Annotated in this window: 96 protein-coding genes and 1 pseudogene (1 of these 97 running past the window's edge); 42 read left to right on the top strand and 55 right to left on the bottom strand. The window is 63.8% G+C overall.

The features are described 5' to 3' along the window. Positions 1–3,096, bottom strand: the 5' portion of a protein-coding gene (locus CR492_RS10015) for a GH36-type glycosyl hydrolase domain-containing protein (RefSeq protein WP_102843602.1). It extends 135 nt beyond the left edge of the window; only the first 3,096 of its 3,231 coding nucleotides appear in the window; the start codon lies at positions 3,094–3,096; its stop codon lies off the left edge, out of view. A gap of 175 nt (positions 3,097–3,271) precedes the next feature. Here CR492_RS10015 and CR492_RS10010 point away from each other — a divergent pair, with 175 nt between their 5' ends. Continuing rightward, positions 3,272–5,056: a patatin-like phospholipase family protein gene (locus CR492_RS10010; protein WP_180982500.1), complete on the top strand. Its 1,785-nt coding sequence runs from the start codon at positions 3,272–3,274 to the stop codon at positions 5,054–5,056. Between the two features lie 114 nt (positions 5,057–5,170). Continuing rightward, on the top strand, positions 5,171–5,377 hold the full coding sequence (locus CR492_RS10005; RefSeq protein ID WP_102843600.1) for a dodecin: 207 nt from the start codon (positions 5,171–5,173) through the stop codon (positions 5,375–5,377). A gap of 9 nt (positions 5,378–5,386) precedes the next feature. Here the strand turns inward: CR492_RS10005 and CR492_RS10000 are convergent, their stop codons facing one another. Next, complete coding sequence (locus CR492_RS10000; protein ID WP_102843637.1) at positions 5,387–5,863, bottom strand: glutathione peroxidase; 477 nt, start codon at positions 5,861–5,863, stop codon at positions 5,387–5,389. A gap of 193 nt (positions 5,864–6,056) precedes the next feature. Here CR492_RS10000 and CR492_RS09995 point away from each other — a divergent pair, with 193 nt between their 5' ends. Then, entirely contained in the window at positions 6,057–6,968 is a 912-nt protein-coding gene (locus CR492_RS09995; protein WP_102843599.1) for a LysR family transcriptional regulator, read from the top strand. 251 nt (positions 6,969–7,219) lie between these two features. After that, positions 7,220–8,425: an NAD-dependent formate dehydrogenase gene (locus CR492_RS09990; protein WP_102843598.1), complete on the top strand. Its 1,206-nt coding sequence runs from the start codon at positions 7,220–7,222 to the stop codon at positions 8,423–8,425. Positions 8,426–8,488: 63 nt separating this feature from the next. Here the strand turns inward: CR492_RS09990 and CR492_RS09985 are convergent, their stop codons facing one another. The 7 genes from CR492_RS09985 to CR492_RS09955 all read right to left on the bottom strand — a co-directional run bounded on the left by CR492_RS09985 (position 8,489) and on the right by CR492_RS09955 (position 19,250). After that, complete coding sequence (locus CR492_RS09985) at positions 8,489–10,864, bottom strand: hypothetical protein (protein ID WP_102843597.1); 2,376 nt, start codon at positions 10,862–10,864, stop codon at positions 8,489–8,491. Further along, on the bottom strand, positions 10,861–11,628 hold the full coding sequence (locus tag CR492_RS09980; protein ID WP_102843596.1) for an ABC transporter ATP-binding protein: 768 nt from the start codon (positions 11,626–11,628) through the stop codon (positions 10,861–10,863). Before CR492_RS09980 ends, CR492_RS09985 begins: the two co-directional genes overlap by 4 nt. Continuing rightward, complete coding sequence (locus CR492_RS09975; RefSeq protein ID WP_245412038.1) at positions 11,616–12,428, bottom strand: ABC transporter permease; 813 nt, start codon at positions 12,426–12,428, stop codon at positions 11,616–11,618. The genes CR492_RS09980 and CR492_RS09975 overlap by 13 nt, the downstream gene beginning before the upstream one ends. Further along, the gene (locus CR492_RS09970; protein ID WP_102843635.1) at positions 12,425–13,453 is read right to left on the bottom strand and encodes an ABC transporter substrate-binding protein; all 1,029 of its coding nucleotides are present in this window, start codon (positions 13,451–13,453) and stop codon (positions 12,425–12,427) included. Before CR492_RS09970 ends, CR492_RS09975 begins: the two co-directional genes overlap by 4 nt. Before the next feature lie 232 nt (positions 13,454–13,685). Continuing rightward, positions 13,686–14,714: an aldo/keto reductase gene (locus CR492_RS09965; protein ID WP_280951536.1), complete on the bottom strand. Its 1,029-nt coding sequence runs from the start codon at positions 14,712–14,714 to the stop codon at positions 13,686–13,688. 40 nt (positions 14,715–14,754) lie between these two features. Further along, the gene (locus tag CR492_RS09960) at positions 14,755–16,032 is read right to left on the bottom strand and encodes an efflux RND transporter periplasmic adaptor subunit (RefSeq protein WP_102843595.1); all 1,278 of its coding nucleotides are present in this window, start codon (positions 16,030–16,032) and stop codon (positions 14,755–14,757) included. Next, positions 16,029–19,250, bottom strand: a complete 3,222-nt coding sequence (locus tag CR492_RS09955; RefSeq protein ID WP_102843594.1) for an efflux RND transporter permease subunit — start codon at positions 19,248–19,250, stop codon at positions 16,029–16,031. Before CR492_RS09955 ends, CR492_RS09960 begins: the two co-directional genes overlap by 4 nt. Positions 19,251–19,336: 86 nt before the next feature. Between CR492_RS09955 and CR492_RS09950 the strand changes: the two genes are divergently transcribed. The 5 genes from CR492_RS09950 to CR492_RS09930 all read left to right on the top strand — a co-directional run bounded on the left by CR492_RS09950 (position 19,337) and on the right by CR492_RS09930 (position 23,692). Next, positions 19,337–20,050: a TetR/AcrR family transcriptional regulator gene (locus CR492_RS09950; protein WP_102843593.1), complete on the top strand. Its 714-nt coding sequence runs from the start codon at positions 19,337–19,339 to the stop codon at positions 20,048–20,050. A 146-nt stretch (positions 20,051–20,196) separates the two neighbouring features. Then, complete coding sequence (locus CR492_RS09945; protein WP_102843592.1) at positions 20,197–20,604, top strand: GlcG/HbpS family heme-binding protein; 408 nt, start codon at positions 20,197–20,199, stop codon at positions 20,602–20,604. 117 nt (positions 20,605–20,721) lie between these two features. Continuing rightward, positions 20,722–21,042, top strand: a complete 321-nt coding sequence (locus CR492_RS09940) for a hypothetical protein (protein WP_245412037.1) — start codon at positions 20,722–20,724, stop codon at positions 21,040–21,042. Positions 21,043–21,140: 98 nt separating this feature from the next. After that, positions 21,141–22,670: a mechanosensitive ion channel family protein gene (locus CR492_RS09935; RefSeq protein ID WP_102843591.1), complete on the top strand. Its 1,530-nt coding sequence runs from the start codon at positions 21,141–21,143 to the stop codon at positions 22,668–22,670. 23 nt (positions 22,671–22,693) lie between these two features. Continuing rightward, a complete protein-coding gene (locus CR492_RS09930; RefSeq protein ID WP_102843590.1) occupies positions 22,694–23,692 on the top strand; it encodes a zinc-dependent alcohol dehydrogenase family protein in 999 nt (332 codons plus the stop codon). Between the two features lie 55 nt (positions 23,693–23,747). On the opposite strand, the gene CR492_RS09925 is transcribed toward CR492_RS09930, so the two are convergent. Then, the gene (locus CR492_RS09925) at positions 23,748–24,404 is read right to left on the bottom strand and encodes a histidine phosphatase family protein (RefSeq protein ID WP_102843589.1); all 657 of its coding nucleotides are present in this window, start codon (positions 24,402–24,404) and stop codon (positions 23,748–23,750) included. 92 nt (positions 24,405–24,496) lie between these two features. Between CR492_RS09925 and CR492_RS09920 the strand changes: the two genes are divergently transcribed. After that, on the top strand, positions 24,497–25,006 hold the full coding sequence (locus tag CR492_RS09920; RefSeq protein WP_102843588.1) for a hypothetical protein: 510 nt from the start codon (positions 24,497–24,499) through the stop codon (positions 25,004–25,006). A 118-nt stretch (positions 25,007–25,124) separates the two neighbouring features. Here CR492_RS09920 and CR492_RS09915 read toward each other — a convergent pair whose 3' ends face one another. The 3 genes from CR492_RS09915 to CR492_RS09905 form a co-directional block, all read right to left on the bottom strand. Then, entirely contained in the window at positions 25,125–26,627 is a 1,503-nt protein-coding gene (locus CR492_RS09915; protein WP_102843632.1) for an efflux transporter outer membrane subunit, read from the bottom strand. 106 nt (positions 26,628–26,733) lie between these two features. Further along, positions 26,734–28,311: a DHA2 family efflux MFS transporter permease subunit gene (locus CR492_RS09910; protein ID WP_102843587.1), complete on the bottom strand. Its 1,578-nt coding sequence runs from the start codon at positions 28,309–28,311 to the stop codon at positions 26,734–26,736. Continuing rightward, on the bottom strand, positions 28,308–29,495 hold the full coding sequence (locus CR492_RS09905; protein ID WP_102843631.1) for an HlyD family secretion protein: 1,188 nt from the start codon (positions 29,493–29,495) through the stop codon (positions 28,308–28,310). Before CR492_RS09905 ends, CR492_RS09910 begins: the two co-directional genes overlap by 4 nt. 132 nt (positions 29,496–29,627) lie before the next feature. On the opposite strand from CR492_RS09905, the gene CR492_RS09900 reads away from it, so the two are divergent. Next, entirely contained in the window at positions 29,628–30,287 is a 660-nt protein-coding gene (locus CR492_RS09900; protein WP_102843586.1) for a TetR/AcrR family transcriptional regulator, read from the top strand. Here the strand turns inward: CR492_RS09900 and CR492_RS09895 are convergent. Genes CR492_RS09895 through CR492_RS09880 form a run of 4 tightly spaced genes read right to left on the bottom strand, consistent with a single transcriptional unit; the run spans position 30,282 to position 34,884 of the window. After that, complete coding sequence (locus CR492_RS09895; protein WP_102843585.1) at positions 30,282–30,956, bottom strand: LutC/YkgG family protein; 675 nt, start codon at positions 30,954–30,956, stop codon at positions 30,282–30,284. The genes CR492_RS09900 and CR492_RS09895 overlap by 6 nt on opposite strands. Beyond that, positions 30,953–32,383 carry a lactate utilization protein B gene (locus CR492_RS09890; protein ID WP_102843584.1) on the bottom strand — a complete coding sequence of 477 codons (1,431 nt, stop codon included), beginning with the start codon at positions 32,381–32,383 and terminating at the stop codon, positions 30,953–30,955. Before CR492_RS09890 ends, CR492_RS09895 begins: the two co-directional genes overlap by 4 nt. After that, positions 32,383–33,129, bottom strand: a complete 747-nt coding sequence (locus CR492_RS09885) for a (Fe-S)-binding protein (protein WP_102843583.1) — start codon at positions 33,127–33,129, stop codon at positions 32,383–32,385. The genes CR492_RS09890 and CR492_RS09885 overlap by 1 nt, the downstream gene beginning before the upstream one ends. A 3-nt stretch (positions 33,130–33,132) precedes the next feature. Beyond that, a complete protein-coding gene (locus tag CR492_RS09880; protein WP_102843582.1) occupies positions 33,133–34,884 on the bottom strand; it encodes an L-lactate permease in 1,752 nt (583 codons plus the stop codon). A 448-nt stretch (positions 34,885–35,332) separates the two neighbouring features. Between CR492_RS09880 and CR492_RS09875 the strand changes: the two genes are divergently transcribed. The 3 genes from CR492_RS09875 to CR492_RS21495 all read left to right on the top strand — a co-directional run bounded on the left by CR492_RS09875 (position 35,333) and on the right by CR492_RS21495 (position 39,500). Continuing rightward, positions 35,333–37,156 (top strand): assimilatory sulfite reductase (NADPH) flavoprotein subunit, encoded by a 1,824-nt coding sequence (locus CR492_RS09875; RefSeq protein WP_102843581.1) that lies wholly within the window; start codon positions 35,333–35,335, stop codon positions 37,154–37,156. A 10-nt stretch (positions 37,157–37,166) separates the two neighbouring features. Beyond that, the gene (gene cysI, locus CR492_RS09870; protein WP_102843630.1) at positions 37,167–38,939 is read left to right on the top strand and encodes an assimilatory sulfite reductase (NADPH) hemoprotein subunit; all 1,773 of its coding nucleotides are present in this window, start codon (positions 37,167–37,169) and stop codon (positions 38,937–38,939) included. A 351-nt stretch (positions 38,940–39,290) separates the two neighbouring features. Then, complete coding sequence (locus tag CR492_RS21495) at positions 39,291–39,500, top strand: GCG_CRPN prefix-to-repeats domain-containing protein (RefSeq protein ID WP_102843580.1); 210 nt, start codon at positions 39,291–39,293, stop codon at positions 39,498–39,500. Between the two features lie 124 nt (positions 39,501–39,624). On the opposite strand, the gene CR492_RS09855 is transcribed toward CR492_RS21495, so the two are convergent. The 6 genes from CR492_RS09855 to CR492_RS09825 form a co-directional block, all read right to left on the bottom strand. Next, positions 39,625–40,593 (bottom strand): magnesium and cobalt transport protein CorA, encoded by a 969-nt coding sequence (locus CR492_RS09855; RefSeq protein WP_102843579.1) that lies wholly within the window; start codon positions 40,591–40,593, stop codon positions 39,625–39,627. A 49-nt stretch (positions 40,594–40,642) separates the two neighbouring features. After that, positions 40,643–41,596, bottom strand: coding sequence for an AEC family transporter (locus tag CR492_RS09850; RefSeq protein WP_102843578.1), 954 nt, complete (start codon positions 41,594–41,596; stop codon positions 40,643–40,645). 37 nt (positions 41,597–41,633) lie between these two features. Continuing rightward, a complete protein-coding gene (epsC, locus tag CR492_RS09845) occupies positions 41,634–42,578 on the bottom strand; it encodes a serine O-acetyltransferase EpsC (protein ID WP_102843577.1) in 945 nt (314 codons plus the stop codon). Positions 42,579–42,675: 97 nt separating this feature from the next. Continuing rightward, a complete protein-coding gene (locus CR492_RS09840; protein ID WP_102843629.1) occupies positions 42,676–43,914 on the bottom strand; it encodes an MFS transporter in 1,239 nt (412 codons plus the stop codon). Positions 43,915–43,996: 82 nt separating this feature from the next. Continuing rightward, entirely contained in the window at positions 43,997–46,291 is a 2,295-nt protein-coding gene (locus CR492_RS09835; protein WP_102843576.1) for an FdhF/YdeP family oxidoreductase, read from the bottom strand. A 241-nt stretch (positions 46,292–46,532) separates the two neighbouring features. After that, complete coding sequence (locus CR492_RS09825) at positions 46,533–47,996, bottom strand: hypothetical protein (protein ID WP_102843574.1); 1,464 nt, start codon at positions 47,994–47,996, stop codon at positions 46,533–46,535. Positions 47,997–48,301: 305 nt separating this feature from the next. Between CR492_RS09825 and CR492_RS09820 the strand changes: the two genes are divergently transcribed. The 4 genes from CR492_RS09820 to eutC all read left to right on the top strand — a co-directional run bounded on the left by CR492_RS09820 (position 48,302) and on the right by eutC (position 52,576). Next, entirely contained in the window at positions 48,302–48,769 is a 468-nt protein-coding gene (locus CR492_RS09820) for a host attachment protein (RefSeq protein WP_180982499.1), read from the top strand. 99 nt (positions 48,770–48,868) lie between these two features. Beyond that, the gene (eat, locus tag CR492_RS09815; RefSeq protein WP_102843572.1) at positions 48,869–50,302 is read left to right on the top strand and encodes an ethanolamine permease; all 1,434 of its coding nucleotides are present in this window, start codon (positions 48,869–48,871) and stop codon (positions 50,300–50,302) included. Between the two features lie 35 nt (positions 50,303–50,337). Then, positions 50,338–51,726, top strand: coding sequence for an ethanolamine ammonia-lyase subunit EutB (locus CR492_RS09810; RefSeq protein ID WP_102843571.1), 1,389 nt, complete (start codon positions 50,338–50,340; stop codon positions 51,724–51,726). A 25-nt stretch (positions 51,727–51,751) separates the two neighbouring features. Next, on the top strand, positions 51,752–52,576 hold the full coding sequence (gene eutC, locus CR492_RS09805) for an ethanolamine ammonia-lyase subunit EutC (protein ID WP_102843570.1): 825 nt from the start codon (positions 51,752–51,754) through the stop codon (positions 52,574–52,576). Between the two features lie 7 nt (positions 52,577–52,583). Here the strand turns inward: eutC and CR492_RS09800 are convergent, their stop codons facing one another. Beyond that, positions 52,584–53,897: a hypothetical protein gene (locus tag CR492_RS09800; RefSeq protein ID WP_146030229.1), complete on the bottom strand. Its 1,314-nt coding sequence runs from the start codon at positions 53,895–53,897 to the stop codon at positions 52,584–52,586. A 155-nt stretch (positions 53,898–54,052) separates the two neighbouring features. Between CR492_RS09800 and CR492_RS09795 the strand changes: the two genes are divergently transcribed. Beyond that, on the top strand, positions 54,053–55,354 hold the full coding sequence (locus tag CR492_RS09795; RefSeq protein WP_102843568.1) for an NRAMP family divalent metal transporter: 1,302 nt from the start codon (positions 54,053–54,055) through the stop codon (positions 55,352–55,354). Positions 55,355–55,372: 18 nt separating this feature from the next. Here CR492_RS09795 and clcA read toward each other — a convergent pair whose 3' ends face one another. Then, on the bottom strand, positions 55,373–56,680 hold the full coding sequence (gene clcA, locus CR492_RS09790) for a H(+)/Cl(-) exchange transporter ClcA (RefSeq protein WP_102843567.1): 1,308 nt from the start codon (positions 56,678–56,680) through the stop codon (positions 55,373–55,375). A gap of 168 nt (positions 56,681–56,848) precedes the next feature. Here clcA and CR492_RS09785 point away from each other — a divergent pair, with 168 nt between their 5' ends. Both CR492_RS09785 and CR492_RS09780 read left to right on the top strand, forming a co-directional pair. Further along, the gene (locus tag CR492_RS09785; RefSeq protein WP_102843566.1) at positions 56,849–57,295 is read left to right on the top strand and encodes an Rrf2 family transcriptional regulator; all 447 of its coding nucleotides are present in this window, start codon (positions 56,849–56,851) and stop codon (positions 57,293–57,295) included. Between the two features lie 113 nt (positions 57,296–57,408). Next, a pseudogene (locus CR492_RS09780) lies at positions 57,409–57,858 on the top strand (globin domain-containing protein); the annotation flags it as partial. Positions 57,859–57,915: 57 nt separating this feature from the next. On the opposite strand, the gene CR492_RS09775 reads toward CR492_RS09780, so the two are convergent. Continuing rightward, positions 57,916–58,677 (bottom strand): ABC transporter permease, encoded by a 762-nt coding sequence (locus tag CR492_RS09775; RefSeq protein ID WP_102843564.1) that lies wholly within the window; start codon positions 58,675–58,677, stop codon positions 57,916–57,918. After that, complete coding sequence (locus CR492_RS09770) at positions 58,674–59,609, bottom strand: ABC transporter ATP-binding protein (protein ID WP_102843563.1); 936 nt, start codon at positions 59,607–59,609, stop codon at positions 58,674–58,676. Before CR492_RS09770 ends, CR492_RS09775 begins: the two co-directional genes overlap by 4 nt. A 209-nt stretch (positions 59,610–59,818) precedes the next feature. Here CR492_RS09770 and CR492_RS09765 point away from each other — a divergent pair, with 209 nt between their 5' ends. From CR492_RS09765 to CR492_RS09755, 3 genes are all read left to right on the top strand, one after another. Continuing rightward, positions 59,819–60,202 (top strand): 4a-hydroxytetrahydrobiopterin dehydratase, encoded by a 384-nt coding sequence (locus CR492_RS09765; protein ID WP_102843628.1) that lies wholly within the window; start codon positions 59,819–59,821, stop codon positions 60,200–60,202. A gap of 482 nt (positions 60,203–60,684) precedes the next feature. Further along, on the top strand, positions 60,685–62,076 hold the full coding sequence (locus tag CR492_RS09760) for a hypothetical protein (protein WP_102843562.1): 1,392 nt from the start codon (positions 60,685–60,687) through the stop codon (positions 62,074–62,076). 215 nt (positions 62,077–62,291) lie between these two features. Further along, positions 62,292–63,116 (top strand): hypothetical protein, encoded by an 825-nt coding sequence (locus tag CR492_RS09755; RefSeq protein ID WP_102843561.1) that lies wholly within the window; start codon positions 62,292–62,294, stop codon positions 63,114–63,116. A gap of 10 nt (positions 63,117–63,126) precedes the next feature. Here CR492_RS09755 and CR492_RS09750 read toward each other — a convergent pair whose 3' ends face one another. From CR492_RS09750 to CR492_RS09735, 4 genes are read right to left on the bottom strand one after another with little or no spacing between them, the layout of a single operon-like run. Next, the gene (locus tag CR492_RS09750; RefSeq protein ID WP_102843560.1) at positions 63,127–63,933 is read right to left on the bottom strand and encodes a formylmethanofuran dehydrogenase subunit C; all 807 of its coding nucleotides are present in this window, start codon (positions 63,931–63,933) and stop codon (positions 63,127–63,129) included. Then, entirely contained in the window at positions 63,930–64,838 is a 909-nt protein-coding gene (gene fhcD, locus CR492_RS09745) for a formylmethanofuran--tetrahydromethanopterin N-formyltransferase (RefSeq protein ID WP_102843559.1), read from the bottom strand. The genes CR492_RS09750 and fhcD overlap by 4 nt, the downstream gene beginning before the upstream one ends. Continuing rightward, on the bottom strand, positions 64,826–66,454 hold the full coding sequence (locus CR492_RS09740) for a formylmethanofuran dehydrogenase subunit A (RefSeq protein ID WP_102843558.1): 1,629 nt from the start codon (positions 66,452–66,454) through the stop codon (positions 64,826–64,828). Before CR492_RS09740 ends, fhcD begins: the two co-directional genes overlap by 13 nt. After that, positions 66,454–67,563: a tungsten formylmethanofuran dehydrogenase gene (locus tag CR492_RS09735; RefSeq protein WP_102843557.1), complete on the bottom strand. Its 1,110-nt coding sequence runs from the start codon at positions 67,561–67,563 to the stop codon at positions 66,454–66,456. Before CR492_RS09735 ends, CR492_RS09740 begins: the two co-directional genes overlap by 1 nt. A 567-nt stretch (positions 67,564–68,130) precedes the next feature. Here CR492_RS09735 and CR492_RS09725 point away from each other — a divergent pair. The 7 genes from CR492_RS09725 to CR492_RS09695 all read left to right on the top strand — a co-directional run bounded on the left by CR492_RS09725 (position 68,131) and on the right by CR492_RS09695 (position 74,511). Next, positions 68,131–68,325, top strand: coding sequence for a hypothetical protein (locus CR492_RS09725; protein WP_102843555.1), 195 nt, complete (start codon positions 68,131–68,133; stop codon positions 68,323–68,325). 175 nt (positions 68,326–68,500) lie between these two features. Continuing rightward, a complete protein-coding gene (pabB, locus tag CR492_RS09720; protein WP_102843627.1) occupies positions 68,501–69,862 on the top strand; it encodes an aminodeoxychorismate synthase component I in 1,362 nt (453 codons plus the stop codon). After that, positions 69,859–70,443: an anthranilate synthase component II gene (locus CR492_RS09715; RefSeq protein WP_102843554.1), complete on the top strand. Its 585-nt coding sequence runs from the start codon at positions 69,859–69,861 to the stop codon at positions 70,441–70,443. Before pabB ends, CR492_RS09715 begins: the two co-directional genes overlap by 4 nt. Positions 70,444–70,652: 209 nt before the next feature. Further along, positions 70,653–71,846: a (5-formylfuran-3-yl)methyl phosphate synthase gene (locus CR492_RS09710; protein WP_102843626.1), complete on the top strand. Its 1,194-nt coding sequence runs from the start codon at positions 70,653–70,655 to the stop codon at positions 71,844–71,846. Further along, positions 71,843–72,484 carry a uridylate kinase gene (locus tag CR492_RS09705; RefSeq protein ID WP_102843553.1) on the top strand — a complete coding sequence of 214 codons (642 nt, stop codon included), beginning with the start codon at positions 71,843–71,845 and terminating at the stop codon, positions 72,482–72,484. Before CR492_RS09710 ends, CR492_RS09705 begins: the two co-directional genes overlap by 4 nt. A 43-nt stretch (positions 72,485–72,527) precedes the next feature. After that, a complete protein-coding gene (locus CR492_RS09700; RefSeq protein ID WP_102843552.1) occupies positions 72,528–73,922 on the top strand; it encodes a DUF6513 domain-containing protein in 1,395 nt (464 codons plus the stop codon). Between the two features lie 31 nt (positions 73,923–73,953). Beyond that, the gene (locus CR492_RS09695; RefSeq protein WP_102843551.1) at positions 73,954–74,511 is read left to right on the top strand and encodes a DUF447 domain-containing protein; all 558 of its coding nucleotides are present in this window, start codon (positions 73,954–73,956) and stop codon (positions 74,509–74,511) included. Here CR492_RS09695 and CR492_RS09690 read toward each other — a convergent pair. Beyond that, positions 74,496–75,533: a hydantoinase/oxoprolinase family protein gene (locus tag CR492_RS09690; RefSeq protein WP_102843550.1), complete on the bottom strand. Its 1,038-nt coding sequence runs from the start codon at positions 75,531–75,533 to the stop codon at positions 74,496–74,498. The two genes, CR492_RS09695 and CR492_RS09690, sit on opposite strands and share 16 nt — an antisense overlap. A gap of 99 nt (positions 75,534–75,632) precedes the next feature. On the opposite strand from CR492_RS09690, the gene CR492_RS09685 reads away from it, so the two are divergent. Next, complete coding sequence (locus CR492_RS09685) at positions 75,633–76,346, top strand: HisA/HisF-related TIM barrel protein (RefSeq protein ID WP_102843549.1); 714 nt, start codon at positions 75,633–75,635, stop codon at positions 76,344–76,346. Between the two features lie 269 nt (positions 76,347–76,615). On the opposite strand, the gene fae is transcribed toward CR492_RS09685, so the two are convergent. The 9 genes from fae to CR492_RS09640 form a co-directional block, all read right to left on the bottom strand. Next, a complete protein-coding gene (gene fae, locus CR492_RS09680; protein WP_085985899.1) occupies positions 76,616–77,125 on the bottom strand; it encodes a formaldehyde-activating enzyme in 510 nt (169 codons plus the stop codon). A gap of 151 nt (positions 77,126–77,276) precedes the next feature. Further along, entirely contained in the window at positions 77,277–78,212 is a 936-nt protein-coding gene (locus CR492_RS09675) for a triphosphoribosyl-dephospho-CoA synthase (RefSeq protein ID WP_102843548.1), read from the bottom strand. After that, positions 78,209–79,174, bottom strand: a complete 966-nt coding sequence (locus CR492_RS09670) for a RimK family alpha-L-glutamate ligase (RefSeq protein WP_102843547.1) — start codon at positions 79,172–79,174, stop codon at positions 78,209–78,211. The genes CR492_RS09675 and CR492_RS09670 overlap by 4 nt, the downstream gene beginning before the upstream one ends. Next, positions 79,158–80,072 (bottom strand): methenyltetrahydromethanopterin cyclohydrolase, encoded by a 915-nt coding sequence (gene mch, locus CR492_RS09665; protein WP_245412040.1) that lies wholly within the window; start codon positions 80,070–80,072, stop codon positions 79,158–79,160. Before mch ends, CR492_RS09670 begins: the two co-directional genes overlap by 17 nt. 50 nt (positions 80,073–80,122) lie before the next feature. Then, complete coding sequence (locus tag CR492_RS09660; RefSeq protein WP_102843545.1) at positions 80,123–81,268, bottom strand: ATP-grasp domain-containing protein; 1,146 nt, start codon at positions 81,266–81,268, stop codon at positions 80,123–80,125. A 13-nt stretch (positions 81,269–81,281) separates the two neighbouring features. Continuing rightward, positions 81,282–82,169 carry an NAD(P)-dependent methylenetetrahydromethanopterin dehydrogenase gene (locus CR492_RS09655; RefSeq protein ID WP_180982498.1) on the bottom strand — a complete coding sequence of 296 codons (888 nt, stop codon included), beginning with the start codon at positions 82,167–82,169 and terminating at the stop codon, positions 81,282–81,284. A gap of 192 nt (positions 82,170–82,361) precedes the next feature. Next, a complete protein-coding gene (locus CR492_RS09650) occupies positions 82,362–83,378 on the bottom strand; it encodes a beta-ribofuranosylaminobenzene 5'-phosphate synthase family protein (RefSeq protein ID WP_102843543.1) in 1,017 nt (338 codons plus the stop codon). 179 nt (positions 83,379–83,557) lie between these two features. Beyond that, positions 83,558–84,262 carry a glutathione S-transferase gene (locus CR492_RS09645; RefSeq protein WP_102843542.1) on the bottom strand — a complete coding sequence of 235 codons (705 nt, stop codon included), beginning with the start codon at positions 84,260–84,262 and terminating at the stop codon, positions 83,558–83,560. 172 nt (positions 84,263–84,434) lie between these two features. Further along, on the bottom strand, positions 84,435–86,771 hold the full coding sequence (locus tag CR492_RS09640) for a tetratricopeptide repeat protein (RefSeq protein WP_180982497.1): 2,337 nt from the start codon (positions 86,769–86,771) through the stop codon (positions 84,435–84,437). Positions 86,772–87,010: 239 nt separating this feature from the next. Between CR492_RS09640 and CR492_RS09635 the strand changes: the two genes are divergently transcribed. Together CR492_RS09635 and CR492_RS09630 are read left to right on the top strand one after the other, a co-directional pair. Continuing rightward, positions 87,011–88,609, top strand: coding sequence for an autotransporter outer membrane beta-barrel domain-containing protein (locus tag CR492_RS09635; RefSeq protein ID WP_102843541.1), 1,599 nt, complete (start codon positions 87,011–87,013; stop codon positions 88,607–88,609). Between the two features lie 7 nt (positions 88,610–88,616). Next, positions 88,617–89,639, top strand: coding sequence for a TraB/GumN family protein (locus tag CR492_RS09630; protein WP_245412036.1), 1,023 nt, complete (start codon positions 88,617–88,619; stop codon positions 89,637–89,639). 15 nt (positions 89,640–89,654) lie between these two features. On the opposite strand, the gene CR492_RS09625 is transcribed toward CR492_RS09630, so the two are convergent. The 6 genes from CR492_RS09625 to CR492_RS09600 form a co-directional block, all read right to left on the bottom strand. Beyond that, positions 89,655–91,307 (bottom strand): hypothetical protein, encoded by a 1,653-nt coding sequence (locus tag CR492_RS09625; protein WP_245412035.1) that lies wholly within the window; start codon positions 91,305–91,307, stop codon positions 89,655–89,657. Between the two features lie 138 nt (positions 91,308–91,445). Next, a complete protein-coding gene (locus tag CR492_RS09620) occupies positions 91,446–91,961 on the bottom strand; it encodes a hypothetical protein (RefSeq protein WP_102843538.1) in 516 nt (171 codons plus the stop codon). Between the two features lie 191 nt (positions 91,962–92,152). Further along, a complete protein-coding gene (locus tag CR492_RS09615; protein ID WP_245412034.1) occupies positions 92,153–92,812 on the bottom strand; it encodes a hypothetical protein in 660 nt (219 codons plus the stop codon). Next, positions 92,809–93,351, bottom strand: a complete 543-nt coding sequence (locus tag CR492_RS09610; RefSeq protein WP_102843624.1) for a hypothetical protein — start codon at positions 93,349–93,351, stop codon at positions 92,809–92,811. The genes CR492_RS09615 and CR492_RS09610 overlap by 4 nt, the downstream gene beginning before the upstream one ends. A 138-nt stretch (positions 93,352–93,489) precedes the next feature. Further along, positions 93,490–94,527, bottom strand: coding sequence for a DUF4424 domain-containing protein (locus CR492_RS09605; RefSeq protein ID WP_102843536.1), 1,038 nt, complete (start codon positions 94,525–94,527; stop codon positions 93,490–93,492). 44 nt (positions 94,528–94,571) lie between these two features. Continuing rightward, entirely contained in the window at positions 94,572–94,862 is a 291-nt protein-coding gene (locus CR492_RS09600; RefSeq protein WP_102843535.1) for a PAAR domain-containing protein, read from the bottom strand. A gap of 203 nt (positions 94,863–95,065) precedes the next feature. Here CR492_RS09600 and CR492_RS09595 point away from each other — a divergent pair, with 203 nt between their 5' ends. From CR492_RS09595 to CR492_RS09580, 4 genes are all read left to right on the top strand, one after another. Further along, on the top strand, positions 95,066–96,052 hold the full coding sequence (locus tag CR492_RS09595) for an OmpA family protein (RefSeq protein WP_102843534.1): 987 nt from the start codon (positions 95,066–95,068) through the stop codon (positions 96,050–96,052). Further along, the gene (locus tag CR492_RS09590; RefSeq protein ID WP_245412033.1) at positions 96,009–97,739 is read left to right on the top strand and encodes a caspase family protein; all 1,731 of its coding nucleotides are present in this window, start codon (positions 96,009–96,011) and stop codon (positions 97,737–97,739) included. The genes CR492_RS09595 and CR492_RS09590 overlap by 44 nt, the downstream gene beginning before the upstream one ends. A gap of 34 nt (positions 97,740–97,773) precedes the next feature. After that, positions 97,774–98,397: a DUF4384 domain-containing protein gene (locus tag CR492_RS09585; RefSeq protein WP_102843532.1), complete on the top strand. Its 624-nt coding sequence runs from the start codon at positions 97,774–97,776 to the stop codon at positions 98,395–98,397. A 122-nt stretch (positions 98,398–98,519) separates the two neighbouring features. Beyond that, positions 98,520–99,965, top strand: a complete 1,446-nt coding sequence (locus CR492_RS09580; protein ID WP_102843531.1) for a class I SAM-dependent methyltransferase — start codon at positions 98,520–98,522, stop codon at positions 99,963–99,965. A 95-nt stretch (positions 99,966–100,060) separates the two neighbouring features. On the opposite strand, the gene tssH is transcribed toward CR492_RS09580, so the two are convergent. The 7 genes from tssH to tssB all read right to left on the bottom strand — a co-directional run bounded on the left by tssH (position 100,061) and on the right by tssB (position 109,139). Beyond that, a complete protein-coding gene (gene tssH, locus CR492_RS09575) occupies positions 100,061–102,772 on the bottom strand; it encodes a type VI secretion system ATPase TssH (RefSeq protein ID WP_102843530.1) in 2,712 nt (903 codons plus the stop codon). After that, positions 102,765–103,814, bottom strand: coding sequence for a type VI secretion system baseplate subunit TssG (tssG, locus tag CR492_RS09570; protein ID WP_102843529.1), 1,050 nt, complete (start codon positions 103,812–103,814; stop codon positions 102,765–102,767). The genes tssH and tssG overlap by 8 nt, the downstream gene beginning before the upstream one ends. Next, entirely contained in the window at positions 103,811–105,769 is a 1,959-nt protein-coding gene (gene tssF / locus CR492_RS09565) for a type VI secretion system baseplate subunit TssF (protein ID WP_102843528.1), read from the bottom strand. The genes tssG and tssF overlap by 4 nt, the downstream gene beginning before the upstream one ends. A gap of 6 nt (positions 105,770–105,775) precedes the next feature. Beyond that, positions 105,776–106,324, bottom strand: a complete 549-nt coding sequence (gene tssE / locus CR492_RS09560; RefSeq protein WP_102843527.1) for a type VI secretion system baseplate subunit TssE — start codon at positions 106,322–106,324, stop codon at positions 105,776–105,778. 128 nt (positions 106,325–106,452) lie between these two features. Continuing rightward, entirely contained in the window at positions 106,453–106,938 is a 486-nt protein-coding gene (locus tag CR492_RS09555; protein ID WP_102843526.1) for an Hcp family type VI secretion system effector, read from the bottom strand. 117 nt (positions 106,939–107,055) lie between these two features. Beyond that, complete coding sequence (tssC, locus tag CR492_RS09550) at positions 107,056–108,570, bottom strand: type VI secretion system contractile sheath large subunit (protein WP_102843525.1); 1,515 nt, start codon at positions 108,568–108,570, stop codon at positions 107,056–107,058. A 17-nt stretch (positions 108,571–108,587) separates the two neighbouring features. Beyond that, entirely contained in the window at positions 108,588–109,139 is a 552-nt protein-coding gene (tssB, locus tag CR492_RS09545; protein WP_102843623.1) for a type VI secretion system contractile sheath small subunit, read from the bottom strand. A gap of 561 nt (positions 109,140–109,700) precedes the next feature. On the opposite strand from tssB, the gene CR492_RS09540 reads away from it, so the two are divergent. Further along, the gene (locus CR492_RS09540; protein ID WP_102843524.1) at positions 109,701–110,636 is read left to right on the top strand and encodes a hypothetical protein; all 936 of its coding nucleotides are present in this window, start codon (positions 109,701–109,703) and stop codon (positions 110,634–110,636) included. A gap of 11 nt (positions 110,637–110,647) precedes the next feature. On the opposite strand, the gene CR492_RS09535 is transcribed toward CR492_RS09540, so the two are convergent. Beyond that, positions 110,648–111,973 (bottom strand): ImpA family type VI secretion system protein, encoded by a 1,326-nt coding sequence (locus CR492_RS09535; protein WP_180982496.1) that lies wholly within the window; start codon positions 111,971–111,973, stop codon positions 110,648–110,650. Between the two features lie 221 nt (positions 111,974–112,194). On the opposite strand from CR492_RS09535, the gene CR492_RS09530 reads away from it, so the two are divergent. The 3 genes from CR492_RS09530 to CR492_RS09520 all read left to right on the top strand — a co-directional run. Then, positions 112,195–114,054, top strand: a complete 1,860-nt coding sequence (locus tag CR492_RS09530) for a type VI secretion system Vgr family protein (protein WP_102843522.1) — start codon at positions 112,195–112,197, stop codon at positions 114,052–114,054. Between the two features lie 26 nt (positions 114,055–114,080). Then, positions 114,081–114,623, top strand: coding sequence for a DUF6931 family protein (locus CR492_RS09525; RefSeq protein WP_102843521.1), 543 nt, complete (start codon positions 114,081–114,083; stop codon positions 114,621–114,623). Between the two features lie 36 nt (positions 114,624–114,659). Next, positions 114,660–115,343, top strand: a 684-nt coding sequence (locus CR492_RS09520) for a type VI secretion system-associated FHA domain protein (RefSeq protein ID WP_146030228.1), incomplete at its 3' end; no start/stop codon positions are given.

Raw genomic sequence — 115,343 nt, 5'->3', positions numbered from 1 at the left:
ATAGATCCGCCAGCCGCCTTCGAGCCCGATCTCGCCGCGCCTGAGGCGGTCCCACTCCGCGCTGGCCGAGGCGCGGTCGCCAAAGGCCGCATCGCTGCTGGAGAAGAAGGCGTTGCGCTGGCGCGGCAGGGCGTTTTCAAGCCTGTCGCAGATCGAGACGGGATTTACCGCGCCAAGCGCGTCGGAAAGCCCGTCAAGATCGCCGCGGCAGGCCAGCGCCTCGCCGAAGCGCAGATGGGAATGCACATACATGAGCCCGATTTCGCGGCCAAAAAAACTCGCCGATTCGGCGCGGCGGAAAATACTCTGCGGACCGCCGTGATAGGGAACGGGGCGGTCCATCAGCCGCGCGCCGTCGGCAAAAAGAAGGTGGTCGTTGATAAGGCGCAGATGATGTTCCGCCTGAGCTGGCGTAAACAGATCGCCGATCATCGAGCGCGTCATCGGCAGCAACGAATAATGCAGGCCGGTGCGGGCGTCGCTCGGATGCAACAGTAATTCCGGGGCGGCCTCGCCCGGCTCGAACACGCCATAGCCGGCGACAATTCCATCGCGGATCAGCAACGCGTTGAAGTCGGCCCTGATGGCGTCGGCAAGCTCTTCGAGCGCGGCGGCCTCTCCCGCGCGCGCGGATTTTTGAAGGATGACGGCGTAGCGGCGCAGCTGTTGATAGAGCAGGCTGACCGTCCAGCTTGACGCCATGATGTCGCGCATTTTCGGATCGACGGGCTGTAGCGAATCGTTCCAGTCGCCGTGGCCGTAGGAGATGAGATCCGTTCCCGGCACGAAGCGCGTGCGAATAGTTTCGATCAGTTTCTCGATATGGCGGAGGACGCTGTCCTTGTGTGGGGTGCGCTCGAGATCCTCCCTGCCGCGCCACACGATATGCTCGTCAAGGAAGGCGAAATCGCCGGTCGCCTCGATGTAGTCGTTGACGGCTTTCAGCGGCCATATGATCACATCGCCATGGCTGACGCGATCCTGAATGATCGCATAAGGGTCGAGCATGAACCATTGCGGCCAGTCGCCGGTTTCCTGATATTGCTGGGCGAAGACAAGCCGCAAAATCTCCTTGACCGGTTCGTCATGACGCAGCGCCAGCAACAGCTCGACGGGACCCTGGCAGACGTCGCGCACGCCCCACGCCGCGCCGGTATATTGTTCGAGCCCGTGCGGAACGGTGAGGTGGATCATCGCGTCATGCGCAAGCCACGGGATCAGCGTATCCAGTGCGCGATCGCCCCGGACGCGCGCGCCGCGAGTAACATGGCGCCAAAACTTTTGCGCGGGCTCGAGAAGCTCCTCGCGCGAAACCTGGCGCGCGTATTTTTCGGCAAGAACTTCGGCCTCGGCGGCGCTCGTCATCGAGCCGACGACAGCGAAGGAGAAGGTATTCACCGCTCTGGTGCGGAGCGCGACGCAGGAGCCGTCGCGTTGATCGGAATCCTCATATAATAATTCGTCGCCGCCGATCGCCTCGATATCGGCAGGCTCGGGGCTGACGATATGATAGGCGGCTTCAGGATAGCGCTGGCCCCACAGCCAGTCGGGATCCGGGCGCAGCGTCACGCGCATCGACGCGGGGGCGACTTGGACCGGGCTGTGATGGTCATATTCACGTTCGCCGAGCGCGAGATGGCCGAAAACCAGAAAGCGGCAGGGCTCGCCTTCGTTATCGAGCGCAAAAACCATCGCCGGATCTTCGCCCGAAACCGTCGCGGACACAGTGATTGTTCGCGCGCCGATTTTGTAGACCCAGCGGCAGTCGTTGAGACCGATCTCGAACGCGGACGGCGTTGTCAGCAGGCGCCAGCATCCGTCAATCTCGGCGAGCATGCGCAAGCCGCTGCCCCGCGTGACATTATAGGGATCGCGCGAGACCGAAAACAGCTTGTGGAAGGAGGTGTTGCCGATCGTCAGCTGCGCCGCGAAAACGCCATGCATCCAGGCCGTCGCGCAAAGCGTCGAATCATCCGGCAGCATGGCGGCGCCGGAGCGCATCAGCGCGCCATGGCGGCGCGTAACGAGCCGTTCCTTGTCACGCAACACAACATGCCGGTTATGCGGTCCGTCCGGCATGAAGAAAGACATCAGCCGGCCGTCGATCCACTCCTCCTCGAAGCGGTCCGGGTAAAGTGCGTCGATCGCGGCGTCGTCGAGAGCGCCGGCGATCGCGACAGGCGCGGCCTCTACCATACTCCGCGCCGGGCGCGCCATCGGCGGCGCCACGGAGAAATCACCGTCACGCCAGTCGATCACGTCAATGCGCGCGAGGTCTGCCTCGCTCGAGGACTGCGGCTGATCGGCAGCGAACAGCCCGAAAAATGTTTGCGAACCATGCGCGCCGGGACCAAGCCGCAGCTGCGGCGACTGGATCGCGACGCAGGCCATCTCATGTTGCAGCCGCCGGTTCGGCAGGTCGGCCCCGTAGGGAAAGCAGAAGACGTCGGAGTCGCGGAACGCGGGGCCGAACAGCTGCTTGCCGTCTGTTGTAAAGCCGGCGGCGCCGTCAAAACATCCATGCATGGCGAAGGGACACAATCCGTCCTGCGCAAGATTCTGACGGCTCATCACAACAGGGCCGAAGCGCTCGTGAAAGCTTATGAAATGATCGACATATTGCGAGACATAGGCCTCATTGTTCATGAGGAATCCGCGCGGCCCAAGGCCGATGTCCTGGATCAGGACCGCATCCATCGCGCGCGGCGCGCCGCCGCGATTTTCGACATCGAGGCGCCAGATCCAGGCGCTGGCGTCCGGCTGCAAAAACAGCGTGACGCGGCAAAGAATCCCATGCGATTGACTGCTCCAGACGAACCGGTCAGCGCCTTGCCCGAACATCGCCGCGCCCGGCCCGGTCATCTCGATCGGCTTTTCAGCCTCTATCCGCAGATAGATCCGGGCGATCGCGCCGGCGATCGGCGAGCCAAGCGTCTGATTGACGAGGATCGGCGCGCCGGCGCCTTGGTGCTCGATCGCGAACAATGAACCATTGGGCAGCGCCGCGACGGACAGGCCGCAAGCGTTGGAAATTCGCCGAAGGCCAAGGTTCTCATCGCGCGGCGTCGTCCAGTTGCGCGCTTCAAAGCCGGTCATTCACATCTCAGTCTTGGCTGTTTTTTAGGAGGGAATCAAAGAGCGGAGGCCCAGAATGGCGGCGTATCGCAGCGGCCCGCAACCGAAAAAATGGAACCTTCATCGCAAATCGACGTATGCTGCTTCAAGGCGCAAAGATCCCGCGAAGGGACCGGCGCTCCACAAGGAGGCGGCGATGCCGGACCAGGCAACCGTGGCGTCGGAACAGATCGCGGCTTTGCGCGGTCTCGAGCTGTTCCGTGATCTGTCCGACAAAAGCCTGGCCCTGATCGCCGGCCGGCTGCGCGCGCGCGAGCTTGCGCGCGGCGAGCTTCTTTTGAAGGAAGGCGACGACGCCTTCGCTTTCTATCTCGTCCTTTCGGGCCGGTTCGAGGCGCGCGTCGCCGAGCGCGATCAGATCGTCGCCGAGATCGGGCCCGGCCAGCCGATCGGCGAGATCGCCTTTTTCGCGGGCGGGCGCCGCCGCGCGAGCGTTCTAGCGCTCCGCCCTTCGACCGTGATCGAGATCGACTATGTCGCCTTCGAGCGCATCAAGGCGCTGGCGCCCGGGGTTGAGCGCACGCTGATCGAATGGCTGGCGAAACGGCTCGACGCCACGACGCGCAACATGCTGCATCTGCCCAAGCTCGCCCCGGCGAGCGAAATCGCCATCGTGAGGGGCGGGAGCGGCGCGATCCCGCCGCTGTTTTTTGAGCGACTCGCCGCCGCGCTCGGAGGTTCAGCGCGGGCGCGTCTTGTCACCAGCGTCACGGACGTGGGTTTCGAGCCGCCGTCGCCGATCGCCGTCTATCTCGCCGACGAGACGCTGACCGAATGGACCCGCGCCCGCCTGCGGCTTGCCGACGAACTCGTGGTCGTCGTCGACGGCGACGAGCCGCAGCCGCGAAACGAGATCGAGGCCTTCGCCTTTGAGCTGATTCCGCCTGCGCGGCGCCGGCTCGTGCGCCTGCATCTGCGCCGGCGCGGCGCCGTGACCGGAACGCGGCGATGGCTGGAGGATCGCGACATCGGCATGGTCCATCATGTTTCGCTGGAGGACGGCCAGGATTTCGCCAGCCTCGCGCGCTTTCTCACCGGCCGCGCGATCGGCTTCGTTGCGGGCGGGGGCGGCGCATTCGGCGTCGCGCATATCGGCGTCTACAAGGCGCTTTGCGAGCGCGGGCTGTCATTCGACATGTTCGGCGGCTCGAGCGTCGGCTCCGGCATGGCGGCGGCCTTTGCGCTGCTGCGCGGCCCGCAGGAGGTGCTGAGCGGGGTTCGCCATATTTTCATCGAAAGCCGCGCGCTGCGGAAAATGACCATTCCGCGCTATTCGCTGCTCGATCATCGCCCCTTCGATGAGGCGCTGAAACGCCGCTATGGCGAAACCGAGATCGAAGACGTCTGGAAGCCGTTTTTCGCCATCGCCACCGATCTGTCGATGAACAGGATGCAGCTTTTGCGCACGGGTCCCGTCTGGCGGGCGGTGCGGGCGTCGAGTTCGATTCCGGGCGTGCTGCCGCCTGTCATCACCAGGGAGGGCGCCATGCTGGTCGATGGAGCGATCGCCGATAATGTGCCGCTCGAGCCCATGGCCTCGCTGAAATCCGGCCCCAATGTCGTCGTTTCGCTCGGCCTGCCCCCATCGCTTCCCCTCGATGTCGATTATGACCGCCTTCCTGGCCGGCTGGAGCTGGCGCTTGCCTATCTCACCCCGTTGCGGCGCAATCTGCCGCCCTGTCCTGGCCCAATCAGCGTCATCCAGAAATCGGTGTTCAGCAATGCGCGTCAGGATTGTTTTGCGCGCGGGCGCGAGGATCTCATTCTGTCGCCGCCTCCTTCCGCGGGATCGAGTTTTCTCGACTGGTCGCGCTTCGATGAAGTGTTTGAAACCTCTTATGAGTGGGCGCGGCGCGAGTTGCAGCGGCTGGAGGCGGAGGGCGATCCAGCGCTGGCGGCGCTCGACGGGAGCCGAGCATGACGCCGAAACGTTGCAGACTTGCAGACCGACTTCATGCTCCGTAATCATGGGTCGAGAGCTTGAGCGCGGCCGGTTTGCCCGCGCGGTCTAATCAAAAAGGAAAAGGGACTAAATATGTCAGATCATGTCTATAAGGTGGTTGAACTTGTTGGCTCCTCGCCCCTCTCGACGGACGAGGCGATCAGGAACGCGATCGCCCGCGCCAGCGGCACCCTGCGGAACCTGCGCTGGTTCGAGGTGGTGGAGACGCGGGGTCATATCGAAGACGGCAAGGTGCATCATTTTCAGGTGACGCTGAAGGTCGGCTTCACGCTCGACTGACGCCGCCGCTCAGGCCAGCGCCGCTTCGATGGCGGCGACGATCTCCGGCGCGTCGGGAACCGTTCGCGATCCGAACGAGGCCTTGAGCGCGCCGTCGCGCCCGATCAGATATTTGTGGAAGTTCCATTTCGGCGCAGCGGCGTCCCCGAGCTCGCCGGCGATTGCGCGGTAGAGCGGATGCGCCGCGGCGCCCGCCACCTTTTCCTTGGCGGCGAGCGGGAATTCGATGTTGAATTTCAGCGCGCAGAATTGCTTGATCTCAGCTTCCGTACCCGGCTCCTGGCCGCCGAAATCATTCGACGGCACGCCGAGCACCACAAGCCCGCGGCCCTGATATTTGCGGTAAAGTTCTTCCAGCGCTTCATATTGCGGCGTCAGTCCGCAAGCCGAGGCTGTATTGACCAGAAGCACGGCCTTGCCCCTGAAGGTTTCGAGCGGCAAGGCGTCGCCGTCGATCGTCCGAAGCGAATAATCATAGGCGTTCATCAATTCGTCCTTCCCGATTGCCGCTGCGGCTGCGGCGATCCTAAAGACATCTGCGGCGCGGCCGAGGCAAGGGCTTCCTGACCGATGGAAGCGACGCGGCGCAAATGCGCTCTCGCGGCGGATCGACGCGCAGGCGCTCAAGCTATATCCTATGGGGAATAGATGAAATGCTTGACCGCCCCGGACGCCGAAAATGCTGGTTCGCCATTTGTCCTATTTCGTCACGCTCGCGCGGGAGCGACATTTCGCGCGCGCCGCGCAGCTCTGCAACATTGCGCAGCCCACTTTGTCGGCGGCCATTCGCAAGCTCGAGCAGGCGCTCGGCGTTCAGCTCGTCATAAGAAGCCCGCGCTTCATCGGCCTCACGGCCGAAGGCGAAAAAGTCCTGATGTGGGGACGCCAGATCGTCACCGACTACAACAGTCTGCGCGACGATATCAGCGGCGCGGGGCGGGCGCTCACGGGAACCCTGCGCCTCGGCGTCATTCCGGCGGCGATGCCGGCGATCTCCTTCGTGACGTCGCGTTTCGCGCGGACCCATCCGGCGGCGACGGTTGAAGTCCGTTCGATGACTTCGCGCGAAATCGAGCGCATGCTGCACGCCTTCGAGATCGACGGCGGCGCGACCTATCTCGAAAACGAGCCGCTGGAAAATCTTCGCCAGATCCCGCTCTACCGCGAGCGCTACGTCTTCGTCGCCAGGCGCACGCCTGCGCTCGCCGCGCGTGCAGCAATCGCCTGGAAGGAGGCCGCCAGCAAGCCCTTGTGCCTGCTCAGCGACGACATGCAAAACCGGCGCATCATCGACAAGCTCGCCAAATCGATCGGCGTCACGGTCAGTCCGAAAATCGTGACCAACTCGTTCCTTGGCGTCTGCTCGCATCTGCGCCACGGCGAATGGGCGAGCATCGTGCCGCATAGTTTCTTTTATGTGTTTGGCGCGGCGCCGGACCTCATCGCGCTCGATCTCGTCGAGCCAGTCCATAGCCAGATGATCGGCCTCGTCCTTCTCGATCGGCAGCCGCCGTCGCCCATGGCCGGCGGGCTGTTGCGATCCGTGCTGAACCTTGACGTCGAGGCCGGGCTGAAAGAGGCGAGGCCGTGATTTGATCGACGATGTCTATCAATTGTTCCATGTATTTCATTGGATTTTAGCTTACAATAGCGTGAGGGTTCGTCCGTTCGATGCAGCAGATGAAGAAATATCTGCAGCAACTCGAATGAGGAAACGTTCAAGAAATACGTCAAGACTAAGCTTTCTGGCATAGTCGCGCGATAGACTGGCGTAACGCTGGATCAAGCTTTAGCTGATGCGCGAGCGTTTCCTCTTTTTATTTAGAAAAAGGAGGGCTTGAGATGGCGAAGGTGCTTTGCGTTCTCTACGACGATCCGATCACGGGCTACCCGAAAACCTATGCGCGCGATGATCTGCCGACGATCACCCACTACCCTGGCGGCCAGAGCATGCCGACCCCGAAAGCGATCGACTTTGTTCCGGGCGTGCTGCTCGGCTCGGTATCCGGCGAGCTGGGCCTGCGCAAATATCTCGAAGCGAACGGCCATACGCTGGTCGTCACCTCCGACAAGGACGGACCGGATTCGGTCTTCGAGCGCGAACTTGTCGACGCCGACGTCGTCATCTCGCAGCCGTTCTGGCCGGCCTATCTGACGCCGGAGCGCTTCGCCAAGGCGAAGAACCTCAAAATGGCGCTTACCGCCGGCATCGGCTCCGACCATGTCGACCTTCAGTCGGCGATCGACCGCAAGATCACGGTCGCGGAAGTCACCTACTGCAATTCAATCAGCGTCGCCGAACATGTGGTGATGATGATCCTGTCGCTGGTGCGCAATTATCTGCCTTCGCATGAATGGGCGAAGAAGGGCGGCTGGAACATCGCTGATTGCGTCGAGCACGCCTATGACCTCGAGGCGATGCAGGTCGGCACCGTCGCCGCCGGGCGCATCGGTCTCGCGGTGCTGCGCCGCCTCGCGCCCTTCGATGTGAAGCTGCACTATACCGACCGCCACCGCCTGCCGGAATCGGTCGAGAAGGAGTTGAATCTTACCTGGCACGCCAACCGTGAGGAGATGTATCCCCATTGTGACGTGGTGACGCTCAACTGCCCGCTTCACCCCGAAACCGAGCACATGATCAATGAGGAAACGCTGAAACTGTTCAAGCGAGGCGCCTATATTGTCAACACCGCGCGCGGCAAGCTATGCGACCGCGACGCGATCGCGCGGGCGCTCGAAAGCGGACAACTTGCGGGCTATGCCGGCGACGTGTGGTTCCCGCAGCCGGCGCCGAAGGATCATCCATGGCGCAGCATGCCCTATAATGGCATGACGCCGCATATCTCGGGCACGACGCTAACCGCGCAGGCGCGCTATGCGGCGGGAACGCGCGAGATCCTCGAATGCTTCTTCGAGGGACGTCCGATCCGCGACGAATATCTCATCGTCGAAGGCGGCCACCTCGCCGGAACGGGCGCGCATTCCTACAGCGCCGGCAACGCCACCGGCGGCTCCGCCGAGGCTGAGAAATTCAAGAAAGCGAGCTGATCTGCGGTGATGATCGGAGCATCAGATCTTCACGCTTGAGCGTCTGATGCTCCAACAATCGCCCTACTCGAAAGTTATGCGCATCGGCGAAGTGTAGACTTTCGCGCCATCCGCTTGCTTGCCTGCAAAATAGACTTGCCGGAACCCATGCGGACCATTCTCCGCCTCGATCTCGACAACGCCGCAGATGTCGCGCGCAAGCGGCGCGTCGGGGATGCGTTCGAGCGAAATGAAGAGATCGGCGCCGCCGAGCGCCTGATCGATGCGCCGCCACGCGAAAAGTTCGGCGCCCGTTGTCTTGCACGCAAAGGATGGGCAATGGACGAAGGGATTTGGCTTCGACGGGTCGCCGACCTTCACATAGCCGCCGATCGTCCCCTCGACGGATATTTCGCAACGCTCGAGCCCGGTCAGATCGATCTCGATTGAATCGGCGTCGCCAAAAGTGTCCGAGCGAAAGCCGATTTCACTTGGCCCAAGGCTCCAGACCGCCTCTTCCTGATGCTCAAATCCTGTTGCGCGGAAGCTGCGGATGATTCCATTGCGAATGGAGATGCGGCCTTGCCATTGCGCCGCCCGATAGCGGTCCTTGATCCGGGCGCCGCCCCAGCGGAGGCGGATGCGATGGTCGGAGAGGCCGGCTTCGACCTCAAGGTCGCGACGCCAGAAGCAGCCGTTATGATCGTAGGCGGCGATCTCCTCAAAACCGGCCTGGCCGAGAAAACGGTAATTCGCACGCAAAGGGCCGTTATGCGCAAACGCCTCGCCCTGCCAATAATCGCCGGCCGAGGCGAGCGCAACGCTGCGCTCTCCGGTCGTCGCAAAAGTCTTGCGCGCGCGTAACGCCTTGCCGATTGTTGCGCGGTCGAGTTGATCGGCGATAACGCCGGTGAGGCCGCCGCGCACGCCGAACACCGCCGTGCCGGGCACGCCGCCGCCGCAGCGTCCGCGATGCTCGTCGCTCGCGGCTGAAGCGCCAAGATGATAGCCGCGCGCCACGGCGTCCTGCAGCATCCAGGGAAACTGCCCCCAGGTCGAGCCGATCTCGATCAGCCGTTCAAGCTCGGGATGATGCCAGGCGAGATTGGCCCGGCGCCCGCCGACATGCGGGATCAGAAGATGGCCCTCGGGATCATGCGCATAAGCGGCGTAAAGCTCGTCGAGCGGCCAGGCTCCCGGCGTGATCTCATTGCTCGCCATGTCCTCGCTCCATTCGAAGGAGCGGACGCTCTCGCCTTCGCGGCCGCGCGGAAACAGCGGCTCGCCGTCACTGAGGAAGACGACATTATGGTCGCCGCCAGCGCAGGAATTGCCGCACCATTCCGTGCCGGGATAGCACACGAAGGAGCCGTCGACGCTGATCTCGCGGATGCGCTCGACAGAGGCGCGCCACCGCGCTTCGGTGATCTGAAAATCATTGGCGGTATAGCCGAGCACGTCGAGCCCGGCGACGTCGCGGCCGTAGGAGAGGTTATAGGCGGTGTCGTTGGTGCCGATCGTGTCGTCGGAATGCACATGCAGATCGGCGTAAAAGATGCGCGGGACCGGACTTTGCGGGTCGATTGTAACAAAGGCCTGATCCGCGTCGGCATGGGGGCCGTCCGCGATCCGCGCGGCGATGACGAGCTCGCCCGCGGCGTCCGTCGGGATATCGTCGAGGCGCAGGATCGCCCAGCCGTCGGAGGCGAGTTGCGCCTGCCGGCGATAGATCTCGACGCCGCCCTGCGTGGCGCGGACGTCGACCGCGACGGAAAGGTCGCGGCACGCATTGCCCCAGGAATCCTCGAGGCGGATATGACAGGGAAGATCCGCGCCCGGCTGGATCAGGCGCGGCGCGGTGACGACAAGGCGGCGCGGCGCGTCCGGCTCGATCTGCAGCACGATATCGCCCGGAACCGGAGCGAAGCGCGAGGTGCCGACCGGGTCGATATAGAAACGGAAGCGGAAATCCTTCTCGACGAAGGTCTGCGCGCGCGTGCCCGGCCCGCCGTGGCGACGGTCGCCAAGTCGGATCAGGATATGGTCGCCGGGATTGAGATAGCCGTCGACGATATCGACGATGATCGCCTTCTGGAACGGCCGTTCATGGCCCTTCTGGTCGAACCGGCAGGCAAGGCTCTGCACGCTCGCCGGCTCCTGTCCCGGCAGCAGCGGGCCGGCCTGATATTCGGCGGAGACATAATTCGCCGCGCGCGGATCGGAGGTCTGGAACAGCGCCCAGTCGGAATAGAATTTGAAGGTCGCCTTGATCCATGCGCCGTCGGCGAGACCCGAGGCGCCGACCTCATAGTCGAGCAGAAGTTCGGTCCACTCGCCGGCCTTTATGACGCTGGCGCTGCATTTGACGCGGCCGAGAAAGGGCATCGCCTGCGTCTTTTCGTAGTAGCCTTGCGGGGCGATATAATCGCCGGCGGGCGGGCGGCTCGGGGTCTCGCTCATATTTCGAAATCGACGAGTTCGCCGTCCTCTTGCAGTTTGGCGCGGATTTCGGACACGAGCCGCCATGTGCGCGGGTCCGACCGCAGATGCGGCCGCGGCGGCGTCGCAAAGCACCCCTGCACCCGCGCGGGCGACCCGGCGAGCACCACGACGCGGTCGGCAAGATAGATCGCTTCGTCAATGTCGTGGGTAACGAAGAGGATGGTTTTTTGCGTGCGGCTCCAGAGCGTCAGAAGCTCGTCCTGGAGATCGGCCCGCGTGATGGCGTCAAGCGCGCCGAAAGGCTCGTCCATCAGCAAAAGCTCGGGCTCGACCGCGAGCGCGCGCGCGAGGCCGACACGCTGGCGCTGGCCGCCGGACAGCTGATGCGGCCAGCGGTCGATCTGCGCGCTCAATCCCACAAGGTCGAGCGCCGCCTCGACGCGGGTGGAAATCTCGCGCCTTGACAGACCGAGCCCTTCAAGCCCAAAGGCGGCATTGGCGCTGACTTTGCGCCAGGGCAGCAGCTTGGCGTCCTGAAAGACCAGCGCCATGCGGCGGCGGCCGCGATGTTCGGGGATCTCGACCCGGACGTCGCCGGCGCTCGGCTTCACGAGATCCATCAGCACGCGCAGGAGCGTCGATTTGCCAGCGCCGGAGGGGCCAAGGATCGCGACGAATTCGCCGCGCTCGAGATGCAGATCGCAGTTCTCGAGAATGCGGACGCGATCCGCCCCCGATCCGTAAGACAGGCCGACGCCGAGCAGCTCGGCTATGATTGCCATGCGGTCAGCCTCCGCCGGACGGCGACGAACAGAATGTCGGTGATGGCGTAAAGCAGCGCCATGGTCAGCATATAGACGACGACGAGATCGGTGGCGAGAAGGCTTGCCGCCTGCATCATCCGCGCGCCAATGCCCGGCACCCCGAACAATTCGGCGGCGACGACCGACATCCAGGCCTGGCCGAGGCCGGTGCGAACGCCGGCGAGAATGCCAGGCGTCGCGGCGGGCAGCGCGATCTTGAACAGGCGCCCGAAAAAGCCGCCATGGCCGAAAGCCCGCGCAACCTCCATCAGATCGCGATCGATCGCCTGCACGGCGCCGAAGGCGGCGTAGAAATTGATCCAGAACACGGCGATGGCGATGACGAAGGCCGCGGCGGTCGACGACAGGCCGAACCATAGAATCGCGAAGGGCACCCAGGCGAGGCCCGGAATCGGCCGCAGCAGGCGCACGAGCCCGGCGAGCAGCGATTCGAACCAGGGCAGCACGCCACAGACGAGACCGAAAGCGACGCCGAGAATGGAGCCTATGGCGACGCCGATGAGATAGTGCGACAGGCTGTTTCGGACCGCTGCGAGCCAGTAGCCGCCGGAGATTTCGTCGAGCCAGGCGCGCGGGATCTGGCTCGGCATGGGGATCAGCGCGGACAAGGACGGATTGAGCCGCGCCGCGATCTCCCACCCGGTGAAAAACAGAATGAGCCCAAGCGCAGCGAGCAGATGCGGCGTGGCGGCGCCGCCAAAGCTGCTTATCCCGCGCCAAACCCGCGAGGCCGAACGCGTCGGCGCGGCGAGGGTCATTTCGCGGCGGCGACGCGTTTGTAGAAGGCGAGGTCGAACAGGTCGGCGACCGGCGTCGCGGTCTTGACGGTTCCGAGCTTGATCTCGAACGCCTGCAGCTTTTCCACCGCATCGACGATGCGCGCTGGATCGGTGACGAAGGAGGACAAGGAGCCGGAGAGCGCGCGGTCGATCTGCGCCGGCGTCAAAATGCCGGAGCCAAGCGCCTTGAGGATGAAGGGCGCGGCCTGATCGGGATGCGCCCGGATCAGTTCGGTGGCGCGCAGATGCAGGCGCAGCAGCTTTTCGCCGGTCGCGGCGTTTTGCGGCTCGCCGGGCTTATAGAGCGCAAGCACCGAGCCCGGCTGATCCGGCATGAATTGATGGCCCGTGACGAGGACCTTCGAATCTTTCACCCGATCACGCACGACGGTCAGGGCAGGCTCGCGCAGAACGGCGGCGTCGACCGACCCGGCGAGAAAGGCCTGCTGCGCTGCGTCGATGTCGAGGCCAGTGATGTCGACGCTCGCCGGATCGATCCCGTTTTCGACCTGCAGCCAGTAGCGCAGCAGCGTGTCGGGAACCGAGCCCTGCGGCTGCGCCGCGATCTTTGGCTTGCGGCCCTGCGCCGCGGTGAAATTGGCGATCGCGGTCTTGAAGTCGGCGCCTTCCGCCGCGGCGAGCAGGGGTCCGCGTCCGACGAGCTGCAGTTCCTCGATGGCGGCGGCGGCGACGACCTTGACGTCGACGCCCTTGGATCTTGCGACGAGAAGCGGCAGCACGCCGGCGAGATAGGCGTCGAGCTGGCCTGCGGCGAGCGCCTGGATCGCTTGCGTGCCGGCCTGAAACCGGATCAGCTCGAGGTCTAGCCCTTCGTCCTTCGCCCAGCCTTGCCCGTCGATGACAAAGAGCTGCGCCGAGCCGAGGACGGGAATGTAGCCGATCCGGACCTTGGTCTGCGCCGAGGCCGCAGGAACGGCGAGGAGGGCGCCGGCGGCAAGGGCAAGACCGAGCCCCAAACCACGAGCCAGTTTCATGAAATTCATTGCCCCTCGCAGTTGAACGACCACGAAGACATCGCGCTGGCCGGCTAATTTGGCGCGCAAAGCTTCGTTATTATCAAGGACAGGCTCTTATTTTACTCCATAATTTTAGTCAACTTGTCGGATAGCGGCTTTGACGCGGGCGGAGGTCAAGGCTTGAAGCCAAGGAGACGGATTTTTCCGTAGCCGGCTTTACGAGCGTATCGGCGAGCTTAGACGAAGTTGAGTCTCGCGATCAGGCGCGGGCCGGCGGCGCCATGAATTCCGGCCCGACGGGATCGGGGATTTCTTCGCGAAGGATCGTCTCGATCTCGGCCTTGGCGGCGGCGTCGAGCGTCCAGCCGGAGATCTCATCGACCGGCTTCAATTGGCCGGGATGGCGCGCGCCCCACAGCGCCGAGGAGACCCCCTGGTCGAGCGCAAAGCGGACGGCGAGATCGATGACTGTCTTGCCGAAGCGCTCGCGGGCCAGCCGGTCGAGCCGCGCTGCCGCGGCAAGATAATGGGCAAAGCGCGGCGGCTGAAATTTTGGATCGACGCGGCGCAGATCGTCGCCCTCAAAAACCGTGTCGAGCTTCATGCGGCCGGAGAGCAGGCCGCGGCAGAGCGAGCCATAGCCAAGAACCGCGATCCCATGCTCGATGCAGTAGGGCAGAATGTCTTTTTCGACCCCGCGCTCGAACAGATTATAGGGTGGCTGCGCCACATGCAGCGGCGCAACCTTTTGGAACAGCTCCATCTGATCGACGGAAAAATTGCTGACGCCGATCGCGCCGATGACGCCCTGATCGAACAGCGCCTTCATCGCCCCTGCGGTTTCCTCGATCGGAGTTTTCGGATCGGGCCAATGCACTTGATAAATGTCGATATGATCGGTCTTCAGCCGCCGCAAAGATTGTTCGATCTCCGCGTTGATCCGGTCCCGGCTGGCGTTGCGGAAGACTTTTCCGTCCTTCCACTCGAGCCCGACCTTTGTCGCGATGAGCGCGCGGCCGCGCAGGCCGCCGTCGAAAAGCGTCTGGCCGACAATTTCCTCGGAATGGCCGAAGCCGTAGACGGGCGCCGTATCGATCAAGTTGATTCCGTGATCGAGCGCGGCGCGAAGCGTCTCCATCGATTGCGCGTCATCCGCGCCGCCCCACATCCAGCCGCCGATCGCCCATGTGCCGATCGCGATCCGCGAAATTTCGAGCGACGTCCCGATGATCGGAACGTAATCCATTTTGGGCGCGGCGTTGGCTGTGGCGGCGGGCGGATTCGACATGGAAAACTCCGTTATTCAACAGCCGAACCCGGCCGGCGCCTTAGGCCGTCTTGACGCTCATCCCGTCGGACACATTGGCGGGCGGGCTGAGGATGATCTTATCGCCGCTCTTGAGGCCGGACCGCACTTCGACATTGGCGCCATTATCCTGTTCGATCTCGATCTTGCGCAGCTCGATCTTTCCGCCGTCGGAGACGACCGCGACGCGCAATCCGTCCTTGTTGAAGATCACCGCCTGCGAGGGAATGATGATGACGGGATTGGGCCGGCGCACCGCGAGATGGACGATGCTGTAGAGGCCGGCGCTGAGGACGCCGTCCTTGTTGTCGACGTCGACCTCCATGAGCAGCGTCCGCGTGCCGGCCGAGAGCGCCTCGGCGTTGCGCGCGACATGGCCCGTGAAGGTCTTGCCCGGCAGTTCGGAGACGGTGATCGTCGCGGCGTCGCCATCCTTGATGCCGAAGGTGGCCGATTGCGGGACAAACGCCTGCACGCGCAGGACATCGGTGCGGGCCATCGAGAACAGCGGCGTTCCGCTCGCCGCATCCGCGGTCACGAGACTGCCGACGTCGACGAGGCGGCTGGTGACGACGCCGTCGAAGGGCGCCGTGATCCGCTCGAATTCCGTCAGTTGCTGCAGCCGGCTCACGGCCGCTTCCTGCGCGGTGACATTGGCCTTGGCGACGGCGACCGCCGCGGTGCGCGCCGCGAGCGTCAGCCGGTCGGTGTCGCCCTGTTGCGCGCTCGACCAGCCCTGTGCGACGAGGCGCGACGTGCGCTGGTCGGTGACGCGGCCGAGATCGGCGTTGGCCTCGGCCTGTTGCACGGCGGCCTGAAACTGCACGAGCTGGGCCTTCGCCTGCACGAGCTGCTGATCGAGGTCGGGCGCGGCGATGATCGCGAGAACGTCGCCCTTTTTCAGCTTGGTCCCGATGTCGGCGTGGCGGACGCTGATATAGCCGGTCGCGCGCGCGAAAAGCGTCGCGCTGTCGAACGCTGTCATATTGCCGGTGAGCTCGATGGTGCGCGGCGTCGTATCTTCCTTGACGATGGCGATTCGCACGGTCGGCGTCGCATTCACCCGCGCCTGCATCGCAGCGTCGGCCTCCGCATTGCGGCTCGACTTGGTCCAGAGGCCAAAGCTGACCAGCCCGGCGACGATCGCAACCGCCAGAAAGCCAACGAGACGCGCGATCGACCGGCGGCCGCGCTCGCGCCGTTCGGTCTCGCGCGGGGGCTCGATGCGCCCGTCTTCTTTCCCGTCGTCGGCGCGAAGACTGGTCTGATGCAAAGCGGGATCCGGAGGCATGCTGTTCATGACGGCGATCCTTGGGGCGTTCTTTCGGGCGATCCGTGCGCTGACCCCTGCGGGGTCGGATCCTTGTGGACGTGCGGTTCCGTGCGCTCAAAGCGGCCGACGATGGAATAGAGGAAGGGCACGAACAGCAGCGTGGTCAATGTGCCGACCGCGACGCCGCCGATCACCGAGCGCGCCAGCACGGCGTTCTGCTCTTCGCCCGGGCCGCCGATCGCCATCGGAATCATGCCGACGATCATGGCGGCGGCGGTCATCAGCACGGGCCGAAGCCGGGTGACTCCGGCCGACAGGGCCGCCTCGAACGGCGTATGGCCGGCCTCGCGTTGCTCGCGCGCGAAGGTCACGAGCAGGATCGAATTGGCCGAGGCGACGCCGATCGCCATGATCGCGCCCATCAGCGAAGGCACGCTCAAGGTCGTGCCCGTAACGAACAGCAGGAGGATGATGCCGGCGCCGGCGCCGGGCAAAGCGAGGATCACCGCCAGCGGATCGACGAAGCTCTGATAATTGACCACCATCAGCATGTAGACGAAAACGGCGGCGAAGATCAGTCCCAGCGCCAGATTGCCGAAGGCCGATTCCATGCTCTCGATCTGGCCGCGAATGACGATCTTGTTGCCCGGCTTCAGCTCGGGCGAGACCTCATCGACGATGCGGCGGACTTCCTTCGCGACGGAGCCAAGATCGCGATCCTGAACGCTGCCATAGACGTCATAGACGGCCTGGATGTTCGAGTGATTGTAGACCGATTGCACGCCGATCCGCTGGGCCGTCGCGATGTTGCCGAGCAGGGTCGGTATCGGCGTGCCTTCCGCGTCGGAACTGGTGGACAGCGGCGTGTTGTCGAGCTGATTCTTGCTCGCCAGGCGATATTCCGGCGTTTGCGCCGGCATAAAATAGGGAATTCCGTTCTTGGGATCGGTCCAGAAATTCGGCGACACCTGTTCCGACGAGCTGAGGCTGATGTTGAGGTTGTTGGCGACCTGCTGCATATTCAGCCCAAGCTGCTGCGCTCTGGTGCGGTCGACCGTGTAATAGAGCATCGGTGCGTTCAGCTCCTGCTGAATGTGGGCGTCGACGAGGCCGGGAACGCGGCTCATTTTCTCCTGCAGCAGCGCCGCGACCCGTTTGTTGTTCTCGCGGTCGCGCCCCTGAATCTGGACGTCGATCTGCGTCGGCACGCCGAAATTCAACACCTGCGTGACGAGATCGGCCGGCTGAAAATAAAACATGACGTCGGGGAAAGCGACGCTCAGCTCCCGCCGCAGGGTGCTGATGATTTTGGCTGTCCCCTGATGCCCCTCGGCGAGTTCGATCTGGATCACGCCGTCATTGACGCCGATGGCGCTGCCGTCGGTGAAGGCGAGATTATAGAGCCGCTGCGGCAGGCCGATATTGTCGAGAACGAGTTTCAGGTCGTTTGCTGGAACGAGCTCGCGAATCTTATCCTCGACATCCTGGAAAATCTGCTCCGTGCGCTCGATGCGGGTGCGGGCCGGAACGCGAACATGCAGCTGGATGAGGCCGGCGTCGACCGTCGGAAAGAAATCGGACCCAACGTTCAGTGAAAGGGCGCCCGCGCCGGCGACGACGAGGAGCGCAATCGCCGGCGTCAGGATCCTGCGCCGCAAAATGCCGGTGAGCAGCCACGCGTAGAAATCGCGGAAGCGGTCAAAGCCGGCATTAAAACGTGCGTGAAATCTTGCGAGCCAGTCCGTCGCCTCGCCATGCCGCTCATGCTCCTTGCGGATCAAAAGACCGATCATGATCGGCGTCAGCGTCCGCGAAATGCAATAGGAGGCGAGCATGGCGAACACGACGGCCATGGCCAGCGGCGCGAACAGATAGCGCGCGGCGCCCTGCAAAAAGAACACCGATATGAAAACGCAGCAGATCGCCAGCGTCGAAATAAGCGTCGGCACGGCGATGCCGGCGGCGCCCTCGAGCACAGCCTTGTCGAAATCCATGCCTTCCTCAAGGAGGCGATGCGTATTCTCGATGGTCACCGTCGAATCGTCGACGAGAATGCCGACAGCGAGAGCGAGGCCGCCGAGGGTCATGGTGTTGATCGTCTGGCCGAGGACAGACAGGATCGCGACGGACGTCAGGATCGAGAGCGGGATCGACACCATGACGACCAGCGTCGAGCGCCACGAGCCGAGGAAGATCAGGATCATCAAGGCGGTGAGTGCGGCGGCGATCGCGCCTTCATGCAGCACGCTGTCGATGGCGTTCTGCACGAACACCGACTGATCGAACAGGAGCTTGATGTCCATGCCGGGCGGGGCCGCCTTCTGAATGTCCGGAAGCGCCGCCTTGACCCGATTGACGACGTCAAGCGTCGAGGCGTTGCCGTTCTTGATGATGGTCAGGAGAACGGAGCGCTTGCCCTCGGCGCGCACGATATTTTGCTGCACCGCCCAGCCGTCGCGCACATGAGCGACGTCGGACAGAAAGACGGTGGCGCCGCCGACCTTCTTGATCGGAATCTGGTTCAGCGCGTCGATCGAGGGCGCCGCATTATTGACTTTGACGATGAATTGCTGGTCGCCAAGCTTCACGTCGCCTGACGGCAGCGTCAGGCTCTGCGCATTGACGGCGTTGACGATGTCGTTCGGCGTGATGCCCCGCGCGCGCAGCGCGTCGGGATCGAGGTCGACCATGATCTGGCGGTATTTGCCGCCATAGGGCGTCGGCAGCGTTATGCCCGGGATCGGCGCCAGCGCCTGGCGCATCTGATAGAGGCCATAATCGAAGAGCTGTTGCTCGTTCAGCGAATCTGAACTCAAGCTCAGCTGCAGCACTGGCACCGACGATGCGTTGTATTGGATGACGATCGGCGCCTGAATGCCGGTCGGCATCAGCGCGCGGATCGAATTGGAGCCGGAGACGACCTGCGCGATCGCCAGATCGATATTTACATTGGGCTGGAAGTAGATCTTCTCGACAGCGATGCCAGACAATGTCTGGCTCTCGATATTCTTGACGTCGCTGACGCTGGAGCTGATCGAATATTCGCTATAGGTGGTGACCCGCTGCTCCATCTCCTCGGGCGTCAGGCCCGTATACTGCCAGATGACGGTGACGACCGGAATATTGATGTTCGGAAAAATGTCCTTGGGCGTGGTGAAAATCGCCGCGCCGCCCAAAAAAAGCATCATCAGCGCCAGCACATAGAATGTGTGGCGGAATCGCAGCGCGAAACCGACAATGCCCATGTCTAATCTCCGAAACTTCGGGTCTTGACGTATTGTATTGTACAGTACATATCAAGTGGCCAGCGCTTTTTGTCACATGCTTGTGAATGACAGACGAGATAAATAACTTCGAGCCTTCCGAGCCCGCGCCAAGCAAGCGCCTTGCCGCGCGCCGGCGGGCCTTCCTTGAGGCGGCGCGCGTCGTGTTCGAGGATAAGGGCTTCGCCGCCGCGACGATCGACGAGGTGATCGCCCTGTCGGGCGGGTCGCGTCAGACTCTTTATACGCTTTTCGGCGACAAGCAGGGCCTGTTCGAGGCGCTCGTCACGGGAACCTGCCAATCGATTTTTCTTGGCATGACTCCGGAGAAACTGGCGCCGCAGGAGCCGGAGGCGGCTTTGACCGAAATTGGCGCCCGCTATCTTGGCATTATTACCTCTCCCGCGGCGTTGAGCCTCAATCGTCTCATGGTCGCCGAGGCGCCCCGCATTCCTGACATCGCCGAGCGCTACTGGACGCTCGGCCCCGGACGCAGCCGCGCCTTCCTCGCCGAATTTTTCAGGCGCCAGGCAAGCGCCGGCAAGCTTACGATCGACGATGCTGAAACGGCAGCCGACCATTTCCTCGAGATGCTGTCCGGCACGATCCGATTCAAATGCCTGATCGGCGTGCGCAAACCGCCGGACGCCGCCGAAATCGAGGCGATTGTCGCCAGGGCGGTCCGCCAATTTCTTGAAGGCGCCGAGCCGCGCCGCCCATTCGCCGCGCCAGCGGTACGCCAGCCTTGCGCCGCGCCGGGCGACCGGACCGGGAACGACTGAGGCAGAATCGTCCCGCGGCGAGAAACCCGCGCCCGGCTTGAGTTCTTTTCGCTGGCGGCCTTGTGGAGGCGTTGCGGCCCGCGTTAGAACGGTCGCGCCTACGCAAAACGTCGGATGGCGCCGCGATGCTTCGGAGACGACCCTGAATGTTCGTAAAAAAATCTCTCTCTCTTGCCGACGCCAAGGCGATCGCGGCGGCCGCCGAAGCCGAAGCGGTCAAGAACGCCTGGAACGTCACCATCTCCGTGGTCGATGACGGCGGTCATCTTCTGGTCCTGCAGCGCCTTGACGACGCGCCGACGGGCTCCGTCACGGTGTCGCAGGAGAAGGCGCGGACGGCGTTCCTCTTCAAGCGCACCACCAAAAGCCTTGAGGAGGCGGTCGTCGGCGGCCGCGCCGTGATGCTGACGCTGCCCGGCGCGACGCCGATCGAAGGCGGCCTGCCGCTGATCCATGACGGACGCGTCGTCGGCGCCATTGGCGTTTCCGGCGTTCAATCCTCGCAAGACGCGATCATCGCTCAGGCCGGCGTCGACGTCGCCGCCAGATTGTAGGACGGCGGCCGGCGAAACACGCGGCCTCCAGTTTGACAAGGCTGCTGCGATCATTCACCAAAATTTGCGCCCGCCGGTCCGGCGGAGCGTCAATCCCATGCAGCGATCGGAGATACCATGGTTAAGGCGCAAAGCAGGTCTGTCGAACTGGGCAGGGCGCCGCGGGCGGTCGGGACTTCGGGGTCCGCGTCGGCGCGGGCATTTTTCGCCGTCGCGCTGCTCTCTCTGTGGGCAGGCGCGGCGCTTGCGCAAGGGTTCGAGGGAACGGCCGAAGAGCGGGAGGCCTGCACGCCCGACGCGTTGTCCATTTGTTCTTCGGCAATCCCCGATCCGACGCGGGTCAAGGAATGCCTGATCCAGCACGTCAGCGAGCTTAGCCCCGGCTGCAAGGATGTGTTCGAGCAAAGAGGCAAGGCGGAGAGCGAGCGGGCGCGTTAGGCCGCTCGCAAGCGGACCCGGCAGGGTTCGCCAGGAGAAATTACGATTTAACACGGGGCCAGCGATATTTTCGAGTTGTGGCGCGGGAGCCGCCTGCAATGAACATGGCGCAGATGCAGCCGGCGCAGCTCTTCTCTCTCGCCGCCGAGCATTCCGATATCGCTGTCATGGCGGGCGCCCTTAGTCTTGGCTGCGTTTCTCTCGCGATCCTCGCCCTCCGACGGGACGCCATGTGGCGGCTCACTGGCCGGCTCGGCTCCTTTGTCGCCTTGACGGCTGCGCTCGCCAGTCAAGGCATTCAGCCCTATCAGCCGCGCCATGACGCCGGGCAAAGCTCCGCGCATCAGATCGGGCTCTATTTCATCGAAGTTTTGTGGTGGATCGCGCTCGCGCGCAGCCTTGTCGGCATCGTCGACGCCTTTGTCATTTTCGAACGCAAGCCGCAGGAAAGCCGGCTGTTTCAGCAGCTGATCGCCGGGCTGATCTATCTCGGCGTCGCCTTCGCCATTGTCGGCCAGGTCTTCGAGGTTCCGGTCGGGGCGCTGTTTGCGACCTCCGGCGCCGTCGCCATCATCGCCGGCCTCGCGCTCCAAAGCACGCTTGCCGATGTTTTCTCAGGGGTCGCGATCAGCCTCGGCCGGTCTTACCGCATCGGCGACTGGATCGTCGTCGATAGCGCCGTCGAGGGACGCATCGTCGAGACCAATTGGCAGAACGTGCATCTTTTGACGTCGACTCATGATCTGGCGATCATCCCGAACAGCGTCATCGCCAAGGCGAGGCTGCTCAACCAGAGCTGGCCCGATTCGGCGCGCGACGCGCGGGTGCTGGTGCGGCTGAGGCCGGCCCACTCCCCCGCTGCCATAGTCGAACTGGGGCTTGAGGCGATGGCCAGTTGCAATCTGATCCTCCATGATCCGCCGCCGACCGCCACCGTCAAATCGCTCAACGGATCGGCGATCGAGGTTGAGCTGAAATGCAGGGTGCATGACCGCACCCTCATCGACAGCGCCACAAATGAGGTTTTCGACCGTTTCTATCGCCACGCCGTCGCAGCCGGCCTCAGCTTTGCGCCCGACGCCGGCGATTCCTACGCGCCGGACATCGAATTTGAGACGCCTGCGGCCGCTGCCGGCAGGATCACGATGCGCCTGCCCTTGTTCGGCTCCCTCGCGAAAGAGGACAGGGCTGCGCTGGCGGAGAAAATGAAGCGCAAGGAATATGAGGCGAATGAGGTCGTCATCGGGCCGGGCGAGCTGGCGCAATCCCTCGGCATCGTGCAGGCTGGCGCGCTTGCGCTCTATCACGCGCGCGACGATCGCGAGCTGACGCGGCTGGCGCCCGGCGATTATTTCGGCGAGGGCGGCCTGCTGCTCGGCGAGCCGCAGCAGAATGCGTTGCGCGCCGTCACCCGCGCCGTCGTCTATGAGATTGGCGCTGCAGACCTTGCCCCTATGCTGCGTTCGCGGCCCGGACTGTCGCATCAGCTCGGCGAGGCGTTGGCGCAGCGGCGGGCGATGGAGCAGAAAAACGACGCGGACGTCAAACACCACACCGGTCACACGGCAAAGCGTTTCGCCGATCGGATCATGGAGCTGTTCCAGCTCGATCTGACCTCTGCGCGCTGACGGCTGATGGGAGACAGGCGACGATGCTAGCCATGATCTTTGAAGGCAGCGGCAGGCCGCTCGTCCTGCGCGAGGTGGCGACCCCTGCGCCGGGCGCGGGGGAAGTGCTGATCAAGGTGCAAGCCTGCGCGGTCTGCCGCACCGACCTCCATGTCATCGACGGCGAGCTGCCGCGCCCAAAGTTGCCGCTGATTATCGGGCATGAGATCGCGGGCGTGGTGACGCAGCTCGGCGCAGGGGTCAGCCGCTTCAAACCCGGCGACAGGGTCGGCGTTCCCTGGCTCGGATGGACTTGCGGAACGTGCAAATTCTGCCGTTCCGGGCGCGAAAATCTCTGCGATCAGGCGCGCTTCACCGGATACGACATCGACGGCGGCTATGCGCAATTTACGTGCGCCGATGAGCGTTTCGCCTTCCGCCTGCCGGATGACTATACGGACGTTGACGCGGCGCCGCTGCTCTGCGCCGGGCTGATCGGCTACCGGACGCTGCGCCTCGCCGGCGAAGGTCGCCGGCTCGGACTCTATGGCTTTGGCGCCGCTGCTCATATCGTCGCGCAGGTGGCGCGGCATTCGGGCTGGGCGATTTACGCTTTCACCCGGTCGGGCGACGCGGCGGCGCAGGAATTTGCAAAAAAATGCGGCGCGGTCTGGGCGGGCGGCTCAGACGAGTTGCCGCCGCACAAGCTCGACGCCGCGCTGATATTTGCGCCCGTCGGCGCGCTGGTTCCAGCCGCCCTCAAAGCGGTGGACAAGGGCGGAACGGTGGTCTGCGGCGGCATCCATATGAGCGATATCCCGAGCTTTCCCTATGCCGATCTGTGGGAGGAGCGGATAATACGCTCGGTCGCCAATCTCACCCGGCGCGACGCCGAGGAGTTTCTGGCGCTCGCCCCCAAAATACCGGTGCGGACGGTGACGACGATCTATCCGCTGGAGCGGGCCAATGAGGCGCTCGACGATTTGCGCAAGGGACGCCTATCGGGCGCCGCCGTGCTGACGCCGCCGGAGAGCGAGGTTTGAGAGTGAGCGTCATCGCGCTTCTTCTGTCGCGGCGGGCGCGCAAATAAGTCCGTGGCTAGGCGCCGGCTCCCCCCGCTGCATCCAGAATTTCGTCGAGCGACCCGTCGAGATGGGCTACGTCGCCCCAACTCTGCACGGCCCACTGACCGTCGCGCCGTTCGATCCAGTTGAGGGCGGCGTTGAGCAACGTAAAATCGCGTTTTTGCCGCAAATCCTGACCGGACGCCAGCCGGCGCGCCATATCAAGCACGCCGCCATGGGCGACGATCAGGATCGTGTTGCCGCCAAGCTCATCGGCGAGATGATTGAGCGCGCCGCCGACGCGCCGCGAAAAGGCGCAGAGGCTCTCTCCGTCGCCGGGCAGCGGCGCCTCGGGATCGCGGGCGGCAAAACGCGCATAATCGGCCGGAAAAAGCGCTTGCGCCTCTGCATGCGTCAGGCCCTGAAACGCGCCGAAAAACCGCTCGCGCAGCGCGGGAGTGGTCTCGACCGGCAGGCCGAGGGCCTTCCCCATCGGGACCGCCGTGTCATAGGCGCGTTCGAGATCGCTGCTGAAGATCGCGTCAAAACGGCAGGCGGCGAGCCGCGTGGCCGCGGCCTTAGCCTGCGCGCGGCCGCTGGCGTTGAGCCCGATATCGAGTTGCCCCTGGAGACGCCCCTCGGCATTCCAGTCGGTCTCGCCATGGCGCACGAGGCAAAATCGGGTCGTCATAAGCCTCATCTGGCAAGCATTGCGCCAATGGACGATTTGATCTGAACCGGGTTCAGCCTCGGCCGTTCATGATAGAGTAACGCTTGTTAGTCATGCCGCCAACGCTCAAGCCAGCGGGGTTGTTCATGTTCGATTTTCTGTTGAGAGGCGCCGAATTACGCTTCGACCTGTCCGAACCCTTGCCATTGCGCGATCTGGTCACAGGGCTGCGATCCGGCGGCATTGAAGCCAGCGCAATCCTTGACCGGCTCGATCCTGACCTTGCCGATGAAATTCACGCCGTCGCCGTGCATCGCGGCGTCACGACCGAAAGCTACCTTGCCAGTGCGCTGGTCAATTTTGCGCTCGAAGCCGCTGACGAAGCCTGGCGGCGGCTGGGCGAGCGCGCCGCCTCGGCGGGCGCCGATCAGGAGGCGGCGGCCTTCGGCGCGCTGTTGTCCGAAGCGCTTCGCCGCACGCTGACGCGCGACGCGCGCATTTGTTCCGGCGCCGGCGCCGGGCAGGGCGGCGAAAAAAGGCCGGCGCGTCGCGACGCTGCTTTCGTAAGGCTTCTCATGGTGATCTGGCGCGAGGCGCCGGGGGTTTTGGCGCAGCCGGCTTGACGTTGCGAGAGCGCTTTCCGATTACATGAAAACATGTGATCTATAGGAAACCGCTTTACATGAACAAGTTGGAGATTTTCCCTCTCGTCCAGATGATTCCATCTGAACGGGACGTACTCTACAGCGGCGCGAACGCGGCCTCGATGGGCGGCGGCGGCTCGGTCGGGAAGGTCGTCTGCCAGCCGCCGCCGAGCGCCTTGTAGAGCTGGATCAGGCTGATCGACACATTCGTCGTGCTCTGCGCCTGCTGTTGCATTGCCTGCAGCACCGTGCGCTGCGCGTCGAGCACGGTGAGAAAATCGGCGACGCCATTGTTGTAGCGCGTGCGTGAGATCGCGAGCGCCTGACTGGCGTGATCCACCTGCGCCTTGAGGCTGTCGCGGCGGCGCTGCTCGGCGCTGTAGGCGTTCAGCGCATTGACGATCTCGTGCCAGGCGGAAAGCACCGTCTTGTGGTAGGCGATCGCCGCTTCCTGCTGCTGTTGCGATCTGAGGTCGAGGGTCGATTTCAGCCGGCCGGCTTCAAAAATCGGCAGCGAGACGCTCGGCCCGAACTGATATTGCAGCGAGCTTCCTTTCCACAGATTTTTGGCGTCGAGCGCGTTCAGCACGAGATTGCCGTTCAGCTTCACGCTCGGATAGAAATCGGCGACGGCGACGCCGATATCGGCGGTCGTCGCATGCAGCTGCGCCTCCGCGGCGCGGATGTCCGGCCGGCGGCGCGCGAGTTCGGAGGGAACGCCGAGGGGCGGGCGCGGCGGGGCCGGAATGCGGCTTTTCGCCTGCATCAACTCGCCCTTGAGCGAGCCCGGCTGCTCGTCGAGGATCAGGCTGATCGCATTGGCGTTGACGTCGACGTCGTTTTGCAGCGCCGGCAGCTGAGCCTTGATGCTGTCGACCAGAGCCGCCGCATTCTGCACATCGAGGTCGCTGGTCAATCCTTTGGCGGCTCTGGTGCGCGTCAGCTCCAGAATATCGCTCGCGCTTTTCAGATTCTCGTTCAAAATCGCGATCTGCGCCTGCGCGCCCCGCAGCGTTACATAATCACGCGCGAGTTCAGCCAGCGTCGAGACGAGAATATCGCGGCGTTGATATTCCGAGGCCTCCAGCGAAGCGTCTGCGGATTCGACCTGCCGTCTGACGCGGCCCCAGATGTCGAGCTCCCACGACGCGTCGAAGCCGGTTTGCCAGACGCTGATCGGCGGCGCGTTGATGTTGGGACCGGCGAGACTCAATATGCCGTTCTTGCTATAGAGCTCGCGCTGGTAGGACGCCTGGCCGTTGATCGAGGGGAAGGCGGCCGACGCGACGACGCCGCGCTGCGCCCGGCTTTCGCCGAGCCGGACGGTCGCGGAGGCGATATCGAGATTGGCGCCGGCGACCCGCTCGGCAAGGGACGTCAGCGTTTTGTCGTGAAAGGTCCGCCACCAGTCGGCGCCGGAACCCTGCTCGCTCAAACGGGGCGGCTCCGGCTCCGCGCGCGGCTCCGGTTTGCCAAGGAAAGACGTGCGCGGCAGCAACGGATCGGGCGCCGTGAAATCCGGTCCGACCGAATAACAGCCGCCTATCGTGAGGCACGCCAGCATAGCCGCAGCAAGGCCTGTGGCTTTTCTCGTCGTCATGAACATTCCGGCGCGTTGCAAAGGCAGGAGGAATTGCGCCAGTCTAGGGCGTAAAGATGGCGCAAATTATTGTCGCTGTGATGAGGCGGTATAACGGAAGTCATCGTCAATGCGCCGCGCCGGCGGCGCTGCCCGCAGCCTTCTTGCCGGTGAGGAAGAAGCAGAACGGCACGATGCAGAAGGCGACGATTCCGGTATAAAGAAACACATCGGAGTAGGCGAGGATCTGCGCCTGTGTGCGGAACGACTGATAGACCATCCCGACTGCGATATCGTGCGCGGCGTCCTTTGCGTGGCCCATCGCGATCAGGGATTGCTGATAGGTCGCGATCAGCGCGTTGAAGGGTTCGTGAAAGGGGTTCGCCCATTTCGACAGCTGCGCCTGGTGAACCTGCCCGCGCTCGGTGATCATCGCGGTTGCGAGCGCGATGCCGATCGAGCCGAAAACGTTGCGGAACATCGAGAACAGGGCGGTTGCGTCGCCGTTGAGGCGGCGCGGCAGCGTGATATAGGCGATGGTCGAGATCGGCACGAACAGAAAGGCGAGGCCCATCGTCTGTGTGGCGCGCATGATGACGAGCGTTTCGAAATCGATCGTCGGCGTCAGCCGCGACGAATAGAAGAACGCCGAACCCATGATGAAGAATCCGGCCGCGATGATGAAGCGCGTTTGCACGAAACGCATCAGCAGGCCAATGATCGGAATGAGCACGATGATCGCCAGGCCGCCGGGGGACAGGATATATCCCGCCCAGGTCGCCGTGTAATGAATCACCGACTGCGCAAATTGCGGAATCACGACCGCCCCGGCGTAAAGCACGCCGCCGACGGCGGAGATGCAGACGCAGCCCATCGCGAAATTCCGGTCCTTGAAGACGTCGAGATTGACGATGGGGTTCTTGGCGGTCTTCAGCCAGATGATTCCGCCAACAATGCCGATGAAGGCGAGGACGGCCATGAACTGGATGAAGCCTGATCCGAACCAGTCGTCATCCTCGCCGCGATCCAGCATGACCTGAAGCGCGCCAAGGCCGAGAATGATGAAGCCGAGGCCGACAAAATCGATGCGCTTGCTTTTCAGCTTTTGCAGCCAGGGTGGATCCTCGACCAAAATCGACACAAAGAAAATGGCGATGATTCCAACCGGAATATTCGCGAAGAAGATCCAGCGCCAGTTGTAGGTGTCCGTGATGACGCCGCCGAGCGTTGGCCCCAGCACCGGAGCGACGATGGTCGCGACCGCCGTGACGCCGAAGGCCGCGCCGCGCTTTTCCGGCGGGAAGGTGTCGAGGATGATCGCCTGTTGGCTCGGCTGCAGGCCGCCGCCGAAAAACCCCTGCAGCAGGCGGAAGAACACAAGCTGCGGCAGGCTGTCGGCGATGCCGCACAGGAAGGAGCACACCGTGAACATGCCGATGCAGATCAGAAAATAGCGTTTGCGGCCGATCACCGACGAGAGCCAGCCGGAGATCGTCAGTACGATGGCGTTGGCGACGAGATAGGAGGTCAGCGCCCAGGTCGCCTCGTCATTGCTCGACGAGAGGCTGCCGGCGATGTGCGGCAGCGCGACATTGACGATTGTCGTGTCGAGAATTTCCATGAAGGCCGCGAGCGTGACCACGACGGCGATCGCCCAGGGATTGCCCGAAGGCCGCCACCCGGCATGCGCGTCCGCCGCTGTCATTTCAGCCGCACCGTTGGCACGGCGGAGATGCCGAGGGGCAGCGGCAGGGCCGGATCGAGCCCGCTGTCGATGACGATCTTGACCGGCACGCGCTGCACGATCTTGACGAAATTGCCGGTCGCGTTCTCGGGCGGAAAAGCGGTGAACTTCGATCCCGTTCCAAGCTGGATGCTGTCGACGTGGCCTTTCAGCTTCAGCTGCGGATAGGCGTCGACCTCGATATCGACCTCCTGCCCGGGGCGGATGCGCTCGAGCTGGGTCTCTTTGAAGTTCGCGGTCACCCAGACGTCCGGCGAGACGATCGAGAAGATCGACTGGCCCGGCGTGACATAGCTGCCAACTTCGACGTTTCGCTTGGTGATCCAGCCGTCCTGCGGCGCCCGCACGACCGTCCATTCGAGATTGAGATTGGCTTGATCCAGCTGCGCCTGCGCCTGCTCGACCTGGCCAGTCAGCCGGCCGACGTCGGCGTTGGCCTGGCCGATGCGTTGGGGAACGGGCGTCGCCGCATCGAGCTGCGCCTGCGACAGCAACACTTGCGCCTGGGCCTGCCGCAGCGCCGCCGTCGCCGCATCGACCTCTTGCTGCGTGGTCGCCTGTTTCGGCAAGCTTTTCTGACGCTGATAGTCGGCATCGGCCTTCGCCGCCGCCGCCTGCGCCGAGGCGAGCTGCGCCTGCGCCTGTTCAAGTTGCGCCGGGAAGTTTTTCCGCGCGATTTCGACGCCGAGCTTTAAACCCTCGAGCTGGGCGCGCGCGACATCAAGCGCTCCCTTCGCGGAATCGCGGTCCTGCAGATAGCGGCGCGGATCGATATGGACCAGCGCATCACCCTTGCGCACGAATTGATTGTCGGTGATGTCGAGCGAGACGACGAGGCCGGAGACCTGCGGCGCGATCGTCACCGCGCGACCATCGGTGAAGGCGTCGTCGGTCGACTGAATGTCGCGCGTCGTGAAGTAAAGATAGCCGCCGCCGGCTCCGAGCGCGGCAAGGATCAGAAGGCCGATGCGCAGCAGGGAGCGTTTTTTCTTCGGCGGCGCGGGGGGCTCTTGCGAAGTTTCCTCGGCTTCAACGCCGGGCTCCGGCGCCTCCTGCGGTCTGGCCTCGTCCTCGCGCGGCCCCGCGGGCTCCTGCGGCTTTTCCGCCGTTTCGCCGAGGTCGTCGTGGTCAGCGCGTTGATCCATGGTCATAGCCGCCGTGGTAATGCGGGAGTTGGAGCGGCGGCTTGCGCAAAGTCTGCGAAAAGCGCATAAGGAAGCCGAACCGATTGGTACGGTTACTGCCAAACAAACCTTGAGTCAATTCGCACCGGCTCCATGCAGCAAAAGCCCGTCAGGCCCCGCCCCACCGACGCCCAATGCGCGCGCGCCCAGGTCAAAATTGTGCCGCGCGGGGAGAAAAGGCGCGACGAAATCGCGGCCGTCGCAGAGGCGGTTTTCCTTGACGCCGGCTATGCCGACACGACGATGCAGATCATTGCGGCGCGGGCGGGGGCCTCAAAGGAGACGCTTTACCGCCATTTTGGCTGCAAGGCGGATCTGTTCGCCGAAGTGGTGCGGCGGCGCTCGGCGCTGGTCGCCGGCGCGGAGGATAATTTGCGCGGAGCCCCTCAGCAGGCGCTTTTGCGTTTTTCGCTCAATTTCCTTGAGTTCCTGACACGCCCCGATTCCGTGTGTCTTTATCGCGTCGTCGTCGCCGAGGCGCCGCGCGAGCCAGAACTCGGCCGCATCTTTTTCGATCAGGGTCCGGGCCGGCTGTTGCTGCGGCTCGCCGCCTATATGAAAAGCGCGGCGGAAGCGGGCGAACTCAGCTGCGCTGATCCGACTCTGGCGGCCCGCCTGTTTCTTGGCTCCGTCATTTCCTACTATCAGCTCTCGGTGCTGACGGGCGGCCGCGCGTTCGGCAAGGATGACATTCTGGCTCACGCCCAAGGCGCGGTGAGCCTTTTCATGGCGCGCTATGGATCTAAATCATGATGATTTCGGTTCGGACAGCCCCGGATCGACGATGATTCCATGCAGGAAAGCCGGGCCATGGGCACCGCGAACGAGCCGTCCCTCGATGTCGGAGGTACCGCTGGCGCCCGTGATGAAATTGACGTTGCGCGGCGGCGCCGCGCCGGCCTCGGCGATCGCGTAGTCCTCAAGATGGCCGAGGATGCGGTCGGCTTCGATGATGCACAGATGATGCATCGGTAGGTAAGACAGCAGCACGGGGGAGGCTGGCCCCGAATGAAATACGAAGGTCCCGGTCTCTGCGATCGCCCAGCGCGCTTTGGCGACGGCGATCGCTTCGTCGCCGCTGATCGCAGCATGAAGCTCAAAGCCGTTCCAATCAAGCGCGGCGAGGGCGGGGTCTGGCTGCAGCGCGAGGGCGAGGCCCAGCCCATGCGTTTTGCAATAGCGGGCGACGGCGGCGGGCGCGTCTTCAATCCGGGCGATCCGGTCGACGCTTGCCCCGACGACCTTGACCGAGGTCAGGCGGGCGGCGAAAGCCTCGACGAGATCGGCGTGCGGCAACTCCGGCCGGCTCTGCGCCGATTCCGCGGCGAGCGCCGTCGACTCCGCTGAAATTGCGCCGGGCGGCTTTGCCGGCGCGCCGAGGCTCTGCCGGATCGCCGTCAAAATATCGTCGCGGACGCTCACTGCTCCCGCTTTCGATCTTGCGCGTCGAACTCTTGCCAGAAGGTGCGGGCCGCGGGTTTCGGGAAGTCGCGGTAGCGCGTCCAGCCCGAGGCCAGCGGCAGATTGGAAATCCAGCCGCCGCGTCCGAGCAGACGCAGCGCCTTGACGGCGAGGCCGGTTCCGAAGCGGTAAAGGGAGGGACGGCTGGCGGCGAACGCCCAGAGGCCGAGGAAACGGCGCTGGACCTGTGGCTCCAGCCCCTGCGCCCAGCTTTTCTCGCGCCAGCCGCGCAGCATGGTCGGCAGCGGAATGTCAACCGGGCAGACCTCCTGGCAGCGGCCGTTCAGCGTGCAGGCGCTGGGCAGATCGCGCGAGGCCTTGAGCCCATCGAAGACCGGCGTCATCGCCGCGCCCATCGGCCCCGGATAGACGCCGCCATAGGCGTGGCCGCCGATCTCGTTGAAGACCACGCAATGATTCATGCAGGCGCCGCAGCGCAGGCAGCGCAGCATCTCCTTGATGCCCTCGCGGATCATCCGCGTGCGGCCGTTGTCGACGAGCACGATATGGAATTCGTCCGGACCGTCGCGGTCGCCTTGCTGCTTCGGACCGCAGTGAAAAGTCGTGTATTGCGTGATGTCGGAGCCGGTCGCCGACCGCACCAGCAGCCGCAGCAGCACGAAGGCGTGCGAGAGGCCAGGCACGAGCTTCTCAATCCCTGCGGTGACGATATGGACGCGCGGGATCGTCGTCGTCAGCTCGGCGTTGCCTTCATTGGTGACGGTGCAGACGGCGCCAGAGTCGGCGATCAGGAAATTCGCGCCGCTGATGCCGATATCGGCGCCAAGGAAGCTCGGCCGCAGTTCGCGCCGCGCGCTGGCGACCATCGCGCCGACGTCGTCGCTGTTCGGCGGCGTATGGTGATGTTCGCGGAAAAGCGCTGCAATATCCTCGCGCTTGTGATGCAGCGCCGGCCAGATGATGTGCGAGGGCCGGTCATGCGCCAGTTGCACGATATGTTCGGCAAGATCCGTCTCGACGCGGTTCAGCCCCGCGTCGTCGAGAGCGTGCGGCAGGCCAATTTCCTCGCCCAGCATGGATTTGGAGCGGGTGACGGTGTGGCCCTTGGTCTTGCGGCAGATGTCGATGACGATGTCGCAGGCCTCGCTCGCGGTGGCGGCATAGTGGACCTTCGCTCCGGAGGCGGCAGCGTTGCGTTCGAATTCGACGAGATAGTGATCGAGGTTTTCGATCACATGATCCTTGATCCGCCGGCCGAGATCGCGCGCCGGCGCAAAGCCTGGCCAGTCGGCGACGGCGGCCTCGCGTTTCTGCCGCGCGGTCCGCGTCGTGCGGTCGATGGCGATCTTGAGGTCGGGGTTGGCGAGAGCCGCGGCGACGCGCTGCTTGAACGAGGCGGCCGGGGCATCGTCGAGAGCGGCCGGCATCAGGGCTCCTCGCCGATCGCCGGCCCATCGCCCATTCCGGCGATGATTTCGGCGAGATGGAAGGCGCGGACGCGCGAGCCGCGGCGATGCAGCTTCCCGGCCATGTTCATGAGGCAGCCGAGATCGCCGCCGAGCAGCAGATCGGCGTTGGTCGATTCGATGTTGCGCGCCTTTTCGTCGACGATGGCGTTCGAGATCGCCGGATATTTGACGCAGAAGGTGCCGCCGAAACCGCAGCAGGATTGCACGTCGGGGAGCGGGACGACGCTCAATCCCTTGATATTGGCCATCAGCGCGCGCGGCTGCGGTTCGACCTTCAGTTCGCGCAGGCCAGAGCAGCTGTCGTGATAGGTGGCGACGGCGGCGAGTGTGACGCCTTGCGGACGGTAATGAACGACGTCGACGAGGAAGCTGAGCAGTTCATAAGCGCGCCCTGCGAAATTTTCGGCGCGCTCGCGCCACGTAGGATCATCGGCAAATAATTCGGGGTAGTGTTTCAGCATCCCGACGCAGGAGCCGGATGGCGCGACGACATAGTCGAAGCCTTCAAAGGACTCGATCACGCTCCTCGCAAGCTTGCGCGCGTCGGCGCTGTCGCCGGAGTTGAAGGCGGGCTGCCCGCAGCAGGTCTGCGCGCGCGGCGTCTCGACCTCGCAGCCGGCCTGCCGCAGCAGGGTCAGCGCGGCGAAGGCGGTGCGCGGTCGAAACAGATCGGCGAGACAGGTGACGAACAGCCCGACCTTCATGGCTTAGTGAATCACCATCTGGGTGAATGGATAGACATAGGCCTGCAGCATCACGAGGAGGCCGATCAGACAGGCGAGCACGATCGAATGCGGAAACACGAAGCGCAGGATCGAGCCCTCGTGACCGAACCAGTTGGTCGCCGTCGAGGCGACCACGATCGATTGCGCGTCGATCATCTTGCCCATCACGCCGCCTGAGGAGTTGGTCGCCGCCATCAGGATCGGCGAGAGGCCGAGCTGTTGCGCGCTGACTTTCTGCAAGCCGCCGAACAACACGTTCGAGGCCGTATCGGATCCGGTCAGCGCGACGCCGAGCCAGCCGAGGAGCGCGCCGAAGAACGGATAGAGAAAGCCGGTATTGGCGAACATCAGGCCAAGCGTGGCGTCGACCCCTGAAAACTTGGTCAGCGTGCCGAGCGCCAGCATGGCCGCGATGGTGATGAGGGAATTGCGCACGACGACCAGCGTGCGCGCATAGGATTTAATCAGCTGCCACGGGGAGTAGCCCATCACGAAGCCGCTGACGATCGCCGCAAGGAAGATCGCGGTGCCGGTCATGGTCAGAATATTGAAGCCGTAAACCGCATGTTCGATCGTCTCCTTCGGCACGACGGGCGGCACCTTGGCGATGAGATCGTGCAGTCCGGTAATTTCGAATTTCGGCAGGAACAGCGCATTGACCGGAGCCTTGAAGGATTCCGTGCCCCAGACGAAGACGAACAGGCAAAGGATGATCCAGGGCGTCCAGGCCTTGATGACGACGCTGCGGTCGTCAACCGGCGCCTTGGACAGGTCGCCTGGCGCGAATTTCGATCCGCTCGCGAGCGCGAGGTCGCTTTCGCCGCCATGAGCGAGAATCGTCGGCGGGGCTTCGGGCGCCGATAGGACGGACTGCGCCGCGCTGTGATCGACCCGCCCGACCAGCGATGGATTGGTCCAGATCTCGGCCGGGCGCCAGAATTTCAGAAACAACGCGAGGCTACCCATGGAGACCAGCGCCGCGATGATGTCGACGAGCCAGGGGCCGTGGAAATTGGACACGAGGAACTGCGGCACGGCGAAGGTGACGCCAGCGATCAGCACCGCCGGCCAGATCTGCAAGGCTCCCTTCCACCCGGCGAATACGACAATCAGCCAGAAGGGGACGATCACCGAAAAGAACGGTAATTGACGGCCGACCATGGCGCCGAGCGCGACAGGATCGAGCCCCGTCACCTGACCCAGCACCACGATCGGCGTGCCGAGCGCGCCATAGGCCACCGGGGCGGTATTGGCGATCAGCGACAGGCCCGAGGCGGCGAGCGGCGAGAATCCAAGTCCGATCAGGATCGCGCCAGTGACGGCGACCGGGGTGCCAAAGCCCGCCGCGCCCTCGAAGAAAGCGCCGAAGCAGAAGGCGACCAGCAGCAGCTGCAGCCGGCGGTCGGCGGTGATGCCGGCAATTGATCTCTGCAAAACCGCGAAAGAGCCGTTCTCGACTGTCAGCCGATGCAGGAAAATGACGTTGAGAACGATCCAGCCGATCGGGAAAAGACCGGTCAGAGCCCCGAGGAAGGTCGCCCGCGCGGCCATTCCCGCCGGCATGGTGAAGGCGAACACTGCGACGCAGAAGGCGACCGCCAAGGCGATTATGGCCGCGATATGGGCCTTGGTCTTGGTGAAGGCGATGAGGCCGAGCAATGTGACGATCGGCAGACAGGCGACAAGGGTCGAAATAACGCTATTGCCGAACGGATCGTAAACTTGGCGCCACATTGAGCATCTCCCCCCGAAAACAGTCAGCGCACGGGCGCCGGATTTTTCTTGACGCAGTCCGATTTCCGTCCTGCCGCGGTCCTGGCGACGCGCGCTCCACCGCGGTGCCGGCAAAGGCGCGCGCAAAGGGCTTTAGCTGCTGCGTTTCAATGCAATGCTTTGAAGCTGCTCGGGTTTCCGCTGAACGCGCGCGATGAATTAGGCAGAAGGTTATAGAACGCCAACCGGCTTGACAAGCGCTCTGGCGGCGCCTCCAAAGCCGAATTGCGCGTCTCCGGCCACGCCGGCGAGGCGGCGCTTTTGCCGCCGATTGGAAAGCGCGCCGCATTGGGCCATTGTGGGCAGGACGAGCCGCTTGCAGCGAACGGCCTCCTTCGGTAGAACTGCAGAATAAATCCGCAAATTACGAGCTATAACAGAATGATAATGTTAAATTGGAGCGCGTCCGTTGCAGCGCGTTGACCCCTCGCAGCTGCCCGGCCCCGCGCTCAGCGCCGAGCAATGGCGGCAGGTCAATGAGCTGTCGGCGACGCTGAACGCGCGTCAGGCCTTATGGCTCAGCGGCTATTTCGCGGGACTTGAGGCGGCTTTGGCGCAAGCCGGCCCTGCCCTGGCCGCGCCGCCGCTCGCTGTCGCTCCTGCCGCCGCGACGGCGCGCACACTCACCATTCTCTATGGCTCGGAGACCGGCAACAGCGCCGCGCTGGCAAAAGTCGCCGCCGCCGAGGCCAAGGCGCTGGGGCTCGAGGCAAGCGTTGTCGATATGGGCGATTATAAGCCGCGGCGCCTCAAGGAGGAGCAGGATGTGCTCCTGATCGCCAGCACCTATGGCGAGGGCGATCCGCCGCAGCCGGCGGTCGGCTTCTTCGAATTTGTCGAAGGGCGCAAGGCGCCTTCGCTGGCGGGCCTTCGCTTCGGCGTGCTGGCGCTCGGTGATTCTACCTATGAAAAATACTGCGAGGCGGGCAAGCGGCTTGACCGGCGCTTCGAGGAGCTCGGCGCGACGCGACTTCTGCCGCGCGCCGATTGCGACGTCGATTATGACGAGGCCGCCAGCGCCTGGACCAAAGAGGCCCTGGCGCTGCTTGCCGCGGACATAGGCGGTCCGTTCGCCCCCGGCGCCGCGCCGCTCGCCGCCTCGCCGCAGCAAGCCATCCATGACAAGCGCAATCCCTTCCTCGCGCGCATTCTCGACAATCTCGTGCTGACCGGCCGCGGCTCCAGCAAGGAGACGCGCCACATTGAAATCTCGCTCGAAGGCTCCGGCGTCACCTTCGAGCCGGGCGACGCGCTCGGCGTCATGGCGCGCAACAACCCTTCCGTCGTCGACCGCGTGCTGGAGGCGCTCGGCCTCGACGGCGCGGCGGCCGTGAAGGTCAAGGATCGCGAGGCGCGGCTCGCGCTGGCGCTCGAGGAGCATTTCGAGATCACGACGGCGACGCCTCGTTTCCTCGAACATTGGGCGGGGCTTTCCGGCGCTGATGATCTCGAGCGGCTGCTCGGGCCCGAGCGCGCAGAAGAGCGCGCCGCCTTTCTGCGCGATCATCATGTCATCGACCTGATCCGGGCATTTCCGGCGTCCGAGGTCACGCCTCAATCCTTCGTCGCGGGGCTGCGTCCGCTGCAGCCGCGGCTCTATTCGATCGCATCGAGCCTTGCCGCCAATCCGGACGAGGCGCATCTGACCGTCTCCACCGTGCGCTATATGCTTCACGGCGAGGAGCGCTGCGGCGTGGCCTCGGGCTTTTTCGCAAAGCTTGCTGCCCCCGACACGCGCGCGCCGGTCTATGTACAGTCCAATCCGCATTTCCGCCTGCCGGCCGATGACGTTCCGATCATCATGGTAGGCGCCGGCACGGGCGTTGCACCCTATCGCGCCTTCATGCAGGAGCGCGAGGCGCGCGGCGCGTCGGGGCGGTCCTGGCTGTTCTTCGGCGAGCGCAATTTTGTTTCGGACTTCCTTTATCAGGCCGAATGGCAGGCTTATCTCAAGGCCAAGGCGCTCACGCGGATGGAGGTCGCCTTCTCGCGCGATCGCTGGGGCAAGGCCTATGTGCAGCACAGGATGCTGGAGCAGGGACGGGACATCTTCGGCTGGCTCGAAGAGGGCGCCCATTTCTATGTGTGCGGCGATGCGGCGCGGCTTGCGCCCGATGTTCATGAAGCGCTGATCGCGATCATCGAGACCCATGGGTCGCGCTCCCGCGAAGCCGCCGAGGACTATGTGCGCGTCCTCCAGGATGGGCGCCGCTATCAGCGCGACGTGTATTGAGGATTTTGAGATGACCAACACTCTCGCCGGCCCAGACCGCAGCCGCGACCTCTCGCAGCCGCTCGAAAATCTCGGTCCCGATGAGGCGATGAAGGTCCGCAGCGACCAGCTGCGCGGCACGATCAATGAGGGGCTGCTCGACGCCATCACCGGCGCCGTGTCCGGCGAGGACAACGCCAAGCTGATGAAGTTCCACGGCGTCTATGTGCAGGACGACCGGGACCTGCGCGATGAGCGCCGCCGCCAGAAGCTGGAGCCGGCCTATTCCTTCCTGATCCGCCTGCGCCTGCCGGGCGGGGTCGCCACTGCCGCGCAATGGCTGAAGCTCGACGAATTGGCGCGCGCTTATGGCAATTCCTCGCTGCGCGTGACGACGCGGCAGACGTTCCAGTTTCATTGGGTTTTGAAGAACGATCTGAAGGCGACCATTCAGGGGCTGCACGAGGTGTTGATCGACACTATCGCCGCCTGCGGAGACGTCGTGCGCGGCGTCATGGCTTCGGTCAATCCGAACCTCTCCAGCCTTCACGCCGAGGTTTTCGACGATGCGCGGCGCGTCAGCGACCATGCGATGCCGAATATGCGCGCCTATCATGAGATCTGGTATGGCGAGGAGCGCGTTGCGAGTTCCGAGCCCGAGGAGCCGTTTCTCGGCAAGCAATATCTGCCGCGCAAATTCAAGATCGGCCTTGTCATCCCCCCCTATAATGACATTGACGTCTACACGCAGGATCTCGGCTTCATCGCGATCACCGAGGATGGCCGCCTGACGGGCTACAACATTACAATTGGCGGCGGCATGGGCCGCACCGATCAGGCGCCGGAAACCTATCCGCGCCTTGGCGATGTGATCGGCTTCATCCCCAAGGAGCAGATTCTGGCCGCGACCGACGCTGTTGTGGGAACGCAGCGCGATTTCGGCGACCGCAAGACCCGCGCGCATGCCCGCTTCAAATATACCATCGACACGCATGGGCTCGACTTCATCAAGGGCGAGATCGAGCGCCGCCTCGGTTTTGCGCTGGAGCCGGCAAAACCGTTCGAATTCGTCTCAAACGGCGATTCCTATGGCTGGGCCAAAGGCGAGGACGGCCGCTATCATTACACGCTGTTTGTCGAGAACGGCCGCATCGTCAATCGGGAGGGGCTGGCTCTGCTCGACGGGCTGCGGGCGATCGCCGCCGTGCATCAGGGTTCGTTCCGGATGACGGCGAACCAGAATGTCGTCATCGCGGATATTCCGGCCAAGCAAAAGCCGAAGATCGCCGCGCTGCTGAAGCAGTTCGGCCTCGATCAGCGCAACGACCAGAGCCTGCTCCGGCTCAACTCGATGGCCTGCGTCGCGCTGCCGACCTGCGGCCTCGCCATGGCCGAAAGCGAACGCTACCTGCCGACGCTGGTCACAAAGATTGAGACCATCTTGGCGGAGAAGGGTCTCGAGAAAGAGCCGATCACGATCCGCATGACCGGCTGCCCGAATGGCTGCGCGAGGCCCTATGTGGCGGAGATCGCGCTGACGGGCCGCGCGCCGGGCAAATACAATCTCTATTTCGGCGGCGGCTTTCATGGCCAGCGTCTCAACAAGATGTATCTCGAAAATGTAGGCGAGGACGCGATTTTGGGCGCCGTCGACGAGATCGCCGGAAACTACGCGCGCGATCGCGCGCCCGGCGAGCATTTCGGCGACTACACCATCCGCGCCGGCTATGTGAAGGAAGTCCGCGCGGGCCGGGAATTCAATGATGTTGAGCTGCCGTTGCGCTTTTCGGCGACGGATATTTAGAGGTGGTTTTTGTGGTGTAGAGGCTGACGCAAGCCTGCTACCGAGACTGCCTCCGCATGAGCAGTGGTCCCCTATCATAACGTGCGCAGGCTTGAGACAATTTTGGCTCAGATCCGCCCCGCCTTGCGGCATCGATAACAAAGATAAAAACAGGTCGAGAAAACGCCGAGCGCGGCGAAATAGCCGTACTGCCATTCGAGCTCCGGCATATGCGTTGTCGCTGACATGCACGCGCGATCGTTGAATCGATCATCTACGGCACGCTTTCGTCAGCCTAGGCACAAAGCGCGCACTCAACTATCATCTCAGAAGCGCGGCTCGCCAATTGTCGCGTATTTTAAGGGGGTATTTATGAAAGCGCTCAAGACTGCGATGCTCGGCGTTATCATCCTTTCCACTAATTTGTCGCCGGCGTTTGCTTTAGGCGGCTGTGGTCCAAACGGCCATCGCAATGGGTGGGGCCAGTGCGTCTGGGGCGGTCAAAATCAGGATTGGTGCCTGAGACGAACGGGCCATACCGCCGTTCGCATGCCTAATGGAAACTTGCGCTGCTTCAGGTGATCGCATCTGACGTCTGCGACAGCCGGCTAACTGGCTGCCGGAGCAAGCCGGCAGGCATGGCGCAAGCCCTGTCTGAGGTCGCGGCCCTATATTGCTACTCTCGCATCAAAATTTCCACCTGCCGTCAAATCCACCCCGCCTTGCGGAATCGATAGAACAGATAAAAACAGGTCGAGAAAATCACGCCGAGCGCGGCGAAATAGCCGTACTGCCATTCGAGCTCCGGCATGTTCTTGAAATTCATGCCGTAGATGCCGGCGATCGCGGTGGGCACGGCGAGTATCGCCGCCCAGCCGGTGAGGCGGCGGCCGATCGCGCCCTGGCGCGAGGATTCCAGCAGAAGCCCTGCTTCGAAGGCGAAGCCCAGCATCTCGCGCAGGGAATTGATCTGCTCGAGCGCCCTGTTCACATGGTCGCCGATGTCGCGGAAATAGGGCCGGAAATCGCTGTCGATGCCGGGTATATCGGCGTGCTCCAGCCGTCGGCACACCTCGACCGCGGGCGCGGCGACGAGATGCAGCTTTTGGAGTTCGCGCCGCAGCTCATAGATCCGCGCCACCCGCGTCTCGTCCAGCGGCTCCAGCACATGATCCTCGAGCGCCGCGACCTCGGCGGCGAGCTTTTCGACGACGATCAGATAATTGTCGACGATGAAATCGACGATGGCGTAGACGACATAATCCTCGCCATGGCTTAGCTGCTTCGGCGTCGCCTCGGCGCATTGACGCACGCGCGTATAGGACGCCGAGGCGCCGTGCCGCACCGAGATGACATAGCCCTTGCCGACGAAAATCTCGGTCTCGCCCAGCGCAATATGGCCGTCGATCAGAAAGGCGGTGCGCAGCACCAGAAAGCTGGTGTCGCCATAGACCTCGACCTTCGGTCTTTGATGCGCGTTCAAGGCGTCTTCCAGCGCCAGTTCATGCAGGCCGAACTGTTTTTGCAGCGCGCGCAGCTCATGCTCGCTCGGGGCTTCAATGCCGATCCAGACGAAATGGCCGGGCCGGTTCGCCCATTCGCCGCTTTCCGCGATGGAAATATCGGCCACCTTGCGGCCGGCGCTATAGGCCGTCGCCGCGATCACCTTGCCCATTGGCGCTGCTCCTGGAGGCGGTTCGGCAGGCGCTAACGCTACTCGCGATCTAGCGTCCCGCAAAGCCGAGATAGAGGGAAATGGTGACAGCCGAGAGCGCCGTCGAGATCAAGATGACCTTCGAGGTCAGGCTCGCCTCGCGCCTGTAATATTCTGCAAGCATGAACGAGCCGGTGCCGGTTGGCAGCGCGGCCATGACCACCGCCGTTTTCGCCGCGACCGGCTCCAGCGCGAAAACCTTTTCCACGAGAAGGAAGGCAATCAAAGGCTGGACGAAAAGTTTGAGGCCGATCAGAAACGCGGCCGCGCCGGCCTCCCGCCATGGCCGCGCCTCCTCGGCGCGGTCGCGGCCGCTGGCGAAGAACAGCCCGAGCGCGACCAGAGCGCAGGGAGAAGCGGCGGAGCCGAGCAGTTTGAAAAAGACTTCGGCCTGATCGGGGATCTTGAACCCCAGCGCATTGATGAGCGCGCCAGCGGCGGGCGCCGCCACCAGCGGATTGCGCAGCAGCGACTTCGCCACCTTGAAAATCAGCGGGGCGATGCGCTTTTCCGCCTGCAGCCCAATCTCGATCAGCACGATCGCGCCGCCGAACAGAACGCAGGCGGTGAAGATCGTCGCGATCACGGCCCCCGTCTGGCTCGCCGGGCCGAGGGCAATGAGGCACAGCGGAATGCCGATATAGCCGGTGTTGCCATAGGCGGCGTTGAGCCCGTCGACGCCGGCGTCGGCGAGCGGGCGTCCAGCTTTGAGGCGGGCGGCGACGGCAAGCGCGAAAACGAAGCCAGAACTCAGGCCAAACGCGGCGATAAAGCCCGGCTGCCAGATCGACGTAAAGCTCGCATGCGCCATGATGTCGAACAACAGCGCCGGCAGCGCGAGAAAGACGACGAAGCGGTTCAGCTCGCGCGAAGCGCCGGGGCCAAGGATGTCCCAGCGCCGGACGGCGACGCCGGCAAGGATCAGGGCGAAGATCGGAATGACGGCTCCGAAAGCGCTCAGCATCAAAGCGCCTCAGCGGTGATGGACGCCGTCGGGACGCTCAGATCCCGCCGCCGTCGTGAAAATCCTCGCTGCGAACCTGCGCCTGCGAGATCGTGCTGCCCGGCGGCACGCTGCGGGTCAGCCAGACATTGCCGCCGATCGAGGAGCCGGCGCCGATGGTGACGCGGCCGAGAATGGTCGCCCCCGCATAGACGACGACGTCGTCCTCGACGATCGGATGGCGCGCGCCGCCCTTCAGCAGCGCGCCATGCTCGTCGGTCGCGAAGCGCTTCGCCCCGAGCGTGACAGCCTGATAGAGTCGCACGCGCTTGCCGATGATCGTCGTCTCGCCGATGACGACGCCGGTGCCATGATCGATGAAGAAGCTTTCGCCGATCTCAGCGCCAGGATGAATGTCGATGCCGGTCGTCGAATGGGCGATCTCGGCGATCATGCGGGCGAGCAGCGGCGCGCCGAGCTTGTAGAGAACATGGGCGATGCGGTGATGGATGATCGCGGTGACGCCCGGATAGCAGATCAGAACCTCGTCGATGCTGCGCGCCGCCGGATCGCCGTCGAAGGCCGCGCGGATGTCGGAGTCAAGCAGCGCGCGGATCCTGGGCAATTCCTTGGCGAGCGCGCCGACGACGGGCGCCGAGAGGTCATTTTCCGGGGCGATAATGACGCCGCGGGCGCAGGTGAACTCGAACTCGAGCCGGACCTGCTGCAACAGCTCGTTGAGGGTCAGGTCGAGCGTATGTCCGACGAAAAAGTCGACGCCTTCATCGCTGATTTCACAAAGGCCGAGGCGGTTCGGAAACAAAGCCGCGCTGAAACCGTCCATGATCTTGACCAGCGCCTTGCGCGCGGGAAGCTTCACCGGCCCCTCGCGCAGCTCGTGGTCCTTGACGCGCAGCTCGCGCAATTCGGCGGTTATGGCCTTGATATTCCAATGCGGGCTGGCGCTACGCAAAGCGCTCGCCTTTCTCGATACGGGACTCATGCTGCGACCTTTCCGATCCGCGGCGGGATTTGAGGGCTATCTACCCAAACAAGCTCGCGGTCGTCGATAGAATTAAAATCTTCGCTGGGCCGGCGCTTCATTCAAGCCGGTCGGCCCGGCGCAGTTCAGGGAATCGCCAGGCCCACAGCGCGACGACAAGAAGCGTCCCGACGCCGCCGATGAGGGCCGCGCCCTTCGCCCCCGCGAAAGAGGCGACGAGGCTCGATTCGAAATCGCCGAGCTGCTTCGAGGCGCCGATGAACACATAGTTGATGGCGCTGACGCGTCCGCGCATCGCGTCCGGCGTGCCGAGCTGGACCATGGTGAAGCGGATCACCATGCTGACCATGTCGAAGCCGCCGAGCGCCATCATCGCGGTCATCGACAGCGGCATTTGGGTCGAAAGCGCAAAAAGGATCGTCGCCGCGCCAAAGGCGGCGACCGATGCGAGCATGATCGCGCCGACGTTCCGGCGCAGCGGGAGGCGGGCGAGGATGAGGCCGACGACAATCGCCCCCATCGCCGGGCCGCTGCGCAGCAATCCGAGCCCGACCGGACCGGCGTCGAGAATGTCGCGGGCGTAAATCGGCAAGAGGGCGGTGACGCCGCCAAACAGCACGGCGAACAGATCGAGCGAGATGACGCCGAGCAGGAGACGATTGGCCCGAACATAGGAAAAGCCGGCGAGCAGGCTTTTGAAGCCGGTTTCCTTCTTGGCCTCGCCGAGGCTCTGCCGCGCCCTGATGAAGGCGATCATGAGCGCCGCCGCGGCGTTGAGCGCCGCCGCCAGGGCAAACAGCGCCGGGCCGCTCCATGCCATCAGGAGGCCGCCCGCCGCGGGGCCGGCGATCATCGCGACCTGCAGGGAGGAGGTGGTCATGGCGACGGCGCGGGGGAAATCTGCAACTTCGACGATGTCAGGCAGCAGCGCCGCCAGGGCCGGCTGGGCGAAGGAACGCGCCGTCCCGAGGAAAAAGACGATGGCGTAGATGAGCGCAAGATTCGGCGCGGCGCTGGCGACCGCATAAAGGAGAAAAACCGAGGCGAGCGACTGCGCGATCGCGCTGGCGACGCCGACCTTGCGGCGATCGAACCGGTCGGCGACGCCGCCGGTGATGAGAATGAACAACACGGCCGGCATAAATTCGACGAGGCCGATCAGGCCGAGGCTCAACGGATCGCCGGTCAGCGCATAGACCGACCAGGCGATGGCGACATGCTGCATCTGCATGGAGAAGGCCATCGCCATGCGCGCGCCGACAAACAGCTGCATGCTGCGCTGGCGCAGCAGGGGAACCGTCGCGGCTGCGCTTGTGTCAGGCGTCCTGTCGTCCATGGATGCGGCTTTATCAAAATTGAAACGGAGAAGCAGGGGGCTTCTCCGTTTCACACGCGATTGTGGCTGGCGCCCGGATCGATCAGGCCTCTGCCGCCCGCAGGCGTATCGGAACTGATTTATAGGCCGGCGTGCCGCTGCGATGATCGTAAGAATCGAGCGCGATCAGACCATTGGCTTCCGGGTAGTAGGCGGCGACGGAGCCTTCCGCGATCGGAAAGGCGACGGCGGTGAGGCCCCGCATCACGCGGCGCGGACCGTCTGCGCCGTCGGCCGGCGCCGCCTCAAGGTCAACGACGTCGCCGTGTTTCAGTCCCCGCGCGGAAAGATCCCTGGCGTTGATAAAGACGACGTCGCGCCGGCCGGTTACGCCGCGATAGCGGTCGTTGAGGCTGTAGATCGTCGTATTGTACTGGTCATGGCTTCTTATTGTCGTCAGAACCAGCGCATCGGCGCCGGCGGCAGGATCTTCAGCCAGCCCGTCGGCGGGGATGAAATTGGCCTTGCCGGATGGCGTGCGCCACTCCCGCTCCGAGGATGCGACCTTCAGCCGAAATCCGCCCGGCTTCATGATGCGTTCGTTGAAGCTGAAGAAATCGGGAAACACCTCCTCGATCTTGTCGCGGATGCGGGCGTAGTCGGCGACAAGACTGTCCCAGTTCGTCTTGCTCGCCGGCAAGGCGGCCTTGGCGATGCCGGCGATGATCGCCGGCTCAGAGCGGAGTTCGTTCGAGGCTGGCTTCAGACCGCCGCGCGAGGCGTGCACCATCGACATCGAATCCTCGACGGTGACCGATTGCGGCCCGGTCTCCTGCACGTCGATCTCGGTGCGGCCGAGGCACGGCAGGATGATCGACTCCTTGGCGAGGATCAGATGGCTGCGGTTGGGCTTGGTCGCGATATGGACGGCAAGATCCAGCTTGCGCATCGCCGCGAAAGTCGCTTCGGGGTCTGACATCGCTACGGCGAGATTGCCGCCAAGGCAGATGATCGCTTTCGAGTTTCCGTCGCGGATCGCCTCAACTGTCTCGACCGCATTATGGCCCTTCTGCCGTGGCGAGACGATGCCGAAAGCGGCGTCGAGACGAGTGAGAAACGCTTCGTCCGGAATTTCGGTGACGCCTACGGTGCGGTCGCCCTGGACGTTGGAATGGCCGCGCAGCGGGCAGATCCCCGCGCCCTTGCGGCCGATATTGCCCCGGAGCAGCAGAAGATTGGCGAGCTGATGCACGTTTGACGTGCCATGCCGGTGCTGCGTGACGCCCATGCCGTAGCAGAGGATGACGCGGCTCGCCTTCGCGTAGACCGCCCCCGCCGCTTCGAGGTCGGCGCGCGAGAGGCCGGACTGGCGCTCGATCGCCGCCCATTCGGTCCCTTCGAGATCGGCGGCGAGCGCCTCAAAGCCCGACGTGTGCTCGGCGATGAAGGCGCGGTCGAGGACGCCCGGGCCGCCGCTTGCAAGTGAGGCCGCGTCGAGCGCAAGCACCGTTTTCATCATGCCCTTCAGGGCAGCAAGGTCGCCGCCGACCTTGACCTGATAGTAGGAGGAGGCGATCTCCGTCGAGCGCATGGTCAGCATCTCGATCGGGTCCTGTGGCGAGGCGAAACGCTCGAGGCCGCGCTCGCGCAGCGGATTGAACACGACGATCGGCACGCCGCGCCGGGCCGCCTCGCGCAGCGTTGCGAGCATGCGCGGATGATTGGTGCCTGGATTGTGGCCGATGCAGAAAATGGCGTCGCAATGATCGAAATCTTCGAGCGTGACGGTGCCCTTGCCGGCGCCGAGCGAATCCGGCAAGCCGACGCTCGTCGCCTCATGGCACATGTTGGAGCAGTCGGGGAAATTATTGGTGCCGAACTCGCGGACGAAAAGTTGATAGAGAAACGCCGCTTCGTTCGAGGCGCGCCCGGACGTGTAGAACTCCGCCTGATTCGGATCGGGAAGCGCCCGGAGCGCCGCGCCGATGCGGGCGAAGGCGTCATCCCAGGAAATTGGCAGGTAGCGGTCGCTCGCCGGGTCATAAGCCATCGGATGGGTGAGCCGGCCTTGTTTCTCGATATCAAAGTCGGACCAGGCCCAGAGTTCCGACACCGGATGGGCCGCGAAAAACTCCGGCGCCGCGCGCTTGGCCGTGGCCTCCCAGGCGACGGCTTTTGCGCCGTTTTCGCAAAACTCGAAGGATGATCTGTGGTCGGGGTCGGGCCAGGCGCAGCCGGGGCAATCGAAGCCCATCGGCTGGTTCGCCTTGAGCAGCGCGCGCACGTCCGACGTGACCGCCGTCTGATCCTTGATCGCCTTGGCGACGGCGTGAAGCGCGCCCCAGCCCCCCGCGGGACCGTCATAGGGTTTCACGCCCGTCGGGTCCATCTTGCTCATATCGGGGATCTCCTTTGGGCTCGTGAGGACGAAAGAGCGGGCGCAGCGGCACGAATCCCGCTTGCGCCAGATCAATCCTTATCATCGCGATGCGGTTTCCATAAACCGCCTTGCCCGGCGCACGCGGCGTCGAATCGCCGCGTGGGGCGCCGGCGACGGGGCAAAAAAAAGCATGATCGCGCAAGCTTGCGGCGATCATGCTGGTCCGAAGTTCAGCGCGGCGCCAAAAGGCGCCGGTTGATTAGTTGTGCGTGAGATTGGTCGCCGAGCGGGTCCAATCGAGCAATTTGGTGGTGGCCCCGCTGATCGAACTCACCGCGGTGTCAACGAAGGCGAGCGGATTTGCCTTCGGCGCTGGCGCCGGCGTCGGCTCGACCGGAGCCGAGGCGACCTGGACGGGCTGCGGGTCTGGCGCTTGAGCGGCGCTCTTCTGACGGTTGTTTGCGTCATTGTGAGCGATCTTGGCGGCGGCGTCGGCCGGCTTGGCGGCGACCTTGGCCGGGCGCGGCGGCGGCAAGGCGGCCGACTTGGCGAGCGCGGGCTTTGCCGTATCCTTGGCAGCCGTCTTCACGGCCGCCTCCTTGGCGCCAGCGTCCTTGGCGGCGACATGAGCGGCCGATTCGGCCTTGGCGATCGTGCCGTCCGGCCGCACCGAGGCCGTTTTCACCTTCTTTGGTTCGCCAAGGGCCACCGGCGCGGATGTGGCAGGCGCCTGCGCTACGGTCGCGGCTGCGGGGGCTGCCGCGGCGGCGGTCGAGGCGTGAGCGGCGCCATAGGGCGGCGGGGCGAGCAGGCTGCCCATCGCGGCGGCCGGCGGCGCGGCGGCGTCCTGGAGCGAGGCGGCGCTGACTGCGGCTTGCGCTTGCGCTGCGTCGATCGCCGGCGCCTCAGCCGGGACCTGCCCGATCGAGGCCAGCTGCGGCGCGGCGCCTTGCGGGGCGGACGCTTCCGCGCCTCCCGCAGGCGCCGGGGAGGTCGCGGACGAGACTTCGGCGGCAGCCGTGGGCGCGGGAGCGATCGCCGCGGTCTGCATGGACTCGCTGCGATCGTCGGAGCCGGCGTCGCGCTTCAGCGCCGAACTTGTGATAATTCCGGCCATGCCGGCGATGACCACCGCGGCCATCAGATAGAGGGGCCGGCGCGAACGCTTCTCTTCTTCGTAGAGGGCGGCTTCGCCGGACACGGCCGCGTCGTCGACATAGACGAAATGGTCGACCGGGGCCTGCGTCAGGAGACGCTCGTCGCCGAGCGCGGAGAATGCGGCCGGCTGTCCTTCGCCGGTCTCCATGGCGAAAGCGCTGAACGGAGCGCTGGCGAAAGCGAAGGGCTCATCCTCATGATCACGCGTCGCGCGCAGGGCAGGAAGGATGATGGGCTGGAAGGTCTGGCCTTCCGCGTCCTGTCGAGCCGGTTCCGCGCCGCGCGCGGCGCGCAGCAGGGCCGCCTCGATCTCGGCGAAATCGCCGCCGATCACCGGATCGGCCGCTTCAAACGGGATGGCGTGGTCTTCGGCGCGGGCCGTGAGGGAAATGTTGTGGCGAGAGGCCATGATGGGCGCGTGCTCCGGTTCCGCGCCGGTCGAAGCGTCGGCCTCGCGCTCAAAAAATTTTTCATCCCCGATCGCCAGGGGGGCTGCGCCGCGCATGCGACGCTCAAATTCATATAGATCGATCAGTGGCTGCCGTTTTGGTGCTGGCTCGCTCATGGTTCCGACCCCTCGACTCCATCTTGATCTTGCCGCGCGTCTCAAGCTGCGCCTTAAATCTTAACCGCCATTAAGACTGTGCAATTGTGGCTGTTCTTTGCCGCCAGCGCGGAACATCCCTGATTGATCCGCCGGATCGGCCCGGCGCGCTTCGAACGCGTGACTGCGTAAAATGGGCGAAAAGCTCATTTTGCCTTATGGATATCGGCGAGTTGGGTCTAACTTTAGGTAAAAGCCGGCTTGTTTTTCGTTCGTCATGCTTAATGACCCTTGAACGAAGCGATTCAATAACGGTGAGGAACGAAATGGCGCACAGCGCAAAGCTATGGATCGTCGTGGCTGATGGAGGGCAGGCGCGCATCGTGATCCCGCGCTCCGAAGATTTTACCCTTGAAACGCACGATCATATGACCTCCGAAACCGCCCATTTGCGCTCCTCCGACCTTGGCGCGGATCGTCCGGGCCGCGTCCATGAAAGCGCTTCCGCGACCCGCCATAGCGCCGAACCGCGCACCGACCCGGCCGAAGCGGCCAAGCAGCGCTTTGCGCAGGAGCTTGGGCGCTGGGTGGCGGACGCCTCGCGGCGGGGCGAATTCGACGAGCTCGTGCTCGTCGCGCCGAGCCATATCCTGAACGAACTCAAGGACGGCCTCGACAAGCCGGCGGCCGACAAGCTGCGCGGCGTCCTCGCCAAGGATCTGACAAAGGTTCCGGACCACGAACTGCAACCGCATCTTAGCCAATGGGTCCGGCCGCCTCATCGGATTCGCTAGGCTTCATGAATGGGTCCCCGTCTTGCATGGGGAGGGCGGGCCTGCGCGTGACGCTCGGCGGGGGATCTGATCCGGGGCAGCGGCAAGGGGGAACTTCGCATGGAAGAAGCACATGGGCATCACCAAGGCGTCGTGACGCATCACGAGCTGAAGCAAAGTCTGTCGACGCTCCAGCTTTGGGCGATCGCCGTCGGCCTCGTCATTTCCGGGGAATATTTCGGCTGGAGTTATGGCTGGGCCACGGCGGGAACGCTCGGCTTCACCGTCACGGCTCTATTCATCGCCGCTATGTATACGACCTTCATTTTCAGCTTCACGGAGCTGACAACCTCGATCCCTCATGCAGGCGGCCCGTTCGCCTATGCGCGCCATGCCTACGGCCCGACCGGCGGCTATTTCGCCGGGGCGGCGACCCTGATTGAATTCGTCTTCGCGCCGCCGGCGATCTCGCTCGCGATCGGCGCCTATCTTAACGTGCAATTTCCGGCTCTCGATCCCAAAGTCGCGGCATTGGGCGCCTACATCATATTCATGGGGCTCAATATTGTCGGCGTGGAAATCGCCGCCACTTTCGAACTCGTCGTGACGGTGCTGGCGATCTTCGAACTGCTCGTCTTCATGGGCGTCGTCAGCCCGGGCTTCTCGATCGCCAATTTCGTCAAGGGCGGCTGGTCCGGCCAGGATCAATTCAGCGGGGCGGCGATTTCCGGCATGTTCGCGGCGATCCCCTTTGCGATCTGGTTCTTCCTCGCGATCGAAGGCGTCGCCATGGCCGCCGAGGAAGCCAAGGACCCCAAGCGCTCGATCCCGATCGCCTATATCACCGGCATCCTGACCCTTCTGTTTCTGGCCATCGGCGTCATGCTGTTCGCCGGCGCCGCGGGCGACTGGACCTTGCTTTCGAATATCAATGACCCGCTGCCGCAGGCCATGAAATTCGTCGTCGGCGAAAAGAGCGGCTGGCTGCACATGCTGGTCGCCCTTGGCCTGTTTGGCCTCGTCGCCTCCTTTCACGGCATCATCATCGGCTATTCGCGGCAGATCTTCGCGCTGGCTCGGGCAGGCTATCTGCCGCCTGTGCTCGCCAAAGTGCATCCAAAATTCAAGACCCCGTGGATCGCGATCCTCGCCGGCGGCGTCATTGGCATCCTCGCGATCTTCAGCGACAATCTGCTGGTCATCGGTGGCCAGCCCCTGACCGCCAACATCGTCACCATGTCGGTGTTCGGCGCCATCTTGATGTACATCATCAGCATGGCGAGCCTGTTCAAGCTGCGTCAGAGCGAGCCCAATATGGCGCGTCCCTTCCGCGCGCCATTCTACCCGTTCTTTCCGGGTTTCGCCCTGATCGGCGCCGGCGTCTGCATGATCGCGATGATCTACTATAATTTTCTGATCTTCGTCATCTTCTGCGCCCTGCTGGGGATCGGCTATCTCTACTTCCTCACCACCGCGAAACGGCGCGAGGAGTCGCCCATTGACGCGCTGATCGAGTCGACCGATGAATTAAAGGCCGAAGGCCTCCAGCCCTAAGTCTTGGGGCTTTTGAGTCTGAACGAGGGGAAGCCATGACCTATGCGCAGAGCGTCGGGGGGCGAACCTATCGCTTCCCCGACCTTAAGACGCTTCTCGCCAAGGCGAGCCCGGCGCGCTCCGGCGACTATCTCGCCGGCGTCGCGGCCGAGGACGACTCCGAGCGCGCCGCGGCGCAGATGGCGCTCGCCGACCTGCCCCTGAAAACCTTCCTCAACGAAGTGGTTGTTCCTTACGAGGACGACGAGGTCACGCGGCTGATCGTCGACCGCCATGACGCAGCGGCGTTCGCGCCGGTGAGCAGCCTGACGGTCGGCGATTTCCGCAACTGGCTGCTCGGCGCCGAGGCCGACGAGGCCGCGCTGACAAAGCTCAGCGCCGGCATTACCCCGGAGATGGCGGCGGCCGTTTCAAAGCTGATGCGCGTGCAGGATCTGATCCTCGTCGCGCGCAAATGCCGCGTCGTCACCAGGCTGCGCAACACCATCGGCCTCGCCGGGCGGCTTTCCACCCGCCTGCAGCCGAACCATCCGACCGACGATCCGGCGGGGATCGCCGCCAGCATCCTCGACGGCCTGCTCTACGGCAGCGGCGATGCGGTGATAGGCATCAATCCGGCGACCGACAGCGTGCCTGCCGTCTGCGCCCTTTTGACCATGCTCGACGAGGTGATCCACAAATATGAGATCCCGACCCAGTCCTGCGTCCTGACCCATGTCACGACCTCGATCGAGGCGATCAATCGCGGCGTGCCGGTCGATCTCGTGTTCCAGTCGATCGCCGGCACGGAAGCCGCGAACAAGAGCTTTGGCGTCGACCTTGCCGTGCTCAAGGAGGGGCGCGAAGCGGCGCTGGCCTTAAAGCGCGGAACGGTCGGCGACAATGTGATGTATTTCGAAACCGGCCAGGGCTCGGCGCTTTCGGCCAACGCCCATCATGGCGTCGATCAGCAGACTTGCGAGGCGCGCGCCTACGCCGTCGCGCGCGAATTTCATCCCCTGCTCGTGAATACGGTGGTCGGCTTCATCGGGCCTGAATATCTCTACAATGGCAAGCAAATCATCCGCGCCGGACTCGAGGATCATTTCTGCGGCAAGTTGCTCGGCCTGCCGATGGGCTGCGACATCTGCTACACCAATCACGCCGAGGCCGACCAGGACGACATGGATATGCTCTTGACCCTGCTGCCGGCGGCGGGCTGTAGTTTCATCATGGGCATCCCGGGATCGGACGACATCATGCTGAATTATCAGACGACGTCCTTCCATGACGCCCTCTATGTGCGTGAAGTTCTCGGTCTGCGCATGGCCCCCGAATTCGAAAGCTGGCTGATTCGCAAGGGCGTGTTTGAGGGCGCCGATCATCCGCATCCGCGTAAAACCCTGTCGTCGATGTTCGCCCCCGCGCTGGCGCGTATCGCGTAGAAGGTGTGATATTGAAAGGCCCGCCATGAGCGATCTCGTCGTCGTCAATCCGTGGGAAGGGCTGCGCCGCCTGACTCAGGCGCGCATTGCGCTCGGCCGCGCCGGCGTCAGCATTCCGACCAAACCCCTGCTCGACTTTCAATTCGCCCATGCGCGGGCGCGCGACGCCGTGCATTTGCCGATGGATCGCGAGGGGCTTTGCGCGCGCATGGAGGCGGCGCAGTTTCCAGTCATTGAATTGCACAGCGCTGCGCCCGACCGCACCACCTATTTGCAGCGCCCCGATCTCGGCCGCAAGCTCGGCGCGGATTCGCGCGAAAAGCTGGGCGCCCTCGCGGCCAAGGGCGCGCATGGCTTCGACATCGCTTTTGTCGTCGCCGACGGCCTATCGGCTTTTGCGGTCAATGAGCACGCGCTGTCGATGCTGGAGGCGATTCGCCCGAAACTTACCGAGGCCGGCTGGCGCATGGCGCCGGTCGCTCTTGTCGAACAGGGACGAGTCGCGATCGGCGACGAGATCGGCGCGATGTTCGGCGCGGAGATCGTCGTCATTCTGATCGGCGAGCGGCCGGGCCTCAGCGCGCCGGACAGTCTTGGGCTCTATATGACCTATGCGCCGCGGGTCGGCCTCACCGACGAGGCGCGCAATTGCATCTCCAATGTGCGGCCCGAGGGTCAAAGCTTTGCCGCCGCGGCGCACCGCCTCGACTATCTTTTGAAGGAGGCGAAGCGGCGGAAATTGTCGGGCGTTGACCTCAAGGATGAATCCGAAATGAAGGTTCTTCCCACGGAGGGGAAACAGGACCAGACCAATTTCCTGATCAGCGAAGGCGTTTCGCCACGGGCCTGACAGGCTTTCAAGGCCCCGGCAGCCGCGGCGGCGGCAGGCAGAGCTTTGTGCCGGGAATGGGCGTGCAAGCCTGTTTCGGCGGCGGGAAATTGCCGCAGACCCATTCGCCCTCTCCCGGAATGAAGCGCCCATCGGGGCCAATGTGGCCACCCGGACGGAAGAAGCACACCTTATCCGTCCGCATCGTCGCAAAACGCATCGTATGCGCTCCTTCGCCGCCGCTTGTATCCACTTGCACGCCGACGACGGTCAGGCGCCTTGTGTCCTGCGGCTGGTCAAGATCGAGCCCGGCGAGCAGAAGATTGCCGAGGAGCGGGCTTGCCGCCGCGAAGGGCCGCTTGAGCAGCGTGGTCGCCTTTTGCGCGACGCCCGCCGCCGTCAGATTGAGGTCCGCGATTTTCTGGTCGAGAAAAGCGTCGGCCGGCTGTTTGCCGAAACGTTCGATCGAGATGCCGTCCAGAGAGAAATCGACCGAATTGGCCTTGGCCACGATCTCCCCGCGATGCGATTGCGGATTGACCCGCACGGATAGCCCATAGTCGACGACGATGTGGCCGCCGCGCAGGGTGACTTGATGCGGGCCGTCGGGCGCCATGGACTCAAGCAGCGCGTTCGCGACGTTCTTGTTCGACCCGAAGCATTTGAGGTCCGTCGCAATATTCGCGGTCGCCTGCGGTTGTGCGGCGTCGAGATCGGCCGCGAGCCGCAGCACGCGGGCGCCGCGCTCTCCGCGCTCCCATGACAAATGAATCGAGGTGAAGTTGAGGGCGTTGAGCGTGACGTCGACATTTGTCCTGAATGTGCAGCCTGCCGCGCCGAGTAGCGAGCGCGCCACCTGCATGATGGCGTCGCGCGCGTAGCCCGGCAGATCGTCCATGCCGTCCACCTGCCGCTGGAACATCGGAATGAGCCAGGTCAGCAGTTGGGCCTGCTGCGTCGTCTCGACCGAAAGCAGCCGCGACGGGATCGGCTGCGGCAGCTCGGCGTTGATCACGGAAATAATCGTGGCGGCTGCGCGCGCTCCGGCCGGATTGGCCGAGCCGCGCTCGATGCGGGCGAAATCGATTGCGCGGCCTGTCTTGCAATCCGCCAAAAGCGTATCGGAGCCGTTGAGTCGCGTCTGCCCGGGTTGCAGCGTGAGCGGCGTCGCGCAGACGTCGATCACATGCTCGATGTCGCGGAACACTTTTTCGTCATAGGTGATGTCGTCGCCGACAGGCGTCTCGACCCGTTGCTGCCAGACGCCGCCGGAGCACGCGGAAAGGCAAAGGGCGGCGGCCAGCGCCAGCAACGCCCGCAGGAGAGAAGAACGGCGACGCATCGGACCCCGCTTTCCCCGAAAGTTTAATCCTTTGTAGCCAAAACGCCAAGCTGTCGGACGCAGTCGCGAGCCGGCAATCCTGGCTGGAACGCCATGCGGGGAACGAGATTGCGCTATATGCGCCGGCAACCTCTCGTTCTCTCTCAAGGCAAACAATGAATTCCAGCTTCGATGACTCCATACGGAGCGCGCCTGACGGTCTTTGGACAAGGGTTGGGCGGGCGCTCGGACCTGGCCTGATCACGGGCTCCGCGGATGATGATCCAAGCGGGATTGCGACCTACAGCCAGGTCGGCGCACAATTCGGCTTCCAGCTCTCCTGGATCTTATTGTTTAGCTATCCGCTGATGGCGGTGACTCAGGCCATTGCGGGACGCATCGGCTGCGTGACCGGACGCGGCATCGCGCAGAATCTGCGCCGGAACTATCCCCGCTCGCTTCTGCGCGTCGTCGTGCTCGCGCTGCTAGTGGCCAATATCGCCAATCTCGGCGCCGACCTCGGCGCAATGGGTGCCGCGGTCCAGCTTCTCATCGGCGGCCCGGCGCTGGCCTATAGCGCTTTGCTCGCCTGCCTCTGCATTGTCCTCCAGATCTGGCTGAGCTACGCGCGTTATGCCTCGATCCTCAAATGGCTGACGCTGTCGCTGTTTTCCTATGTCATCGTCGTATTCATGGTCGACATGCCGTGGGGCGAGGCGCTGAAGAGCATCTTGATTCCGTCGATGTCCTTCGATTCAGCTCACGTCATGGCGCTTCTCGCCGTGCTCGGCACGACGATCAGCCCATATCTTTTTTTCTGGCAGGCCTCGCAGGAGGTCGAAGAGCAGTTTCGCCGTTCGACCCTGCCGCTCTATGTGACGCCGGGGGACGATACCGGCGAGATCGATCGCGTCAGCATCGACACCTGGGTCGGCATGGGACTTTCAAATTTGATCTCCCTCTTCATCGTCCTCGCGGCGGCGGCGACGCTGCACGCCCATGGGACGACGGATATTCAAACTTCCGCGCAGGCGGCCGAAGCTTTGCGTCCGATTGCCGGAAAGTCCGCCTTCGTCGTTTTCGCGCTGGGCATCGTCGGCACGGGAATGTTGGCGACGCCGGTTCTTGCGGGTTCGGCCGCTTACGCCGTCTGCGAAACGTTCGGTTGGGTCGAAGGCCTCGACCGCAAGCTCAAGGACGCCCGCGCCTTCTACGGCGTCATCGCCGTCGCGACCTTGATGGGGCTCGGCCTCAATTTCCTGAACGTCGATCCGATCAAGGCGCTCTATTGGAGCGCGGTTCTGAACGGCGTCCTGGCGGCGCCGATCATGGTGGCGATGCTGCTGATCGCCAACAACAAGGCGATCATGAAGGAGTTCGTGCTGTCTTGGCCGATGACGCTCGCCGGCTGGTTCGCGGCGGCGGTGATGGCGGTCGCGAGCCTCGGCTTTATCGTGCTGTCGATTATCGAGCCGTAACGATCCGCGATCGGGCGATCATTTTTTTTCGGGTTCGGCCTCGGGTGGATGCGCGCTTCGCTCCTTCAGTGAATCATACAGCGGCTTGCCGCCAAGCAGCGTCGCAAATCCCATCGCGGTGAAGCAGGCGCCCAGCATTGGCAGGAGCGCCGCCGACGAGCCGGTCATTTCGGTGACGAGTATCATGCCGGTCAGTGGGGCGCGAACGACGGCGGTGAAGAAGGCGGCCATGCCGACCACCGCGAAAAGAGCCGCGTGCGACTCGCCGGCCGCCATGAAAGGGTGCAGCGCCGCGCCGAAAAAATAACCGATCTGCGCGCCAAGAACGAGCATCGGCGCGAACAGGCCGCCGGGCGTGCCTGCGGCATAGGAGGCCGCGCTGAGAAATAGCCGCAGCAGGAAGGCGAGCGGGATCAGCGCCAGCGCCGGCGCGCCCGTAAGAAGCGCCTGCGTCATGCCGTCGCCGCCGCCGACAAGGCTCGGAGCGAACCAGCCGAGCGCGCCGATGAAAGCTCCGGCCACGCCCGCGCGCAATTCGATCGGCAACCCAACCATGGCGTCGGACATATCCAGCGCTTCAAGCACAAGATGATTGTAGAGCGAGCCAAGCCCGCCGGCGACGACGCCAAGCGCGAGACAGAGCGCAAAATCCCGGGCGTCCGGCAGGGGCAGCTCCGGCAGCAAAAAGTCAGGCGCCGCGCCTGTGAACAGCCGCGCCACGACGATGGCGCTCATCGACGCGCCGAGCCCGGCGAAGGCCGCCCGTAGGTCGAACCGCCGCAGCAATTCCTCAAGAACGAAAGCGGCGCCTGCGAGCGGCGCGTTGAATGCGGCGGCGAGCCCTGCGCCGGCGCCCGCCGCGAGCAGGGTTTGCCGGTCGGGCCAGTCGCGGCGGAAAACGGCCCCGAGAAGTTGGGCGAGCGTCGCGCCCATCTGCACGCAGGGGCCTTCGCGGCCGAGCGCGAGGCCGGAGCCAATCGCCAGCACGCCGCCGATGAATTTCACCGGCAGAAGGATGAAGGGCGCCGGCGGCGCCTCGACGGCGATGACCGCCTCGACATGCGGGATGCCGCTGCCGATCGCGGTCGGCGCGATGCGCCGCACCAGCAAGGCGGCCGTCGCCGTGGCGGCCGCGGCGACGGCCATCAGAATGAGGCAGCCGCTCCAGGACGGTCCGGTCCATGTCTGCGGAAACGAGGCGCGCAACCCGGCGGCGGCATCGAGCGCGAGACGGAACAGGCCGCAGACGAGCCCGGCGCCGGCGCCGGCGAGGACTGACAGGATCGCCAGAGCGGTCAGGCCGGAGCGGTTGGAGTCGGTCTGCATGGACTATCCCGGATTGGTCGCGGCAAGCTACACGCGATCGGGCGAGGATCAAACCCGGCTTGTCCCGACCTATAAGAAATAGTCAAAATACATCTTTTGAGTTGGCCGGCGCGCGCGGACGCCCTATAGAGGCCGGGCGGCCTTAAGGGCCGGTGAGGGGAGTAGCGCATGCGGATAACCCGATATACGGACTATTCTCTGCGCGTGCTGATCTATCTCGCGCTGCAGCCCGAGCGGCTCAGCTCCATTCGCGAGATCTCCGACAGCTACAGCATTTCCGAAGCCCATCTCATGAAAGTGGTGCAGCATCTCGGGCAGCTCGGCTATGTCGTGACGTTGCGCGGCCGCGGCGGCGGATTGCGGCTGGCCGGGGCGCCGGAAGACATCCGGATCGGCGATGTCGTGCGCAAGATGGAGGACGATCTTTCGCTGGTCGAATGCTTCGCCGATCCCGGCGCCTGCTGCATTACCGCGCCCTGCAAGTTGCGCCATGTGCTGCGCCAGGCGCTCGATGCGTTTTTGGCCGTGCTCGACGATTATACGCTGGCTGACCTCACCACCCGTCCGCGCGCCAAGGCGCTGAAAGCCTGCCTTGGACTCGATGCAGCTGAGTAGGGATTTTCGCCGTCGCGCCCTCAATTTATGCAATTCGCTTAAAGATGAATATTGACTGAACCTTTGCCGACGCCTCATAAGATATAAATATAATATATCTTATGAGGCGTCCCATGGCAGATCAGCTCTCCGCACAAACCATCGCAACCATCAAGGCGACCGTTCCTGCGCTGCAAACGCACGGACTCGACATCACGCAGAAGATGTATGCGATCTTGTTTCAGGATGCCGAGATCCGCGCCCTGTTCGATCAATCGCATCAGGGTCCGGGCGGCTCGCAGCCGCGGGCGCTGGCCAATGCGGTGCTCGCCTATGCGAAAAACATCGACAATCTCGGCGTCCTTGGCCCCGCCGTCGAGCGGATCGCGCAGCGACACGCCGCGCTACGCGTCTTGCCGGAGCATTATGCGTCGGTGGCGACGGCGCTGATCGCCGCGATCAGGGATGTTCTCGGCGAGGCGGCGACGGATGGCGTGATCGGCGCCTGGGGCGAAGCCTATTGGCATCTGGCCGGCATCCTGATCGGCCGCGAAAGCCAGATCGTCGAGACGGCCGCGTCGGCGTAAGGCTGGACCAGCTGGCGCGATCTCGCGACCCTGCGCGTCGAGCGCGAAAATGCTCTAAGCCCTCAGGCGATAGCCGGTGCGGAAAATCCAGGTGACCAGAGCAAGGCACAGGATGAGGAAGCCGAGCGTCATGGCGAGGCTCACGCCGACCCCGACATCCGAAGTTTCGAAGAAACTCCAGCGGAATCCGCTGATGAGATAGACGACCGGATTGGCCAGCGTGAGTGTTCGCCAGAACGGGGGCAGCATGTCGATCGAATAAAAGGTCCCGCCGAGAAAGGTCAGCGGCGTGACAATGAGAAGCGGCACGAGCTGGAGCTTCTCGAAGCCGTCGGCCCAGACGCCGATGATGAAGCCGAACAGGCTGAAGGAGACGGCGGTCAGGATCAAAAAGGCGGCCATCCAGAACGGGTGGGCGATGTCGAAGGGGACGAAACAGCGCGCCGTGATGAGAATGATGACGCCGATCAGAATGGATTTGCTCGCGGCGGCGCCGACATAGCCGCAGACGATCTCGAAGGCCGACGCCGGCGCCGATAAAATCTCATAGATCGTCCCGGCGAAGCGCGGAAAATAAATGCCGAAGGAGGCGTTCGCGACGCTAAGCGTCAGCACCGACAGCATGGTCAGGCCCGGCACAATGAAGGCGCCGTAGCTGACGCCGTCGATTGCGGCCATATGCGAGCCGACCGCGCCGCCGAAGACGACGAAATAAAGCGTCGTCGAGATCACCGGCGAGACGATGCTCTGGAGCGCTGTACGAAAGGCGCGGCCCATCTCGAAGATATAGATCGCCCGGATGGCGTGATAATTCATGTCGCGTCTTTCGGCTCGTGGACAAGGCTGACGAAAATCTCCTCGAGGGAGCTTTCCTTTGTGTCGAGGTCGTTGATCGCAAGGCCGAGGTCGCCCACCGCCTGAATCAGCGCGGCGACGCCGGCTTCCTCGGCGCCGGATCGAAAGGAATAGACAAGATCATGGCCATCGCCGGTGAGCTCGAGGCCGAAGCGCGACAGCGCCTCGGGGATGCGCTCCAGCCGCGTCTTCAGCGAAAGTCGCAGCCGCTTGCGGCCGAGCTTCTTCATCAGCTCCGCCTTGTCTTCGACGAGGATCAGCTCGCCCTTGCGGATGACGCCGACGCGGTCGGCCATTTCTTCCGCCTCCTCGATGTAATGCGTGGTGAGGATGATGGTGACGCCCTTCTCCCGCAGTCCGCGCACCATGGCCCACATGTCGCGGCGCAGTTCGACGTCGACCCCGGCGGTGGGCTCGTCGAGAAAAAGGATCTTCGGTTCGTGCGACAGCGCCTTGGCGATCATCACGCGGCGCTTCATGCCGCCGGAGAGGGTCATGATCTTGTTGTTCTTCTTGTCCCACAGCGAGAGGTCGCGCAGCAGCTTTTCGATCAGCGCGGCATTCGGCGGCTTGCCGTAGAGGCCGCGGCTGAAGGTGATCGTCGAGGTCACCGTCTCAAAAGCGTCGGTCGAAAGCTCCTGCGGCACGAGGCCGATCAGCGAGCGGGCGGCGCGATACTCCCGCACGATGTCGTGGCCGTCGGCGAGGACCGAGCCCGCCGTTCTGTTGACGATGCCGCAGACGATATTGATCAGCGTCGTCTTGCCCGCGCCGTTTGGCCCGAGCAGGGCAAAAATCTCGCCGGGGCGAATGTCGAGATCGATCCCCTTCAGCGCCTTGAAGCCCGACGCATAGGTCTTGGTCAGGCCGGATATGGAAATAATGGGCTTCAAAAGCGTCTCCGGGCCGGGCGGACGGCGCTGGCCGCCGCCCTTTTGTCAAGGCGCAGTTTTCGATCTCGCCACTGCCGATGCGGCGGCTGGCGCGTGAATCGATGCGTCCCTCAATCTGAATCGGAACCAATTCATGAAAAGCTTGTATGCTGCAAGCTTGGATTTTGGCGCGGCGGACAAAGGTTCGCGAGGACAAGAGGAGAAGCGAGATGACCGAAGCAGCCAAGGAGCGCGTCTATTCGGACGAGGAGGTCGAGGCGAGGCTGAAGGCCGAATTGCCGCATTGGCGGCTGGACAACGGCTGGATCCGCCGCAAGTTCAAGACGCATAGCTGGAAAGGCACGCTGATGGTGATCAACACGGTCGGCCATCTCGCCGAGGCCGCGTGGCACCATCCAGACATTGCCGCTTCTTACGCCTTTGTCGAGGTGAAGCTCAAAAACCACCACGCCAAGGGCATTACCGACAAGGATTTTACTCTCGCGAGGAAAATCGAGGAGGTCGTCTGCTGGCGGCCCGGCAAGGACGGCGGCGCGCTCGAGGGAACGCCCGAGGCAGACCCCCGCTTCGCCTATATGAAATATGACGACTGAACGAAATCATGGCTATGTTTCTGGCCATGGATCAGGATCAATCATAAAGCCGAAAAGCATCTCGGCTTTATGATGTATGTATTGTTAATTTAGTATTATGCAGTAAATTAGAGAAATTCTACTACGATAAATATATATTATATTTATTTAACATAAAACATATTATAAATATCGCTGCTTATAGCTAAATTTATAGCACGATATGGATATATATATTTATATCCGCATGAAAAAACAATCCTTGGCTCAAGTCCGCTTTCTTTGCCGTCGTCGCGTTCTCGCGTGGGCGGACAGCCTTTTTGACGAAAACATCCGCAACGCATCCGAGCGAAGGCTTGATTTCACGGAATTATATCCCAAATGATAACAATTGTGAATAATGTTATGTTTTATTATTCGTAATTTAACACCAAGCTGTAAGTCTCTTACCGAGCGATAGCTCGGCTGTATTTCTCTTTCAGAGCGATAGCTGGAGGGCGCCGATGGCTAACAAAGTTTTCAATCGACTTCTTGCAAGTACAATTTTTGCGGGAATACTTGGCCTTTCCGCACAGGCGCATGCCGCCTCCTGGAGCGGGCGCCTCAATGGGAGGCCTGCCTATATCTATGATGTGTCGCAGCCCGTGCGGGTGGCGATTATCAACAATATGTCGAGCACCCTGCCTGACGACGATCGTGAAATGGTGACCCTGGCGCGGCACACCAACGCCATGCTGATCGATGTCAATCTCGACTGGCCCTACCCCGACGAGAGCGCGCAGCGCGTTCTGGACGTTTTGACCGCTGGCTCCAAAACCTTTCCCGACCATCCCGAAATCAAAAATCTGAACGTCGTGCTGATCGGCTTCTCGGCGGGGGCCGCGGGCGCGGCGATCACGGCGTCAAGCCCTCTTCTCTCGAATTCGGATCCGACGAAGGCGCCGCAGCGGGTCCTTGCCGTCGCGACATTCGATGAGCTGGATTTCGGCGCCTATCTGCCGCCGGCATGGGTTCCCCATCTCTTTTTATCGGATCCCGGCGATTACTTCGGCGGCCTTTTAACCAATGTCGAGGATATGACGCCGCCGATGACTCACGACGCCTTTGCGCGCGCTCTGGCGGCGCAAGGCCGGCCGATCACAGTCGTCAGTCAGCCGGGCGATTGGCACGGCGGATCCAACTATGGCTGGCAGCACAAGATCACCTCACGCTTCACGCGCATGTGGATGGACGATATCTTGAATCGCGCCTTGCCTGCGGCGGCCCCGACCACCGCGCCCGCGCTGGCGCCGGACTGGCGGACCAATACGAGCGCCTGGCGGGCCGCCTATGATGTTGTGAAAAACACGAACACCAAACCCTGGGGCAATGACGAGCATATGGTCAATGTGGTCATCGCTCCAAAAAGCTCCTACAAGGATCCGCGCTCCTATATCTGGCTGCCAAGTCAAAAAATAGCCAACCTCTGGAACGGCTACGCGACGACTGGAACGCTACCCGCTGAATCCGCCGCGGCGACGTTTCAATCGCTGATTCCGTTAATTCGCCCCAACGCCGACGCGACCAGCCGGGACGGCGCCGATTCGGCCGTCACCACCGTTACCGGCGGCGCGCCCGCTACTCCGAGCTACACGTCGAGTTGTGGTTTCTCGGCGAGCGGAGACGCCAATCTCATCATCAATTTCGACAGGGCCGTTCTCTCGGCCGATGCTGTTGCGACCGGCGGTTTTGTGTCAGGCGCGCCGCGCGCCTGGTCCAATGTCCTCATCGTTCCCTTGAAAAGAAGCGTCTATTCGCCGTCGATCGCCATTCAGCTGACCAACATCAAACCCGCCGATGGCAGCGCGCCGCTCAACATCGCCGTTACGGCCAAATATGCGGCGCCCTGTCCCTGATCGCCGAAACATGGCGGCGCATGCGCAAACATGCGCCGCCATCAGAATCCGGCGGCGGGAGGTCATGAACGATCGGGCAAGAGCGCTTTCACACAGACCGCAAAGCGCTCGAGCCGGAACAATGCAGCCGGTTGCTCCGGCCCGCTTCGCCATCTGCGGCCGGGACGAAGTTTGGACCGGGGGCCGGAATGCGGAGACCGACATTTTACAGGTCGTTGAGCGACAAAGAAAAGGTCCTGTGCGAACAAGTCTACAAAGGCTCGTTGCCGCCTTATAAATATATCGGAATTGGCGATGGCCTTGGCGTCGGCGACCGTCCCTGGACGGATTGGGGATCGGGTATGTCGCCAGACATGCTGCCAGACATGCTCTATGAGCTGAACCTTGGCGATTATGCGAGCGTCGACCTCACAACAACGCAATGGACTCCCTATGACGGCAATGTCTCGGATCTCCTGATCCATGAGATGGCGCATGTCTGGCAGTATTATTATGGCTACACCGTGAAGGCGAGCAGCCTCTGGGCCAGCACGCTTGGCGGCTATGATTTCACGCCCGGCAAGGCGTGGGACGACTATAATGCAGAGCAGCAGGCGTCCATTGTTGAAACCTGGCACAAGCGCGGCAGGAAAAAGTCGGACGAATTATATCCCTACATCGCCCGGATCATTCACGGGGGCGCATCTCCAAGACTGACCAAGATGACGCTCGCCGAACTCAAGGTGGACTTTTTCTATCTGCCCGATCGGCCGCCCAACCCGACAATCATCGCGGTCGCTCCGGTCGACGCCTTGTTGCTGCCGGTTCTGGCAAAGCGCTATGACCCCGCCGATGTCGCGGGATTTGGCGGCCGCGTGAAACGATTGGAGGAAATCTTTCGTAGCCTCAACGAGCTTCAGGCGGAGGCGCTCCTCGCCCGCTTGTCGTCACGGCGCAGCGGCGATCAGGTTTCGATTACTTTCCACGATCACCTCAGCACGCCGACGCGGGCCAGCCTTCTCCACATCCTGCGGGGAATAAGCGCGCCGATCCGAGCCTGATCGGGCGCCATCAGCCAGGGAAGAAAATTTCGCCCTTGCCAAGCACTGAAGTGTCCCCGGCGAAGCGGTTCAGTCGCTTGGCGAGGAGCTCTGCCGCCGGCTTGCTGTAGGGCCTGAGGAACCGCCCGAACAGGCCGGCGAAAGCAAGGTTATAGGCGCCGCAATCGATATAGGTCGGCGCAAGCTCCGGCGTGGCGCCGAGGATGATGGTTCCGCGCCGCAGCAGATAGCCCGGCAAAGCTCCAGCGCCCTTTACGGCGATGAGCGTGCCGGCGATGAAGCGGCTCGCCACATAATCGCCGGCCGAGCCTTCGATGACGATCGTGCCGCGCCTCAGGCGGTCGCCAGCGCGTGCGCCGGCCGAGCCGCGTACGATCAGCAGCCCGCCGCTCATGCCTTCGATTTCGCCGTCGAGCGGACCGCCCAGAAAATCGCCGGCCTCGCCTTTGATCTCCATGACCCCGCCAGACAGCGCAGAGCCCGCGAAAGGGCCCGCGCTGCCGGAAATGACGAGGCTTCCGCCACTCATGGCGCGCCCGGCGGCGTGGCCGCAATCGCCTTCGAGCGTGATCTCGCCATCCTTCAGCCCTGCGCCAAGATGGTCGAGGCGCGATGAGCCGCCCTTGAAATGAATCTTGTCGAAGGCGCCGTCGAGCTTCACGTCGAATATGTCGCCGACGGCGCAGTTTTCGCGCGTGGTCTGCAGCTGGATCGCCGCAATCTCGGCCGCCGACTTGCCTTGAAGGAGATGCGGGACGAGCGGGGCGAGATCGAGCCGCTGATCCGGCTCCTGTTTGAGCTCGAGAACGAGGGTCACGGCAGCAGATCCTTCAAATGGAAGTGGAACGGGCCGAGCTTGCCGCCGTAGTTGCCGGCGCCTACGCGCAGCGCGCCATCCTTGGGCCCGAGCTTGACAATGGCCGCAAGGCCCGCGCGCATCGCCTCCGCGACCGCTTTCTCGTCGAGGCCGTCGATGACGATTTCGAGCACGCAGCCGATGTCTTCCTCAAGCGCGCTCTTGGCGATGCCGCGCAGGGTCGGACAATAGGCGTCATTGGTCGAGGCCGGGACGCCGGCATATTTGGAGCCGACCTTCGATCCCGAGCGCACGACGCCGCCCGGAAAGGGCATGATCGCGCCATCGACCGCATTCATGGCCTCGATGGCGTGTTCGCACGCATTCATGGTGGTCGCGAAATTCGCTCCCATGATGAGAAGATTGCCGCCGCCGACCGCCTTCTTGGTGAGGCCGACGGTCGCTTCGCACAGGAATTCGCCGTCCATCACCGGCACACGCCAGAAATGGCGGCCGAGAAATTTCTTCGAGATCTGCCAGCCGTCGCCGAAATAGCGCAGCTGGTCGCCGATCGGCATACGGTCGGGAGCGTCGAGGTCGTTAAAGCAGGCCGACCCCGGCGAGGTCAGCACGCATTGACCCGCGCGCGTCACAAGCTGCGTCTGCAGCATGTCGGTCGACATGGAAAACATGAGGACGCGGACGCCGGGCCGTCCGTCCGGCGTTTCGCTCTCGGGCACGTCACGGTCAAGACCCGCCTCGACCTTGCAGCCGATGACCGAGGTGGCGAAGCCGGTCATCGTCACTGCGGCCTGTCGCGCCCATTTCAGATTGGGCGCGGTGATGATGATCGCGGTTCCGCGCATCGGGAACGCTTCGGCGAAGGATTCGTCGATGCGGACGCCATTGGCGATCATAGCGCGCATGCGACCTCCTTGAACGGATTGTTGCGCGGCAGAATATGCTCCGGCACCGCGAACATATTGTGCGAGACGCCGTAATGATGCTCGTAATAGGAAGCAAGGCGCTTGTTGATCGCCTTGTCATACTCAGGCCGAACCTTGAGCGCCTTGCCCCAGCGATAATGGCTGATCTGCCCGTCGCGCACGACGAGATCGCCGTCCTTGAAGACGAGATGGGCGCGGCGGAACATCTTGGCGATGTCTTCGCCCGGGCTGTAGACGGCGACGTCGGCTATGGCGCCCTCGCCAAGCTGGCCGCGATCCTTGAAGCCGAACAGCTTTGCCGGCGCGGCTCTCGTCATTTTGGCGATGTCGTTGAAATCATATTCGCGCGTGATGGAGGGCAGCGAGGTCAAGGCCACCGCGCCCTGCGGCACGCGCGACAACACCTCAGCGCGCTTGTCGCGGCTCATCAACAGAGCGAAAATGTCCGGATAGGTGGTGAAGGGGGCGCCATTCGGGTGGTCTGTCGTGAAGAAGATGCGGTTGGCGTCGGTAATCAGCAGGAAAAGTTCGAGGCCGCAGGCCCATTGGATGGCGTTGACGAAATCGCCCTCGCGGTAGAGGTAGGGCACGATGCCGCCGCCATTGGCGTCGCCGTCGAAGATCACCGATTTTTTCGGTTTGGCGCTGCCGGTCGCGCTAAACTGGCGCAGCACGTCGGACGAGATTGTCACGGTCTGCCCGAACATCACCTGGCCGATGTCGATCGTCACATTCGGCGTAGCGTTCACGGCCGCGGCCAAGGTTGAGGCGGCCGAGGAGAAACCAAGCTCGCCCTCCGAGCCATAGCCATAGAACTGCATATGGGCGAGGTGCAGCGGCATGCCGCGCGCGGCCTCGATCGTCGCGATCGCTGTTCCGACATTGCCCGGCACGCCGAGATTGTTGGTGTGAAGATGCAGCGGATGCGGAACCTTGAGATCGACCAGCGCTTGTTGCAGCGCCTGCATGATCTGGCGCGATGAGAGGCCATAGAAGGGCACGACATCGTCGAGGCCGAAGGTGCGGGCGTTGAACTTGAACGCCTCGGCGCCGCCGGGGTTGATGCATTTGAGGCCGAGGCTATTGGTCGCGGTCAGAGTCGCGGCGACATAGTCGGCCACCGCCGCGGGACTCTCGCCGTCACGGAGAAGGCTCAGCAGAAAATCATCATTGCCGAGGATCGTTAGAGTCGCCTTGTCGATGATCGGGATATCCGACAATTCGAGATGCGCCTGCAGCGCCTGATGCGGCGCGACGGCCGGCTCGACCACTGTGGTGAAGCCCATTCCCGCATAGATCGTCCCAGTCTCATAGGTCGACCATTTCGCGGTTCCGAGCGGCAGCATCGGCGCCGCGCGGGCGCGATGCAGCTCCGGCAACAGCAGCCGCGCGGTATTCACATTGCCGCCGGCGATATGGGAATGAATGTCGATCGCCCCGGCCATGACGATCTTGCCGGCGACGTCATGCGTCGCGTCAGCCTGTCTGCCCCTTGGCGGGGCGACGATATGGCCGTCCTCGATCCAGACGTCGCCGATCTCGTCGCGCCCGTTGTAGGGATCGATGACCCGGCCGCCTTTCAAAAGTGTGAGCATCAGGCGCCTTCTCCACTCTGTCCGGCGTTGCGTGCGATCTGTTCAGCTATGCTTTTCAGGAACGATGCGGTGCTGGGCGCGTCGCTGCGCCTGGTCGCCTCCCGGGCGACCAGAGCGCTGACCTCGCGCGAAAAATCGGCGCCGTCATGATCGACGCCGGGTCGGCCGATGTCGATGCGCACCGCGGGCTCGCGCGCAAAGCTTGTCTCCTTTGGAACGAGCGCGATCAGCGGAACCTCGCGCGTCCATTGCGGCGCGGACGGACTATAGGCCGAGATCCACAGCGCGGCGTCGGCCTCGCCGCTTTCGATCAGCCGAACCGCGTCGAAGCGCCAGGTGTCATGCTCGGGATAGCCGCGCCCGAATGAGGTGCGCGTCGGAAAGCCGGTGCTCCAGCCCGAGGTCTGCGTCACGCCGGCGGCGTTGTCGCTCGTCCCTAACGGCAGGCCTGTAAACCGCGTCGTCTTGTTGAGGTCGATGATGAGGCCGGTCGCCATTTCGACGCAAAGCCGGTCGAGCCGGCGCGGACCCCAGACGAAGACGCCGAAGCGCGCCTTGTTCAAAATGGCCGCGACCGCGTCGAGCTCTTCGAGCGCCTCGCCGGCGAGGGCGACCGGCTTGCCGGCGACGCGGGCGCGCAGGGCGGCGAGCGTCACGGCAATATTGGCGGTCTCGATCCGTTTGATGCTGACGCCCTCGATCGCGGCGCCTTTTGGCGGCGCGATCCAGACCAGCTGGCGCGCCGATTTCTCAAGATCGAAGGGCGGGATTTCGGCGGGAGCAAGACGGTCGATGAGTTCCGGCCAGATCTCCGTCAGATCATCGCCGATGAAAACGAGAACGTCGGCGCGCAGGCGCGCGACGCTCGGGGTCGTGACCATCGCGCCCGCCTGACGCACCACGTCGAGGTCGGTGAAAATCTCGTCCGAACGCATATGGTCATAGGCGCCGCGAAGACGCTCCGCTAGCAAAATGGCGGCGCTGGTCCCGGCGACGTCCGCGCCGAGCCCGGCGACGAGGGGCAGTCTCGCCTCTACCAGAATCTGCGCCGCACGCGCGGCGGCCGCCTCGAGCGAAGCGGGTTTCCCATCGATCAGCGCGTCGGCCATAGGTTCTTTCTCCAGATGCCGCTGGCGCGTGGGCGCCGAAACCGCCAGTCGACGGGCCTTCCCCGTAAAACATTTTCCGCTGCGGCGGAATTAGAAAATCCTGGCGCTCCACGCGCAGCGGCGGTTTGCGCGGCGACGGCAGCGCTATTTTCGAAGGCTGTCGCCCCGGACCGATGGTTCAGCCTGGCCCGCCTCAAAAAGGGACCGGCGTCCCTGATCTGCTTGGACAAAGCAAAATCGATCACGGTGTCGGCCGCGCGAGGCTGCTTGGGCGATGTCGGCGTCATGACTCTGAGGGCTTGAATGGCGGGAAGGCGAACGAATCCGGCCGCGCTATCGTTAAGGAGTCTCGCGGCAGGACGGCTAGAATCCTACGTTAGTCGTATAGGCGGCGCAAGACGATCGCCCGCCAAATTCGACCGCGAAATCGCGGCGGGGCGCGGCTGCGGGGCGCGTCGCGAGTTGACGCCTTCAGCCGGAATAGGCATATGGCGCTTCGAAATGTTCTCTCGAGATGCGCGATCCTGCGCTTTTTGGCGAGCGAACGGAGCGCCGGGAGAACGAGCCATGCTGCATCAAGCTCACGCGGGAGGCCCCCGCCGCGCGCCCTTTGGCCCGGCCGCGCTTTACGCCTACAAGGGGCGGCCGAAGCCTGTCGAGCCGCCGTCCGCTCCTGCGCCGGCGCCGAAAGACGGTCCAAAGCCAGAGGGCGAGCCCAAATCGCCCGCGCCGAAGCCGGTCGAGCCGAAACAGCAGAGCTGAGCCGCCCGCCTGTATGGATCGAGGATTGTTCGGCATCCGATAGGCATGCCCGCCTTCGCGGCTGCTTGCGCAGGGCCGCGCTTCGTCCGATCTAAGAAGACGGCCGGCGGGGCCGTTTCACGCGCGGCCGAGATCGGCGGGCGCTGCGGCCGATCGGAGGTCTTTGGGCGCTGTCATGCATGTTATCGAAATTGATTTCACGGACCCGGTCGAGACCGCCGCCGCGCTGAGCCGGTTGCCGTTCCTGACCTTTCTCGACAGCGCGATGCCTGAGGATGCGCTCGGGCGCTACAGTTTTGTCGCGGCCGACCCGTTCGAGCGCATCGAGGGCAAGGCGCAGGACGCCAGCTGGGTCCAGCGCCTCAAGATGGAGCTCGCAAGATTTCACACGCCGCTTGCGCCGGGCCTGCCGCCGTTTCAGGGCGGAGCGGCCGGGCTTTTTTCCTACGATCTCGGCGCCAGCCTCGAGCGCCTGCCAGAGCCTGCCGCCGACGATCTCGCTTTTCCAGATCTGTCGCTTGGCCTTTATGACGTCGTCGTCGCCTTCGACCTGATCCAGCGGCGCGCCTGGATCATCTCGACCGGCCTGCCCGAAACGGAGCCCGCGGCGCAGCGCGAGCGCGCCGTCACGCGGGCGGAGCAATTTGCCGGCTTGATCGCGCAAGGCGCGCCGCCCTCCAGCGGAACAATCTCGCTCGCCGGCTGGACCAGCAATTTCACGCGCGCCTCCTATGAGGCGGCGGTCGCCGAGGTGATCGAGCGCATTCTCGCCGGCGATATTTTTCAGGCCAATCTGGCGCAGCGCTTCGAGGCGCGGACGCCGCCGGATTTCGATCATTTCGGCTTCTACCGGCGCCTTCGCCGGGTCAATCCGGCGCCTTTCGCCTCTTATCTCGACCATGGCGGCTTTATCATCGCCTCTGCTTCGCCGGAGCGTTTCCTGCGCGTCGACGGCGACCTTGTCGAGAGCCGCCCGATCAAGGGCACACGCCCGCGTTTCGCCGATCCGCTGGTCGACATGCTGCAGGGCAAGGCCCTGAGCGAAAGCCGCAAGGACCGCGCCGAGAACGTCATGATCGTCGACCTTTTGCGCAATGATCTGTCGAAGGTCTGCGCGCCGGGGTCGGTCAAGGCGCCGCAGCTTTGCGCGCTCGAATCCTATGCGACGGTGCATCATCTCGTCTCGACGGTGACCGGCCGGCTCGCGGAGGGATTTGGGCCGGTCGATCTCCTCGCCGCCTCCTTTCCCGGCGGCTCGATCACTGGCGCGCCGAAATTGCGCGCGATGGAGATCATCACCGAGCTCGAGGGCCATGCGCGGGGCCCCTATTGCGGCGCGATCGGCTATATTGGCTTCAATGGCATGATGGACCTCAATATCGTCATCCGCACCGCGAGCTTTCGCGCCGGCGTCTGTGTCGTCCAGGCGGGCGGGGGCATCGTCACGGCGTCGGACCCCGCTTCCGAATATGTCGAGACGCTGGACAAGGCGCGGCGCATTTTCGAGGCCTTCGGCTCCAGCGAATTCGCGCAATGATCCTCGTCGTCGACAATTACGATTCCTTTGTCCACACCGTCGCCGGCTATCTGCGTGAACTTGGCGAGACGCCGGTCGTCATCCGCAATGACGCGCCGCTGCCGGCCGAAGCGCCGGAGGCGATCGTGATTTCGCCGGGTCCCTGCACTCCGAACGAAGCCGGCATGTCAATGGATCTCATCCGCGAATGGTCCGGACGCGTGCCGATCCTTGGGATCTGCCTCGGCCATCAGGCGATCGGGCAGGTGTTTGGCGGGCAGGTGACCCGGGCGCGGCGTCCGATGCACGGCGAGGCGAGCGCCGTCCGCCACACCGGCGCCGGCGTGCTGGCCGGGCTGCCGCAGCCGCTCCTCGTCGGGCGCTATCATTCGCTGATTGTCGAGCTGGACGGCGCGCAAACGCCGCTCGAGGCGACCGCCTGGTCCGATGAGGGCGAGATCATGGCCCTGCAGCACCGCGCGCATCCGACCTATGGCGTTCAATTCCACCCGGAATCGATCCTGACGCAGGACGGCCACCGCCTGTTGCGGAATTTTCTTGGCTACGCCCGCCGCGGCGCCGACCGCCAGCTCGCGACGTAAGGCGCGATGCGGTTTCCAGCCTCTCCAAAGGGGGCAGAAGGGCGTCTCCTGGCAAAACTTGCTGCGCGCTCAAAAAAATTCGGTAGACAGCGCGAAGCGGTTTATGCCTTGAAACGGACTTGTTTGATCGTTTGGGCGCTCCGACCGTTCTCCGGCGGCGGCGTTGAAGCGCATTGCGGGCGCGACGCTTCGGCCGGAAAGGTTTTTCGATGACAGCAATGCTCGCGAGCGTGATCAATGAAGCCGAGGCTGGGACGGCGCTGGCGAGCGCCGTCGATATGATCGACCTCAAGGATCCGGCGCGCGGCGCCCTTGGCGCGCTTCCGGCGAGGCTCGTCGCCGCCATCGTCGCGACGGTGGCCGGGCGCAAGAAGACCAGCGCGGCGGCCGGCGACCGATTTGCCGCGCCGGCCGATGCGCTCGAGGCGGCTTGCGCGCTGGCGGCGACTGGCGTCGATTTCGTCAAGATTGGCCTTGCGGCCGGCGGCGCGGCGATCGTCGACGCGCTCGGCGCGTACAAGGAAAACGCCGGGCTCATCGGCGTCCTCTTCGCCGATCAAAATCCAGATCTGGATCTTTTGAACATAATGGCCGAGCGCGGGTTCAAAGGCGCCATGCTCGACACTTTCGAGAAAGGCGCCGGGCGCCTGCTCGACCATATGGATGTGGCGGCGCTAGCGGTTTTCGTCGATCGCTGCCGCGAGCTTGGGCTGATCTGTGGGCTCGCCGGCTCGCTCGAGGCGCCGGATGTTCCGCGCCTCTTGCCGCTGCGGCCGGATTATCTCGGCTTTCGCGGCAGTCTCTGCAAGGGCGGCGATCGCGGTGGCGCGCTCGATCTCGCCGCTGTCGCGATGATCCGCGATCTGATCCCGCATGTGGCGGAGAACGGCTCTGGCGCCGGCGCGGCGGACGTCGATTGGCGCCTGCTCGGCCGCGGCTATGTTCCGGTCAATGAGGTGACCGAGACGGATCTGATTTTCGTGCATGATCTCATCATGCCCTGCTTCATCGGCGCCTATGAATATGAGCGCGCCAGGAAGCAGGACGTTCGCTTCAACATCGACGTCGACGTCGCCCGCGCGCGTCTGCATTCCGACGATATGCGCGACATTTTCTCCTATGACCTCATCGTCGACGCGATCAAGATAATCACCGGCCGTGGCCATATCGAACTGGTCGAAACGCTGGTGCGGGAGATCGCCGAGTCCGTGCTGGTCCATCCAAGCGTCATCAGCGTCCGCGTCCGCGCCGAAAAGCTCGACGTCATTCGCGGTTCCGTCGGCGTCGAGATCAAACGCGAGCGCGCCAAGGAGGCTGCGGCCTTCGAGGGCCTGTTTGGAACGCCCGTGGTCGATACCGCGGCGGCGAAGCTGAAGAAAACAAGGAGCCCGAGGAGCCATTGAGCCCGATCGTCGCCAAGCTCGGCGGGAGCCTTGCGGGCTCGCCTCAGCGCGACGCCTGGCTGGCGGCGCTCTGCGCCTCGACGCGGCGTCTCATCCTCGTCACAGGCGGGGGACCCTTCGCCGGCGCTGTCCGGGCCGCGCAGAAGGGCATGGGCTTTGATGAGGCGACGGCGCATCGGCTGGCGCTGCTGGCGATGGAGCAATACGCAATCATCGTCGCCGCGCGGCAGGATCGCTTCGCGCTTGCCGCGACGCGGGACGACATAGCGGCGGCGCTGGCCAGAAATCGCATTCCGGTCTGGCTGCCCTCGACCATGGTGCTGGCGGCGGCCGAGATTCCGCCATCCTGGGACATGACCTCGGATTCGCTTGCGGCCTGGCTCGCCGGAGAGCTGGCGGCGCGCGAAATTCTGCTCATCAAATCCCGCGATGTCGGGGCGCTGGCGTCCGCGCGCGGGCTTGCGGAAGACGGCGTCGTCGATCCGCTGTTTCCCCATTTCGCGGCGCAAAGCCGGGCTTGCGTCTTTATCGCGGGACCGCAAGCGCTTCCGGGCGCGCGCAAGAATTTTTCGAGCGGCGTGACGCCCGGCGTGAGGATCACTTGCGAAGCGATCAGCGCCGGACCGGCCGCCGCATGAGCGCGCGCGCCCTTTCGTCCGGCGGCGCCGGGGGCGCCCCGCCATGAGCGAACGCTTTTTGTTCGTCACCGGCCATCTCGCCTATCCGCGCCTTGAGCGGATGATGCGCTCGCTGGGGGCGACGCCGTTTGACTGGGATATCGTCAATATCGGCGTCAAGGTTGCGGCCTTGATGACCGAGGCGATCTTGCTACGGCGCCTGCCGCGACCGCTCAACGCCGATCGGATCATCCTGCCCGGCCGGTTTCGCGGCGATCTTGCGGCGCTGTCAAAGGAGCTTGGCGTTCCTGTGACGCGCGGGCCCGACGAGATCAGCGATCTTCCCGTCTATCTCGGCCGCGGCGGCCTCGCGCCTGACCTGTCGCGGTTCGACATCCGCATCTTCGCCGAGGTCGTCGACGCCTCCGCCCTGTCGATCGAAGCGCTGTTGGCGCGGGCGGAAAAACTGCGGCGCGCCGGCGCCGATGTGATTGATCTTGGCAGCCTGCCGGACACGCCCTTTCCCCATCTTGAGGAAGCCGTGCAGGCGCTCAAGGCGGCGGGCGTTCGCGTCAGCGTCGATTCCTTCGATCATGACGAATTGCGGCGCGGCGCAAAGGCCGGCGCGGACTTCCTTTTGAGCCTCGACGAAAACGCTCTCGACATCGCCGATGACACAGGGACGACGCCGATTCTCGTCGGCTCGCCGCTGCATGACATCGACTCGCTGGTCCGCGCCGCGGAAGCCGCCGACCGGCGCGGCCTGGCCTATATCGTCGATCCGATTCTGGATCCGATCCATTTTGGTTTTGCCGACTCGATCGCTCGCTATGTCGCGACGCGGCGACGGTTGCCGGAAGTCGAGATGATGATGGGCACGGGCAATCTGACGGAGTTGACGGAGGTTGATTCCGGCGGTCTCACGGGAGCGCTCATCGGCATTTGTTCCGAGCTGAATATCCGTAATGTGCTGACTGTCCAGGTCAGCCAGCATACAAGGCGCACCATCGAGGAGCATGATGCCGTGCGGCGCATGATGTTTGCGGCGCGAGCCGATAATTCGCTGCCGAAAGGCTATGGGACGGCGCTGCTGCAACTCCACGACAAAACGCCCTTTGCCGCGACGCCGGAAGAAATCGCCGAGCTTGCCGGCGATGTGCGCGACAAGAATTTCCGTATCGCAACAGCGGTCGACGGCGTGCATATCTACAATCGTGACGGTCATCATATAGCGAAAGACGCTTTCTCCTTATTTCCCAAACTCGGCGTCGAGGCGGACGGCCCGCACGCCTTCTATCTTGGCGCCGAACTCACCAAGGCCGAGATCGCTTTTGCGCTTGGCAAACGCTATGCGCAGGACGATCTGATCGATTGGGGCGTCGGCGCGGACCGGCCGGAAGAGGAGCGCGACCGGCTACGCGAGGCCGGACACACGCTGCGGCGCAAGGAGGAGCCATGACGGGCGCGCTAATTCCGCCGGCGGAACGAACATGATCCGCGAAGTCGTCGTTACCACGATGAACGTCTCCGGCGCGCCGCATCTCGCCCCGCTCGGCGCGATCGCCGATGGGGAGGGGTGGATTCTTGCGCCGTTCCGCCCGTCAACGACCCTTGACAATCTCAAGGCGGTCCCCTTCGCCGTCGCCAACTACATCGACGACGCCCGCGTCTTCGCCGGCCTTGTCACGGGGCGGCGCGACTGGCCGCTGCAGAAAACGATCGAGGGGCGCCCGCCCCGGCTCGCCGGCGCGCTCGCACATGCGCAACTGACGGTGATCGATGTCGAGGATCATATTCAACGCCCGCGCTTCCGCTGCCGTGTTGCGAGCGTCGAAACGCATGCGCCGTTTGAAGGGTTGAACCGCGCCAAAAACGCCGTGCTCGAGGGCGCGGTATTAATTACGCGGCTCAACATGCTGCCGCGCGAAAAAATCGACGGCGAGCTCGCCTATCTTTCGATCGCCATTGAGAAGACGGCGGGGCCGGACGAGCGCGAGGCGTGGTCCTGGCTGATCGCGGCGCGCGACCGGTTCTACGCCGAAAACTGACGCGCGGCGATCAGCGCGATCGCCGCCGCCGGCGCGCAATCGGCGGCTTTTTCCAGCGCCTGCGGCGTCGCCTCGATCAGCGTGTCGAAGGCGACGAAGCTCCGGCCAAGCCGCCGCGCGATCTCCATGACGCTGGCGCGTCCGACGCCGGCGCCGACAACAGGGGCGTCCTCGCCGACGTCGCCGCGCGAAAGCACAAGGCAGGCGGCGTCCATGATCTCGCGCAGCTGCGCTTCGGCGAAAAAGCCGGCGAGCCGGCGCCATGCCGCCTCATCCGCATCGGGCGCGTCCATGCCGATCATCCGCGCCAGCCTGGCGCAGGAGGCGTCGACGCTTTTGTCGCGTCCGTCCGACGTATCCATTGTGTCGGCGCCTTCGGGCAAGCGCAGCAGGACCCGATTGACGTCGGCCATGTCGGCAAACCATTCATTCATCAGGGCCGTCCAGCCGCCGCGGAAGGGAACGCGTTTCGGTCCGGCCATCAGAAATGTCCGCGTCAGGCCGGTATAGACGAGTTCGCCATGCGCCAGCCGCTCGGCGTCCGTGCGGCCAAGACTCGCCGGCACGTGATCCGCGACAGGAATCACGTCGGTCGTCGTCGATCCCATATCGATGAGGAGGGCGTCGCGAAAACGCGCGCCGGTCAGCGCCGCGCTTGCGTGCCAATTGACGGAGCCGATGTCGGCGGCAAAGAGGCTCGCCCGGGAAGCCTCGATCAGGCCCGCCCGCGCTGCATAAAGCAGGACGCGGCCGGGCGCGAGCAGCCGCTGCGCGATCGCCGCCACGCCTGCGACGCCTTCGGCGCGCGTCGCAAAAGCGTCGGAGAGCTCGCCCGTCATGGTGACGATATTGATTTCGGCGCGGCCGACCGCCTGGAAGGCCTGCGCGAAAGCGCGGTCGAGCTCGGCGAGGCCGAGCCAGAGCGGGCAGGGGATCTGCGCCGCCGCGGTAATGACGCCGTCCTGCGCGCGGGCGGCTTTCAAATGCGCGCCGCCTATGTCCCAGCCGATGATGTCCTGCATTGCGCCGCACATATACAAAAACGAGAAAAAGTTAAGATGATCTTAGAAAAGTCGCGGATGGCTTGCACTTTATCGTGAATGTAAGAGCGGAGCTTGAGTATGGAAGTTATTCCCGTCATCGACCTGAAGGATGGCGCGGTGGTGCGGGCGCGCCTCGGCCGTCGCGAGTTTTACGCGCCGATCGAGAGCCGCCTCGCCGCAACAAGCGGCCCGGCCGATATTGTCGCAGGCCTTTTGTCCCTGCATCCTTTCGCCACGATCTATATCGCCGACCTCAACGCGATCGACGCGCGCGGCGACCATGAGGATGTGCTTTTTTCTCTCGAAGAAGCGTTTCCTCAGGTCGGCTTTTGGGTGGACGCCGGCGTGAAGGACGCGGGCGAGGCGAGATCCTGGCTGCTGCGGCATAAGCGCGCCACTCTGGTGCTCGGAACGGAAACATTGGGGAGCTCGGCGACGCTCGAGATCCTGAAAGATGAAGAGCGGATTATTCTTTCGCTCGATTTCCGCGGCGAAACATTTATCGGACCTGAGGCGTTGCTTTCGGCGCAACATATCTGGCCCTCGCGCGTCATCGCCATGACTTTGGGGCGCATCGGCGCCAATGCCGGACCGGATCTCAGCCGGATCGCCTCCCTGAAGGCCCTATCCGACAGAAAGGTCTATGCCGCTGGCGGCGTCCGTGGGACCGAGGATCTTGCCGCTCTGGATCGCGCGGGCGTCGATGGCGCGCTGGTCGCCTCGGCCTTGCATGACGGTCAGCTGACCAGCCAGGAGCTTGCCGCCCCGATTATGGCGAAAGGGATCCTTTGAGGATCCCTTTACGCTTTTTGTCCGACGCCTGCTGAACGGCGCGTCTTCAGGCAGATCGCGCGCCGCTCATCAGGGTTTTGCTTCAACGCATGAAGCGCGCGCCAAACGGGATCGCGCGCTCCTCTCCTCGACAGAATGATCGCAGCTGAAGGGCCGTGGGCGTTCTGAAGATTAAACCTGCAACTCAATCCGACGATGCGGGGTTCGGATCAACTGTCCGGCCTTGCGGCGGACAGGCGGGGAGATGCGTTCTGTGCCGGACCCGTTGCTTAGTTCGGCGCGAAGGGGTGCTTGGCCGTGTTGCGCTGTTCGACGACGGTTTGCGGGCTCGGCTCGCCGGCGACGGCGCGGGCGATCGCTTCCTTCGTGGCCTGATAGTTGTAGTCCTGGATCTTCTGGTCGTCCTTGGCTTCCCAATGGATGAAGACGCCAACCGAGATGAAGATATCGTTGGCTTCCTGGATCGGGATAACGCCGTCGGCGACGCTATCTGCGACAGCCTTGGCGACGCCGCGCTGGGCCGGGCCGAACATCTGGACGGCCTGGGTCGCGTTCTTGATCGTCACCTTGTTGAACATGACGGTCGCGGGCTTCGCGAGCAGGTTCGGAGCGACGACGGCGAGCAGGGAGGTGAAGCCGTCCTTGTTGTTGACCAGCGCGTTCGCGAAGGCCGTTTCGGCGGCGCTGCCGCGCGGTCCGATGAGCAGGTCGATGTGGGCGACTTCATTGCCTTCGCCGACGAGCGATTCGCCAACCAGCAGTTTGTTGATCTTGGTCACGTTAAAAAACCCTCCCATTGAGACTTCCTTCGTAGATTGCTATCGAAGAAATCAGCAGAAAATGAACTCAATCCTTGTTCTCAGCGCCCATCTTCGCCGGGCCGGTTAGCCGGATAGAAGCGGCACTGGTCCGCTGGCGCGCACTCAACCATTATTGCCGCGCGTAATCAAGATTGATTAGCCGATTGGCAAAAAGGGTTGCCACGGTCAGGTCCGCGCTGGTGCCCGGATTGCGGCCGGCAACCTTCAGGCTGCGGTCGAATGCGAGAAGATTTTGGCGAAAATTCGCCGGATCGACACTGACGGCGAATGCGTCGCGCAGCGGCGCAGCCTCGTCCCGCACCGCTTCCGCCGCCTCGATCCCATATTTGCGGGCGATGTGGCTATCTGGAAATTCCGCAAGAAAATCAAGGTACACGGCTACGGCGAGCCAAGGCGCGCCCCAGCCTTTTCCGCGCGCTGCAGCAAGCGCGCGCAGCCCGAGGCCGAACACGTCGGCAAAGCCGTTCGCGTATTGCCGTGCTATGGCGTCGCGGGGGGCCGCCTCCCGCATTGCATCAAGCAGCGTCGTTTGCGCCGGGGCCCGAACGTCGTGCCGGGACGCGGCGCCAAGACCGCCCGGCGAGGCGATCACGATCGCGGCGAAAGCCGATTGCGCGTCGTCGCGGCTGAGCTTTACGAGCGTCGCCTCGAGCGCGGCGGCAAGCGCGTCCTCTCTCGTCACGGTAATGTCACTGGCGGCGTCACAGGGCGCAACAGCCGTCCGCGAAAACTCCGCGGCCGCGGCGAGAGGCGCGCATAACAAGATGATGCCGAGATTGGTATTGAGGCCGACACGCGCGAAGGTCGCTTCCACCGCGCCAAGAATACGCGCGCCTACAGCCGCGCCCGGCGCGCAGAGCGGCGCGGCGGCGGCGTCCGCGCTGCGCAGAAACTGCTCAACCGTCATGCCATGTCCCTCGCTGAAGACATGCACATTGCCGGGTTTCGGCGCCTCCACCTCATCGCGGCAGGATGTGATGAAAGCTTTTTTTATAGCCGCGTGACGCGCGGCAGAGGCGGCGTCGCTCTGTTGCGCTGCGATCATGCGACGCGCTCGACGCTCGATGCTGGCGCCTCTTCTACAGGCGCCCGTCCGGCATGCTTTAGAAAATCGCGGACGAGCCGGTCGGCGATGCAAAAAGGCGCCACTTTCTGAAGCCCGCGCCAGCCCGGCATGCTGTTGACTTCCAACACTTGCGGCGCGCCGTCGGCGTCGAGAATAATGTCGACGCCGGAAAATTGCGCGCCGACGGCGGCAGAAGCGCGCAACGCCAGCGCGGTCAAGTCGTCGTCCGGCTCGAGCCATTCCGGCCGCGCGCCAAGCTTGATGTTGGTGATCCAGTTCGCGGCGCGCCGGATCATGGCGCCGATCACTTCGCCGTCCGAGACGAAAAACCGCATGTCGGAATAGACGTCTTTACGTGGTCCAACGAAGCGCTGCAGATAATAGACATATTCTACCGCCTCGATCGGCGGCAGATCGTCCTCGCTGTGGATCAGCCTCAAGCCAAAACCCTGCGCGCCGAACAGCGGCTTTAAGACGAGAGGCCCGCGCGATATCTCGCGACGCAGGATTTTCCGCGCCGCATCCGTCGATTGGGCGGCCCATGTCGGCGGCGTCGGAATTTTGGCGTGCGCCAGCGCAAAACTCGTCGCCGCCTTGTCGACGCAGATTTCCACCGCGCGGGCGGGATTGGCGACCGGAACGCCGAGATCGCGCAAGGCGTGCAGCACGCTGAGGCGTAGTGTCACGCTCTCGAACGAGCCCGAACCGATGGCGCGGACGAAGACCGCGTCAGGCAGGTCCGTCCCGAAGCCGTGGATGACCAGGCCATGTTTGCGCTGCGTATCGAACCCGCATTGCGCCAGCCTTATCGGCGTCGCGAGGACGCCGGCGCGGGTGAAGGCCGCGGTCAGATCGCGCGCGTGCCAGTCGTAAAGATCGACCGCGATCGCGATTTTTAGCGCATCGGGTGAAAGAAGCGCTGCTTTAGGAGAAGCAGGCATCAAGCAGGGCGTTTTCGATCTTGCCGGCGCGGAAGGTCCGGCCGCTGTCGACCGAGGTGACGATCGCTTCGGCCGGGCTGAACAGCATCGGGTCGATGGCGTAGAAATCCCCCTTGTTGGCCTTGAAAATCTCGGCGAAAGGGCGGCCATGATCGCGCGAGTTCTTGCTCGGCAATTGTTCCGCCAGCGCCTTGGCGTCGTCGGCCGGCCCGGTGACGAAGAGCTGGATCCGGCCGGCATAGATGATCGCGTCATTGGTGCGGCCCATCGCCTCGACGAAATCGGGATGGGGCGGCGACAAAGGCGCGCAGGCGAGGCCGTCGACGATCCGCTCGAGCGGGAAATGCAGCTCATGCGCCTTGTGCAGCGCGACTTCGAGCACGCGGGCGACCACCTGCACGCTGCCGGCGAGGCTCTGCGTCGGCGCGTAGATGAAGGCGAGATTTTCCGGGCTGACGCCGCAGGCGCTAGCGACCTTGTCGGTGACTTCCGGCGGCGGCGGCCGGTCGCTCTCGAGCACCAGCGTGGCTCTGGTCGCCGCGTCGCGATAGGCGAGATCCTGGAATAGCGGCTCCTTGCAGGCGAGCGCGCGGGCGGGGCCCGAGCCCAGCGCGAAGAAGGATCCCTTGCCTTCGCCATGCGACAGCGCCCAGCCGGCATATTGGCTGGCGAGGCAGGCGATCACCGGATCGGTTGAGCGCACGGAGATTTCAAACGGCCAGTTCGGATTTTCGCCGGTGGGCGACAAGGTGACGGTTCCAAGCCCGCCAAGGCAAATCTCGGCGAGGCGCAAGCCCGCCTCGATTCCGCCGCGGGCGGATTTTCCGGCGTCGATGATGGTCTCGCCGCGCGCGCCCTTGGTGACGATGACGCGCAATTTCGCCGCGTCGGCGATCATCGCGTCGACAAGACGTCCGGTCAGCGTGTTGATGCTCAGAGCCGTCTCGCTCACGATGCTTCTCCCCCCAGTTTACAATTTATGGCGTCGACCAAAGCGCCGGCGCGCGCCTCAACGAGGGCGCGCGCGGCGGACGTTTGCGCTGCGCAGGCTTTAATGGTGCAAAGCGGATCATACAACCCCACGACGCTTTGCGGCTTTTGCCGGTCGGCCGTCCAATCCGGCCAGTCGAGCTGGGGCATCGCTCCGATATCCTGTTGCGCGTAGGCGATTGCCGCGGCTGAAGCCGCATTGAATTCGAGCGCCCGGATCGGAAGCCGCCCCAGACATGCGTCGATATGCGCCTGAAACAGACGGCCTTCGCCATCTTCGAAGATGTCGATCGCCGCGCCCGGGCGCGGATTAACCTCGATCAGATGGAAAATGTCCCCATCGACCAAAAAATCGACGCTGTTCAGACCTACCAGCCCCTGCGCGCCGACGATCGCGCAGGCGGCGTCAGCGAGGCGCCGTTCAAGGTCGGCAGCAAGTCCGGCCGGGCGGACGCAGCCGCCATAGCGGAAGGGTTCGTCCGGCGCGGGGGCCGTCCATTGCCGGCTGAGGCCAAGCGAGATCGCGCGGCTTCCGTCGCAGAGACATTGGACCGAGATTGGCTCCCCAGGCGCAAATCTTTGAAAATAAACGTTTTCGCCCGCTGGCCGTGAGGCCCGTGCAGGCGCGACATGGGAGCCGCCGGCGCCGCCGACGCTTTTGACGAGCCAGCCGTCGCAGGGGTCCGGCAAGGCGAGGCTGATGTCTGGATGGGGAACGCCACGCGCCTGGCAAAGCGCGGCGAGAGCCATCGGGTCCTTGGCGCGGCGCAGCCGATCGGCCGGATTGCCGAACAGGGACCAGCGCGCGGCGAGCTCCTCTAAAAGGCTCGGCCGATCCTCGAAGCCTGCGCCATAGACGAGGCCGATTGGAGAATTCGCCTCCGCCAGCGTTTCCAGAGCGGCGATCAGGGGATCGCGGGAGAAGCCTGTGCGCCAATCCCCGGCAATGAGACTCGCCGCGCAGAGGCCGCGCGTGTCGCTATCGTCAAAAAGATCGGCGACGAGGGGACGGAAGCCGGCGCGCCGCGCCGCAGCGGCGAGAGCGCGGCCAGAGGACGCCGCGATCAGAACCGCGGCGCCTCGGTGCTTTGTCAGGCCGGACAAGCTTGCGGCTTGCTCAGACCAGTTCCCGCGCCAATGTGAAGGCGTCGCGGAAGTCGATGCAAAGCGGCTTCGACGACGTCGCCATGCGCTGGAACAGGCCGGATTCGGTCTTGTATTTGATGTCGCCAATGGCGAGCGGGCCGACGCCGAGAGCGCCGCCCTCAAGCTCGGCGCCATTGTCGAACAGCTGCAGCCCTTCGATGCCGGCGGGGGGAACGGCGTTGACGTCGGCGGCGACAAGGAGGCTCTTGGCCCCAGCGAGCAACTCCTTCGAGAGCACCTGCACGCCGGCCGCGGCCGCGCAATAGACGACCTCGACGCCTTCGAGCGCCTCTTTCTTTTTCTCTTCGGTGCTGCCGTCGACGGCCTTGAGGTCAACGCCGAAGCGGGCCTTGATGTCGTCCGCTTTCGCCTGAACGCGCTTTGGCCCGTCATAGCCGGCGAGCGACACTTCGGCGCCTTCAAGAGCCGAAATCACGCCCGCCGCATAGCCGACGACGCCGGTCGCGCCGAAAATCAGGATCTTGGTCTTGTCGAGGCTTTTGTTTTTCTTGGTCTTCAGCAGCTTTTCGACGCAGGCGACCATAGCGGCTGCGGTCGTGAAGGAGCCGGCCGGATCGGCGAAGGCCGAAATCTCGAAAGGCTTCAAAAGAGTCGCTTTGAAGCGCTCCAGCATGTCGAGCGCAAGGCCGGCGTCCTTGCCGGCGATGAACACGCCGGTGCGCACCGCGTCCCGCGGCGAGCGCGAAAACATCGCGTCCTGTACGAGAGCCGTGACTTCATCGAGCGTGACCCCGGTATAGGGCGTGACCGAATCATAGCCCGCGTCGAGCGCCATGTTCACATCGAACGGGCTCATATGCTTCAACGGAGTGAACATGTGCAGAATAGTCTTGGCCACGCGGTTCCCCTCTATGCTTTATGGCGTTTGCTCTGGATCGCGACGATTTCGATTGAGCCATTCCAAATCGCGAACGTCATCGATTCCAGCTATTTAGAGCATGGCGTCGGTCCGAAAACTGTTCCTGCTTTCGGCGTCATGCCCCAAGGCCGGTGATTTCAGACGGGCGTCTGAATCCGAACCCGACTTTCACTATCTCGACGGCTGACCTGTCACGATATTCGCAGCGGCGAATGTCGCGGCCGGATCGGCAGGAACATCGCCCCTTACGATCGCGCCGTGATTAAGTCCTTTGCATATCGCAATTTCTACTCCCAAGGCATTAGATTTTTCGCGCGAAAGCGCGCAAATGCGCGCGGCGTCGGCGGCGTCGGCGGCGAAGGCGAAGCCAGTCGGCCCCCAGGAGGACTGGCCAATTCCTCTGGCGCCATGGCGGGCGAGCTCGGTCATCGCCTGCGCCACGCGCGGGCTCGTGAACGCGCCGCCGCCCTGGGCCGGCGCGAAATAGGCGCCGACGATCTCCTGAATCCGCGCGATCGCGGCGCCGAAAGCGTCGATGTCGGCTTCGACTAGGGCGGGAAGGGCCTGAATCAGCACGAGGCGGCAGATTTCGCCTGACGCGGCGGCCTCAAAAGGCTCGAGCGCCGCGAAGGACTGGATTTCCTGCGGCCCGTGGATCCCTTTCAGTTCAGGGTCGAGCACGAGGATCACGCGCCAAGCCGGGGGAAATTCGAGCCGCGCGATCACCGGCGGCGTGATCGTCCGCTCGCCGCGACCGCCATCGACGATGACGCCGCCGCGCTCGAAAATCGCCGCGCCGATCCCGGAGCGCATCGTGCGCTGAAGCAGCAGCGCGTCGTCGGCGGGGTTGGCCGGCAGCCCTTCGAGCAGGCGGAGTCCAGCGCCCAGCGCCAGCGCCAGCTGCGTGCCCGAGCCAAGCCCGACATGGTCGGGAATCGCGGTCTCGATAGCGATGTCATAGGCCGAGGACAGGCCATGGCGCCGCTGCAGCGCCTCGACATGCGCCAAGGCCCGCTCCGAGTCGGAGCCGGTGGCGGCGTTTTTTGCCGCGCGCGAAATATGAAGTCGCGTCGCCGGCCGGTCGATCGCCAGCCCGATGCTGCCAAATCGGCGCCCGAGTCCGCCGTGAAGATCGAGAAAGCCGAGGTGAAGCCGCGCGGGGGCGACGACGGTGACGCTTGCAGACATAGTTTCTTTCGGCTTCTTTCGCCGGAGTCTCCACGCGAGCCCGCGCTCAGGTCATCCGCCGTGTGTGAGGCGCGCCGCCACGCGCCGGAGGCCTCCTGAAGACGGCGGCTTTTCATACGCAGGGCGGGCGCAGAGTTCAAGGACCGCGCAACAGGCCGAGCGAAGGGGCTCTCCTCGCCCTATCCGTCGAGTTCGGAATAATGCCGGAAAATGCCGTCCTCGTTGAAAGGAATGCGGCGCTTGCTCGCAAGATAGGCGCTAAGGCGCGGGCGCCCGGCGACCGCTTGCCGCAGCGCCGCGACCCGAGGCGCCTGTTTCAGCGCTCCCTTCATCACTTTCGGAAAAGCGTAGGAGAGCCCTTCGACCAGCTGGAACAGCGACAGATCGGCATAGGTGAGGCGATTGCCGACGAGAAAGCCGTCGGGATTGCGCGCGAGGAGGGTCTCGAACCAGCTCAAGAATTTCGGAATGCGCGCGCGCCGGAACGCTGCGGCGCGGCGGCGCGCCTCCGGCTTCTGGTCTTTATAGAAGAGCTCAACGTCGATCGGATGGTGCGTATCATGCGCCTCGGCGACGGCGTCGGAGATGGTGAGCTGAATCTGATGGACCCACAGCCGGCCGACTTCCGCCCGTGGGGCGAGGCCGAGTTTGGGCCCGAGATATAAAAGGATCGCGGCGGTCTGGCCGATCAGGACTTCGCCGTCCCGCAGAAACGGCGGCGCGAAGGGCGGGCGATCGGCTTGCTCCATCAGGTCGATCAAAGTTGCGACGCCGCCCTCGCCGCGCGCGACGTCGACATAATCGGCGCCGGCCTCTTCGAGAGCGAGGCGCACGAATTCACCGCGGCCCTGAATCTCCGGCCAGTAATAAAGCTCGTAACCCATCGGGAGCCTTCCGGCTGCGCGCCAAAGCCCAAGCGCGATGCCGAAACGCACAAAGCTTTTCCGGCCGCCTCATGTTGTAAAGATCTGGAATCGATCGCGCTTCATAATTTTGGACCGATCGGGCGCAAACTCATCGAGATCTCGAAAGCGCGCCCTCGTTTCCCGAGCCGCGCTATCTGGCGACAAAATAGAAGCTCTCGCCCGGCAGCGAGCCATAGGTGAATGGCTCCTGCCGCTGGCCCGTCGCCTGCCGCACCTCGTCGCGGATCTGCCGAAACAGCATATTGATCTCAAGCTGAGGCTTGACGATATTGCGCAGAAAAGCCTGGGTGAAGGGGCTGTGATCGCCGTCGCCGTCCTGCGCGACCTGGCCGTCGCGGGCCGCATAGGCGACGAGCGTGCCGCCCTCCGGCTCGACGCGGGCGAAACCGCGGCCGATCGAGCGCGAGGCCATGGTCCGCTGCATGCGCGCCGCGAACGGGTTGTCGCGGCAGGCGTCGAGAATGACGAGGCGCAGTTTCTTGGCGCGCTCGGTCGCGATCAGGATGCGCTCCAGCGTGATCGCCTCATCCTGAACGTCGCGGTCGGCCCTGAGCTTGGCGTCGACCGGAATGAGATAATTGACGCCGCCGATCTCGAGTCCATGCCCGGCGTAATAGACCACGGCCCAATCGGCGGTCTCGACCTTGTCCTCGAAGGCGCGCAGCGCGGCCAGGAATTTTTCGCGCGTCAAATCCTGTTCGGCGAAGACGGTCTGAAAGCCGACCTTGCGAAAAGCCGCGGCGACCGCCTGCGCGTCGCGCTGCGGATTGGGCAGCGTCGCGACTTCGCGATAGTTGGAATTGCCGATGACGAGCGCGACGCGGTTGCCAAGCGGCGGCGCGAGCGCAGCGCTTTTGGTTTGCGCCGCCTCGACGACGGCCTTGGCGCGCGCCTCGACCTCGGCTTTCAGCCGCGTGTCGAATTCGGCTTTCGCCTGCGCCTCATAGACTGCTTTCGCCTTGGCGTCGGCGTCGGCGCGGGCACGCGCTTCGGCCGCGGCCTGCGTTTCGAGCCGCGCCCGCGCCGCCTCGGCGGCGACCTTTGTGCGAGCTTCCACTTCCGTCTTGATGCGGGCTTCGATGGCGGCCGCCTGCTGCTCGGCCTCGGCCTTGGCGCGCGCCTCGGCGTCGGCTTTCGCCCGCGCGTCGGTCGCGTCCGCTACCGCCGCTCCGGCGACGAGCTTGGCGCTGGAGGCCTCGCTCGCCGCGAGGGCCGCAAGCCGCGCGCGCGCCTGATTTTGCGCCGGCTTGGCGAGGGCCGCGTCGGCCTCCCCGGGCAGGCTCAGCGCTTTCTGGTAATCGGCTTTCGCTTTCGCCGATTGGCCGGCTTTTTCGTAGGCCTGCCCCCTGCCGGCATAGGCGGCGACGAAATCGGGCGCGACGCGAAGCGCCTCGGTAAAATCGGCGATCGCGCGATCGTTCGAGTCGCGCGCAAGAAAGACGTCGCCGCGGAAGCTGAGCGACACGGGCAAGCGCGGATCGATCGAAAGAGCCTTGTTGAGATCGCCGAGCGCGCCCTCAAGGTCGCCGCTGAGCCGCTTCACCCGGCCCCGCTGCGCAAAGGCGAGATCATATTTCGGCCTGAGCAGAAGCGCCTCGTCGCAATCGGCGAGAGCGAGATCGAGCTTGCCCTGATCGGCATAGACAAGGGCGCGGTTGACGTAGCTTTCCGGCGTCGCCGCAAGCTCGATCGCCTTGTTCTGGTCGACAAGCGATTTTTCGAGATCGCCTTGCAGGCGGCGGGCCTCGCCGCGATGACTGAAGGCTTCGCCATTGGCGGCGTCGACCTTGATCGCCGAATCATAATCGGCGATCGCCCCGAGAACGTCGGCCTTGGCGAGCCGCGCATCGGCGCGCTGCACATAGCCCTTGGCCTCATTGGGCGAAAGTTTGATGAATTCGTCGAAATCGGCGATCGCGCGGTCAGGCTGATTCTTCAGGTAGCGGGCCTGACCGCGGTTGTAGAAGGCCTTGGCGAATTTGCCGTTGAGCCGGATCGCCTTGTCATAGTCGGCGATCGCCCGGTCATATTCGCCCTTGTTGACGAGAGCCGCACCGCGCGAATTGTAAAGGTCCGGCGATTTGGCGTCGATCCGGATCGCTTGATTATAGTCCGCGATCGAGCCGTCGTAATCGCCCTCGATCTGGCGCGCGAGACCGCGATTGCGATAGGCGTCGATCGAATTCGGATTTCGGTCAAGCGCGCGGGAAAAATCGGCGATCGCGCCTTCAAGATCGCCCTTGCGCACCTTGGCGACGCCGCGATTGTTGAGAAGGCCGGGCGTCGCCGCTTCGTCGGCAGAGCTCTCGATCAGCCTTGTGCAGGCGGGAATGCCGGCGTCGGGATTGCCGAGCGAATGATTGCAGAGTTCGAGGTCGCCGTCAGCGGCGAGGGCGCGCGAGCCAAGCGCGAAGGGGGCGGCGAGCAAAACGCTGCACACGAACACGAGAATGCGGCCGATAATCATGTCCAAGCTCCGGCGGAAGACGGCGCGCGCATGAGGCGGGAAATCGATAAACGACCGCCCGGTGATCCTGCCGCGCCTGTTTTCCGAAACAAAGCATAGGTAGACACGCTGTACATAAATGTGCGTCCCGGCACTCCAGGCGCGAAGCTGCCGAAAGAATAGATCAGTGTTGTTGCAGATACAACACAGATCACGTGTTCGTTATCGTCTATTGTCGCCGCAAAGCAGGGGAGCTTGTGATGCGCGCCACCAATTCGATCGCCATGAAACTCGCGGCTACCGTGGCCTTCTGGTGCGGCGCGGCCATCACCGTACAAGCGGCGTCCTTTTGCCCGACGACGGTCACTCAGCAAAACGCGGTTCAGACAAGACAGGTTTGCGTTCAAAGAGACAGCTTCGGCAATTGCACAGAGTTCAGAACAGAAACCTTTGTCGGCCCGGCCACCTTCACCGGCTTTTCCTCGCAGCCCGTCAACGGCCAGTGCACCAACAACGGGCAAGGCGCTGACCCGGCTGCTTTTTCCGGCGCCGCGCTGGCGAGCCAGGCGCTGAGCGAACTCTCGCAATCGACAACGCAGGAAACCGCGCGCAGCGCCGAGAACTCGATCGCCAACCGGCGCGACGAGGAACGCGATCGCTGCGCCGCCGGCTTTAGCCGCGTCGATGGCGCCTGCGAACCCAATGCCGCTCCCGCCGCGGAGCAGGTCGCGCCTCCTCCGCCGCCCGCTCCGGCGAAGAAGCACGCCGCCAAGACGAAGACAAAGAAAGGCAAGGCCGCTGTCGCCGAGGTCGAGGAGGCGCCTGCGCCGCCGTCCGCCCCGCCCCACGCGCGTCCAAGAGCCGCCTTCGTCAGCAAGGACGGATTCGTTCCGCCGCCGCCGCCGCTTGAGGCGCCATTCCGTTACGGCGTCTGGGGCCAGGTCTTCGGCGAATATGAAAAACGCAACGCGAGCGGCCTCGGCGCCATCAGCGGACCTGATTTCAATGGCGGCGCGCCTGTGCCGCTCACCACCACCGTCGACAGCAAGATGGGCACGGTCGGCTTCCAGGCTGGCCTCGACTATACGGCGCATGGCCTGTTCGCCCCAACCGACGGCGTTATCGTCGGCGCGCTCGTCGGCTATATTTCCTCGACCCTTAATCTCGATACGGTGTCGGCGTCGTCGAACCTTGCCGTCGTCGGCAATGGATCGACGCATCTCCACGCCAAGCTCGACGGCCCCTCGCTCGGCGTCTACGCCACCTATTTCTCCGGCCCGTTCTCGGCCGACATCCTCGCCAAATTCGACCTTTTGAGCCTCAACCAGAATTTCACCGACAATCTCGCCTTCGCCGGACCGTTCGGGCCGTTCTCCTCGACCTTCTCGGGCGAAGGTTCGACCAGCCTCCTGAACTCGACGGTCGCCGGCAACCTCAACTATCGCTTTGACGTCTATCCGAACTTCTGGTTCGAGCCGACCGTCGGCGCGCAATTCACGGCGCTCGGCTATGGCGGCGGCGCCGCAGCGCTCGGCCTTGAAAATGGCAATCAGGTGATGGTGCAGGGCGGCGCGCGCGTCGGAACGGCCTCGATTTTCGACAAGGTCATCATCAAGACCACGCTGACCGGCCTCGCCTATAGCGACGTCGCCATCAACGGCGGCTTCATCCCCGGCGCCTCGTTCAACGGCAACAACATCCTGGCCGACGCCGACCGCGGCCAGGTGCGCGGGCGCGGCATTCTCGCCTTCAACTTCGATTTCGGCCAGGGCCTCACCTCTTTCGTCCTCGGCGATGTGCATGGCGGCGAAGGCCTGTTCGGCGCCGGCGGCAAGGCGGGCATCCGCTACCAGTGGTAGGCAGTTCGTGGCTCGCCGGGAGCCCGCTGCGCAAGGCGTTCGTTATGGCGCAGTCATCGCCGCGATTCTTTGTTTCGCGGCGGGCGGCGCGCGCGCGGCCTGCTCCGGCCATGATCTCTTCCCGCTGATCGAAGAGAAGGCGCCAGAAGCCTTCGCCGCCATAAAGGCGCAGGCTGCCGAGACGCCATTCGGACGCGGAACGTTTTTCCGGCTCAGCCGCGGCGACGATGCGCCGTCCTATCTGTTTGGCACGCTCCATCTTGCCGATCCCCGCGTGACGGATTTTCGCCCCTCCGTCGTCGCGGCGCTCGACGCATCGAAAACGCTCGCCGTGGAATCCGTCGAGACCGGCGCACGGCTGGAAAGCGTGATCCGCAAGGATCCAAAGGCGATGCGCGCCGCCGTGCTGGCGGACGCCGCCGAGCGCGCCAGGACCCTCCTTGATCGCGCGGATTTCGCCGCCCTCAAGGCGCTCGTCGCCGCCGCCGGGATGAAGGCCTCCGCCGCCGGGGAGCTGAAGCCAGCGGTGCTCGCCCTGCTGCTCGATCTTCCCGCCTGCGCGCGCACAAACGGCGCCCGCCCCTACGCCGACCAGCGCATCGCCGCCATGGCCCGCGCGCGCGGGCTAAAGGTCGTCGGCCTCGAGACCATGATCGAGCAACTCGACAGTCTGGACGGACTGCCGCCGGACGAGTCCCGCGCGCTGCTGGTTTCGACGCTGCGGCAGGCGAGCGAGGCCGAAGACGTGGTTGAGACGACGATCGCCCGCTATGTCGAGCAGGATACGGGCGCGCTTCTCGCCTGGATGCGCTCGCCCGATTTTATTCCTGGCGTCGTGGGCGCAGCGACGCCGACGCTATTCCTCGACCGCCTCATTTCCGGGCGCAATCAGCGCATGGCGGCGCGCGCGCTGCCCCTGCTTGCCGGGGGCGGCGTCTTCATCGCCGTCGGCGCAACGCATCTGCCCGGCAAAGAGGGTCTGCTGCGGCTGTTCGAAGAACAGGGATTTGCAGTCGAACGGGTGGAATAGGAAATCCCCGCCGGCCTAATCCGCGAGCGCACGGAACCGGCGCGGCTCGTAGCCGCGCTCCAGCAGCGAGGCGAGCGGATAGACGTTGCGGCAGACGCGGCCGTTGCAGCCCCCGGGGGAGGCCTCGAGCACCTCGGCTTTGCGGTCCGCCGTAAATCCCATGAACAGCATCACATGCGAGCCCGGCTTGTTCAGCGCGTCGCCCGGCTTCAGATCCCACGGATTTTGAATCAGCGCCGCGATCGAGGGAATGGCGGCGGTGGTAAAATGGGTCGAGAGCCCCCAGGCCGCGCTCACAAAGGACGAGCAGTCGACGCCGACGACGTCGTAGCGCGGATCGTTGCGGGTGCAGACATTGCCGGCGAGGGCGCCGCGCGAGACGCGCGCTGCAAATTGCGGCAGCGAGCCCTGGCAGCCCCAGCAATAGGGAACGCCGCGCACATCCTGTCCGGCGCGGCCGATGAGATAGCCTGGCCGCCTGATCCGGTTGAATCCCGAACATTGCGAATCGGGGTCGGCGCCGTATGTCGCCGGCGTCAATCGCCAGGTGAAGGCCTCGAAAGCAAGGCCCCTTTGCGTGATGCTCGCGCGGGTCACGGGGCCGATGGCGGCGATCGCGCCCTTGCCGAGCTTCGCCAGCGCCGCATAATCGGGCGAGGGGCCGCGCATATCGATGATCTGGCCAATTCTCATCGGCTGGAAGCCGACGCCGATGACGTCGACGACGCCCTTGCGCGTGCGCAGGAAATAGATGTCGCCCTCGGGCGAGACGGTGACGAAGCGGCGCGAGAGCGCGACATTCGGCGTCAGCGGCAGTTCATAGACGCCCTCGAACGCCCCGGTCGGGCTGAAGCGCGCGATAAAGGTCGATGCGCCGATGCCTGCATAGGGCGGAATGTTTTCGGCGAGCACATACATCCGGCCGGATCGATCGACGTCAAGAAATTCGATCGCGCCGAATTTGTCGCGGACCTTCATCGCGAGCTTGGCGAAAGGCGCGGAGGCGCCCTGCTGGCTGACCTCGATCCGCACCGCTGCGCCCGTTTGATCGGGCGTGACCGTCACCGCAATGGGTCCTTTGCCGCGCGAGGCGACGAGCTGGCGGGTCCGGGCCGGCGCGGCGGATACCGTTCGGGTCGCCGGGTCGGTTTCTTCGGAGCCCATTTGCGCGAACATCGACTGGGTGGTCTCGTCGACCGCGCCACTGCTTTGCGCGAGACTGCGGGTCAGTCCGCCGCCGCCACGCGCCTCGAGCGCGATCGGCTTGCCATCCCAGACATAGATGCCGCCATTGGCGACGATGAGATCGGTCGGATCGACCCCTTCGGGAAGCGCGAGCGACCTTGTACGCGCGCCAGGCTCCTTCGGCTCGAAGCCGACGACGCGGCTGTTGACCTGATCGAGCAGGAAAATCTCGCCATTCTCGCCGGCATAGATCGCCTGCGGCCCGGCGATTTCGGTGTCCTCCGCCGCGTCGACGACGCCGACGGAGTTCGGCCCGAACCCGGCCTTGAATTCCTTGACCACGGAATCCTTGGCGGCCGAATCCTTGACCGCCGCATCCTGCGCGAAGGCGACAGGCGCCACTAGCGCGAAGGCGAAAGGCGCCGCCAGCGCGAGGCCGGCGGCGATCAGAGCGGGAATAAAAAACGGTCTAATCGCTGTCACGGGATCATCGCCTTGAATGGGCGCGCGGGGCGGCATGGCTCCCTCACGTCGCGGATCATACGCGAAATTCGCCTCGCGCCCGTGTGCTACGTCACTCTCGCGCTCCGGCGCATGTCCCGCGAACCGGGAGCGGCCGCATCATTTCACCGGGCCGGTAATCGACGACTGCGATTTCTTCTCCTGCGGCCCAAGCTTAAATGCTTTTTTGCTGAAGTCGACGAGCTCGAGAAAATACATCGTTCCCGCGATGTCCTTGCCGCCGTCGGACGGCTTGCTGTCGGTCTGAATTGTCGCGGTGAACTCCACGGTCTCTCCGGCCGCGGTCTTCAGGCGGCTGAAGTTGCAATCGATATGCCGGTCCGTAACATCCATATTGAGCGTCGCCGGCGAGCCCGCGGGTTTGCTGATCAATCCGTCGAGGCCGATTTTTTTCTCGAAGGTATGATGGTTGAAAGCCGGAACGTCGTGGTGGCCGAATTTCCTGGGGGTCGTAGCTGCGTCTTTGCCGCATTGCCCTTGCAGCGAGGAAAAAAGATACCACGCGAGCCTGGTTTCCTCGTCGTCGAAAACGGCGAAGACGATTCGCGTTTTGGATTGATCGCCGCAGGCGACCGAATAGCCGGCATAACCCGATATACGAAATCTAACAGACATGATGCTCTCCCTTGCGGCGTCAGTCCTGGACGCTTTGGATATGGAGACGCTTCTTGTCGCGAATTTTTCGCGCAGCGCGTGCGGCCGTGCACAATCTGCACACCGGACAACTGTAGCGGATCATCGCGCTCATGGCGCGTTCAAAAATATTTGAAAAATGATCGGGCGGGCGCGCCGCCTGACGGCGCATGTTATGTAGCGCCGCCCGTGATCAGGATCTGTGAATCTTTTCCTTGCGGACCGAGGTGAAACTTTTTCTCGTCAAAGGATGCGGTTTCCAGGAACAACACTTTGCCCTCGATGTCCTCGCCCGCGCGCGAGGGCTGCGAGTCCTGCTGGGTCCCAAAAGGAAAAGTCACGACCTCTCCCGCTTTGGTCTTCAGCTTGTCAATACGGTATCCGATCATGCGCGAGGTTGCGGTCGAGTCCATGTTGAGGGTCGCGTAGGTCCCTTTGGGATTCTTGGCCAATTCGTTCATCGCGATTTTCTTCTCGAACGAATGCGGTATAGTCCGCCCGATATCGGTTCGGTAGCCAAATTTCACGGCGGCGGGCGCATCGTTGGCTGCGCATTCCTTCTGTGATTTCTTGTCGGCGGTCGAGGTGAAAAGATACCAGGCGACCGTCGTCTTTTCATCGTCGATCATGCCGAACACGACGCGGGTTTTCTTATGATGGCCGCAATCGACCTCATAGCCGGCCTGCCCGGAAAACTTGACGCGCATTCTGTCCGTCATAACTTCGTCCTCTTGAAAATTCGAAGTTTTGCCGCGAAGTCTGTCGTAGTCGCCTCGCCATTGTCGAGGCAGAGGCTCATCACACAGTGGGCCCGGCTCCGGCGGAAGCTTCAAACCACGCCGCCGGATATTTTGATCTTCGAGTCTTTTCCCTGCGGGCCGAGATGAAATGTCTTTTCGTCGAAAGGTCCTGATTCCAGAAACAGCACCTTCCCTTCTATGTCTTGATTGGCTCTCGATGGCTTTGAGTTCTGCTGAAAGCCGAAGGGAAAGGTCACGACCTCTCCGGCTTTGGTTTTCAATTTGGCGATGCGGCAGCCGATCAGGCGCGATTTGTCCGTCGCATCCATGTTGAGCGTCGCGAAGCTTCCCTTCTTGTCGGCGAGGCCGTCGAGGCCGATTTTCTTTCGAAACAAGACCCGGATGTGCCGTCCGACGTCCGTACGAAAGCCGAACTGCTCGGTGACGAGCACATCTGTGGTTTCACATTCCTTCTGCGATTTCTTGTCGGCCGCAGAGGCGAACAGATACCAGGCGATCGATGTCTTCTCCTCGTCGAAAATTCCGAACACCACACGCGTTTTTGTGTGGTGACCACAATCCACTTCATAACCAGCCTGTCCCGAAGCGCGAAAGAACACATCGTCCGCCATAAACACCTCCCCGAAGTCGATCGTCGAACTCACGACCAACGCAAATCAACATGGGAGCAAGATGCAGCAGCGACGCCAAGGCGTCTGTTCCCTAGGGTACATCGGCGCAAAAGAACGCGTCGCGACCGACGGTCAAAATCAATATTTTCCGATCAGCAGGATCTTTAGATCCTGCGCCGGCGTGAAATTCTCAAGCTTCGCCTCGAAGGCTGTCGGCGAAATCTTTTTCACATTGTCGAAGCAGAAGCTGACCAGCCGGTCGGACTTGCCCTTGTCGACGATGAGGTGAAAATTCTTGATCGGCCCGGACCAGTTCGCGCCTGTCTTCAGCACATAGGCGATGCGCCGCTCCTGCAGCCGCGCTGTATTGGTCGGCTCCGAGCCGGCGATCTTGTCGAGGCCGCGAAAAAAATCATCCGGCAGGCAATAGTCCTTGCGGTAGCGCTCGACGGTCGCGCCCATGCCGTCGGCGTCGCGCAGCGCCTTGCGCAGCGCGGTGTCCTGGCTGGCGCCAAGGCTTGTCCTGTAGCGATGCTCGACATTGACGCTGGAGCCGGGCGGGAAGATCTGCTTGCGGGTGAATGCGGTCGTCGCCGTCCAGGCTGGACCGTAGAGCGTTTCGCCCGTCTCGCTGGTCCCGGCCGGAATGAGAAGGCCGCTATCGATCAGCGCGGCCCTTGCCTCCGGCGTGATGGCGGCAATCTTCTGCTGCGTATCTGCGCCGATGAGCGCGATCGGCAGCCCTGACGCGCGGACAGCGGCTGTGACGTCGCGGGCGCCCATTTTTGCGCGCTGGACGACGTCGAATTTGATCGGCTTGCCGTCGATCCGGGTTTTGAAATCGACGAAATTGACCGGATCGGCGCCAGGAATAGCATAGGCGGAATCCTGATCGGAAAGATCAAGGTCCGGCAGCGGAAAGCCGACGTTCAGCGTAACCGGCGCTTGCGTCTGGTTGAGGAAGCGGTAGTTGACGGTCACGGTTTCGGGCGTGATCGTCAGCGTTTCCTCCTCCATCGACACATCGGGCGACTGTGCGAAGGTGACGCCTCCGACGGCAAGTTCGACCGAGCTGTCATTGGCGGCGGCCTTCGGCATGGGCGCGGCCAAGGCAAGGGCGCAGGCGAAAGCCGCGCCGAGCGCCGCGCGCGCCTGAGGTTTGTTTTTCGCCTTCATGTGCCAATCCCGCTAATGCGCCGGCGCCGCCTTTGAGGCGAAGCTCAGCCGCCGATCATGACCGTCGGCAGGCCCATGACGATCATGCCGCCATGGACCGTCGGGTCGCCGATCCGCGCCGCCATCAGGCCGCCGATGAGGACGGTGGTCGATCCCATCGCGATCATGTCGGGCGGCCCGACGCAGGTCGCAAGATCGGTGACGCGCGCCGCCGGCAGGCTGCCGATCAGCACATTGACGCAACAGGGCGGCAGGATCGGGCCGCCGACATGCGGCACGACTCCGGTCACGGCGGGACAGACATGCATATCGGTCAGGCGGGCGGCGGGCGGCATGGCGTCTCTCCGATAAGGCTCCAGATCCTGCGATAGCTCCGACGGCTCAAAAGCGCATAGTCGGCGTCCTCGTTCAATTGCTTTTTACGAGGGCAGGCGCTGTGCGGCCCCGCACGGAGCTTTGAGCCGGATCGGCGTTGGAGTAAAATCGCAGCGCCCGTTCAATTGGGGCGGTTTTCTGCATCAGTCGGAATCTTGCGGAAATGAGCGTCATGACGGAGTCCGGGTTTTCTTACGCGCGCGCTTTTGGCGCGATCAGGCGGATGGGCTTCGGCTGCGCCGTGCTGGCGGCCTGCGTCCCGGGCCTCTGCGCTCCAGCCTTGGCCGACGCCTGCGCGGCGCGCCTCGACTCTTTCAATCGCGCCGTCGACGCAGCTCCGAATGAGGCGGCGCAGGCGCAGATCGACGCGCTGGTCGGCGACCCCAATTGCGGCGGCTATATCATCCCGGCGCAGCGCCGCCTCGCCGCCGCGCGCCTCGCCGCCGCGCAAAAACTCATCGCTGGCGCCGCGCCGCAGAGCGCCTATCTCAATTTGATCGTTGCGGCCGACCAACCCGCCGTCCTCTGGCAGGCGGCGGCGACCCTGGCCGAGATCCGCTTTGGCGACAGAAACTTCATCGAAGCGGCGAAAGGCTTCGACCGGGCCATCGAAATCGTCAACAATGAGACGATGACGCCGCGTGATCCGGGACGGCCGACGATCGAAGGCCTGTTGCAGCGGGCGGCTGCGGCGCGCCTCCTTGCCGCCAATGCGGGACAGGGCAAATCCGGCTATGTCATGACGGCGACGCGGGACGGGCGGCTCGGCGGGATATTCTCGCCCCGGGTCCGAGGCGTCGTTCCCCGCGCGGTGCCGATGCCGATCACCTTCGAATACCGGTCGGCCAGCCTGACCGATGAAGGCCGCCAGGCGGCCGATGAGCTTGCGCGCGCCATCCGGGAGCAGCAGCCGCAGATCGTCCGCCTCGTCGGCCACACCGATCTGCGCGGCGGCCCCGAGTACAACATGAAGCTTTCCGTCGCCCGCGCCGAAGCGGTCGCGGCCTATCTGAAGCAAAACAACATCGCGGTTGCGGTTGAGCCGGAGGGCGTCGGCGCCGACGAGCCGCTGCAATTGTCGGACGCCAGCGGGCTCACTCAGGATGATGTCTACGCCCTCAACCGGCGTGTCGAATGGCGGCGTGAATAAGATGAAAAAACTCTGCTGTCTTCTTGCGCCGGCCTTCCTTGCGGCGCTCATCATGGGAGTCCCGGCGGCTTATGCGGCGCCGGCGCCGGTCGCTGTGCAAAATCCAGGCGAAGTCCACGCCATCGTGGTCGGCATCGACCAATATCAGCACCTTGCACAGCTCCGCGGCGCTGTGGCCGACGCCAAGGATATTGAAGCCTCGCTGCGCGTCATGGGCGTCACGGACATCGCGGCGCTCTACGACGACAAGGCCGACCGCGATTCGATCCTGAAGGCGGTCTATGACCTCAGCGCGCGGGTCAAGCGCGGCGATCTCGTGATCCTGTCGATCGCCGGCCATGGCGCGCAGGAGCCGGAGCGCGTCAAGGGCTCGGAGGCGGACGGCAAGGACGCGGTCTTCCTGCTTGCCGGGTTCGAGCCGGCCGGCCCCGGCACGCGCCAGCGCATTCTCGACAAGGAATTCAATCATCTGATCAAGATTTTCGAATCGCGTGGCGCGCGCGTCGCCTTCGTCGCCGATTCCTGTTCCGGCGGCGGCCTCGCGCGCGAAGTCGATCCGCGCGGCGGTGAGCTGATCTATCGCGCGGCGCCGACCTACAAGATCACCGAAGACGAGCTGAAGCCGGTGTCTTCGCCGTCCGACGCCTTTTCGACTGAACTCGATTTCGAACGCTCCATTTTCCTCGCCGCCGTCGACAAGCACTCCAAGGCGCCGGAAGTGAAGGTTCCTGGCGTCGAGGGCTATCGCGGCGCCTTGAGCTACGCCTTCGCCCGCGCGCTGGAAGGCGCCGCCGACGCCAATGGCGACGGCAAGATCACGGTCGAGGAGCTGTTCGCCTATGTGCGGCAGGTCACCTATCAATTATCTGACCAGCGTCAGATGATCGTCTCGGCGAGCCCGCCGTCGGTCAAGGCGAGCGTCGAGCCGGTGGTGGAGCTGACGCGCTCCGTCACCTATATCGCGCCGCCCAGCCTGTCGCAGACGGCCGCCTTGTCCGCCCGCATCGGCGCCGGCGCGGGCGCCAATCCGCCGCCGAAAAAGCCGACGCTCGCCGTCGAGCGGCCGGTGCGCATCGCGACGCTCGACGGCTCCAATACGGAGCTCATAGGCCTCGCGCCGCTGGAGGCGAAATTCGAGATCGTCTCGCCGCGTCAGAATCCCGAGCTGGTTTGGGATCCGAAATCCGGCGACGTGATCGCGGCCGGCGACGTCATCGCGCATGAGGTCAGCCGCGACGATTTGCCGGCGGTGATCGATCGCGCCGCAGCCATCCGCGCCTTGAAGGCCATGGCGACGCGATCCGTGCAGCCGATCCTGCTCATGCCGGACAGCAAGCTGCACCGCCTCGGCGCGCAGGTTGACGTGGCCATCGATCAGCTGAGCGATCGATCGCTGATCATGTTCAATATCGCCGGCGACGGCACGGTGCAGCTTCTCTACCCGCAGAACGCCGCGGAAGCGGGCCCGATGGAGAAGCCGCAATTCCGTCTGCCGATCAAAGTGCGGGCGCCCTTCGGCGCCGATCAGATCGTCGCGATCTCGGCGCCCGAGCGCATGCCCGAGCTCGCCCAGGCGCTCGGCCGGCTGAACGCGCGCCGCACGGCGGGTCAACTCGTCAAATTCATCGCGCAGAATTCGGACGCGGATATGCGCGTTGGCTCGGTCGGCGTGTTCACCTCGCCCTGAGGGTGGAGACGTATTTGGCAAACGGAAGGACCAGATGGCTAGTCTTGGTGCGGTAAAGGGCGCGATGATCGCCGCGGTCTTTCTCTCCGCGGGCGGCGCGTTGGCTGAAGGCGTCACCCGTGCGGTGACGGTGGTGACGCCGTCAAAGCAAGAGCTCGATCCTGACAATTCGGCAGGCATGACGATCGACATATTGCCGGGCGAAGAGTTTGCGATCGGCTCCAAGGTCGGATTTCGCGTCGGCGCGCAAAAGCCCGGCTATCTGGTTCTTGTCGATGTCGACGCCTCCGGCAAGGTGACGCAACGCTATCCCAATCTCTATTCGATGGCGCTGCCGGCGGGGGCGAGCGAGAAAGCCAATCTGCTTCAGCCGGGGCGAATCGTGGCTATTCCCGACAATTTCAATCCCTTCGCGCATTTCGAATATGTCGCGGAGGCGCCCGCGGGAAAGGGCATGATTCTGGCGCTGCTCAGCCCGAAGCCGGTGCATGTCGTCGATCTGCCCGACGTGCCGCAGGAGATGGTTGGAACGCGGGCGGCGGTTGCGTTTTTATACGACGCGGCGAAGCGGCTGCGCATTGCTGATCGCGACGGCAAGGCGCCTCTCGCCGATCCGAACTGGTCGTTTGCGGTGAAGTCCTATTCGATCACCCCCTAGGCACGATCTGAAAAAGCTGCAGACTTTTGCAACGAAGATCATGCGTCAAATAGAGGTCAGGAGCGGGAGGCGATCGGCTTCAGCGCTTTCCGTTCCAGCGCCGTTTTCGACCGGGATGCGCCATGACGAACCCCTATGATCTCGTGCGCTATCCCAACTGGCCGGTCTCTGAAACACATCCGGCGAGCCTTAACGCATTTGCGACTCTTTACGGACGTCCTGCCGCGCAACTATCGGCGTCCCGCGTGCTCGAAATAGGCTGTGGCGAGGGCGTCAATCTGATGAGCATGGCGGTTGGCGCGCCAAAATCGGAATTCGTCGGAATCGATCTTGCCGAAGCTCCGGTCGATGTGGGCCGGGCGTTGGCGCGCGCGGCGGGGCTCGCTAACGTAACCCTTTTGGCGCGGGATCTCTGCGAGGATACGTCCGACCTCGGCCAATTCGATTACATCATTGCGCATGGCGTCTATGCCTGGGTCCCCGCCGCCGTGCAGCGGGCGCTGATGCGGCTTGCCGCCGAACGGCTCTGTCCGGACGGCCTGTTCTTCGTCAGCTATAACGCGCTGCCCGGCTGCCGGCTGCGGCAGGCGTTGCGTGATCTGATGCTGAACCGCGCGCAAGGCGTTTCCGATCCGGTCGAACGGCTCGCTATCGCGCGCGAGGCGCTTGCGCGCTTTGCGCAAATATGGTCGCCCGACGATCCGTTTCAGAACGCCCTGATCGAAGAGGCGCGCGACGCATTAAAGCGCCCGCCCGGCGTGCTTTACCACGACGAACTCGGCGGGATCTATGCGCCGCAGCTCTTGAGCGAAGTGGTCGCCGCGGCTCACGCCGAAGGCCTCGTCTATCTCTGCGACGCAAAACAAAGCCTCAGTTCTGAAATCCTGTTTCCGTCGGAACTGCAAGCAAGCGAACCGCGCGCCGATTTCGCTGATTTTGAGCAGACGCTCGATTTCGCTACGATGCGCCGCTTCCGTCGCTCGATTTTCCGGCGCGGTGGCAAGATGGATCGGCGCCTTGAGCCGCGCAGGCTGCGCGGTCTGTGGGCGAGCGCCGAAATAACGCCGCTGGACAGCGCTTCCGGCGATCCAGAGGACTTCGTTTTCAGGGCCGGAAATGGGGCTGAATTGACGACGCGGGATCAGCGCTTCGCAAGGCTTCTGACACAAATGGGGGAAGCTTATCCGCAGAGCCTTCAGCTTGATGGGGAGGACTGCGAGGCAGCCCACGCCGAACCGCTTCTGCGGCTCTTCACCGCAAAAATCGTAACGCTTCTGACGGAGCGGCCAGCGTTCACTTTGTCGCCTGGCGAGCGTCCGCGCGCCAGCCTGCTCGCCCGCGCGCAAGCCGCGCAGGGCGACGCCTTCCTCGCCTCATTGCTTCACAAGCCGGTTCGGATGGAGGACGCCGGCGCCCGCCGCTTCGTCGCGTTGCTCGACGGGAGTTTGACGCGCGATGAACTCGCGCACAGGATGGAGCGCGAGGCTGGCCTTGCGGGTCCGGCTGCGCTGGCCCGCACTCACACAGCGCTTGCCGACCTGGCGCGGCTCGGGCTTATGATGGCGTGACGCCGCCCGCGGCCGGCTCTGCTCGGTACTCCGCGTTCTTCGCCGCGTCGATTGCCTGGCCGACGGCGTCGCTCTGCGGCCCTGCGCATGCGTCGTCATTCCACAGGCTGAGGCGTTTCCTCCAATTCGAGCGCGGATGGTTCGTCCCGCGCCGACGCGCCCGGCGCGGCCCCGATGCACTCATAAGCGAAGGCGCCGTTTTCCATCGTCACGCGCGCCTCCTTCAGTTCCTGCTTCGCCAGCGTTCGCTTCAAAAATTCGCGCGAAAGCGCCGGCAGCAAAGTGTTATTGATGATGTTGTCGATGATGCGTCCGCCCGAATCCGGATCGTTGCAGAGCGAGACAATATGATCGACCACGGCGTCGTCATAGCTGAAGGCGGCGTCCTGCGCCGCGCGGATGCGTTTGCCGATGCGCCCGAGCTGCAGCCGCACGATGCCGGCCAGCATCGACGGCGACAGCGGCAGATAGGGGATTGTCACGAGACGCCCAAGCAGCGCGGGCGGAAAGACCTGCAACAGGTCGGGCCTGAGCTCCGCCGCCAGCGCTTCCGCGTCGCCCGCGAAGGCCGGGTCTTCGGCGCGCCGCATGATGGTCTCGGTGCCGACGTTCGAGGTCAGTATGATGAGCGTATTCTTGAAATCGATCCGCCGCCCCGTGCCGTCTTCCATGACGCCCTTGTCGAAAACCTGGAAGAACAGCTCATGCACGTCGGGATGGGCCTTCTCGATCTCGTCGAGCAGCACGACGCTATAGGGCTTGCGGCGCACCGCTTCTGTCAGGCGCCCGCCCTCGCCATAGCCGACATAGCCGGGCGGGGCGCCCTTCAGTCCGGAGACGGTGTGCGCCTCCTGAAATTCAGACATGTTGATCGTAATGATATTCTGCTCGCCGCCATAAAGCGCTTCTGCCAGCGCCAGCGCCGTCTCGGTCTTGCCGACGCCGGAGGGTCCGCACAGCATAAAGACGCCGATCGGCTTTGAGGGATTGTCGAGGCCGGCGCGATTGGTCTCGATGCGCTTGGCGATCATGGCGAGGCCATGCGATTGGCCGACGACGCGCCGGTTGAGAATTTCCGGCAGGCGCAGCACATTCTCGATCTCGTCCTTGACCATTCGGCCGACCGGAATGCCGGTCCAGTCTGAGACGACGGCGGCGACCGACTGATCGTCGACATGGGCGTAGATCATCCGCTTCTCGGGATCGACGCCGCCGAGGGAGGCGATCTTGTCCCTGAGCGTGATGCGTTTTTGCTCCGCGTCCGCCGGCTTTTCGCTCAGCTCCTGCCGCAGCTTCACGATCTCCTCGATCAGAGCGCGCTCCTTCGCCCATTCTTCTTCGAGCGCTGCGCTCTTTTCCTTGAGTTCGGCGAGTTCGGAGTCGATTTCGCCGATGCGCTCTTCATCGAGATCCCCGAGATCGGCGTCGGTGGTGAGGGCGGCTTTCTCGGCTTCGAGCGCATCTGCTGCGACGCGCGCGTCCTCCACTGCGGCCGGCGTCGAATTCTGGCTGATCGCGACGCGCGCGCAGGTGGTGTCGAGCAGGCTCACCGCCTTGTCCGGCAACAGGCGTGCGGGAATGTAGCGGTGCGAGAGATTGACCGCGGCGACGATCGCGGCGTCCGAAATGCGCACTTTATGGTGCTTTTCCATCGGCGCCAGCACGCCGCGCAGCATCACGCAACAGCGCGCTACATCCGGCTCGTCGACCTGCACGGGCTGGAATCTGCGGGTCAGCGCCGGATCCTTTTCGAAATACTGCCTGTATTCGGCCCATGTGGTCGCGGCGATGGTCCGCAGCGTGCCGCGCGCGAGCGCAGGCTTCAAAATATTTGCAGCGTCGCCCGTGCCGGCCGCGCCGCCGGCGCCGATCAGCGTATGCGCCTCATCGATGAAGAGAATAATCGGCTTCGGCGAGGCCTGCACCTCGTCGATGACGGAGCGCAGGCGCTGCTCGAACTCGCCCTTCATGGAGGCCCCGGCCTGCATCAGCGTGATGTCGAGCGCGAGCAACCTTACGCCGCGCAACGCCGGGGGAACTTCGCCAGCGGCGATGCGTTGCGCCAGCCCTTCGACAATGGCGGTTTTGCCGACGCCGGCCTCGCCGGTCAGGATCGGATTGTTCTGGCGACGGCGCATCAGCACATCGATGATCTGGCGGATTTCGTCATCGCGCCCGAGCACGGGGTCCATTTCGCCGCTGGCGGCCTTGGCGGTCAGATCCTGCGAGAAGCGGTCGAGCGCGGTCGTGCCCCTGGCGCCTTGCGCCTGCTCCGCCCCCGGCGTTCCCGCGGCGCTGAGGCCGGAGCCGTCCATCGGCTGCAAATTCTCTTCATCCGAGCCGGCCCAGAGCGAGCGATACTCATTGGTCAAGGCGTCGCCGGGGATTTTCGCGAACTCCGGTGAAATCGAGGTGAAGGCGCGGCGCAGCTCCAGCGACTTCAAGGCGCCAGCCAGAACGTGCCCGGTGCGGATCTGCGTTTCGCCGAAGAACAGGGTGGCGTAATGCCAGCCGCGATCGAGCAGATCGACGAGCGTGTTGGAGACGCCCGGCATCTCCGTTTCATTGCGGCGAAAGCCGTCGATCGTCCGGGCGATGTCGCTTGCGAGCTTTGCGCGATCGAGCTTGAAATGATCGGCCGTCAGCGCGAGGTCGGATCGCTCTTTTTGCATGATATGCGCCAGCCAATGCGCCAGCTCGACATTGCGGTTGCCGGCGCCCTTCGCCTGGCGCAGGGCCTGGATGAAGGTCTCATAGCCGATTCTGTTAAGCTTCCCCGTTACGGCTTCGAGACTGATGTCAGCCATTGTCTGCTCCCGTCGCGGCGCGACCTTGTTGATGTTTCGTTTTTGCCGCGCGCGCCCGCGCTTCGCGCATGCGTTCGGCCGGATGGAATCGCGCGTCCCGGCGCCAGGCGTCCGCCGCCGCCCAGTCCGGCGCGACCCAGCTCGTCCAGCCAAGATCGCCGGATTGCCCAAGTTTTACGGGCGCGGCCGCCTTGGCCGGGAGCGCGAGTTCGAGGTCCCAGTCGAGCTCTTCGCCAACATAGAAGAAGACGATATCGGCAAGCGGCTCGCAGAAATCGCCGTCCGGCAGAAAGCGACGGTAGGCTTTCATATCCGGCACATAGATGCGGATGCGCACCTTGTCCTGCACGCTGTAGAAGCTTGCGCCAAGCAGCATATCGACGCCGAGCCAGGCAGAGCCAAGTCTTGACTGATCCGCGGGCTCAAGCTCCAGCCGCGAGCCGACGAATTCCTCGATCTCCGCCTCGACGTGGAAATGCCCGGATATGAAGGCGCGAAGGCGCGAGGCGGATTTGGCTTGCGGCCCGAGCACGCCGGCAAAGCACAACTTTGCGCGATCGTCCACCGAATCGATATCGCGGAAGATCGGCGAGCCGAGCCCGGCCGATGCGCCGACATAGGTTTCGAAGCGGTCTTCGTCCGGCCGGTCGTGTTGCGCGACGGGTCGCGAATCGGCCCAGGCGCGGAAGAACAACTGTAAAAAGCGATGGTTGATGATGTCGAGAAAGCGCGGAAAGGAATCGTCCTGCGCCAGAAACCAGCTGTAGGCTTCTTCTGTCGTCGCCAGCGGCAGCGCGCCCTGCGGGCCGAGGAAGCCGAGAAACTTTGTAAGGATTCGGGTATGGGTTTCGCGCGCTTCGAATTTGGCGAGCGTCGAGGCCGGAAAATCCATGTAAGGATCCTGGCCAAGCCTTGCATATTCCTCGCGCAGGGCGGCAGCGTCGCCGATGCGCGGCAGCGCGGGGTTCGCGCGTTCGAGGGCGCGCATCGTCGCGAAGAAGTCGAAGCGCCAGGGTTCGCTTTCGGCGCCCTTGAGGCTCATAGCGGCCTCCGTAAGCCGGCGCGCACCGGCCAGCGCATGATCTCGCCGCGGTCGACGCTGCGAATCACCGTCTGCGTGAAATGATTGAAGCCCGCATATTCGCAATAGAAGCGATCGAGGATCGCGCCGAGCAAGAAGGCGCCGCTGCCCTCAAACGCTTTCTCGTCGATCGTCACGCTGACTTCGACGCCGCGCGCGACGCCGACGCCGCCTGATTGCCGGATGCGCCGCACGATCGGCCGGCTGTCGACGCTGCGCAGGCCGCGGATGCGCCGCTCGGTGGCGCTGTCGGAAAGGTCGGCGAACATCGAGACGGTTTCGCGCAACGCCTGCGCATTGCGGCCGGCGCCGCGTTCGACGAGGCCGAGATGATTGAGGCTGAGCAGATTGATGAGCCGCCAGGTCACCTTGCCGGCGTAGGCCGATTCGCTGCGGCTGCGCAATTGCGCGATGATCGGTTCGCGCGGCCGCGTCGGGCCGGCGATGCAGCGCAGATCGATCGATGTGTTGTCGATGAGGCGGAAATCAGCGCCGCCCTGACCGACCGGAAGCTGCTCGGTCAGATGCCGGTTGGAGCAGAGCGCGGTGACGCTGAGCTCGGCGATGGGCCGCTCCTCGCTCCCGCGCGAATTGTCGACGAGGGCGATAAACATATCGGTGCCAACATAATCGGATGAGGCGCCATATTTGTTTTCCCGCGCCGTGCGCCGGCGCGGCATGCGGCGAACGGCATAATGCAGCGCGCCCGCGCCGCCTTCCGCCTCGGACGAATAAAGCGGGCGCACGGGCGCTGCGTCCGCCCCGCCGCGATAATGCGCAAACACCGACAGCAGCCGGTGCGGTTCATAGTCGAGATAACGGCTGCGGTCGGGCACGATATGATATTCGTGCTGGTTGGATTTGACCTGCACGCGGTCGATGGTTTTTTCAAAGAGGTTGATGGCCGGGGCCGCATAGAGCGCGAACATGTTGCGCGTCACCGCGACCTGAAGGCGCGGGTTGAGTTCCTTGAAGCTGATGATGATGTCGATGTTGCGGGCGGGCAGGCGGGCGAGGATCGCGCGCAGCCCGGTCAGCCGCATCCCCAGGAACTTGCGCGGAAACATGAAATATTCGCGCAGCCATTCAAAGCCCGAAAAGATACGTTCGTTTTTGGGAAACAGCGCCTCGTCGTCGCGAAAGCCGATCTGTTCGATGATGTCGGTTCCGGCCGGGATCACCACCGGATCGCCGAATGGATCGAGATAGCGGAAATAGACGCCGGCGGCGCCGGCGAAGATCTGCTCGTAGAGCGCGATGGCGTCGGGTTCGGGTCCGAGGAAATGAATTGGCAGTTCGTTGATTCGGCAACCGTCGAACCAGAGGTCCGGGCGCTCGGCGGCCTCGGCGTCGCGCGGCTCGTCCTCGATGCGCGTGGCGCTGCGATGGGTCAGCGAGATCTTGAGGCCGGCCAGCGCGTCAGCGCCGACGGAAACGCCAAGCGCCTGCAGCGGCGCCGGCGAGCCATAATATTCCGCGGCGGTGATTTCAAACGGCAGCAGCGTGATCTTGGAGGCGAGGCGGAAGCGGCAGGCGACCTGGCGATCCTGCTCGCGGTAGACCGCCTCGAGATAGGAGCCGCGCGCGATGGTCTGCCCGTCGCGCAGCGCGGCGTCCTCGTAAGGGGGCTCGGCGCGCAGAAGCAGCACGGACGGGGTCGGCGCAAGATAGTCCGGAACGAGCTGCTCCAGCAGATTATTGGTGAATTCCGGGAACTCGTGCTTCAGCTTCAACTGCACCCGCGCGGCGAGAAAGGCCGCGCCTTCGAGCAGGCCGCCGATCATCGGATCCATGCGCTCGTCAAGCAATCCGCCGAGGCGCTCGGCGACGCCGGGATAGTCTTCGGCGAATTCACGCGCCTGCTCGTGCAGAAGTTTGAGTTCGCGATCGTAGTGGTCGAGGAATTCGCGATTCATGAACGCTCAGGCTTTCTTCACAACAACATCGCCGCTGTCGATTTCGACGTCGGCGATGAATTCGACCGGCACATTGACCGGCGCGCAGATGAGATCGGCGCGCACCAGAAAGCGGACCTTGAGCTCATCCTTGTCGAGGCCGTCGTCGCGCGACACTTTGATGGTGCCTGCCGCAAGTCGCGGCTCATAGCGCCGCAAGGCATTGGCGATTTCGTCTTCGATGAGATTGACGCCGGCTTCGTCGATTGTGCGGTGAATGAGATCGGGCAGGCCGTAATTCAGGATCGATTTGCGCACGCCGTCAAAGTCGGAGAGGTCCTCGGTCGACTCAAACGCCACGGCGTTGACGAGGGCCTCGAGATCACGGGCGACTTCACGGCGCAGATTGGGCTCGCTGATGGTCGCGCGCACGGCGGCGCGGCGGGGCGCAATGATGCGGTCGCCGGCGGCGTCGCGCAGATCCTGCTTCTGGCGCGAATCCTTCTGCTCGAAGGCGCTGCGGAAGGCGTGCATGAAGGGCGGACTGAGACGGTTTTTACGTGTCGGAACGGACATCCAGCGTCAATCCTCGACGGAGCGCAGGGGGCCGGACCTGCAGCAAAGCGGCGCCTTGCTTTAAGATAGGCCGATAGAGGAAAAAGGACCGGCGCGCCAGAGGAGAGGCCGGCGCGCCGGTCGCTTGACTAGACTTTCTTGTTTTCCTTGATGTTCCAGCCGGTGGTGACGGCGCCGCCGAGGGTTCCGTCCGGCTTCTGCGGCTTGTATTCGGTCTCGATCTTTGCGTAGGCAAGCGAGATGCTCTCGTGAGCAAGATCGCCGCCCGCGGCGTGGTCCTGAAACGAGATCGACGACACCATGACGTCGGTCAGCGTGATCTTCAGATATTCCTGCTGGTCCTTGCCGGATTTGCGGAAGGTCAGCACTGCCGATTTGATATGTTCGCCGGAGGCGCAGGCGAGGAACAGCTTCGGGCTGCCCTTGTCCACCTTCTTGGTCAGATGGATATCCTGCAAATGCGCCTTGCCGACGCCGCCGCCGCCGCCCTGCGTGAAGGAGGTTGCGTTGGAGACGCCCCAGGAGAGGGTCTCAACCTGCATTTCATTCTTGTGCTTCGAGTCTTCGCTTTCGCCCTCGATGCCATCAAGCTTCAGAAAAAGATCGCCAGACATTACAAATCCCCTTTATTGAATTGATCGCCTTTCGATGCTGTATGACAACCGCATCTGAAGTAAATCTAGATTTTTATTCCTTGGCAGTAGGTGTTCGATCACACAATACTTGTTAGGCTATTTTTGCACCGCCGGCAGGCGCGACACGAGGCTGAGCCCGATGTCCATCGCCTCGAGCTGATAATGCGGGCGCAGATAGAAGCGGGCCGCGTAATAGCCGGGGTTCTCTTCATCAGGGAAAATATCGACGCGAGCGTCGGCCAGGGGTTTCCTCGCCTTCACCGATTCGGAGGAGCCGATGGGATCGCCGTCGACATATTGGGTGATCCATTCCTGCAGCCAAATGCGCAGCTCCTCGGTCTCCTTGGTCGCGCCGATCTTGTCGCGCACCATGCATTTGAGGTAGTGCGCAAAGCGCGACACCGCGAACATGTAGGGCAGGCGCGCCTTGAGATTGTCCGAGGCGGTGGCCTCGACGCCGTTCTTGCCTTCGTATTTTTTCGGCTTGTAGACCGATTGCGCGCCGATGAAGGCGGCCTTGTCGGTGTTCTTGCGGTGAATCAGCGGAATCAACCCGGATTTCGCAAGCTCGTGCTCGCGCCTGTCGCTGATCGCAATTTCGGTCGGGCATTTGAGATCGACGCCGCCGTCGTCGGTCGGGAAAGTGTGGGTCGGCAGATTGATCACCTCGCCGCCCGACTGCACGCCGCGGATGCGGGTGCACCAGCCATATTCCTTGAAGGCGCGATTGATGTTGACCGCCATCGCATAGGCCGCGTTCATCCAGGCGTAGTTCTCGCCCTTGTGGCCATCGGTGTTCTCTTCGAAAGCGAACTCCTCGACGGGCTCCGATTTTGCGCCATAGGGCACGCGGGAGAGAACGCGCGGCATGCAGAGGCCGATATATTTCGAGTCTTCGGCGTCGCGAAGCCCCTTCCAGGCCGCATATTCCGGCGTGTCGAAGAGTTTCGACAAATCGCGCGGGTTCATCAGCTCCGTCCAGCTGTCCATGCCCATCAGGGTCGGATCGGCGGCGGCAAAGAAGGGCGCATGCGCGGCGCCGGCGATCTTCGAAAGGTCGCGCATCAGCTGGACGTCGGCCGGCAGATGGCTGAACTCGTAGTCGCCGATCAGGCAGCCGTAGGGCTGGCCGCCGAGCTGGCCGAACTCGGCCTCATAGGTCTTCTTGAACAGGGGGCTCTGATCCCAGCGGGCGCCGGGATAGTTGCGCAGATTCTTGTAGAGTTCGCTCTTTGACACGTTCATGACGTGGATCTTGAGCTGGGCGTCGGTTTCGGAATTGAACACGAGATAATGGAGGCCGCGCCAGGTGCTCTCCATTTTCTGGAAGGCCGGCGCATGCAGGATCTCGTTCATTTGCGCGGAGAGTTTTTCGTCGAGCCGGGCGATCATCGATTCGATCGTGTCGAGCACGTCGGCCTTGATGACGCTCTGGTCGGCGAGCGCCTGCTGAACCAGCGTCGAGACGGCGTTTTCGACCTCCGTCTCGGCGCGCTCCGTGCGCGGCTTGAAGCTCTGTTTCAGAAGCGTCGCGAATTCGTCGACTTCCTGCGTCGCGACTCCCGTCTGGGGAGCGGATGCTTGTCCTTCAGCTTTGGTTTCCACAGCCATTTATCCCTCCCAAGAAATCAAGCGTCGCCGTCGGCGGTCTTGGCGGTTTCGCCTTCAGCGTCCTTCGTCGAACCGATGCGGCTCTTCAGCGCCGCCATCAGTTCCGGGTCGCTCAGCAATTTCCGCAGCCGAGTCTCGGCGTCGACCTTGCCGTCCATATAGCGCAACAGATTTGCGAGCTGGTCGCGCGCCTCGAGCAGTTTGGCGAGCGCCGGCACCTGCCGGGCGACCGCCGCCGGGCCGAAGTCTTCCATCTTCTTGAAGCGCAGGCTGACCGACAATTTGGCGGCGTCCGGATCGTCCCCGAGCCGGTCCGGCACGGTGAAGGACGTCCCTGGCTCGATGGCGCCCATGCGCTTGTCGAAATTATCCATGTCGATATCGACGAAGCCGCGATCGGCGACGTCCGGCTTCTCGACGCCGGGATTTGGGCCCGAAAGGTCGGAGAGCACGCCCATGACGAAAGGCAGCTCTATCTTGCGCTCCGCGTCATAGGGATCTTCATAGGCGATCTGCACGCGGGGCGGACGGTTGCGTCCAATGAATTTCTGTCCACTGTCACCTGCCATGTCACTCATCCTTTGATTGTTGGTCGCCACACGGCGAGGTTCGAGCTCAAGCCGGTTCCGTTCGGGACGCAGGTTGATCTCGAAAGCTGGTTCGGTCAATCGAGCGCTGCAGCCGGCCATCCGCGAAATTGCAGTCCATAAGACCTTGCGAACGCTCTTGAGTGCAAGCTAGGGAAAAAAAAATTGCCTGCTGTGTGACGACGCACCAAGCCCCGAAAACGAGTTATCTTCATCAGGTTACGGAATTCTGACAACGCCTCGGCGCGCTGGGAGTCCGTCGGCGGAGTCTGCGGCGGTTGCGAGGAGCGTGGATCCAAATCCGCGGGGGTCGGGAGAAAACTTAAGCGAAACCTAAGGCGGCGTGGCGGCCGCAGCCTCAATGTTAAGACGGCGGCCCCTGCGGGCGCTCATCCCGGCCCGCGCAGGATCGGCCGTTCGAGGCAAAACGCTGGCGTCCGCCTTTCCCACGCATGTGCCGATTGGCGCCGCGCGCAGGCTTCCGCCGGCGCTATTCACGCAGCAAGCTGGCGGAAACAGCCTCAAGGCGGGAGCCCGATTGCAATGGCCAATTTCAAGATCGCCGAGACAGGCGAGGATATTTCATGGTTTGACCTGCCGCTCAATCGTAAGATCAAGCTGATGCAGTGGGGCGGCGACGCAAAAGGCGACAGGCTTGACGTCGCGCTCGATCGATCCGTCGCAAACGTCGATCTGACGATCCTTCCGGACAAGGCCGCCGCGGCCTCGACGCTGTTTACCCTGTCGGGATCGGCGGCCGGAACGAGTTTTTCGGTCGCCGCCTATCTACCCGACGGCTCGCGTATGGCGCGCTACAGTCAGGATCTTGCCGTGCGCGTTTGCGGGCAGCCGATCAAGCAGCCGGGCTATGCCGTCGATCTCGTGTCCGATCTCGCCATTAGCGGCACCCCGAAGCAGGTCTACCTCTATTCGCGAATTTTTCGTGGCCCCGCCGACGACCGCAACGTCCTGTCGCAGGACACGCGGCCGGGCCACTACAATTGCGGCGACGTCGCCGCCGCCTATGGCGTGAAGATCTTCTCGAAACCAACCGTCACAGCCTATTTTACCTATTATATTCCGCTGAAGCAGACGGATCCGTCGGTCGAACTCAAAATGGATGATCTGCGCTTCAACGCCGACCGCGTCAGGCAGGGCGTCGCCAAGATCAAATCCTATCTTTCGACGGGAACGCCGGTCCGAGTCTGGATGATCCATCATGACGGCTTCAAATCCTTCATAACGGGCGATTGGCGGAGCCATTTCCTGACGATCGTCGGCTATTCGGCGAATAAATTCCTTTATCTCGATCCCTGGCCGCATGGCTCGCGACTGGATTATGACGGCGGCATGTACGCCAAGACGCGGAATGTCTTCATGGGCGAGCTCGAATATGACATGTCCCACCTCGAACTTGGCATCGGCTCGTCCTCGGGCAAGCTCGGACTGCATGACTACAAGGTGATTGCGGGTCCCTGACGGGCGTTTTGCTATTTCAGCGAATCGAGCGATTTCAAACTGTCCGGCGGCAGCATGTCTTTCAGGAGCCCAAGGAAATCGCGGCCGGTCACGGCGCGGGCGCGCTCGATCAGGTAGGAGATCGGGCTCGATGGCTCGGCCTGGTGATAAAACGCACTGATTTTTGATAGTAATTGTAGTGCATTGTCTCTTGTCGTTACTGTGAAAACCTTGTCCGTTTCTTGATCCGGCGCGGTCTCCTCCACAGAGGCGAATTCCGACAAGCGTTCTATTGGAAGGTTGAAAAATTGCGCGCGCCCGATTTGCAAAGCAGCTTCCTCGACATGGCCCGGGACCAGCACCCTGAGGACGTCGAGAAAGGACTTGCCGATCAGCTGCTCGGCCTGGCGCACGAGAAGCAGCGCCGGATTGGACGGCTCGCGGCGCATGTAATAGGCGCCGACCGCGTTCAGCGCGGCGGCGGCGTCGGCAAAGCTCGCGATCTCTCCGGCGATGACAGGAGCGCCGTCCGCAGCTGTCTCGGAGTCCTCGGCAACCGGAAGAGGCTCGGCGGCGGAGGGGTCGCGCAGGGTGACGAAGGACTGGATCAGCGCGCGCATCGCGTCGGCGAGCGGGGCGAGCTTTGGAAAAGCAACCGCATCGGCGGCGCCGACATGCGCGACGAAAGCGGATTTGATGCGCGTGAGCGCCTCGCTCAGACGGCGCAATTCATCGCGGCGCCCGATGAGGACGCCGAGATCGACCTCCTCGAAGGCGCGGCGGACGAGGCCGCCGTCCGGCCGCTCCTCCTCGCCGCGCGGGGCGGCCTCGCCGGAGGCCAGCAGATGCGTGCGATAGGTCACCGTGCCGAGCCGCTTGTGCTCGAACAGCGGCGCATAATGCAGCGGCAGGATCACGGGCGCCATGTCGTCGAGCGATTGCACGGCGACCATGCGCAGGGTGAAATCGCCGTCCTCCCCGCGGGGGTGGACGTCGTCCCAACGCGTCTCGAGCAGTTCGGCGAGCGCCGCCGTCGCCGCGACGAAGCCGGAAAAATCCTTGTCGAGGATGCGGAATTTGGCCAGCAGCGCGATAAGGCGCAGATCGCGGCTCAAGGCGTTGAGCGCGGCGATCGTCGCATATTGCGCCGGAAAGTCGATCTGGGTGCGGTCGAACGGGCGCCCGTCGTGGCCGGAATAGAAGGTCGCGGGCAACACGCCTTCGCCCGCAGCCATGAAATTCATATAGGTGGCGTCGCCGTCAAGATCGAGATCCGGGCCGCAAGGGTCGGCTTCGGAAATTGCCCCGGTCAGGGCCTCGAAGGAGAGCGGCGAATCATCTGGCGAAGCGATGGTCAAGGTATGCAATGCCTCTTCATCAGGACCGCCGGCAAAGCGCCCGGCGCCCCTTGGCGAAGGCGGCGAGCAACGCGGCCGGAGCATCGAATATACAGTGCATTTCTTGGCGCCGCTGCTTTTTCGACAGCGACCTTGCAATAAATCGCGTCGCTTTAATCGCTCGACTGTGCCTTCATGGTTTTGTATCGTCAAGGACAACTGGGAAAGCTCCCGAGGTTCGCATGACTTCCGAACTGACCCAAGACAAACGCGTCGCCTCGCTCGAGACGCCTCTCGGCAAGGACAAGCTCGTCTGCCTGCGCTTCGACGGCGCCGAGGCTTTAAGCGAATTGTTCGAGTATCGCGTCGAGGCGCTGAGCACCGAGGCGAATGTCGATTTCGACAAGGCGATCGGCAATAATTGCTCGGTCACGTTCAAATCCTATTCCGATCCCGACCGCGTCTTCAACGGCGTTCTCGTCGAGGCGCAGGCGCTTGGCGCGCAAGCCGGCCTCAATCTCTACAGGCTGACGTTAAAGCCCTGGCTGTGGCTGTTGTCGCGCACCAGCGACTGCCGCATCTTCGAGAATCAGACGGCGGTCGACATCATCAAGAAGGTGTTTTCGGATCGCGGCTTCTCCGACTACAGGGTTGCGACGACCGGCAAGTTTCCCGAGCTTGAATATTGCGTCCAGTATCGCGAGACTGACCTTGCCTTCGTCTCAAGGTTGATGGAGCAGCACGGAATCTACTATTTCTTCGAGCACCAGAAAGACAAGCACACGCTGGTTCTCGCCGACGCGAAATCTTCGCACAAGCCGGTTCCCGGCCACGCCGAGACGCCCTTCATCGGCGATGAGCGTCAGACCCGGCGCGAGCGCGAGCATATTTCAAGGTGGACGCCCGAGCGGCGGTTCCGCAGCGGCAAATTCGAGCTCAATGATTATGATTACCTGCAGCCGAACGCCGATCTGAAAAGCGACGCCGAGGGGCAGGCGTCCTACACCAAGTCGAAGATGGAGATCTACGATTATCCCGGAAAATTCAAGAAGAAGAATGACGGCGAGACCTATGCGAAGGTCAGGCTGCAGGCGGAGCAGGCGATGGACAAGCGCCGCTACGCAGACGGCGATTCGATCAGCCTCCTGCCTGGCGGCCTGACGGCGCTGAAGGATCATCCGGAAGGCGGCGAGAACAAGGAGTATCTCGTTCTGCGGGCGCTCCACTCCTATTCGTCGCAAGCCTACAGGTCCGGCGGTGCGCAGGGGGAAGATCTTTATTCCGGGCGCTATGAGCTGTTGTCGAGCGACGTCAATTACCGCGCCCCTCTGGCGACGCCGCGGCCGATCGTCTATGGCCCGCAGACGGCCAAGGTGGTCGGCAAGGACGGCGAGGAAATCGACGTCGACGAGCATGGCCGCATTCTTGTGCGCTTCTACTGGGACCGCAAGAACAAGCAGTCCTGCCGCGTCCGCGTCGCGCAGGTCTGGGCGGGCAAGGGTTGGGGCGGTCAGGCTATTCCGCGCATCGGTCAGGAAGTCGTCGTCGAGTTTCTCGAAGGCGATCCCGATCGCCCGCTCGTCACTGGCGCCGTCTACAATGGCGACAACAAATACCCGTATGAAATGCCCGCCAACAAGACGCAGTCCGGCCTCAAGTCGGATTCCTCGAAAGGCCATGGCGGCTACAATGAATTCATGTTCGAAGACAAGAAGGGCTCGGAAAAGATAAGGATGCATGGCGAGCGCGATCATGAGGTCGTCATCCGCCGCGCCGAAACGAAAGAAGTCGGCGAAATCTTTTCAAGCCGCAGCGATCCCTCGCGCGACACGACATTGAAGAACGGCAGCGACAATCTGTCGATCCAGAACGGCAATCAGACGGTTGACATCAAGGGCAAGCAGGACGTCAGCGTGCTCGAGACGATCAGCATCGAGGCGATCCAGAAGATCACGCTGACCGTCGGCGCCAGCACGATCACCATGGAGCCGGCGCAGATCACCATCAACTCGCCGATGATCACCGTGCAGTCGTCGCTCGCGACCAAGATTTCCGGCGGCATGGCGCTCAATCTCGACGCCGCGATCATCAAGATCAATTGACGCGCGCAACGACCAAAGGCCACGCAATGCCGCGACTTCGTTTTGCCACCGCGCAGGATCTTTACGAGGCCTATCCGACCGCGCGCAGCGACATCGGCGTCGCCGCCAATGCTGCGCCGAGCCTCGATTTTCTTGCCGCTCTGTCCTCAGGGGACGCGCTGAAGGCGGCGCTGTCCTTTTGCGCCTATCTGCTGCCGCGCCGCGAGGCCGTGGCGTGGGGCTGTCAGTGCCTGCGCCAATGGAGCGGGCTCAACGCCTCCGACGAGGCGCGGCTTGCCGCGTCCGAAGCCTGGGTGCGCGAGCCGGAAGAACGCAACCGGCGCCGCGCGCTGGATCTCGCCGAGCGCTCCGACATCAAGGACGCCTCGACCTGGATCGCCTTTGCCGCCGGGCGGGCTGGCGGCCAGATCTCGATCGACGGCGAGCATTTTACGCCGATGCCCCAATACGCCACGGCGCAGGCGGTGCGCATCGCTCTCATCCTCGCCGGCGCGGCGGGCTCTTTCGAAGCTCGCGCCGAAATCCAGCGCCGCTGGCTCGAACTCGGTCTGCGGATTGCTGTAGAGTAGCCGCAGGCCGGGGCGAAAGGAAGAAAGCGATCGAGCATGGCGCTGAAACTCGCAATCGAGAATATGACCAATCTGCCCGATGGCGGCCCGGTCAGCATCACCGTCACCGGCAAGCGCGGCGTCGATATCGGCCGCGATGCGCATCTTGACTGGACGCTGCCGGACCCGAGCCGCTTCATTTCGGGAAAACATTGCGAGATCCGTTTTGAGGGCGGGGCCTATGTGCTGACCGACGTCTCCTCGAACGGCACCTTTCTCAACGAGCAGCCGCATCGCATGCGCGAGCCGCATCGTCTGCGCAATGGCGACCGTTTGTTGATCGGGCAATATGTCGTCGCGGTTTCGCTCGACGGGGCGGAGGAGCGCGAGGATCCGGCGGCGCCGGCGCCAGGGCGCCGTCCGCTCGACGCCGATCTTTGGGAATCGGGCGAACCCGTGCCCGATCCGATCGATCCGCGCGTGCTGAAGCCCGTTCCGGAGCGGGCGAAGGGGCCGGATTTCCTGGACTGGGCGATGGACGTGTTCGATCCCCTGAGCCCAACTCCGGCAAGGCCCGATGCTTTGAGCCGGCTGGAGGACGCAAGCTGGCTGCCGCCGCCGCCCGCCGCGCCGGCCGCTGTGCCGTCGCCCGAGGCGCCCGCGCCGCGCCGGCCGATCTGGACCACGGACGACGCCGAACCGCCGGCGCCAATCAAGACGGCTCCGGCCCCACCCCAGGTT

Origin of the sequence: Methylocella silvestris, assembly GCF_002891535.1 — a bacterium.
GTDB lineage: Bacteria > Pseudomonadota > Alphaproteobacteria > Rhizobiales > Beijerinckiaceae > Methylocapsa > Methylocapsa silvestris_A.
Note: the sequence above shows the minus strand (reverse complement) of the source record. Positions and strands in the feature narration are given on the sequence as shown.

Bases quoted from the DNA above. Each gene is read 5' to 3' on its own strand.
- CR492_RS10010 (WP_180982500.1), top strand. From the start codon at position 3,272: ATGCCGGACCAGGCAACCGTGGCGTCGGAACAGATCGCGGCTTTGCGC.
- CR492_RS10005 (WP_102843600.1), top strand. From the start codon at position 5,171: ATGTCAGATCATGTCTATAAGGTGGTTGAACTTGTTGGCTCCTCGCCC.
- CR492_RS10000 (WP_102843637.1), bottom strand. From the start codon at position 5,863: ATGAACGCCTATGATTATTCGCTTCGGACGATCGACGGCGACGCCTTG.
- CR492_RS09995 (WP_102843599.1), top strand. From the start codon at position 6,057: ATGCTGGTTCGCCATTTGTCCTATTTCGTCACGCTCGCGCGGGAGCGA.
- CR492_RS09990 (WP_102843598.1), top strand. From the start codon at position 7,220: ATGGCGAAGGTGCTTTGCGTTCTCTACGACGATCCGATCACGGGCTAC.
- CR492_RS09985 (WP_102843597.1), bottom strand. From the start codon at position 10,864: ATGAGCGAGACCCCGAGCCGCCCGCCCGCCGGCGATTATATCGCCCCG.
- CR492_RS09980 (WP_102843596.1), bottom strand. From the start codon at position 11,628: ATGGCAATCATAGCCGAGCTGCTCGGCGTCGGCCTGTCTTACGGATCG.
- CR492_RS09975 (WP_245412038.1), bottom strand. From the start codon at position 12,428: ATGACCCTCGCCGCGCCGACGCGTTCGGCCTCGCGGGTTTGGCGCGGG.
- CR492_RS09970 (WP_102843635.1), bottom strand. From the start codon at position 13,453: ATGAATTTCATGAAACTGGCTCGTGGTTTGGGGCTCGGTCTTGCCCTT.
- CR492_RS09965 (WP_280951536.1), bottom strand. From the start codon at position 14,714: ATGTCGAATCCGCCCGCCGCCACAGCCAACGCCGCGCCCAAAATGGAT.
- CR492_RS09960 (WP_102843595.1), bottom strand. From the start codon at position 16,032: ATGAACAGCATGCCTCCGGATCCCGCTTTGCATCAGACCAGTCTTCGC.
- CR492_RS09955 (WP_102843594.1), bottom strand. From the start codon at position 19,250: ATGGGCATTGTCGGTTTCGCGCTGCGATTCCGCCACACATTCTATGTG.
- CR492_RS09950 (WP_102843593.1), top strand. From the start codon at position 19,337: ATGACAGACGAGATAAATAACTTCGAGCCTTCCGAGCCCGCGCCAAGC.
- CR492_RS09945 (WP_102843592.1), top strand. From the start codon at position 20,197: ATGTTCGTAAAAAAATCTCTCTCTCTTGCCGACGCCAAGGCGATCGCG.
- CR492_RS09940 (WP_245412037.1), top strand. From the start codon at position 20,722: ATGGTTAAGGCGCAAAGCAGGTCTGTCGAACTGGGCAGGGCGCCGCGG.
- CR492_RS09935 (WP_102843591.1), top strand. From the start codon at position 21,141: ATGAACATGGCGCAGATGCAGCCGGCGCAGCTCTTCTCTCTCGCCGCC.
- CR492_RS09930 (WP_102843590.1), top strand. From the start codon at position 22,694: ATGCTAGCCATGATCTTTGAAGGCAGCGGCAGGCCGCTCGTCCTGCGC.
- CR492_RS09925 (WP_102843589.1), bottom strand. From the start codon at position 24,404: ATGACGACCCGATTTTGCCTCGTGCGCCATGGCGAGACCGACTGGAAT.
- CR492_RS09920 (WP_102843588.1), top strand. From the start codon at position 24,497: ATGCCGCCAACGCTCAAGCCAGCGGGGTTGTTCATGTTCGATTTTCTG.
- CR492_RS09915 (WP_102843632.1), bottom strand. From the start codon at position 26,627: ATGACGACGAGAAAAGCCACAGGCCTTGCTGCGGCTATGCTGGCGTGC.
- CR492_RS09910 (WP_102843587.1), bottom strand. From the start codon at position 28,311: ATGACAGCGGCGGACGCGCATGCCGGGTGGCGGCCTTCGGGCAATCCC.
- CR492_RS09905 (WP_102843631.1), bottom strand. From the start codon at position 29,495: ATGGATCAACGCGCTGACCACGACGACCTCGGCGAAACGGCGGAAAAG.
- CR492_RS09900 (WP_102843586.1), top strand. From the start codon at position 29,628: ATGCAGCAAAAGCCCGTCAGGCCCCGCCCCACCGACGCCCAATGCGCG.
- CR492_RS09890 (WP_102843584.1), bottom strand. From the start codon at position 32,383: ATGCCGGCCGCTCTCGACGATGCCCCGGCCGCCTCGTTCAAGCAGCGC.
- CR492_RS09885 (WP_102843583.1), bottom strand. From the start codon at position 33,129: ATGAAGGTCGGGCTGTTCGTCACCTGTCTCGCCGATCTGTTTCGACCG.
- CR492_RS09880 (WP_102843582.1), bottom strand. From the start codon at position 34,884: ATGTGGCGCCAAGTTTACGATCCGTTCGGCAATAGCGTTATTTCGACC.
- cysI (WP_102843630.1), top strand. From the start codon at position 37,167: ATGACCAACACTCTCGCCGGCCCAGACCGCAGCCGCGACCTCTCGCAG.
- CR492_RS21495 (WP_102843580.1), top strand. From the start codon at position 39,291: ATGAAAGCGCTCAAGACTGCGATGCTCGGCGTTATCATCCTTTCCACT.
- CR492_RS09855 (WP_102843579.1), bottom strand. From the start codon at position 40,593: ATGGGCAAGGTGATCGCGGCGACGGCCTATAGCGCCGGCCGCAAGGTG.
- CR492_RS09850 (WP_102843578.1), bottom strand. From the start codon at position 41,596: ATGCTGAGCGCTTTCGGAGCCGTCATTCCGATCTTCGCCCTGATCCTT.
- epsC (WP_102843577.1), bottom strand. From the start codon at position 42,578: ATGAGTCCCGTATCGAGAAAGGCGAGCGCTTTGCGTAGCGCCAGCCCG.
- CR492_RS09840 (WP_102843629.1), bottom strand. From the start codon at position 43,914: ATGGACGACAGGACGCCTGACACAAGCGCAGCCGCGACGGTTCCCCTG.
- CR492_RS09835 (WP_102843576.1), bottom strand. From the start codon at position 46,291: ATGAGCAAGATGGACCCGACGGGCGTGAAACCCTATGACGGTCCCGCG.
- CR492_RS09825 (WP_102843574.1), bottom strand. From the start codon at position 47,996: ATGAGCGAGCCAGCACCAAAACGGCAGCCACTGATCGATCTATATGAA.
- CR492_RS09820 (WP_180982499.1), top strand. From the start codon at position 48,302: ATGGCGCACAGCGCAAAGCTATGGATCGTCGTGGCTGATGGAGGGCAG.
- eat (WP_102843572.1), top strand. From the start codon at position 48,869: ATGGAAGAAGCACATGGGCATCACCAAGGCGTCGTGACGCATCACGAG.
- CR492_RS09810 (WP_102843571.1), top strand. From the start codon at position 50,338: ATGACCTATGCGCAGAGCGTCGGGGGGCGAACCTATCGCTTCCCCGAC.
- eutC (WP_102843570.1), top strand. From the start codon at position 51,752: ATGAGCGATCTCGTCGTCGTCAATCCGTGGGAAGGGCTGCGCCGCCTG.
- CR492_RS09800 (WP_146030229.1), bottom strand. From the start codon at position 53,897: ATGCGTCGCCGTTCTTCTCTCCTGCGGGCGTTGCTGGCGCTGGCCGCC.
- CR492_RS09795 (WP_102843568.1), top strand. From the start codon at position 54,053: ATGAATTCCAGCTTCGATGACTCCATACGGAGCGCGCCTGACGGTCTT.
- clcA (WP_102843567.1), bottom strand. From the start codon at position 56,680: ATGCAGACCGACTCCAACCGCTCCGGCCTGACCGCTCTGGCGATCCTG.
- CR492_RS09785 (WP_102843566.1), top strand. From the start codon at position 56,849: ATGCGGATAACCCGATATACGGACTATTCTCTGCGCGTGCTGATCTAT.
- CR492_RS09775 (WP_102843564.1), bottom strand. From the start codon at position 58,677: ATGAATTATCACGCCATCCGGGCGATCTATATCTTCGAGATGGGCCGC.
- CR492_RS09765 (WP_102843628.1), top strand. From the start codon at position 59,819: ATGACCGAAGCAGCCAAGGAGCGCGTCTATTCGGACGAGGAGGTCGAG.
- CR492_RS09760 (WP_102843562.1), top strand. From the start codon at position 60,685: ATGGCTAACAAAGTTTTCAATCGACTTCTTGCAAGTACAATTTTTGCG.
- fhcD (WP_102843559.1), bottom strand. From the start codon at position 64,838: ATGCGCGCTATGATCGCCAATGGCGTCCGCATCGACGAATCCTTCGCC.
- CR492_RS09740 (WP_102843558.1), bottom strand. From the start codon at position 66,454: ATGCTCACACTTTTGAAAGGCGGCCGGGTCATCGATCCCTACAACGGG.
- CR492_RS09735 (WP_102843557.1), bottom strand. From the start codon at position 67,563: ATGGCCGACGCGCTGATCGATGGGAAACCCGCTTCGCTCGAGGCGGCC.
- CR492_RS09725 (WP_102843555.1), top strand. From the start codon at position 68,131: ATGCTGCATCAAGCTCACGCGGGAGGCCCCCGCCGCGCGCCCTTTGGC.
- pabB (WP_102843627.1), top strand. From the start codon at position 68,501: ATGCATGTTATCGAAATTGATTTCACGGACCCGGTCGAGACCGCCGCC.
- CR492_RS09715 (WP_102843554.1), top strand. From the start codon at position 69,859: ATGATCCTCGTCGTCGACAATTACGATTCCTTTGTCCACACCGTCGCC.
- CR492_RS09710 (WP_102843626.1), top strand. From the start codon at position 70,653: ATGACAGCAATGCTCGCGAGCGTGATCAATGAAGCCGAGGCTGGGACG.
- CR492_RS09700 (WP_102843552.1), top strand. From the start codon at position 72,528: ATGAGCGAACGCTTTTTGTTCGTCACCGGCCATCTCGCCTATCCGCGC.
- CR492_RS09695 (WP_102843551.1), top strand. From the start codon at position 73,954: ATGATCCGCGAAGTCGTCGTTACCACGATGAACGTCTCCGGCGCGCCG.
- CR492_RS09690 (WP_102843550.1), bottom strand. From the start codon at position 75,533: ATGCAGGACATCATCGGCTGGGACATAGGCGGCGCGCATTTGAAAGCC.
- CR492_RS09685 (WP_102843549.1), top strand. From the start codon at position 75,633: ATGGAAGTTATTCCCGTCATCGACCTGAAGGATGGCGCGGTGGTGCGG.
- CR492_RS09675 (WP_102843548.1), bottom strand. From the start codon at position 78,212: ATGATCGCAGCGCAACAGAGCGACGCCGCCTCTGCCGCGCGTCACGCG.
- CR492_RS09670 (WP_102843547.1), bottom strand. From the start codon at position 79,174: ATGCCTGCTTCTCCTAAAGCAGCGCTTCTTTCACCCGATGCGCTAAAA.
- mch (WP_245412040.1), bottom strand. From the start codon at position 80,072: ATGATCGCCGACGCGGCGAAATTGCGCGTCATCGTCACCAAGGGCGCG.
- CR492_RS09650 (WP_102843543.1), bottom strand. From the start codon at position 83,378: ATGTCTGCAAGCGTCACCGTCGTCGCCCCCGCGCGGCTTCACCTCGGC.
- CR492_RS09645 (WP_102843542.1), bottom strand. From the start codon at position 84,262: ATGGGTTACGAGCTTTATTACTGGCCGGAGATTCAGGGCCGCGGTGAA.
- CR492_RS09640 (WP_180982497.1), bottom strand. From the start codon at position 86,771: ATGATTATCGGCCGCATTCTCGTGTTCGTGTGCAGCGTTTTGCTCGCC.
- CR492_RS09635 (WP_102843541.1), top strand. From the start codon at position 87,011: ATGCGCGCCACCAATTCGATCGCCATGAAACTCGCGGCTACCGTGGCC.
- CR492_RS09620 (WP_102843538.1), bottom strand. From the start codon at position 91,961: ATGTCTGTTAGATTTCGTATATCGGGTTATGCCGGCTATTCGGTCGCC.
- CR492_RS09610 (WP_102843624.1), bottom strand. From the start codon at position 93,351: ATGGCGGACGATGTGTTCTTTCGCGCTTCGGGACAGGCTGGTTATGAA.
- CR492_RS09605 (WP_102843536.1), bottom strand. From the start codon at position 94,527: ATGAAGGCGAAAAACAAACCTCAGGCGCGCGCGGCGCTCGGCGCGGCT.
- CR492_RS09600 (WP_102843535.1), bottom strand. From the start codon at position 94,862: ATGCCGCCCGCCGCCCGCCTGACCGATATGCATGTCTGTCCCGCCGTG.
- CR492_RS09595 (WP_102843534.1), top strand. From the start codon at position 95,066: ATGAGCGTCATGACGGAGTCCGGGTTTTCTTACGCGCGCGCTTTTGGC.
- CR492_RS09590 (WP_245412033.1), top strand. From the start codon at position 96,009: ATGTCTACGCCCTCAACCGGCGTGTCGAATGGCGGCGTGAATAAGATG.
- CR492_RS09585 (WP_102843532.1), top strand. From the start codon at position 97,774: ATGGCTAGTCTTGGTGCGGTAAAGGGCGCGATGATCGCCGCGGTCTTT.
- CR492_RS09580 (WP_102843531.1), top strand. From the start codon at position 98,520: ATGACGAACCCCTATGATCTCGTGCGCTATCCCAACTGGCCGGTCTCT.
- tssH (WP_102843530.1), bottom strand. From the start codon at position 102,772: ATGGCTGACATCAGTCTCGAAGCCGTAACGGGGAAGCTTAACAGAATC.
- tssG (WP_102843529.1), bottom strand. From the start codon at position 103,814: ATGAGCCTCAAGGGCGCCGAAAGCGAACCCTGGCGCTTCGACTTCTTC.
- tssF (WP_102843528.1), bottom strand. From the start codon at position 105,769: ATGAATCGCGAATTCCTCGACCACTACGATCGCGAACTCAAACTTCTG.
- tssE (WP_102843527.1), bottom strand. From the start codon at position 106,324: ATGTCCGTTCCGACACGTAAAAACCGTCTCAGTCCGCCCTTCATGCAC.
- CR492_RS09555 (WP_102843526.1), bottom strand. From the start codon at position 106,938: ATGTCTGGCGATCTTTTTCTGAAGCTTGATGGCATCGAGGGCGAAAGC.
- tssC (WP_102843525.1), bottom strand. From the start codon at position 108,570: ATGGCTGTGGAAACCAAAGCTGAAGGACAAGCATCCGCTCCCCAGACG.
- tssB (WP_102843623.1), bottom strand. From the start codon at position 109,139: ATGGCAGGTGACAGTGGACAGAAATTCATTGGACGCAACCGTCCGCCC.
- CR492_RS09540 (WP_102843524.1), top strand. From the start codon at position 109,701: ATGGCCAATTTCAAGATCGCCGAGACAGGCGAGGATATTTCATGGTTT.
- CR492_RS09530 (WP_102843522.1), top strand. From the start codon at position 112,195: ATGACTTCCGAACTGACCCAAGACAAACGCGTCGCCTCGCTCGAGACG.
- CR492_RS09525 (WP_102843521.1), top strand. From the start codon at position 114,081: ATGCCGCGACTTCGTTTTGCCACCGCGCAGGATCTTTACGAGGCCTAT.